The organism is Bariatricus sp. SGI.161 (assembly GCF_050313695.1).
Classification (GTDB): Bacteria; Bacillota; Clostridia; order Lachnospirales; family Lachnospiraceae; genus JAFBIX01.
Genome location: NZ_JBNPLX010000006.1, coordinates 1 through 115343, shown reverse-complemented (window position 1 = coordinate 115343; position 115343 = coordinate 1). Strand labels below are relative to the sequence as shown.

At 41.2% G+C, this 115343-nt stretch carries 111 protein-coding genes, 3 pseudogenes and 1 other annotated feature (1 of these 115 running past the window's edge); of the genes and pseudogenes, 98 read left to right on the top strand and 16 right to left on the bottom strand.

All coding sequences use genetic code 11. The annotated features are described in order from the left end of the window. Both panC and ACQRBH_RS05315 read right to left on the bottom strand, forming a co-directional pair. On the bottom strand, positions 1 to 173 hold the start of the coding sequence (gene panC, locus ACQRBH_RS05320) for a pantoate--beta-alanine ligase (RefSeq protein ID WP_427761108.1). The gene continues 667 nt to the left of window position 1, outside the view; 173 of the gene's 840 nt are visible here — the first part of the coding sequence; the start codon lies at positions 171 to 173; the stop codon falls past the left edge of the window. A gap of 256 nt (positions 174 to 429) precedes the next feature. After that, positions 430 to 1377 carry a ketopantoate reductase family protein gene (locus tag ACQRBH_RS05315; protein ID WP_427761107.1) on the bottom strand — a complete coding sequence of 316 codons (948 nt, stop codon included), beginning with the start codon at positions 1375 to 1377 and terminating at the stop codon, positions 430 to 432. Positions 1378 to 1591: 214 nt separating this feature from the next. On the opposite strand from ACQRBH_RS05315, the gene ACQRBH_RS05310 reads away from it, so the two are divergent. The 9 genes from ACQRBH_RS05310 (at position 1592) to ACQRBH_RS05270 (ending at position 13044) form a co-directional block, all read left to right on the top strand. After that, on the top strand, positions 1592 to 2710 hold the full coding sequence (locus tag ACQRBH_RS05310) for a carbohydrate kinase family protein (protein WP_427744238.1): 1119 nt from the start codon (positions 1592 to 1594) through the stop codon (positions 2708 to 2710). Between the two features lie 16 nt (positions 2711 to 2726). Beyond that, positions 2727 to 3755: a sugar ABC transporter substrate-binding protein gene (locus tag ACQRBH_RS05305; RefSeq protein ID WP_427744217.1), complete on the top strand. Its 1029-nt coding sequence runs from the start codon at positions 2727 to 2729 to the stop codon at positions 3753 to 3755. 6 nt (positions 3756 to 3761) lie between these two features. Beyond that, the gene (locus ACQRBH_RS05300; protein ID WP_427744220.1) at positions 3762 to 5258 is read left to right on the top strand and encodes a sensor histidine kinase; all 1497 of its coding nucleotides are present in this window, start codon (positions 3762 to 3764) and stop codon (positions 5256 to 5258) included. Further along, a complete protein-coding gene (locus ACQRBH_RS05295; protein ID WP_427761106.1) occupies positions 5236 to 6834 on the top strand; it encodes a response regulator in 1599 nt (532 codons plus the stop codon). Before ACQRBH_RS05300 ends, ACQRBH_RS05295 begins: the two co-directional genes overlap by 23 nt. Beyond that, positions 6831 to 7889, top strand: coding sequence for a sugar ABC transporter substrate-binding protein (locus ACQRBH_RS05290; RefSeq protein WP_427761105.1), 1059 nt, complete (start codon positions 6831 to 6833; stop codon positions 7887 to 7889). Before ACQRBH_RS05295 ends, ACQRBH_RS05290 begins: the two co-directional genes overlap by 4 nt. A gap of 161 nt (positions 7890 to 8050) precedes the next feature. Next, on the top strand, positions 8051 to 9151 hold the full coding sequence (chvE, locus tag ACQRBH_RS05285; protein ID WP_427761104.1) for a multiple monosaccharide ABC transporter substrate-binding protein: 1101 nt from the start codon (positions 8051 to 8053) through the stop codon (positions 9149 to 9151). Between the two features lie 75 nt (positions 9152 to 9226). After that, on the top strand, positions 9227 to 10765 hold the full coding sequence (gene mmsA, locus ACQRBH_RS05280) for a multiple monosaccharide ABC transporter ATP-binding protein (RefSeq protein WP_235231568.1): 1539 nt from the start codon (positions 9227 to 9229) through the stop codon (positions 10763 to 10765). Continuing rightward, positions 10766 to 11929 carry a multiple monosaccharide ABC transporter permease gene (gene mmsB, locus ACQRBH_RS05275; RefSeq protein ID WP_420370565.1) on the top strand — a complete coding sequence of 388 codons (1164 nt, stop codon included), beginning with the start codon at positions 10766 to 10768 and terminating at the stop codon, positions 11927 to 11929. 155 nt (positions 11930 to 12084) lie between these two features. Further along, on the top strand, positions 12085 to 13044 hold the full coding sequence (locus ACQRBH_RS05270; RefSeq protein ID WP_427761103.1) for a D-2-hydroxyacid dehydrogenase: 960 nt from the start codon (positions 12085 to 12087) through the stop codon (positions 13042 to 13044). A 56-nt stretch (positions 13045 to 13100) separates the two neighbouring features. Here the strand turns inward: ACQRBH_RS05270 and ACQRBH_RS05265 are convergent, their stop codons facing one another. Continuing rightward, positions 13101 to 13280, bottom strand: coding sequence for a (2Fe-2S)-binding protein (locus ACQRBH_RS05265; RefSeq protein ID WP_427744225.1), 180 nt, complete (start codon positions 13278 to 13280; stop codon positions 13101 to 13103). 1 nt (position 13281) lies between these two features. Next, the gene (locus tag ACQRBH_RS05260) at positions 13282 to 13794 is read right to left on the bottom strand and encodes a ferritin (RefSeq protein ID WP_235231571.1); all 513 of its coding nucleotides are present in this window, start codon (positions 13792 to 13794) and stop codon (positions 13282 to 13284) included. Between the two features lie 191 nt (positions 13795 to 13985). Here ACQRBH_RS05260 and ACQRBH_RS05255 point away from each other — a divergent pair, with 191 nt between their 5' ends. The 6 genes from ACQRBH_RS05255 to ACQRBH_RS05230 all read left to right on the top strand — a co-directional run bounded on the left by ACQRBH_RS05255 (position 13986) and on the right by ACQRBH_RS05230 (position 20648). After that, entirely contained in the window at positions 13986 to 15449 is a 1464-nt protein-coding gene (locus tag ACQRBH_RS05255; protein WP_427761131.1) for an MATE family efflux transporter, read from the top strand. Positions 15450 to 15884: 435 nt separating this feature from the next. Further along, positions 15885 to 17288, top strand: coding sequence for a magnesium transporter (gene mgtE / locus ACQRBH_RS05250; protein ID WP_427761102.1), 1404 nt, complete (start codon positions 15885 to 15887; stop codon positions 17286 to 17288). A 243-nt stretch (positions 17289 to 17531) separates the two neighbouring features. Further along, positions 17532 to 18359: a transporter substrate-binding domain-containing protein gene (locus ACQRBH_RS05245; protein WP_427744227.1), complete on the top strand. Its 828-nt coding sequence runs from the start codon at positions 17532 to 17534 to the stop codon at positions 18357 to 18359. A 60-nt stretch (positions 18360 to 18419) separates the two neighbouring features. Then, the gene (locus tag ACQRBH_RS05240; protein ID WP_427744228.1) at positions 18420 to 19085 is read left to right on the top strand and encodes an amino acid ABC transporter permease; all 666 of its coding nucleotides are present in this window, start codon (positions 18420 to 18422) and stop codon (positions 19083 to 19085) included. 31 nt (positions 19086 to 19116) lie between these two features. Further along, complete coding sequence (locus ACQRBH_RS05235; protein WP_427761101.1) at positions 19117 to 19917, top strand: DUF169 domain-containing protein; 801 nt, start codon at positions 19117 to 19119, stop codon at positions 19915 to 19917. Further along, positions 19914 to 20648: an amino acid ABC transporter ATP-binding protein gene (locus ACQRBH_RS05230; protein ID WP_427744230.1), complete on the top strand. Its 735-nt coding sequence runs from the start codon at positions 19914 to 19916 to the stop codon at positions 20646 to 20648. Before ACQRBH_RS05235 ends, ACQRBH_RS05230 begins: the two co-directional genes overlap by 4 nt. Positions 20649 to 20695: 47 nt before the next feature. Here the strand turns inward: ACQRBH_RS05230 and pepT are convergent, their stop codons facing one another. Next, complete coding sequence (gene pepT / locus ACQRBH_RS05225) at positions 20696 to 21913, bottom strand: peptidase T (RefSeq protein WP_427761100.1); 1218 nt, start codon at positions 21911 to 21913, stop codon at positions 20696 to 20698. A gap of 251 nt (positions 21914 to 22164) precedes the next feature. On the opposite strand from pepT, the gene ACQRBH_RS05220 reads away from it, so the two are divergent. The 12 genes from ACQRBH_RS05220 to ACQRBH_RS05165 all read left to right on the top strand — a co-directional run bounded on the left by ACQRBH_RS05220 (position 22165) and on the right by ACQRBH_RS05165 (position 31251). Beyond that, complete coding sequence (locus tag ACQRBH_RS05220) at positions 22165 to 23454, top strand: aminotransferase (RefSeq protein WP_427761099.1); 1290 nt, start codon at positions 22165 to 22167, stop codon at positions 23452 to 23454. A 171-nt stretch (positions 23455 to 23625) separates the two neighbouring features. Further along, positions 23626 to 24006: a YbaN family protein gene (locus ACQRBH_RS05215; RefSeq protein WP_427761098.1), complete on the top strand. Its 381-nt coding sequence runs from the start codon at positions 23626 to 23628 to the stop codon at positions 24004 to 24006. Positions 24007 to 24014: 8 nt separating this feature from the next. Then, positions 24015 to 24347, top strand: coding sequence for a nitrous oxide-stimulated promoter family protein (locus ACQRBH_RS05210; RefSeq protein WP_427761097.1), 333 nt, complete (start codon positions 24015 to 24017; stop codon positions 24345 to 24347). 150 nt (positions 24348 to 24497) lie between these two features. Next, positions 24498 to 24647: a 50S ribosomal protein L33 gene (gene rpmG, locus ACQRBH_RS05205; protein ID WP_083262913.1), complete on the top strand. Its 150-nt coding sequence runs from the start codon at positions 24498 to 24500 to the stop codon at positions 24645 to 24647. Positions 24648 to 24669: 22 nt separating this feature from the next. After that, positions 24670 to 24861, top strand: a complete 192-nt coding sequence (gene secE, locus ACQRBH_RS05200) for a preprotein translocase subunit SecE (RefSeq protein WP_235231576.1) — start codon at positions 24670 to 24672, stop codon at positions 24859 to 24861. A 31-nt stretch (positions 24862 to 24892) separates the two neighbouring features. Next, positions 24893 to 25408 carry a transcription termination/antitermination protein NusG gene (gene nusG / locus ACQRBH_RS05195; protein WP_235231577.1) on the top strand — a complete coding sequence of 172 codons (516 nt, stop codon included), beginning with the start codon at positions 24893 to 24895 and terminating at the stop codon, positions 25406 to 25408. Between the two features lie 198 nt (positions 25409 to 25606). Further along, complete coding sequence (rplK, locus tag ACQRBH_RS05190) at positions 25607 to 26032, top strand: 50S ribosomal protein L11 (RefSeq protein ID WP_235231578.1); 426 nt, start codon at positions 25607 to 25609, stop codon at positions 26030 to 26032. A gap of 59 nt (positions 26033 to 26091) precedes the next feature. Further along, positions 26092 to 26784 carry a 50S ribosomal protein L1 gene (gene rplA / locus ACQRBH_RS05185; protein WP_235231579.1) on the top strand — a complete coding sequence of 231 codons (693 nt, stop codon included), beginning with the start codon at positions 26092 to 26094 and terminating at the stop codon, positions 26782 to 26784. A gap of 99 nt (positions 26785 to 26883) precedes the next feature. Then, positions 26884 to 27020, top strand: a sequence feature (ribosomal protein L10 leader region). Between the two features lie 44 nt (positions 27021 to 27064). After that, positions 27065 to 27598, top strand: coding sequence for a 50S ribosomal protein L10 (gene rplJ / locus ACQRBH_RS05180; protein WP_427761096.1), 534 nt, complete (start codon positions 27065 to 27067; stop codon positions 27596 to 27598). 129 nt (positions 27599 to 27727) lie between these two features. After that, positions 27728 to 28102, top strand: coding sequence for a 50S ribosomal protein L7/L12 (gene rplL, locus ACQRBH_RS05175; RefSeq protein WP_235231583.1), 375 nt, complete (start codon positions 27728 to 27730; stop codon positions 28100 to 28102). Between the two features lie 292 nt (positions 28103 to 28394). Then, entirely contained in the window at positions 28395 to 30530 is a 2136-nt protein-coding gene (locus ACQRBH_RS05170; protein WP_427761095.1) for a glucose PTS transporter subunit IIA, read from the top strand. Positions 30531 to 30555: 25 nt separating this feature from the next. Further along, positions 30556 to 31251, top strand: coding sequence for a PRD domain-containing protein (locus ACQRBH_RS05165; RefSeq protein WP_427761094.1), 696 nt, complete (start codon positions 30556 to 30558; stop codon positions 31249 to 31251). A gap of 78 nt (positions 31252 to 31329) precedes the next feature. On the opposite strand, the gene ACQRBH_RS05160 is transcribed toward ACQRBH_RS05165, so the two are convergent. Beyond that, positions 31330 to 32589, bottom strand: a complete 1260-nt coding sequence (locus ACQRBH_RS05160) for an IS110 family transposase (protein ID WP_427761093.1) — start codon at positions 32587 to 32589, stop codon at positions 31330 to 31332. A gap of 308 nt (positions 32590 to 32897) precedes the next feature. Between ACQRBH_RS05160 and ACQRBH_RS05155 the strand changes: the two genes are divergently transcribed. From ACQRBH_RS05155 to ACQRBH_RS05110, 10 genes and pseudogenes are all read left to right on the top strand, one after another. After that, entirely contained in the window at positions 32898 to 33071 is a 174-nt protein-coding gene (locus ACQRBH_RS05155; protein ID WP_427761092.1) for a PRD domain-containing protein, read from the top strand. 32 nt (positions 33072 to 33103) lie between these two features. Further along, complete coding sequence (locus tag ACQRBH_RS05150) at positions 33104 to 33361, top strand: HPr family phosphocarrier protein (RefSeq protein WP_427761091.1); 258 nt, start codon at positions 33104 to 33106, stop codon at positions 33359 to 33361. Between the two features lie 25 nt (positions 33362 to 33386). Further along, on the top strand, positions 33387 to 35003 hold the full coding sequence (gene ptsP / locus ACQRBH_RS05145; protein ID WP_427761130.1) for a phosphoenolpyruvate--protein phosphotransferase: 1617 nt from the start codon (positions 33387 to 33389) through the stop codon (positions 35001 to 35003). 177 nt (positions 35004 to 35180) lie between these two features. Next, entirely contained in the window at positions 35181 to 39050 is a 3870-nt protein-coding gene (locus ACQRBH_RS05140; RefSeq protein ID WP_427761090.1) for a DNA-directed RNA polymerase subunit beta, read from the top strand. A 14-nt stretch (positions 39051 to 39064) separates the two neighbouring features. Next, positions 39065 to 42691, top strand: a complete 3627-nt coding sequence (rpoC, locus tag ACQRBH_RS05135) for a DNA-directed RNA polymerase subunit beta' (RefSeq protein ID WP_427761089.1) — start codon at positions 39065 to 39067, stop codon at positions 42689 to 42691. Between the two features lie 179 nt (positions 42692 to 42870). Then, on the top strand, positions 42871 to 43113 hold the full coding sequence (locus ACQRBH_RS05130; RefSeq protein WP_427761088.1) for a Fur family transcriptional regulator: 243 nt from the start codon (positions 42871 to 42873) through the stop codon (positions 43111 to 43113). Between the two features lie 27 nt (positions 43114 to 43140). Continuing rightward, entirely contained in the window at positions 43141 to 43353 is a 213-nt protein-coding gene (locus tag ACQRBH_RS05125; RefSeq protein WP_427761087.1) for a FeoA family protein, read from the top strand. A 14-nt stretch (positions 43354 to 43367) separates the two neighbouring features. After that, the gene (locus ACQRBH_RS05120; protein ID WP_235231592.1) at positions 43368 to 43589 is read left to right on the top strand and encodes a FeoA family protein; all 222 of its coding nucleotides are present in this window, start codon (positions 43368 to 43370) and stop codon (positions 43587 to 43589) included. 24 nt (positions 43590 to 43613) lie between these two features. Then, positions 43614 to 45765 (top strand): annotated as a pseudogene (gene feoB / locus ACQRBH_RS05115) (ferrous iron transport protein B). A 35-nt stretch (positions 45766 to 45800) separates the two neighbouring features. Beyond that, positions 45801 to 45983 carry a FeoB-associated Cys-rich membrane protein gene (locus tag ACQRBH_RS05110; RefSeq protein ID WP_235231594.1) on the top strand — a complete coding sequence of 61 codons (183 nt, stop codon included), beginning with the start codon at positions 45801 to 45803 and terminating at the stop codon, positions 45981 to 45983. A gap of 40 nt (positions 45984 to 46023) precedes the next feature. Here ACQRBH_RS05110 and ACQRBH_RS05105 read toward each other — a convergent pair whose 3' ends face one another. The 3 genes from ACQRBH_RS05105 to ACQRBH_RS05095 are packed head-to-tail and all read right to left on the bottom strand — an operon-like array spanning position 46024 to position 48499. After that, a complete protein-coding gene (locus ACQRBH_RS05105) occupies positions 46024 to 47463 on the bottom strand; it encodes a sensor histidine kinase (protein ID WP_427761086.1) in 1440 nt (479 codons plus the stop codon). A gap of 56 nt (positions 47464 to 47519) precedes the next feature. After that, complete coding sequence (locus ACQRBH_RS05100) at positions 47520 to 47756, bottom strand: hypothetical protein (RefSeq protein WP_427761085.1); 237 nt, start codon at positions 47754 to 47756, stop codon at positions 47520 to 47522. After that, positions 47753 to 48499, bottom strand: coding sequence for a response regulator transcription factor (locus tag ACQRBH_RS05095; protein ID WP_427761084.1), 747 nt, complete (start codon positions 48497 to 48499; stop codon positions 47753 to 47755). Before ACQRBH_RS05095 ends, ACQRBH_RS05100 begins: the two co-directional genes overlap by 4 nt. A 221-nt stretch (positions 48500 to 48720) precedes the next feature. Between ACQRBH_RS05095 and ACQRBH_RS05090 the strand changes: the two genes are divergently transcribed. From ACQRBH_RS05090 to ACQRBH_RS05060, 7 genes are all read left to right on the top strand, one after another. Continuing rightward, positions 48721 to 50073 (top strand): ABC transporter substrate-binding protein, encoded by a 1353-nt coding sequence (locus tag ACQRBH_RS05090; RefSeq protein ID WP_427761083.1) that lies wholly within the window; start codon positions 48721 to 48723, stop codon positions 50071 to 50073. Between the two features lie 26 nt (positions 50074 to 50099). Next, the gene (locus ACQRBH_RS05085; RefSeq protein ID WP_427761082.1) at positions 50100 to 50999 is read left to right on the top strand and encodes a carbohydrate ABC transporter permease; all 900 of its coding nucleotides are present in this window, start codon (positions 50100 to 50102) and stop codon (positions 50997 to 50999) included. A gap of 2 nt (positions 51000 to 51001) precedes the next feature. Further along, positions 51002 to 51517, top strand: coding sequence for a carbohydrate ABC transporter permease (locus ACQRBH_RS05080; protein WP_427761081.1), 516 nt, complete (start codon positions 51002 to 51004; stop codon positions 51515 to 51517). A 14-nt stretch (positions 51518 to 51531) separates the two neighbouring features. Then, a complete protein-coding gene (locus ACQRBH_RS05075; protein ID WP_427761080.1) occupies positions 51532 to 51843 on the top strand; it encodes a carbohydrate ABC transporter permease in 312 nt (103 codons plus the stop codon). Positions 51844 to 51867: 24 nt separating this feature from the next. Further along, positions 51868 to 52899: a Gfo/Idh/MocA family protein gene (locus ACQRBH_RS05070; protein ID WP_427761079.1), complete on the top strand. Its 1032-nt coding sequence runs from the start codon at positions 51868 to 51870 to the stop codon at positions 52897 to 52899. Positions 52900 to 53150: 251 nt separating this feature from the next. Beyond that, entirely contained in the window at positions 53151 to 54005 is an 855-nt protein-coding gene (locus ACQRBH_RS05065) for an amidohydrolase family protein (protein ID WP_427761078.1), read from the top strand. Between the two features lie 129 nt (positions 54006 to 54134). Beyond that, positions 54135 to 55220, top strand: coding sequence for a M24 family metallopeptidase (locus ACQRBH_RS05060; RefSeq protein ID WP_235231602.1), 1086 nt, complete (start codon positions 54135 to 54137; stop codon positions 55218 to 55220). An 82-nt stretch (positions 55221 to 55302) separates the two neighbouring features. On the opposite strand, the gene ACQRBH_RS05055 is transcribed toward ACQRBH_RS05060, so the two are convergent. Further along, positions 55303 to 56064, bottom strand: coding sequence for a sulfite exporter TauE/SafE family protein (locus tag ACQRBH_RS05055; RefSeq protein WP_427744087.1), 762 nt, complete (start codon positions 56062 to 56064; stop codon positions 55303 to 55305). 168 nt (positions 56065 to 56232) lie between these two features. On the opposite strand from ACQRBH_RS05055, the gene ACQRBH_RS05050 reads away from it, so the two are divergent. The 7 genes from ACQRBH_RS05050 to ACQRBH_RS05020 all read left to right on the top strand — a co-directional run bounded on the left by ACQRBH_RS05050 (position 56233) and on the right by ACQRBH_RS05020 (position 62760). Next, positions 56233 to 56796, top strand: a complete 564-nt coding sequence (locus tag ACQRBH_RS05050) for an HD domain-containing protein (RefSeq protein WP_235231605.1) — start codon at positions 56233 to 56235, stop codon at positions 56794 to 56796. After that, positions 56780 to 57277, top strand: a complete 498-nt coding sequence (locus tag ACQRBH_RS05045) for a VanZ family protein (protein WP_427761129.1) — start codon at positions 56780 to 56782, stop codon at positions 57275 to 57277. Before ACQRBH_RS05050 ends, ACQRBH_RS05045 begins: the two co-directional genes overlap by 17 nt. A gap of 139 nt (positions 57278 to 57416) precedes the next feature. Then, positions 57417 to 57839 carry a 30S ribosomal protein S12 gene (rpsL, locus tag ACQRBH_RS05040; protein ID WP_320876747.1) on the top strand — a complete coding sequence of 141 codons (423 nt, stop codon included), beginning with the start codon at positions 57417 to 57419 and terminating at the stop codon, positions 57837 to 57839. 230 nt (positions 57840 to 58069) lie between these two features. Then, complete coding sequence (rpsG, locus tag ACQRBH_RS05035) at positions 58070 to 58540, top strand: 30S ribosomal protein S7 (protein ID WP_235231608.1); 471 nt, start codon at positions 58070 to 58072, stop codon at positions 58538 to 58540. A gap of 9 nt (positions 58541 to 58549) precedes the next feature. After that, positions 58550 to 60667 (top strand): elongation factor G, encoded by a 2118-nt coding sequence (gene fusA, locus ACQRBH_RS05030; RefSeq protein WP_235231609.1) that lies wholly within the window; start codon positions 58550 to 58552, stop codon positions 60665 to 60667. A gap of 117 nt (positions 60668 to 60784) precedes the next feature. Then, the gene (tuf, locus tag ACQRBH_RS05025) at positions 60785 to 61978 is read left to right on the top strand and encodes an elongation factor Tu (protein WP_235231610.1); all 1194 of its coding nucleotides are present in this window, start codon (positions 60785 to 60787) and stop codon (positions 61976 to 61978) included. A gap of 83 nt (positions 61979 to 62061) precedes the next feature. Further along, on the top strand, positions 62062 to 62760 hold the full coding sequence (locus ACQRBH_RS05020; RefSeq protein ID WP_427761077.1) for an HAD family hydrolase: 699 nt from the start codon (positions 62062 to 62064) through the stop codon (positions 62758 to 62760). 53 nt (positions 62761 to 62813) lie between these two features. Here ACQRBH_RS05020 and ACQRBH_RS05015 read toward each other — a convergent pair whose 3' ends face one another. Further along, positions 62814 to 63308 carry an N-acetyltransferase family protein gene (locus ACQRBH_RS05015; protein ID WP_427761128.1) on the bottom strand — a complete coding sequence of 165 codons (495 nt, stop codon included), beginning with the start codon at positions 63306 to 63308 and terminating at the stop codon, positions 62814 to 62816. A gap of 147 nt (positions 63309 to 63455) precedes the next feature. Here ACQRBH_RS05015 and ACQRBH_RS05010 point away from each other — a divergent pair, with 147 nt between their 5' ends. The 8 genes from ACQRBH_RS05010 to ACQRBH_RS04975 all read left to right on the top strand — a co-directional run bounded on the left by ACQRBH_RS05010 (position 63456) and on the right by ACQRBH_RS04975 (position 72985). Then, on the top strand, positions 63456 to 64382 hold the full coding sequence (locus ACQRBH_RS05010; RefSeq protein ID WP_427761076.1) for a carbohydrate kinase family protein: 927 nt from the start codon (positions 63456 to 63458) through the stop codon (positions 64380 to 64382). A gap of 17 nt (positions 64383 to 64399) precedes the next feature. Then, entirely contained in the window at positions 64400 to 65227 is an 828-nt protein-coding gene (locus ACQRBH_RS05005) for an AraC family transcriptional regulator (protein WP_427761075.1), read from the top strand. 163 nt (positions 65228 to 65390) lie between these two features. Then, positions 65391 to 66008 (top strand): DUF4867 family protein, encoded by a 618-nt coding sequence (locus ACQRBH_RS05000; protein ID WP_427761074.1) that lies wholly within the window; start codon positions 65391 to 65393, stop codon positions 66006 to 66008. A 69-nt stretch (positions 66009 to 66077) separates the two neighbouring features. After that, a complete protein-coding gene (locus tag ACQRBH_RS04995) occupies positions 66078 to 67562 on the top strand; it encodes an L-fucose/L-arabinose isomerase family protein (RefSeq protein ID WP_427761073.1) in 1485 nt (494 codons plus the stop codon). A gap of 27 nt (positions 67563 to 67589) precedes the next feature. After that, positions 67590 to 69047 carry a xylulokinase gene (gene xylB, locus ACQRBH_RS04990; RefSeq protein WP_235231620.1) on the top strand — a complete coding sequence of 486 codons (1458 nt, stop codon included), beginning with the start codon at positions 67590 to 67592 and terminating at the stop codon, positions 69045 to 69047. Positions 69048 to 69186: 139 nt separating this feature from the next. Next, on the top strand, positions 69187 to 70446 hold the full coding sequence (gene uraA, locus ACQRBH_RS04985; RefSeq protein ID WP_347375465.1) for a uracil permease: 1260 nt from the start codon (positions 69187 to 69189) through the stop codon (positions 70444 to 70446). 220 nt (positions 70447 to 70666) lie between these two features. Then, positions 70667 to 71191 carry a hypothetical protein gene (locus ACQRBH_RS04980; protein ID WP_427761072.1) on the top strand — a complete coding sequence of 175 codons (525 nt, stop codon included), beginning with the start codon at positions 70667 to 70669 and terminating at the stop codon, positions 71189 to 71191. Positions 71192 to 71251: 60 nt separating this feature from the next. After that, complete coding sequence (locus ACQRBH_RS04975; RefSeq protein WP_427761071.1) at positions 71252 to 72985, top strand: carbon starvation CstA family protein; 1734 nt, start codon at positions 71252 to 71254, stop codon at positions 72983 to 72985. A 63-nt stretch (positions 72986 to 73048) separates the two neighbouring features. Here ACQRBH_RS04975 and ACQRBH_RS04970 read toward each other — a convergent pair whose 3' ends face one another. Continuing rightward, complete coding sequence (locus tag ACQRBH_RS04970) at positions 73049 to 73840, bottom strand: Cof-type HAD-IIB family hydrolase (RefSeq protein WP_427761070.1); 792 nt, start codon at positions 73838 to 73840, stop codon at positions 73049 to 73051. A gap of 244 nt (positions 73841 to 74084) precedes the next feature. Between ACQRBH_RS04970 and ACQRBH_RS04965 the strand changes: the two genes are divergently transcribed. Continuing rightward, positions 74085 to 74246 carry a hypothetical protein gene (locus ACQRBH_RS04965; protein WP_427761069.1) on the top strand — a complete coding sequence of 54 codons (162 nt, stop codon included), beginning with the start codon at positions 74085 to 74087 and terminating at the stop codon, positions 74244 to 74246. On the opposite strand, the gene ACQRBH_RS04960 is transcribed toward ACQRBH_RS04965, so the two are convergent. Next, complete coding sequence (locus ACQRBH_RS04960; RefSeq protein ID WP_427761068.1) at positions 74218 to 75375, bottom strand: iron-containing alcohol dehydrogenase; 1158 nt, start codon at positions 75373 to 75375, stop codon at positions 74218 to 74220. The genes ACQRBH_RS04965 and ACQRBH_RS04960 overlap by 29 nt on opposite strands. 216 nt (positions 75376 to 75591) lie before the next feature. On the opposite strand from ACQRBH_RS04960, the gene ACQRBH_RS04955 reads away from it, so the two are divergent. The 35 genes and pseudogenes from ACQRBH_RS04955 to ACQRBH_RS04785 all read left to right on the top strand — a co-directional run bounded on the left by ACQRBH_RS04955 (position 75592) and on the right by ACQRBH_RS04785 (position 106729). Next, positions 75592 to 77130, top strand: a complete 1539-nt coding sequence (locus tag ACQRBH_RS04955; protein ID WP_427761067.1) for a xylulokinase — start codon at positions 75592 to 75594, stop codon at positions 77128 to 77130. 13 nt (positions 77131 to 77143) lie between these two features. After that, positions 77144 to 78187 (top strand): alcohol dehydrogenase catalytic domain-containing protein, encoded by a 1044-nt coding sequence (locus ACQRBH_RS04950; RefSeq protein WP_427761066.1) that lies wholly within the window; start codon positions 77144 to 77146, stop codon positions 78185 to 78187. A 246-nt stretch (positions 78188 to 78433) separates the two neighbouring features. Beyond that, a complete protein-coding gene (locus ACQRBH_RS04945) occupies positions 78434 to 79408 on the top strand; it encodes a sugar-binding transcriptional regulator (RefSeq protein ID WP_427761065.1) in 975 nt (324 codons plus the stop codon). Positions 79409 to 79713: 305 nt separating this feature from the next. After that, positions 79714 to 80820, top strand: a complete 1107-nt coding sequence (locus ACQRBH_RS04940; RefSeq protein ID WP_427761064.1) for a substrate-binding domain-containing protein — start codon at positions 79714 to 79716, stop codon at positions 80818 to 80820. A gap of 104 nt (positions 80821 to 80924) precedes the next feature. Continuing rightward, positions 80925 to 82433 (top strand): sugar ABC transporter ATP-binding protein, encoded by a 1509-nt coding sequence (locus tag ACQRBH_RS04935; protein ID WP_427761063.1) that lies wholly within the window; start codon positions 80925 to 80927, stop codon positions 82431 to 82433. Then, the gene (locus tag ACQRBH_RS04930; protein ID WP_427761062.1) at positions 82423 to 83385 is read left to right on the top strand and encodes an ABC transporter permease; all 963 of its coding nucleotides are present in this window, start codon (positions 82423 to 82425) and stop codon (positions 83383 to 83385) included. Before ACQRBH_RS04935 ends, ACQRBH_RS04930 begins: the two co-directional genes overlap by 11 nt. Before the next feature lie 47 nt (positions 83386 to 83432). After that, entirely contained in the window at positions 83433 to 84512 is a 1080-nt protein-coding gene (locus ACQRBH_RS04925) for an alcohol dehydrogenase catalytic domain-containing protein (protein ID WP_427761061.1), read from the top strand. A gap of 13 nt (positions 84513 to 84525) precedes the next feature. After that, a complete protein-coding gene (locus ACQRBH_RS04920; protein ID WP_427761060.1) occupies positions 84526 to 85017 on the top strand; it encodes an ureidoglycolate lyase in 492 nt (163 codons plus the stop codon). Between the two features lie 56 nt (positions 85018 to 85073). Beyond that, positions 85074 to 86585: an FGGY-family carbohydrate kinase gene (locus tag ACQRBH_RS04915; protein ID WP_427761059.1), complete on the top strand. Its 1512-nt coding sequence runs from the start codon at positions 85074 to 85076 to the stop codon at positions 86583 to 86585. A 344-nt stretch (positions 86586 to 86929) separates the two neighbouring features. Further along, positions 86930 to 87991, top strand: coding sequence for a galactitol-1-phosphate 5-dehydrogenase (locus ACQRBH_RS04910; protein WP_427761058.1), 1062 nt, complete (start codon positions 86930 to 86932; stop codon positions 87989 to 87991). A 40-nt stretch (positions 87992 to 88031) separates the two neighbouring features. Continuing rightward, positions 88032 to 88310 carry a BMC domain-containing protein gene (locus ACQRBH_RS04905; RefSeq protein WP_427761057.1) on the top strand — a complete coding sequence of 93 codons (279 nt, stop codon included), beginning with the start codon at positions 88032 to 88034 and terminating at the stop codon, positions 88308 to 88310. A 105-nt stretch (positions 88311 to 88415) separates the two neighbouring features. Beyond that, entirely contained in the window at positions 88416 to 88637 is a 222-nt protein-coding gene (locus ACQRBH_RS04900; RefSeq protein ID WP_427761056.1) for a hypothetical protein, read from the top strand. A gap of 139 nt (positions 88638 to 88776) precedes the next feature. Next, entirely contained in the window at positions 88777 to 89601 is an 825-nt protein-coding gene (tpiA, locus tag ACQRBH_RS04895) for a triose-phosphate isomerase (RefSeq protein WP_427761055.1), read from the top strand. Between the two features lie 98 nt (positions 89602 to 89699). Further along, entirely contained in the window at positions 89700 to 90311 is a 612-nt protein-coding gene (locus tag ACQRBH_RS04890; RefSeq protein WP_427761054.1) for a hypothetical protein, read from the top strand. Positions 90312 to 90361: 50 nt separating this feature from the next. After that, complete coding sequence (locus tag ACQRBH_RS04885) at positions 90362 to 91795, top strand: aldehyde dehydrogenase family protein (protein WP_427761053.1); 1434 nt, start codon at positions 90362 to 90364, stop codon at positions 91793 to 91795. A gap of 10 nt (positions 91796 to 91805) precedes the next feature. Further along, positions 91806 to 93131, top strand: a complete 1326-nt coding sequence (locus tag ACQRBH_RS04880) for an SLBB domain-containing protein (protein ID WP_427761052.1) — start codon at positions 91806 to 91808, stop codon at positions 93129 to 93131. Positions 93132 to 93141: 10 nt separating this feature from the next. Further along, positions 93142 to 93690: a BMC domain-containing protein gene (locus ACQRBH_RS04875; RefSeq protein ID WP_427761051.1), complete on the top strand. Its 549-nt coding sequence runs from the start codon at positions 93142 to 93144 to the stop codon at positions 93688 to 93690. Positions 93691 to 93749: 59 nt separating this feature from the next. Then, complete coding sequence (locus ACQRBH_RS04870; protein WP_427761050.1) at positions 93750 to 94028, top strand: BMC domain-containing protein; 279 nt, start codon at positions 93750 to 93752, stop codon at positions 94026 to 94028. A 52-nt stretch (positions 94029 to 94080) separates the two neighbouring features. Further along, complete coding sequence (locus ACQRBH_RS04865) at positions 94081 to 94356, top strand: BMC domain-containing protein (protein ID WP_427761049.1); 276 nt, start codon at positions 94081 to 94083, stop codon at positions 94354 to 94356. A 141-nt stretch (positions 94357 to 94497) separates the two neighbouring features. Continuing rightward, positions 94498 to 95118, top strand: a pseudogene (gene deoC / locus ACQRBH_RS04860) (deoxyribose-phosphate aldolase); the annotation flags it as partial. 218 nt (positions 95119 to 95336) lie between these two features. After that, positions 95337 to 95645, top strand: coding sequence for a EutN/CcmL family microcompartment protein (locus ACQRBH_RS04855; protein WP_427761048.1), 309 nt, complete (start codon positions 95337 to 95339; stop codon positions 95643 to 95645). Next, complete coding sequence (rpiB, locus tag ACQRBH_RS04850; RefSeq protein ID WP_427761047.1) at positions 95645 to 96106, top strand: ribose 5-phosphate isomerase B; 462 nt, start codon at positions 95645 to 95647, stop codon at positions 96104 to 96106. The genes ACQRBH_RS04855 and rpiB (ACQRBH_RS04850) overlap by 1 nt, the downstream gene beginning before the upstream one ends. 26 nt (positions 96107 to 96132) lie before the next feature. Then, positions 96133 to 96405 carry a EutN/CcmL family microcompartment protein gene (locus ACQRBH_RS04845; RefSeq protein ID WP_427761046.1) on the top strand — a complete coding sequence of 91 codons (273 nt, stop codon included), beginning with the start codon at positions 96133 to 96135 and terminating at the stop codon, positions 96403 to 96405. An 18-nt stretch (positions 96406 to 96423) separates the two neighbouring features. Then, positions 96424 to 96720, top strand: coding sequence for a EutN/CcmL family microcompartment protein (locus ACQRBH_RS04840; RefSeq protein ID WP_427761045.1), 297 nt, complete (start codon positions 96424 to 96426; stop codon positions 96718 to 96720). A gap of 21 nt (positions 96721 to 96741) precedes the next feature. Next, positions 96742 to 97731: a phosphate acetyltransferase gene (gene pta / locus ACQRBH_RS04835; RefSeq protein WP_427761044.1), complete on the top strand. Its 990-nt coding sequence runs from the start codon at positions 96742 to 96744 to the stop codon at positions 97729 to 97731. Between the two features lie 154 nt (positions 97732 to 97885). Beyond that, a complete protein-coding gene (gene rpiB, locus ACQRBH_RS04830; protein WP_347375341.1) occupies positions 97886 to 98326 on the top strand; it encodes a ribose 5-phosphate isomerase B in 441 nt (146 codons plus the stop codon). Between the two features lie 20 nt (positions 98327 to 98346). Next, positions 98347 to 98967, top strand: coding sequence for an HAD family hydrolase (locus ACQRBH_RS04825; RefSeq protein WP_427761043.1), 621 nt, complete (start codon positions 98347 to 98349; stop codon positions 98965 to 98967). Positions 98968 to 99028: 61 nt separating this feature from the next. Then, a complete protein-coding gene (gene pepV, locus ACQRBH_RS04820) occupies positions 99029 to 100393 on the top strand; it encodes a dipeptidase PepV (RefSeq protein ID WP_427761042.1) in 1365 nt (454 codons plus the stop codon). Between the two features lie 27 nt (positions 100394 to 100420). Then, the gene (locus ACQRBH_RS04815) at positions 100421 to 101494 is read left to right on the top strand and encodes a M24 family metallopeptidase (protein WP_427761041.1); all 1074 of its coding nucleotides are present in this window, start codon (positions 100421 to 100423) and stop codon (positions 101492 to 101494) included. Between the two features lie 69 nt (positions 101495 to 101563). Next, a complete protein-coding gene (locus ACQRBH_RS04810; RefSeq protein WP_427761040.1) occupies positions 101564 to 102547 on the top strand; it encodes a recombinase family protein in 984 nt (327 codons plus the stop codon). 77 nt (positions 102548 to 102624) lie between these two features. Continuing rightward, positions 102625 to 104007 (top strand): annotated as a pseudogene (locus ACQRBH_RS04805) (glutamate synthase-related protein); the annotation flags it as partial. Positions 104008 to 104193: 186 nt separating this feature from the next. Next, a complete protein-coding gene (gene rbr / locus ACQRBH_RS04800; RefSeq protein WP_427761127.1) occupies positions 104194 to 104730 on the top strand; it encodes a rubrerythrin in 537 nt (178 codons plus the stop codon). Positions 104731 to 104769: 39 nt separating this feature from the next. Next, entirely contained in the window at positions 104770 to 105522 is a 753-nt protein-coding gene (locus ACQRBH_RS04795) for an N-acetylmuramoyl-L-alanine amidase (protein ID WP_427761039.1), read from the top strand. 116 nt (positions 105523 to 105638) lie between these two features. Beyond that, the gene (locus ACQRBH_RS04790; protein ID WP_235231661.1) at positions 105639 to 105881 is read left to right on the top strand and encodes a hypothetical protein; all 243 of its coding nucleotides are present in this window, start codon (positions 105639 to 105641) and stop codon (positions 105879 to 105881) included. A gap of 158 nt (positions 105882 to 106039) precedes the next feature. Continuing rightward, a complete protein-coding gene (locus ACQRBH_RS04785) occupies positions 106040 to 106729 on the top strand; it encodes a sigma-70 domain-containing protein (RefSeq protein ID WP_427761038.1) in 690 nt (229 codons plus the stop codon). 56 nt (positions 106730 to 106785) lie between these two features. On the opposite strand, the gene ACQRBH_RS04780 is transcribed toward ACQRBH_RS04785, so the two are convergent. From ACQRBH_RS04780 to ACQRBH_RS04770, 3 genes are read right to left on the bottom strand one after another with little or no spacing between them, the layout of a single operon-like run. Then, positions 106786 to 108192 carry a sensor histidine kinase gene (locus ACQRBH_RS04780; protein WP_427761037.1) on the bottom strand — a complete coding sequence of 469 codons (1407 nt, stop codon included), beginning with the start codon at positions 108190 to 108192 and terminating at the stop codon, positions 106786 to 106788. A 30-nt stretch (positions 108193 to 108222) separates the two neighbouring features. Continuing rightward, positions 108223 to 108924 carry a response regulator gene (locus ACQRBH_RS04775; RefSeq protein ID WP_235231666.1) on the bottom strand — a complete coding sequence of 234 codons (702 nt, stop codon included), beginning with the start codon at positions 108922 to 108924 and terminating at the stop codon, positions 108223 to 108225. A 34-nt stretch (positions 108925 to 108958) separates the two neighbouring features. Beyond that, a complete protein-coding gene (locus tag ACQRBH_RS04770; RefSeq protein ID WP_427761036.1) occupies positions 108959 to 111334 on the bottom strand; it encodes an endonuclease MutS2 in 2376 nt (791 codons plus the stop codon). 116 nt (positions 111335 to 111450) lie between these two features. Here ACQRBH_RS04770 and ACQRBH_RS04765 point away from each other — a divergent pair, with 116 nt between their 5' ends. The 3 genes from ACQRBH_RS04765 to rlmD all read left to right on the top strand — a co-directional run bounded on the left by ACQRBH_RS04765 (position 111451) and on the right by rlmD (position 115140). Beyond that, positions 111451 to 112695: a S1C family serine protease gene (locus tag ACQRBH_RS04765; RefSeq protein ID WP_427761035.1), complete on the top strand. Its 1245-nt coding sequence runs from the start codon at positions 111451 to 111453 to the stop codon at positions 112693 to 112695. Between the two features lie 32 nt (positions 112696 to 112727). Next, positions 112728 to 113675, top strand: coding sequence for a 3'-5' exoribonuclease YhaM family protein (locus ACQRBH_RS04760; RefSeq protein ID WP_427761034.1), 948 nt, complete (start codon positions 112728 to 112730; stop codon positions 113673 to 113675). Positions 113676 to 113745: 70 nt separating this feature from the next. Beyond that, a complete protein-coding gene (gene rlmD, locus ACQRBH_RS04755; RefSeq protein ID WP_427761033.1) occupies positions 113746 to 115140 on the top strand; it encodes a 23S rRNA (uracil(1939)-C(5))-methyltransferase RlmD in 1395 nt (464 codons plus the stop codon). The last annotated feature ends 203 nt before the right edge of the window (positions 115141 to 115343 follow it).

The following is a 115343-nucleotide window of genomic DNA, read 5'->3' as shown; positions in this document are numbered from 1 at the left end:
TTGACAAAGTCTGAGACTACAACGATATCATTTTCTTCACGGCATCGTCTGATCAGACTTGCATGTCCCTCATGAAGGAATCCCATGGTCGGCACCAGTCCGATGCTTTTCCCTTCCTGCTTCCATGCTTTGACCAGTTTTCTGGTTTCTTCCACTGTTTTTGTTACTTTCATGTTACATTCTCCTCTTTCTTGTATGAATTCGAAGATAGCCTCTTGCTGAGTTCGCCTTTGTATCACAAAAAAAGCACCTTCAGGGTATAGTACGACCCTGAAAATGCTGAATGATTATATCCTGTGGTATTTCCGGAGTCTTATTTCTTTCAAATATAAGCTCTTTAAATTGCCATGATATGGAATTGTGAAAAATTGGTAAATCAGACAGAGTATAGTTTTGTTGCCAAATACTATCTCCGCCATCATTATAGAATTATTGTCTGGCCATGTCAATCAATCCCTGATACATTCTTTGGGTTGTTGGAACTGGAACATTAAGTTTTTCTGCTTCTCGTACAATATATCCACTGAATGTCTCTAATTCGGACATCTTGCCATTACAGATATCCCGCTGCAGGGAACTGGTGGCATCTTCCGCAAGCTCGTGGTAGAATCTTCGGATGATAGAATCAATATGAGCTTGTGTTACATGGACGTGCTTGGCTAATGCAACTTGATAAGCTTCATTTACCAGATCTTCATATTCTTTTGCTTTTACAGGATCGTTCCGAAGCTGGCCGATGGTGTTGTTATAATAGGCGGTTGTGACATTGTATGCGCAGTTTAAGATATATTTTCTCCAGATAGCCTGTTCAATATCAGGAGCAACTTTGTGATCAATATTGGCGCCGGATAAAAGGTCAGATACTGCCTGTACTGCCTGCTGCTGTGTAGCATCTGCATGAGGAATGCCGATATACAGGTTGGCGAAATCCCCTTGCTGTGTGATGGAGTAATCAGCGTTTGCAAAGGCTACGATATAGATAAGGGAATCTACAACAATGCCTTTGTGGAGAATACTTCGGATTCGGTCACCGGGATCTACGCCATTCATAACGGGAATGATCACTGTATGATCGGTTACTGCATGCTCCATACTGCGGCATACATCTTCCAGAGAGTAATTTTTTACACATACAAAGATATAATCCTGTTCGTCAAGATCTTCAATGGTCGTTACTTTTTCTGGCATTACGGTTATCTCTCCATGATAGTCGCTGTGGAGTGTCAGGCCGTTCGTCTGTAAGGATTCCAGACGCTGTCCTCTTGCTGCGAATGTAACATGCGGATAATGTTTTCCAAGCATACCGGCCATATATCCACCGACACCGCCGATGCCGATGACTGCAATTTTTTTATTATCTGTCGCTTCTTGGTTCATATATATATCTTCCTCCCTGTCAATCGATATCATCTGTCATTTATTGTACTACAATGCCGTTGTTGATGTACAGAAAAACATGAATTTGCTATATTGTGGAGTTTTTATTCTTGTATGGAAGGAGTATTCCCGAATTGAAAGAAATAAGAATTAATGGTATGATAAATACATCTTTTATGAAAATAGTTCGTGACAGAAAGTAGGTTGAAAGATGATGACAAAGAAAGTAATTGTAGCCGGACATATTTGTCTGGATATTACACCGTTATTCCCAGAGCAAAAGGTTGAGAATATTGCAGATTTTCTGCTTCCGGGAAAATCAATAGAGACGAAGAATGTGGATGTACATACAGGTGGAGCAGTAGCAAACACTGGACTTGCCATGAAGATTCTGGGGGCTGATGTGTCTCTGATGGGTAAGGTGGGAGATGATCCATTTGGAGAGATGGTTCTAAGCATATTGAAGAAATATGATGCGGATCAGGGGATGATCGTTGCACAAGGAGAGGCAACGTCGAGTTCGATTGTCCTGGCAATTCCGGGGATTGACCGGATGTTCCTGCACAATCCTGGCGCGAATCATACATTCCAGCCGGAAGATATTCCAGAGAAGGACTTAGAGAAAGCTGCATTATTCCACTATGGATATCCATCGGTCATGGCTTCTATGTACAGAAATGAGGGAAGCGGTCTGGTCAGGATGATGAAGAAGGTTAAGGAGGCAGGCGTTGCCACCTCACTGGATCTGGCGGTGGTTGATGAGAATTCAGAGGCGGGAAGAGAAGATTGGAATAAGATTCTTAAGAAAGTGATTCCTTATGTGGATTTCTTCGTCCCAAGTGTGGAGGAATTGTGTTTTATGCTTGATCGAAAGCTGTTTGCACAATGGAGAGAAAGAGCAAAAGGAAAAGAGATCACTTCTGTGCTGGATATAGAAAACGACGTAAAACCATTGGCTGATCTTTGTATGTCTTACGGAGCGAAAATATTATTGATTAAGTGTGGAGCGACTGGAATGTATTACCGCACAGCTGAGAAGGATGTTCTGCAGCAAGTTGGAACGCGGGTGGAACTGGATCTGGAACAATGGGCTGACAAAGAAGGATTCGAGAAGAGCTTTGTTCCGGAACGTGTCCTGTCCGGAACAGGCGCAGGTGATACCAGTATAGCAGCATTTCTTACCGCTGTGCTGGAAGGAAGTTCACCTAAGGAGGCTGTTTCGCTTGCAGCGGCTGAGGGTGCTTCCTGTGTGACGGCATTTGACGCATTAGGAGGAATCCGCACACTGAATGAACTGCGAGAGAAGATTGCAGCAGGATGGGAAAAATACTAGAAGAGGTAGATAGGACATGAAGATTCCTAAGGAAAACAGACACAGAATTGTGATCATGTTGATTATATGTATTCTATTTCTGGCGCTTTTGACGGGAATCAGCGTTTTTCTGGAAAATAAACTGGAGATCAGAGAAAAAACAAGGGTAGATGATACCATATATCAGAAGCATATTGTTATGATCAGTGAAGAACCGTCTGAGGAATTCTGGCTCTCCATCTATCAAAGTGCCAGAGAGGAAGGAAAGAAACAAGGAATATATATAGAAAATTTTGGGGAAAGACTTGTAGAAGACTATACGACAGAAGAACTTTTTGAGATGACGGTCGCGGCGAAGGTTGATGGTATCATATTGAAAGCAGATGGTGGGGAAGGTCTGACAGAGCAGATAAAGAAGGCGGCAAAGGCTGGAATCCCTGTTATGACAATTCTGTCAGATGTGCCAGACAGTGAAAGAATCAGTTTTGTCAGCGGCAATGACTTTGCGACCGGCGAGTTGTATGGCGATGAGATTATTGAAGAGGTAGAGAATATATCGAATGAGCTGGGAAGAAAAGTAAGAGTTTCTGTGTTGGTTGATTCCAATAGAGAGCAGACGGCCCCGAACCTGATCTACTCGGGTATCCATGAAGCAACGGCTTCTGTCAGTGATAAGATGGAGCTTTCTGCAAGTGTCATTGATAATTCCGGCAAGTTTGAATCAGAAGAGACGGTAAGAAACCTGCTTCTGGATTCGGAACCGCCGGATATTCTGGTGTGCTTAAGTGCGGTAGACACGATCAGCGCTTATCAGAGTGTGGTGGATTATAACCGTGTAGGTCAGATCGTGATTGTAGGATATTATTCTTCGGAAGATACGTTGGAAGGAATTCAGAAAGGAATCATCAAGTCCAGTGTATTGATTAATGCACAGGATCTGGGAAAAACAGCTGCACAGGGAATGAGTGAGTATCTTGAAAAAGAATATGTGAATGAATATCTTACGGTTACACCAACGTTGATTACCAGAGAGAATGTGAAAGATTATATGGAAAAGGACGAATAATAGCAGATGAAAAGGAAGAGATCCATTCGTACAAAACTGTTGGAAGTGTTTGTAGTAATCATGGTGTTAGTATTTGTGCTGAATATATACTTGTCCTACAATCAAAATAGAGCAGTTCACCAGATTGACAGTGTATACAGTAATAATATACAGTTGAATGATCTGTCGAATACGCTGGATGGGATTCAGTCGGCACTTTATCAGTATCTGAATACAAAGAGTTCAGATCAGCTGGAGGATTTTTACTCTTATACACAGGATTATAATAATATGATTGGTCAGTTGAATCACCAGACTGTGGACGACGACAATAAATTGATGGAAAAAAATATATATAATATGTCCCTGACTTATCTGGAAAAAGCGGATGATGCGGTAGAAGCAAAACGAGGACGTAACGTCAGCAAATATAATGACGATTATGGCGAGGCAAAAAGACTGTATGATTATCTTCAATCGTGTATTAACAGCTTGAATACATCGGTCTTTCTTGAAAGTTCTAATAATTATTCACTGCTGCGCACCTCACTGACATATTTGACCGGAATCAGTATGTTCCTGTTGTTTGTCGCGCTCTTGATTGCATTTACATGGATTTTTATTATGACAAGAAATATTACAAGACCATTGATCCAGCTTGCAGATGCGGCAAATGAAATTGCAAGAGGTAATATGGAAGTTGATTTCCCCATCGTGGAGACTGGGGATGAGATCACGACGGTGGCAAAAGCATGCAACAAGATGATAGACAGTATCCGTGTATATATTCAAAAGACAAAGGAAAATTATGAACGTGAAAATAAATTGATTGAGAATGAACTGATTATGAAGAATGAGTTGAAAGAAGCTCAATTAAAGTATCTTCAGGCACAGATCAATCCTCATTTTCTTTTTAACAGTCTGAATGCAGGAGCGCAGCTTGCCATGATGGAAGGAGCAGAAAAAGCATGCCTTTTTATTGAGAATATGGCAGATTTTTTCCGCTATAATGTACGAAAGATTGACAAGGATACAACGCTTCGGGAAGAGTTGAAGCTGGTAGATAATTATGTATATATATTAAATGTAAGGTTTTCTGGCGACATTCATTATAGTAAGCAGATTGATGAGCGGTTCCTGGATACGGTCATGCCCAGTATGATTATCCAGCCTTTGATTGAGAATGCTGTCAACCACGGAATCCGTGAGATGGAAGGAAAAGGACGAATACAAGTAAGCGTATATAATAACGATAAAAATGTATGTATTAAGGTTGCAGATAATGGAGTTGGTATTGATCCGGAGATTGCAGATAAGATTCTTCGCGGAGAGAGCGCTCATAGCAACAGTGAGAGAGATTCAGCGGGAATTGGTATGGACAATGTCATAAATCGATTACGCCGATATTATAATATGGAGCATGTGATTGACATTCGCAGGAGAGAAAATGGCGGTACAGAAGTAATATTATATATACAGAAGACAGAGGGAGGAAAGAAAAATGATGCGGATCTTGATCTGTGACGATGAAGGAATTGTCCGACAATCACTGGAATTCATAATACAAAAAAGCTTTGGTGATAAATGTGAAGTGGAATCGGCAAAAAACGGAAGAATGGCAATTGAACTGACAGAATCATTTCACCCGGATATTGTATTGATGGATATTCAGATGCCCGGAATTAATGGGATTGAAGCAATGCAGGAAATCCGAAAAGAAAATAAAAATATTGTATTTATTGTGCTTACTGCTTATGACAAGTTCGAGTATACACAGAAGGCTATCGATATAGGGGTGATGTCTTATCTGACAAAACCGATCAACAGAGATACTCTTACAGAGACACTTAGAAAGGCAATGAAGCTGGTAAGAGAGCGGAAAGAGAAGGTACGAAATGACCTAAAGATTAAAGAAAAGCTGGAAGTTGTCATTCCGATGATTGAAAATGGCTTCGTATACAGTGTGCTGTTTGACGGACCGGGGAAGGAGATGAATCAGAATTATCGGGAACTTTTAAATATTGATACAGATTATGGATATGCGATGATCATAGAATGTGGAGACGAGCTCCATAAAGGTGTGTTGTCCAATACTTTGGGTGCCGGAATCCGTCTGCAGAAGCATTATATGGTGATGCGGGAGATGCTCAAAGAGACGACCGGAGGAATTGTAGGTGCACTGATGGCCAATAAGGTGATCGTTCTGGTGCCAAGTGAGTTGGAGAAAGAAGAATACGATGAAAGGGTTGTTAAGATTGATAACATTCGAGGCATGCTGAGAAAGTTGGAGCAGCAGCTGGATCTGAAGTTTAAGGCAGGAATCGGCTCGGTGAAGAGATGGAATGAGATCAATGAATCGTATCAGGAGGCACTGGATACAGAACGTCAGGGTGTCGGGAAAGTTACACATGCAAAAGATCTTCCAGTGACTTGTGTCTATGAAGACAGCTATCCGGTCGATCTTGAAAAAGAGCTTTTTGCAGCGGTAGAGGAAGGAAATCAGCAGAAGACGGTAGAAAAAAGTAAAGACTATATGTTATGGATGAAGAGTCAGTCTACAGAGCTCTCTGGTATTATCCGACTGAAAGCGATGGAGTTCGTGTTGTGGGCAGAACATCTTGCCTATATGCAGGGCGGTGTGATGTACCGTTTTACAGATAGAGAGGGGTATCTGGAAACTTTATTATCCCTACAGACATATGATGAACTGATGGGATGGTTTGTTCAGAAGATGGAAGCGGCGAGCGGGCATATTGCTATGAAGCAGCAGGAAAAGACGAATAGCGTAGTCGAAAAGGCCAAGGAATATATTGTAGAACATTTTTCCAAAGATTTATCTCTGGAGGAGATGGCCAAGGAACTGGGGATTAGTCCTTATTATCTGAGTAAGTTGTTTAAAGAATCGGAAGGTGTGAATTACATAGATTATCTGACAGGACTTCGAATAAAATATGCAAAAGAACAGTTGAATAACAGTGATAAAAGTATCAAAGAGATCTGCCATGAATCAGGGTATGGTGATCCGAATTATTTTAGCCGTATATTTAAGAAATGGACAGGAGTAACTCCTACAGAGTACCGGGAAGGGAGATTGTCATGAAGAAAAGATGCATTGCAGTTCTGATGTGTATCGTATTAACGGCAACACTGCTGATTTCTTGTGATACGAAGGACAAATATGAAGGAAAGGAAGAAAATGAAGAAGAGAAACAATTAAAAATTGGAATTACATTTGACACATTTGTGTTGGAGAGATGGACGAGGGATCGTGATGTGTTCGTGTCGACTGCGGAGAAGCTGGGGGCATCTGTTGATGTCCAGAATGCCAACGGGGATGTAGAAAAGCAGAAAGAGCAGATCCAGAAGTTTATTGAAGATGATATGGATGTGATCGTTATTGTGGCGGTAGACTGTTTTGAGATGACAGAAGAGGTGACAAAGGCCAAAAATGCAGGAATCAAAGTAATATCTTATGACCGATTGATTCAAGGATGTACGACAGATCTGTATATTACCGTGGATAATGAAGCGGTCGGAGAACTGATGGCTGATACTATGATTGATAATCTTCCGGGAGGCGGCAACGTAGTCATGCTCTGTGGACCGGAGATGGACACCAATTCTGCGGATGTGGTCAATGGATTTAAAAAAGGAATCGAGCAAAGCAGTCTGACGGTGGTGAAAGAGATATATGTGAAGTCATGGACTCCGGAAAACGGATTCGCCGCAGCGAATGAAGCACTGTCTGATGCAGAAGACGTAGATGCAGTAATGTGTGGAAATGATGGCCTTGCGGGTTATGCAATCAAGGCATTGAGTGAGAAACAGCTTGCGGGAAAGGTGGTTGTGACCGGACAGGATGCAGACTTGGAAGCCTGTCAGAGGGTGGTAGAAGGTACACAGACAATGACGGTATACAAACCGATTGAAAGGCTGGCGAAGGTTGCGGCTCAATGTGCAGTTAAGATGGCCAAAGGGGAAGCTGTGGTCGGAGAGGAAGTAGGAAGAACAACAACGAAAAAGACACAGGACGGATATGAGGTTCCGTATTGGGCATTGCCTCCGATTGCTGTGACCACAGAAAATATGGATGACGTGATTATTGATCTTGGGTTCCATCTGAGGGATGAAGTGTATCTGAATGTAGATAAATAAAATAGCATAGCATATTTTTAAATTGAGGATAGCGCAAAAAAGTGCTACCCTCAATTTTTTTGCCCGGTAACTTTCTGAATTTGTGCGGGCCTTTGCAAACATGTCCTGTCTGATAGTTGTTATAGTAATAGTATCAAATAAATCGAATGGAGGAAAAAACTATGAAAAAAAGATTCAAAAAGCTGGTATCAATCGGACTTGTTGCAGTGATGGCATTCTCACTTGCAGCTTGTACAAGTGGATCCGACAGCTCAAGCTCAAGCGAAGAGAAAGAGACTTCTGCTGGAAGCGGTAAGATTGGTGTGGCAATGCCTACAAAAGATCTTCAGCGTTGGAACCAGGATGGCGAGAACATGAAGAAACAGTTAGAAGAAGCTGGATACGAAGTTGACTTACAGTATGCAAGTAACGACGTTGCAACACAGGTTTCTCAGATTGAAAATATGATTTCTGGTGATTGTGATGCATTAGTTATCGCTTCTATCGATGGAGAGTCTCTTGGAACACCACTGAAAGAAGCTGAAGAAAAAGGAATCCCGGTAATTTCTTATGACCGTCTGATCATGAACTCTTCTGCAATTTCTTATTACGCAACATTTGACAATTATCTGGTAGGTCAGAAACAGGGCGAATATATCGTAGAAGCTCTTGATCTTGACAATGCAGATGGCCCATTCAATATGGAAATCTTCACAGGTGACCCTGGTGATAATAACTGTAACTTCTTCTTTGGTGGTGCTATGGACGTTCTTCAGCCATACATCGACGCTGGAAAATTAGTTGTTCAGTCTGGACAGGTTACAAAAGAAGAGTGTTCTACAGCTGACTGGTCAACAGAAAAAGCACAGTCAAGAATGGATGCAATCCTTGCTTCTAACTATGCAGACAAAGACCTTGACGTAGTTCTGTGTTCTAACGACTCTACAGCACTTGGTGTTGAGAACTCTCTGGAAGCAAACTACAATGGCGAATGGCCAATCATCACAGGACAGGATTGTGACAAACCAAACGTTAAGAATCTGGTTGCTGGAAAACAGTCTATGTCAGTATTCAAAGATACACGTAAACTTGCAGAGCAGACAGTTAAGATGGTTGATGCTATCATGAGCGGCGAAGAAGCTGAGACAAATGATAACGAGACATATGACAATGGAACAGGTGTCATTCCTTCTTACCTTTGCGAGCCTACAGTTGTAACAATCGACAACTACGAAGAGATGCTGCTTGATTCTGGATATTATACAGAAGCTGATATCAAATAGTTAGTAAGAAGTAAGCGTGAACGGGCAGGCGGGCAGATGTCCGCCTGCATTTTTGAAGGAAAGGGAGGGACACAATTGGCTAAGATTTTATTGGAAATGAAAAATATTACCAAGACTTTCCCCGGTGTAAAAGCACTTGATAACGTTAATCTGCAGGTAGAAGAAGGAGAAATCCACGCTCTTGTTGGAGAAAACGGAGCCGGTAAGTCAACCCTTATGAATGTATTGAGCGGTATCTACGCATATGGTACATACGAAGGTGACATTATTTATAACGGAGAAATCTGTAAATTTCATAATATTAAGGACAGTGAGGCAAAGGGAATCGTTATTATTCACCAGGAGCTTGCATTAGTTCCGGAGATGACGATCGGTGAAAATATGTATCTGGGCAATGAGCAGGGTAAGAAATTTGCCATTGACTGGAGCAAGACGTACGGAGAAGCGGATAAATATCTGAAACGAGTGGGATTACAGGAATCTTCCCGTACTTTGATCAAAGATATCGGTGTTGGTAAACAGCAGCTTGTTGAAATTGCAAAAGCACTTGCAAAAAATGCGAAACTATTAATCTTGGATGAGCCTACTTCTTCTCTGAATGAGTCAGATTCTCAGGCACTTCTGGATCTGATGCTGGAATTCAAGAAGCAGGGTATGACTTCGATTATTATCTCTCATAAATTGAATGAGGTTGCTTATGTAGCAGACAAAATTACAGTTATCCGTGACGGTTCCACGATTGAAACGCTGGATAAAAATAAAGATGTCTTTACAGAAGACAGGATTATCAAGGGAATGGTAGGACGTGAGCTTACAGACCGTTTCCCGAAGAGAGAGAATAAAAATATAGGCGAGGTGGCACTGGAAGTAAAGAACTGGACAGTGCACCATCAGGTATACACAGACCGTAAGGTCGTAAATAATGTATCAATGTATGTAAGAAAAGGAGAAGTTCTGGGAATCTCCGGTCTGATGGGTGCCGGACGTACAGAGCTTGCCATGAGTATCTTCGGAAAGAGCTACGGCAAAGATATCTCCGGTGAATTATATATTCATGGAAAAGAAGTAAAACTGCATTCTGTTCAGGATGCCATTGAACATAAGATTGCATACGTTACAGAAGACAGAAAAGGAAATGGATTGATCTTAAGTAATCCAATCCGTGTGAATACAACACTTGCGAATCTGGCAGGTGTAAGCAGTCACGGTGTCATTGATAAAGATAAAGAGATTGCTGTGGCAGAGGAATACAGAGTAAAATTAAAGACAAAATGCCCGAGTGTTGAACAGAACGTAGGAAACTTAAGTGGTGGTAACCAGCAGAAAGTTCTCCTTGCAAAATGGATGTTCGCTGAGCCGGATGTTCTGATATTGGATGAGCCTACCAGAGGTATCGACGTTGGTGCAAAATACGAGATCTACTGTATCATCAACGAATTGGTAGCGGCGGGCAAATCCGTAATTATGATTTCTTCTGAGCTGCCGGAAGTTCTTGGAATGTCAGACCGAATTTATGTTATGAATGAGGGACGTATTGCAGGAGAATTAAGCGGCGAAGAAGCAACTCAGGAACTGATTATGGCAAGTATTTTGAAATCAAGCAAAGGAGAATAAATTATGAAGAGTGCGAATATTTCTACATTTTTAAAGAAGTATACAATGGTCATTGTACTGGTCGTTGTTACTTTATTCTTCACCTGGAAGACAGGCGGAAGAATGTTACTTCCACAGAACGTAAATAACCTGATCTCTCAGAATGCATATGTATTCATTCTTGCAACAGGTATGCTGCTCTGTATCCTGACTGGTGGTAACATCGACTTAAGTGTCGGTTCTATTGTATGTTTTGTAGGTGCCGTAGGTGCTACATTCATGGTAAATAAAGGAATGAATGTATTTGTGACCATCATTATTATGTTGGCTACTGGTCTTGCAATTGGTATATGGCAGGGCTTCTGGATTGCGTATCGAAGAATACCTCCATTTATTGTAACTCTGGCAGGTATGTTAATGTTCCGTGGACTTTCCAATATCGTTCTGGATGGTTTTACAATTGCACCAATGCCGGAGAATTACCTGGCACTGTTCAATATGTACATTGTGGACTTCTTCCATGGTGACGGACTTAATATTACCTGTCTGCTGTTCGGTATCATTGTAGCATTGATCTTTGTGGCAGTTACCTTCCGTGGAAGAGCAACAAAAGTGAAAAAAGGATACGCAGTAGGACCTGCAAGCAGTGATATCATCAAATGCGCGATCATCAGTTTAGTTATCGTAGCATTTGCATGGAGACTTGCACAGTACAAAGGTATTCCGAATATTCTTCTCTGGATCGTAGTCATCGTGTTGATCTATGGATATATTACATCCAAGACAACGATCGGACGTCATCTGTATGCAATCGGTGGAAATGAAAAAGCAGCAGAATTGTCTGGTATCAATACGAACAAAGTATATTTCTTTGCATATGCTAACATGGGACTTCTGGCAGCAGTTGCAGCAATGGTAGTTATTGCCCGTCTGAATTCTGCAAACCCGACTGCAGGTGATGGTTACGAGATGGATGCCATCGGTTCCTGTTTCATCGGTGGTGCATCTGCATACGGCGGAAGCGGAACAATTCCTGGAGTTATCATCGGTGCTACTCTGATGGGTGTTATCAACTTAGGTATGTCTATCATGGGTGTAGATGCTAACTGGCAGAAGGTTGTTAAAGGTGCAGTATTACTTGCAGCTGTAATCTTCGACGTAGAATCTAAGAAACGTGCAAAATAATCTATAATAAATCTATTTTTTACAGGGACGTGAGCCTAAAAAAGCTTACGTCCCTGTTTTTGACCCGAAAATTGTGTATAATATATGGTGTTAGGGTCAAAAATCCCCGACATCATATATGAAACTATACATAATTGTAGGAGAAAGATAGAAACATGATGAAAGAGATTTTAGTTGTAATTCCGGTGGAAAAGAGACATAAAGAAAAGTTGAAAAAAGCAGGAGAAGGATGCCGGTTTACCTATTCAACGCCGCAGGATGTAACAGAAGATATGATCTCCAAAGCACAGATTATTATCGGAAATGTTCCGGCGGCAAAGATTCGGGCATCAGAACAACTGGAGCTTCTGCAGTTGAATTCTGCCGGGGCAGATCCGTATATTGAACCGGGGATATTAAGTGGCAGAACAATCCTGACCAATGCTACAGGGGCCTACAGTAAGGCGGTGGCTGAGCATATGCTTGCGGTAATGTTCATGCTGCAGAAGAAGCTGCATCTATATCGAGATGCACAAATAAGAAGCGAATGGACGGACGAAGGAACGGTGACTTCCATTACGGATGCGGTGGTTCTGGTTGTCGGGCTTGGGGATATCGGACTTTATTTTGCACGAATGGTAAAGGCTCTGGGAGCTTATGTGATCGGTGTAAAGAGAAGAGCGGGTGCATGCCCGGAAGGAGTAGATGAATTGTTTACAACGGAACAGCTGGATGAAGTGCTGCCGAGAGCAGATATTATATTGTCTGTTCTTCCCGGAACGAAGGAAACATATCATATATTCACAAAAGAGAGATTCGCGATGATGAAAGATCACGCGATATTTATGAATGCCGGAAGGGGCAGTGCGGTGGACAGTGATGTGCTGTATGAGGCGGTCAGGGATCACCAGATTGCGTCGGCAGGAGTGGATGTGACAGAGCCGGAGCCGCTGCCGCCGGAACATCCGCTTTGGAAATTAGAGAATGTAATGATCACGCCGCATATCTCAGGACAATACCATCTCCCGGAGACATTTGAACGAATCGTAGATATCTCAGCGGCGAATCTGTTCGCTTATCTGAACGGTCAGCCACTGAGAAATATCGTTGATTTCGCAACGGGTTATAAGAAATGATCTGCTTAGAAGAAAGTCGGGAGAATTAAATCATTCTCCCGACTTTGCAATACCCATTATTTTTCTAATAATTTCTTAGTTAATTTTTTAGCCTTCTTTTTACATTTGCCACAGGCTTTGCTAACCTTGGTGGCCTTTTTGACTTCTTTAAATGAAGAGGCACCCTGATCTATGGCGCGGGCGATATCACCTTTGGTTACCTTATGACAAGGGCAGATAATCTTATCTGGATTCATATTAAAGTACCAGAGAAGGAGCTGAATATACACGTGCTCCAAGCTCGCTATCCAGCATATACAGGCTCTTCGGATCGTCTCCGAATAACTCGAACTTCTTAACCAGATTATCAGCATTCGTCTCTTCCTCGCCCTGCTCCTTAACGAACCAGTCTAAGAACTGCATGGTACGGAAGTCCTTTACAGAATAAGCCGCATCATAAATCGTATGGATCAGGCTGGTCACATACTGCTCATGCTTCAATCCTTCCGCAAGAACAGCCTTAGCACTTACCAACTCAACGGCCGGCTTGTCAATTGCTTCCAGTATAATCTTCTCCCCATTATTCTGCAGATACTGGATGAAAAGCATCGCATGGTCACGCTCCTCCTGCGCCTGGATCTTATACCAGTTACCAAATCCGTCCAATCCCTGGTCATAGTAATAATTTGAAAAATCCAGGTACAAATATGCAGAATACAATTCCTTATTCACCTGCTGATTCAGCAATTCTACAACCTTTTTGTCCAACATGATAATATTCCCTCTTTCTAATAAAATTTATTTTCTTAAATAATAGCAGATTTTTTGCGCAAGTTCCATATGGGGACGGGGGTTTTTTCATTTTCCTCCGTCCCAGATTAAAATATCCCTGTCCCCAATTCGATTTACCGTGTCCCTTATTATAATTGAATTACTAGGAGGCAGTTGCGCAAGTGGAAGATATGATGTTAAAATTGTCGGTATCTGGAAGTTGCACAAAAATTGTTGGAAGAATCTTAGTAGAAAGGAGCTGTGAACACATGTCTAATACAGAAGGTGCCTTGACAAAAGGTCCTATCTTGAATGTCCTGACCAGACTTGCATTGCCGATTATGGCTTCGGCTTTCTTGTCAACGGCCTACAGTATCATGGATATGGCCTGGGTCGGGCAGCTTGGCGGAGAAGTGCTTGCCGGAGTCGGCGTTGGCAGCATGTATATCTGGATGTCTCAGGGAGTGGTAACACTGCCGCGGATGGGCGGGCAAGTCTATATGGCGCAGGAACTGGGGCGGGGGAATCGCAGAGAGGCGCAGGCATATGCGGCAGCTGCGGTGCAATTATGTGTAATCTTAGGTATATTTTTCGGTCTGGTATGTGGGTTTCTCACAGAGCCTCTGGTGTCGTTTTTCCAACTGGAACATCAGGATGCAGTGAATGCGGCACATATCTATATTAAGATTGCCTGTGGATGGATTCTGTTTTCCTTTTTGGGGCTGGTGCTAACGGGCCTGTATACTGCGCAGGGAGATTCCAAGACCCCATTGAAAGCGAATTTTACAGGGTTAATGTTGAATATGTTACTGGATCCGGTCTTAATTCTGGGGCTAGGACCTTTCCCGGCACTGGGAGCTGCAGGGGCGGCAATCGCAACCGTTCTGTCTCAGATGATCGTGGTGGGAGTTTTGGTGGCAGGTATGCGGTTGGACAAATCCGAGGCGAATGTTCTGAGAAGTGTAAATTATATCCGTAAGATAGAGGCCTCTTATATGAAACGTGTATGCTTGATTGGCGGCCCCAGTGCGATTCAGGGGATAGTCTACTGCATGATCTCCATGCTGCTTTCACGGATGGCAGGAATTTTCGGGGATATTGCAATCGCGGTTTTGCGAGTGGGTGGTCAGGTGGAGTCCATATCATGGAACGTTGCAAATGGATTTTCATCCGCTATGAACGCATTTGCGGCACAAAATTATGGCGCAGGGAAGATGGGCCGCGTCAGAAAAGGATACCGGATCTCCGTGGTATCTGTGCTCGTCTGGGGAGGCCTGATCTCAGTAGTATTTCTTCTGTTCCCGAGAGAAATCTCCAGAATCTTTTTCCATCAGCCTGATGAGATTGCCATATCTTCCCATTATCTTATGATCATAGGCCTGGGAGAGGCATTTATGTGTCTGGAATTGATGTCAGTGGGAGCAATCTCGGGGCTTGGGAATACAAAGCTTTGTAGTATTATCAGCATAACATTTACCGCGATCCGCCTGCCGATTGCATGGATACTCAGCAAGACAGCGCTTGGATCAGATGGAATCTGGTGGGCATTTACCATTTCCAGTGTGCTGAAAGGGTTGATTTTCTGGAAAGCATTTTATGTAGAGGCGTCCAAAAAGGAGCGTTTTCTTCACGAGAATTCCTTGATTGGGAAGTGACAGATACCTGGTGGGAAGTAAAAGGTTGTGACAAAGATAGAATTGTGTTAGAATAATAAAAGCGAAATAGCAAATATCAGTAAGTAAGAGAGGTGAGATTATGGACGGTAGTAGTGGTCGAAGTACAGACAAGGTATTCATATATTGTCAGAATTCCTGCGGCTATGGTCCGTTCGTATTCTGACTGATTTTGCTGTGAGAATTCATAGATGTATAGAATATATGAGTACCATTGTCCGTTTCTAAAACTGTACTACATTGGCGTAAGGCGAGTGTGGAGCATGGCGTATTATAACTGACAATGGTATTTTTATGCCCATTTTTACTTATCATATGTTGCCTCCATGCCTGCTTTGCAGATTCGTAACCCGCATCAGGACTCGCAGATGGGTCTTGAATTGCACCATGGGTCAGGTGAAAAGGAGGCGTAGAACAATGAATACAAAGAAAATGAATTTGACAGAGATAAAAGGGCATGTACAGCACCCGGATTACCAGATGGAGATTGCAGATATCATCCGAAGCAATCTGACACCGAAGTTAATGCAGAAACGGCTTCAGGATTATCATGAAAATGATATTGCTACAGCGATGGAACTTCTGAAAAAGGATGAGCGTTACCGGCTTTATAGTATTCTGGACACGGAAACCCTTGCAAATGTAATGGAATATTCGGATCATCCGAATGACTATATCGGGGAACTGGGAATACGTAAAAGAATCGAAGTTCTGTCACAGATGGAAGTTTCGGCAGCGGCAGAATATCTCCGACAGCTGGAGAAATCGGAGCGCAATGCCCATCTTGATCTGATGGATGAGTCGGTCAAAAAAGAGATCATGCTGCTCAGCTCATTTGATGCAGATGAGATCGGAAGTAAGATGACGACCAATTATATTGCCATCCGGGCAGGGATCAGCGTACGCCAGGCAATGCGGGAACTGGTGGATCAGGCAGCGGAAAATGATAATGTCTCTACAATCTATGTGTTAGATGATGGCGGAATGCTGGCAGGGGCCATCGATCTGAAGGATCTGATCATTGCCCGTGAGAATACGGCGCTTGAGGCAATTACGATGACATCCTATCCTTATGTTTATGCGGACGAACAGATTGAAGACTGTATTGAACGGATGAAAGATTATTCGGAAGATTCAATTCCTGTACTGGATGCGAAAAATAGACTGCGAGGTGTACTGACCGCACAGGATATTACTGGGATTGTAGATGAAGAACTTGGAGAAGATTATGCAAGACTCGCCGGTCTGACCGCGGAAGAAGATCTGTATGAACCTATGAAGAAGAGCATCGGAAAACGCCTTCCATGGCTGATCGTGCTGCTTGGATTGGGGCTTGTGGTATCCAGCGTAGTAGGTCTGTTTGAGGCGGTGGTGGCAAGCCTGACACTGGTCATTTGCTTCCAGTCACTGATCCTGGATATGTCAGGAAATGTAGGAACCCAGTCCCTGGCGGTGACTATCCGTGTGCTGATGGATGAACAGATTACCGGAAAACAGAAGTTGTATCTCATCGCTAAAGAAGCGAAAGTCGGTCTTTGCAATGGCGCTATTCTCGGGATACTCTCCTTCGTGCTGATCGGATTGTATCTGCTGATCTTCAAAGGAGAACCGGCAACAGTTGCATTTTCCGTCTCTATGTGTACCGGAATTGCATTGCTTGTATCCATGCTGCTGTCCAGCATCTCCGGGACAATCATCCCTATCCTGTTCAAAAAACTGAAGATTGATCCCGCGGTCGCTTCCGGGCCATTGATCACGACTGTCAACGACCTGGTTGCAGTTGTCACATATTACGGACTGGCATGGTTGATGTTGATGTAAGTGGAGGGGACGGGGGTTTTTTCATTTTCCTCCGTCCCAAATTAAAATAAGGGTGTCCCCAATTTATTTTACCCTGTCCCTTTTGATTTGGGTATAGAATAAATGGATTGGTATGGATCAGTTTATGTTGTATTGATTTTTACAATAAGTGCATCCTTTATATACAGATAATCGATTGGATAAAAAGATAAGATAATGCTATTCTATATCTAACATTATTATTTGGTATATGGAGGAAAAAGTATGAAGAAAAAGTTAATCAGTGTTCTTTTGTGTATCACAATGTGCGCAGGAATACTCGTAGGATGTGGGGGAAAATCAGATGACAGTCAAAAAGAAGAGGCTGCAGATACGGAAGAAGACAAAGTGATCACTGTTGCTACAACCAATGCATTCTTCCCGGTTGTTTATGCGGATGATGACGGTAATCTGACAGGATTTGAGTATGACATTATGGAAGAAATTGGCAAAAGATCCGGCTATGAGATGGAATACGAAGTTGTTGGGGACATGTCTACAATGTTTGAAGGAATCGATAGCGGAAAATATGACACTATGATGGGTCAGGTATCTGTAACAGAGGAACGTGAGAAAAAGTATACTTTTAGTGAAATATATGGGTATAATGCAATTAAAATGGCAGTTCGCGGAGATGATCCGGCGGAATCTGTGGAAGATCTTCAGGGAAGAAAAGTATGTATTGAATTTGGTACTGTTTTAGAGGATGTTTTAACTGAAATAAATGCTGGTTACCCTGAGGATAAGCAGATTGAACTTGTTACAACAGAAGGAAATATTTATGATGAACTGGCAAGTGGACATTATGATGCATTCCCGATTACTGTATTATCCTTTGATCAGATTAATGAAAAAGGAGAATATAATTTCAAATTAATAGGAGATCCGATTCTGATCGATAAAAATGCTTTTCCATTTGCAAAAGATTGTGATCAGGACAAGCTTGAAGCTGTAAATAGTGCTATTAAAGAAATGAAAGAAGATGGCACATTGTCAGAATTATCTGAGAAATACTTCAAACGTGATATTACACAAGAAGAAATAACAGAATAATATAGATGAAGAAGGCAGTCAGATACATACTGGCTGCCCTTTGTTTCCTAAGGAGTAAAAATGAAATTTGATGTAAAGTTTTTCTTTTCTATTATCCCTAAATTGATTCTTAAAGTCCCCTATACATTATGGCTTGGCTGTATTGCTTTTGCGATTGCCTTTGTATTGGGGCTGATTCTGGAGATATGTTATACATCGAAGAATGTGATCATAAGAAAAATTGCCGGATTATATATATCTTATTTCCGTTCGACACCATATATTACGCAGCTGTTTATCTTTTATTTTGGACTGCCGCAGATTATTCCGGCAATGAGAAATGTAGTAGGTGCGACGGCTCTTGTTATAACAATCGCCATGAATTCTGCAGCTTTTATTGCAGAGGTAATACGAGGTGGACTTCTGGCTGTTGATAGAGGACAGAGAGAGGCTGCATTGTCTATAGGGTTAAGTCCAATCAATGTGTATAAAGAGATTATTCTTCCACAGGCGTTTGTTGCGGCATTTCCATCTCTCGGGAATTCCTTTATTATGATGATCAAAAATACAGCCATTGGATTCACGATAGGTGTTGTGGACATTTTAGCGCAGGCAAAGATATTAGCAGCTTCGTCATTGAATTTTTTCGAAGCGTATATTTCTGTAGGTGTTGTTTATTGGATCATTTTGGTCCTGATTGATAAGCTGTTAAAATACATAGAATCAAAAATATGTAGATATTTGTAGGTGAAATATGAAAAATAGAGATGTGAATAGAATGAATAAAGCGTTAGGATTGAAACGCTGTATTGTAGGAGTTAAATTCCTTTATTTTGAACATGAATACCATAATCTTGAAATCAATGAATATGGGAGAAAGACCAGTTATTGTATGATGGTGAAGCATGCGATGGATGGCAATCATTTTAAGGCAAATCTGGGACATTTTGCATGTCGCTGTGCGATAGAGGCGTTGGGACTTGCGGATGAGATGGAAGGAGTGGAATCCGGACAGCGATATTATAGTTTAAATCTGTATGAAAGCAGGGCTGTTGCAAAAGATGTGACACGTGATATTTCAAGGATTAAACAGAAAATATATGGAATAGAAATTGGACCACTAGATGAGCTTGAAGATGCAGATGTTGTCATGCTAATGGTAAATGCATATCAACTCATGCGTGTTGTGCAGGGATATACGTATAAATGGGGCATACCGAAGCATTTATACATGGCGGGAAACCAAGGAGTATGTGCAGATCTGACTGCAGGACCATTTGAAAAAAATGACTTGAATTTCTCAGTGCTTTGTGCAGGAACAAGAAGAATGTGTGCATGGGGAGATGATGAAATCGGAGTTGGCCTTCCAATTCAACAATTTGAACCATTAACAGAAGGAATCATACAGACAATGAATTATATAGATTATCCGAACCAAAAAGACGCAATACGGGCAAGGTTGGTTTCTCCAGATGAATTAGGAGTGCTGGTAGATGATAACCTTCATTATGGTAAATTAGGAAAAGAATATGTCAGGCCAGATATGTATGAAAAACTGAAAAGTGGGGAATTGGAATGATTAAAATAGAAAATCTTCACAAAAGTTTTGGTGAACTTCATGTGTTAAAAGGAATTGATTTTCAGGCCCAAAAGGGAGAAGTAGTTGCTATTATTGGACCTTCCGGGATGGGAAAGTCTACATTTCTTCGTTGTGTTAATTTTATTGAACGTCCGGAAAAGGGGATTGTCGAAATTGATAATGTTCGTGTGGATGTTCAGAAATGCACAGAAAAAGAAATTAAAAAATTACGTATGAAAACCTCTATGGTATTCCAAAACTATAATGTATTTAAAAATAAAACAGTGCTTGAAAATGTAATGCTTCCAATGACTTCTGTGCAAAAGATGAAGAAGGAAGAAGCTAGACAGAAAGCACTGGAATATTTAAAGCAGGTAGAATTGCTTGATAAAATTGACGAGTATCCATCACGTTTGTCGGGAGGTCAGCAACAGAGAGTAGGTATTGCCAGAGCCATGGCTGTAAATCCAAAAGTAATATTACTTGATGAGCCGACTTCATCATTGGACCCGGAACTGGTGACAGGGATTCTGGATATTATTAAGAAATTGGCTCGTGAGCATGAACGTACCATGTTGATCGTCACTCACGAAATGCGCTTTGCTCGGGAAGTGGCAGACAGAATCTTGTTTATGGATGACGGAGTTATTATAGAAGAAGGAAAGCCAGAACAGATATTTACGAACCCTCAAAATGACAGAACTCGTAAGTTTTTGGAATTATTACAATAGCAAAATGCCAGAATGATTAAGAGGTCATTCTGGCATTTGGTGATTCATTATCGAGAATATAGTTTTATGAGCTCAACTAACATTTGGGTTACTTTTTCCATGCTTTCGATGGTTATGTGTTCGAAAGGAGTGTGGAAAGCATGACCGCCTGTCCCGATATTTGGGCATGGGAGACCGTGAAAACTAAGCCAGCAACCATCCGTTACACCTCGAAGCGGAATAACCTTAGGTTCTATTCCGGCGTTTATGCATGCCTGGATGGAATTTTGGATTAAATGCATGTGATGCTGGATGACTTCCGCCATGTTTTTGTGAGTATCGGTCAGAGTCAATGAGATGGTATTGGGTCCCCATTTTTTGTTTAATGCATTTGTGATTTGGCGAAGTATTGTCTTCCTTTCCTCAAAATGTTTCTGGTTATGATCTCTGATACTATAATGAAGCTCAGAATGTTCGGAATCTCCGCTTATATTTGTTAAATGATAATAGCCTTCATATAATTCTGTGTCTCTTGGAGTCTCATTTTGCGGCAACATGTTGTTAATCTCGATTGCTATAAGGCTGGCGTTTACCATCGTGTTTTTTGCGCTGCCGGGGTGGGTGGAATATCCATGAATGGTAAAATCTGCCTGGCAAGCATAGAAAGTCTCGTATTGAATTTCTCCTTCCCCTTCACCGTCAAGTGTAAATGCATAATCAGCACCGAATTCTTCAAAATCAAAATAATGCACTTCGTTATACATTTCTTCATCGGGTGTGAATGCAATGCAGATAGTTCCGTGAGGAATTCCTGATGTCAGGATGCATTCTGCCATTGTGATGATTTCAGCAATGCCGGCTTTATCATCAGCGCCTAGAATTGTAGTCCCGTCGGATGTTATTAAATCCTGTCCTTTATAAAGAGAAAGATGGGGATATTCTTCCACCTTCAAAGTACGGTAACTGTTGCCGAGAGGGAGATCCTGCCCTTGGTAGTTTGGGTGAATGACAGGGTTAATCTGATGTTCACAAAAGTCAGAAACTGTATCTAGATGAGCTAAAAATCCTAACTTTGGTTTCTCTTCGTAACCAGGTGTTGCTGGTAAAGATGCGTATACAAAGCAATGTTCAGTTACTCTTGCATTATTGATTCCAAGACCATGCATTTCTTCGACTAATAGATTGGCTAATGTAAATTGTGAGTTAGTAGAAGGACATCTTTTTTGAGTAGAATCACTTGCTGTTTGTATTGCTGCATATTGTAAAAATCTTTGATAAGGTTTCATAAAAATTCCTCTTTATATAAAAAATAAGTATAGATAAAGTATAACATAATTTTTGTTCAAAATACTGAAAAGAATAATAATGAGAATTTGCAAGTTTTTGAACAAAAAATTGCATATTAAAACGAAAAAGTCAGCTTTTTAACAATGTAAATACAACAAAAATGCAAGTATATATTGACATTTTTTCAATATATACGTAAAATAGCAAATAGTGACGCTATGAATGAATGAAGATACAGGAGGGAACCCCGATGACACCATATAGTCAGTTGAGTAAAGAAGAGTTATTAGCATTAAAGAGTGATCTGGAGCAGCAGTTTGAAGATATAAAGGGCAAGGGCCTGAAGTTAGATATGTCTCGAGGCAAACCGTCAAAAGCACAGCTTGATCTGAGCATCGGAATGATGGACGTTTTGACCAGTGAATCAGATCTGGTAAGTTCTGATGGCGTAGACTGCAGAAATTATGGAGTTCTCTGCGGAATCAGTGATGCCAGAAAATTATTGGCGGACATGTCTGAGGTGCCGGAGAGAAATATTCTTATCTATGGTAATTCAAGTCTGAATGTTATGTTCGATACCGTATCACGCGCTATGACACATGGTATTATGGGAAGTACTCCATGGTGCAAGTTAGACCATGTAAAATTCCTGTGTCCAGTGCCAGGATATGACCGCCATTTCGCCATTACAGAGTTCTTTGGAATTGAGATGATCAATATTCCGCTTCTGGAGACGGGACCGGATATGGATATGGTGGAGAAATTAGTGGCTGAGGATGATTCCATCAAAGGAATCTGGTGTGTACCGAAGTATGCGAATCCAACTGGAATATCCTATTCCGATGAGACGGTAAGAAGATTTGCAAGATTGAAGCCGGCTGCAGAGGATTTTCGTATTTTCTGGGACAATGCATATTCCATTCATCATCTTTACGATGATAAGAGAGATGTGATCCTTGAACTGTTAAATGAATGTATTAAGGCAGGTAACCCGGACATGGTTCTGAAGTTCATCTCCACTTCCAAGGTGTCATTCCCAGGATCCGGAATCGCCGCACTGGCAGCTTCTGAGGCAAATATTGAAGACGCAAAACAATATATGAAGTTCCAGACGATCGGACATGATAAGCTGAATCAGCTGCGCCATGTACGCTTTTTCAAAGATATGCCGGGTATGTATGCACATATGCGTAAGCATGCGGATATCCTTCGCCCGAAGTTTGAGAAAGTAGAAGAAGTTCTGGAAAAAGAACTTGGCGGACTTGAGATTGGAACCTGGACGAAACCGCTGGGCGGATATTTTATCTCCTTTGACGCGATGGAAGGCTGTGCAAAAGCAATCGTTGCAAAGGCGAAGGAAGCTGGACTTGTCATGACAGGTGCCGGTGCAACGTATCCATACGGAAAGGATCCAAAAGACAGCAATATCCGTATTGCACCGTCTTTCCCGACGGTTGAGGAACTGGCAGTGGCAGCAGAGATCTTTGTTCTTGGTGTAAAACTGGTAAGTATTGACAAGTTATTGAGTGGAAAAAATTAATAGAAAGTTATTGAGAATATTATCCAGTAAAGAAACGGGTATTTATATTGACAGGATAATTAAAATTTGATATCCTCTGGGAAGTTAGAAGAAACTAACTACCCTGGGGGATATTTTTTTACGCATGAGTTAGTGATAACTAATTACCAATAATATGCAAGGAGAGAAGTGATGAAAAATCCAATAAAAATAATCTGGATGGCAGCAGGTGTGGTATTTCTGGTAATAGGAGCAGTAGGTGTTGCACTTCCGGTGCTTCCGACCACGCCGTTTTTACTGCTTGCTTCCTTTTGCCTGGCAAAGGGGTCGAGAAGACTTCATGAATGGTTCGTAGGAACCAAATTATATCAGAACCATCTGGACAGCTTTGTAAGAAACAGAGCGATGACACTTAAGACCAAGCTAGGGATACTTTTCCCGGCATCTGCAATGCTTTTGCTGGCATTTGCGGCGATGCAGAATGTCTATGGCAGAGGATTCATCCTGTTTTTGATTCTATTCAAATATATCTATTTCTTTACATGCATCCGCACGATCAGGAAAGAGGCATAAAGGATGAGATGTCAGCAAAGAATAGTCAGCAAAAACGAGAAAAAGAAAAACAAGTTATAGATCAGATGATTGCTATATATTGCCGAAAGAATCATCGGCATCTGCACAAGGAGAATGGATTATGCAGTGCATGTGAAGAATTACGACGCTATGCAAGGATGCGGGTGGATCACTGCCCATTCATGGAGACGAAGACTTTCTGCAATCAGTGCAAGGTTCATTGCTATCAGCCAAAGATGCAAGAAGAGATTCGAAAGGTCATGCGCTTCTCGGGACCGCGAATGCTTCTGTATCATCCGGGGATGGCAATCTGGCATATGATTAGTACGTTAAAGGGTTAAATATAGAAAAAGGACTTGCTTTTTGGCTTGTGGTATGGTACACTATCCTAGCGAATGGAAGTAGGTCTTTTTTTTATGCCTAAAATTAGGGTAGCCTCGCAAGCTACCAAGTAACAAGTTAATTTAGACAAACAAAGCGAGGTGGAAGTTGTGCGTACAAGAATCACATTGGAATGTACAGAATGCAAACAGCGTAACTACAACATGACGAAGGATAAGAAAGCTCATCCGGAACGCATGGAGACTAAGAAGTACTGTAAGTTCTGCAAGTCACACACATTGCACAAAGAAACAAAATAGTCGCTGCAAAGGAGTGGGTGTCATGAGCGATAAGACGCAGAAGAAAAGCTGGTTCAAAGGTCTTAGCAGAGAATTTAAGAAAATCATTTGGCCAGATAAGATGACAGTAGCAAAGCAGACGGCAGCAGTTGTTTCTGTAACCGTAGTTCTGGGTGCGATCATTGCGATCATTGATTTTATTGCCCAGTACGGAGTGGATTTATTAGTAAGATAACTGATAATCTGCACGCAAGAAAGGTGAGTTTATGTCAGAGGCAAAATGGTATGTAGTTCATACTTATTCTGGGTATGAGAACAAAGTAAAAGCCAACATTGATAAGACAATTGAAAACAGACATCTGGAAGATCAGATTCTGGAAGTTCAGGTGCCAATGCAGGATGTCGTTGAGATGAAGAATGGTGTCCAGAAGGCGACGCAGAAGAAGATGTTTCCAGGCTATGTTCTGATTCACATGATCATGAACGATGATACATGGTATGTTGTCCGCAACACAAGAGGTGTAACTGGGTTCGTAGGACCGGGATCTAAGCCGGTTCCGCTTACGGATGCAGAGATGGCATCGCTGGGAATCAGAGAAGAGAATATTGTCGTAGATTTTGAAGAGGGCGATACTGTTCAGGTAATTGCCGGTGCATGGGCAGATACAGTTGGAGTTATCCAGTCTATGAACATGCAGAAGCAGAGCCTTACCATCAATGTTGAATTATTCGGCCGTGAAACACCGGTTGAAATAAGTTTCGCAGAAGTTAAAAAGATGTAACTGCTATAAGCAGTGCACGGGTTACATTATTGGCTGCAGGGGAGCTCGCTCACCGACAGACATATAATGGAAACCGTATAGGGCGACAGCCCTCAGCGAGATGAAGCGCAGCGCAATCGAGCTGGCACTGTGGAATAAGTAAAACAAAAAAGTGGGAGGGACAAAGATTCCCGGGAGTACCACAAGGAGGTAATTAAAATGGCAAAAAAAGTAACAGGTTATATTAAATTACAGATTCCTGCCGGCAAAGCTACACCGGCACCACCGGTTGGTCCAGCACTTGGTCAGCACGGTGTAAATATCGTTGAATTTACAAAGCAGTTTAATGCAAGAACTGCAGATCAGGGAGATTTGATTATTCCTGTTGTTATCACAGTTTACAATGACAGAAGCTTCAGCTTCATCACAAAGACACCACCGGCAGCTGTTTTGATTAAGAAAGCCTGCAACATCAAATCTGGTTCAGGCGTTCCGAACAAGACCAAGGTAGCTACGATCACAAAGGAACAGGTAAGACAGATCGCAGAGACAAAGATGCCAGACTTAAATGCAGCAACAATCGAGAGTGCTATGAGCATGATCGAAGGAACATGCCGCAGTATGGGTGTTAAAGTTACTGAATAAACGTGTAAACAAGAATCGTGGGAGGGTTATCCCGACATTACCACAAGGAGGTTATTTAGATGAAAAGAGGAAAGAAATATGTTGAAGCTGCAAAAGCAATTGACAGAGGAACTCTCTATGATGTTGCAGATGCAGTGGCATTAGTTAAAAAGACTGCAGTAGCAAAATTCGATGAGACCATCGAAGCTCATATCAGAACCGGGTGTGACGGACGTCACGCTGACCAGCAGATTCGTGGAGCAGTTGTACTGCCACACGGAACAGGTAAAAAAGTTCGTATCTTAGTATTCGCAAAGGATGCAAAAGCTGAAGAAGCTAAAGCAGCTGGAGCAGATTACGTTGGAGGAATGGAACTGATCGAGAAGATCCAGAAAGAAAACTGGTTTGAATTCGACGTTGTTGTTGCTACACCAGATATGATGGGTGTTGTAGGACGTATCGGTCGTGTACTTGGACCAAAAGGTCTTATGCCAAACCCAAAAGCTGGTACAGTAACAATGGATGTTACCAAAGCAATCCAGGAGATCAAAGCTGGTAAGATTGAGTACAGACTTGACAAGACAAACATTATCCATGTGCCATTAGGAAAAGCTTCATTTACTGAAGAACAACTTGCGGACAACTTCCAGACGCTGATCGATGCAATCAACAAAGCAAGACCTGCAGCAGTAAAAGGCCAGTTCTTAAAGAGCGTGGTTCTTACTTCTACAATGGGACCGAGCGTAAAAGTTAACCCATTAAAGCTTGTTTAATTAGTTGGATTGAAATAATCGATGTATATATAATACCCCTGCTAATTTGGCAGGGGTATTTTTGAAAAAGATATTGACAAATATATAAAATGGTGATAACATAACTGACAGTGACTGCCGAAGACAGCAGGTGCGAAAGCGTAAGTATTACAATCGCCTGCCGAGGAAAGTTAGATTCGAATTTGTGAATTATAACGCCTCTGTGTCTTTGGACATAGGGGTGTTTTTTGAATATTCCTTATAAGCAGTCGGACAAATAATATAAGGAGGTGCACCATTCGTGGCAAAAGTTGAATTAAAACAACCAATCGTACAGGCTATTGCAGATGACATCAAGGATGCAGCAAGTGTTGTATTAGTAGACTACCGCGGATTAACTGTTGCTCAGGACACAGAACTGCGTAAACAGTTAAGAGAAGCAGGAATCATCTACAAAGTTTGTAAAAACACAATGATGAAGAGAGCTTTTGAAGGAACTGATTTCGCAGCTTTAGACGAACACTTGGAAGGACCAAGCGCTATCGCGATTTCTAAAGATGACGCAACAGCTCCGGCAAGAATCCTTTGCAAGTTTGCAAAAGATGCAAAAGCCCTTGAATTAAAAGCAGGTGTTATTGAAGGTACAGTATACGATGTTGACGGACTGACAGAACTGTCCAAGATTCCATCAAGAGAAGAATTACTGTCCAAGTTACTTGGAAGCTTACAGTCACCTATTACAAATCTTGCTCGTGTTCTTAACCAGATCGCAGAGCAGGGTGGCGCTGAGAACTGTGTAGCAGCAGCTCCGGCAGAAGAAGCTGCAGAGGAGTAGAGCACTTATCGAGGTATTTTCGAGATTAGTGCGAACCCGTTCTTTGAACTTAGCGAGGTGTTATCGAGCTTAGTGAAAAGAACTTCATTTAAGAATTAAAAAAATAAAACAAAAATGGAGGAAAATAAAATGGCAAAATTAACAACAGCTGAATTTATTGATGCAATCAAAGAATTATCAGTATTAGAATTAAATGACTTAGTAAAAGCATGTGAAGAAGAATTTGGTGTTTCTGCAGCAGCAGGTGTAGTAGTTGCAGCAGCAGGCGGAGAAGCTGCAGCAGCAGAAGAGAAAGATGAGTTCGATGTAGAGTTAGTATCTGCAGGCGCATCTAAGGTTAAAGTAATCAAAGTTGTTCGTGAGATCACAGGACTTGGATTAAAAGAAGCTAAGGCAGTAGTTGACGAAGCTCCGAAGGTAGTTAAAGAAGCTGTTTCTAAGGCAGAAGCTGAAGAAATCAAAGCTAAACTTGAAGCTGAGGGTGCAGAAGTTAACCTTAAATAATCAAAAAGATGATTTTTCAAAGAGCTGTTCCAATTGGAATGGCTCTTTTTGTCTTTTTAGAAGAAGTGTTGTAAAATCAGAAAAATGGCTTGACAAACCCAATTTCAAATGATAATTTAATAATCAGTGATAGCATGTTACTTGTTTTTTTGAAAAACGAGGCATTAACTATACATAAATGTAAAAGATATTTATGTGTGTTAGTGCCTTTTTTTATACCATTTTTTATGGAATCTACTCTCTTACTGATGTACATAGATGTCTGAACGCAAAAAGGAAAAGGAGAAAAAAGATGAAAGACAAAATTTTTGGTGTGCTACAGCGCGTGGGAAGATCCTTTATGCTCCCGATTGCTATCCTGCCTGTAGCCGGACTGTTACTGGGAATCGGTGGTTCCTTCAGTAACGCAACGATGCTCGCAACATATGGATTGGACGGAATCCTGGGTGAGGGAACCGTATTTAACGCCATTTTTCTGGTTATGAAGGATGCGGGAAATATTGTTTTTACGAATCTTCCGATTATATTTGCCATGGGTGTGGCGATTGGTATGGCGAAGAAAGAGAAGGAAGTTGCTGCTCTTGCGGCTGTTATCGCTTTCTTCATCATGCATGCATCCATTGGTGCGATGATTGAGATTGGCGGCGGAGCAGAGACCTTGCTGAATGGAGCGACAACATCTGTATGTGGAATTACATCTCTTCAGATGGGAGTGTTCGGAGGTATGCTCGTAGGACTTGGAGTGGCAGCTCTCCACAATCGTTATTACAAGATTGAATTGCCGCAGGTTCTTTCGTTCTTCGGCGGTACAAGATTTGTTCCGATCGTGTGTTCTTTGGTGTACACTGGAGTTGGTATCGCAATGTACTTTATATGGCCTGTTGTGCAGAGCGGAATCTACGCAATCGGTGATGTGGTATTGAATTCTGGGTATTTTGGAACCTGGGTCTACGGATTGATGGAACGTCTGTTGATTCCGTTCGGTCTGCACCATGTGTTCTATCTTCCGTTCTGGCAGACGGCATTAGGCGGCACACTAGAAGTTGCAGGACAGACGATTGAGGGTGCACAGAACATTTTCTTTGCACAGCTTGCAGATCCTGCGGTAGAGCACTTTGCAGTGTCTGCGACAAGATTTATGTCTGGTAAGTTCCCACTTATGATCTTTGGACTTCCAGGAGCAGCTTTGGCGATGTACAAAACAGCGAAACCGGAAAAGCGCAAAGAAGTAGGCGGCCTTCTGCTGTCGGCAGCGTTGACATCCATGCTGACAGGAATTACAGAACCATTGGAATTCACTTTCTTGTTTGTAGCACCTCTTTTGTATGGAATTCACTGTGTGTTTGCAGGACTTGCGTATATGTTGATGCATGTCTTTCATGTCGGAGTGGGAATGACATTCTCGGGCGGACTGATTGATATGTTCTTGTTCGGTATTCTTCAGGGAAACGCGAAGACCAATTGGATCTGGATTGTAATCGTGGGAATTGGATACTTTATTGTATATTACTTCCTCTTTGGTTTCCTGATTCGAAAGTTGGATCTGAAGACACCGGGAAGAGATGACAGTGAAGAAGTGAAGTTGTATCGAAGAAGTGATGTGGAGGCAAGAAAGAAAGGGGAAGGTTCAGCGACAGGAACTGCTGTAGATGAATTGTCACAGACAATTTGTCAGGGTCTTGGAGGCAAGAAAAATATCTCGGATGTGGACTGTTGTGCTACCCGACTTCGCTGTACGGTCTATAAAGCGGAACTGGTGAATGATGCGCTCTTGAAATCAACAGGAGCATCTGGAGTCGTTCATAAAGGAAATGGAGTACAGATTATATATGGACCGAGAGTTACAGTTATTAAGTCTAATCTGGAAGATTATCTTGAGACAGCACCAGATGAAGAATATGTGGCTGATGTTCAGGAAGAGACGGTAAAAGAGAACCAGAATGAAGAAAAAGAACAGAAAGTTGTGAAGACGATCACCATCTCCAGCCCGGTAACGGGTGTTGCGGCTGATCTAGGGACAGCTCCGGATGAGGCTTTTGCCGGAAGAATGATGGGCGATGGTGCGGTTGTGACACCGAAGGATGCATATGTGTGCGCACCGGAAGACGGAGAGGTGTGTTTTGTATTCGAGACGAAGCATGCGATTGGATTCCAGACAGATTCTGGAATTGGTCTTCTGATTCATATGGGAATTGATACCGTTAAATTAGAAGGAAATGGATTTGAAGTGTTAGTCGAGAACGGACAAAAGGTGAAAAAGGGTGAGCCGATGCTTAAGATGGATCTGGATTACCTGCAGGCAAATGCACCATCTATGGCATCACCGGTACTTTGTACGGAACTGGAGGAAAATCAGAAGATCCGCCTGTTGAAGGAAGGCGAAATTCAGGCGGGTGAACCGCTTTTTGCAGTGGACTTCTGCGAATAAAGAGAAAGTGTGAGTGGGGAAAAGTATGTACAGGATAAAAAAGGTGTTGAATCATAACACGATCATAGGAATTCAGACCGAGAATCATCAAGAATATCTTATCATGGGCAAGGGAATCGGTTTTGGGAAAAAGGTGAGTGAAAGAGTGGAGGCAAGAGAAGAAGATGCCATCTATTCTCTTCAGGCATCCACAGACCGTGGAGATGCACGTGAACTGGTGAAAGAGATCTCGCCGGAGTGTCTGGAGATTGCGAATGAGGTTCTGGATGAGGCAGAGAAAATATTTGGAAAGATTGACAGAAGTATACTTTTCCCCATGGCAGACCACATTGAGTTTGCAATAAAGAGAATGAAAAACGGTGAGCAGATCAGCAATCCGTTAACGGAAGATATCCGAATTCTGTTCCATATGGAATTCAAGGCTGCAAGCTGTATTGCACCGATCCTGGCAAGAAAAATGAATCTTCGGATTGATGAAGATGAGGTGGGCTACATTGCACTTCATATTCATTCGGCAATTGAAGATGAGAAAGTGTCGCAGGCTATGCAGATGGCTCGCGCAGTCCGGGAATGTATTTCGCTGGTGGAAGAAGAGATTGGAAGGCCAATCGATGTCATGTCGCTGTCTTACAATCGTCTGATGAATCATATACGATATATGGTTGCGAGGGCAATCAGTGGAGAGCAGCTTAAGGTGAACAAGTTTGAAACAAAGAGGTAGCAGATAGAGTATAAATTTGAACATCACAAATAAGCCATCATATGGTGGCTGAAAATTGAATATTAACGCAACACCTAATCAGGAAGCAGGTGAAGGATCATCCTTGATGAGATAACCTCGTTGCCTTAGCAGATTAAGTGCCTGAGAAGTGGTAAGAACTTTTTCTTTGTTCACAGGACGTGATTCAAGAAAGCCTTCTGGTGTATATGGCTTCAGATCTGTAAGTATGTGCCAGATAGCGGTCAGGATCATACGACAGATAGCAATGATGGCTTTCTTGTGACCACGGCGTGCTTTGATACGTTTATAGCGAGTAGTAAATTCGGGAAGTTTCTTCGATTTGATTAAAGCATTTGCAACTTGTACTAGAACTGGTTTAAAATAGGAACCAGCACGGGAAATCCGAGTGGATTTGATTTTGCGGTCGCTTTTATCATTTCGAGGACAACATCCGGCCCAGGAGACGAGGTGTTTAGCTGTGGGGAAGACAGACATATCACCGCCAATCTCTGAAAGCACTTGAATAGCAGTCATTGGATTCTTATCGAATCCGGGAACAGTCCTTATTAAGTTTAAAGCAGCCTCATATTTATCACTGAGACGAAGGATTTCCTGTTCTACTTCTGAAATGTGCTTTTGTAATTCATCGATATGATCAAGGCATTGTCTAAGTTTCACAGCTTGTTCTTTAGAGATAGCCCCATCAATGGCCGCCTGTATTTCTTCAATGGGAGTTTTGCAGCGACCATGAACGAAAGGTGCTACATCAAATTTTTCACCAGGGTGTTGCAAAATCTGTTCTGTAATAGAACGAGAAGATTTACCAAATACATCAGAAAAAACATCATCAAGTTTTAGATTGGATACTGTAAGACAATTCTGAGCACGATTCTTTTCACCGGTAATCATGCAGGTGAGTTTGAAACGGTATCTTACAAGATCCCTAAGTTCTCTGATGTCAGCAGGTGGAATAAAGGAAGGTTTAACCATACCACACATGTATAGATCGCAAATCCATTTCGCATCTTTACGGTCGGTTTTGTTTCCTTTCATCGGTTTTGTGTATTTGGGATGAGACAGAGTAACCCAGATTTTGTGTTGCTCTAAGATATTGAACACAGGGATCCAATACTTTCCGGTAGATTCCATGCATACATCTTTACAGTTGTATTTTGCAAGCCAGTCACACAACGCATTCAATCCTTTTGTGAAGGAAGAAAAGCGAGCTTGCTTGTACTCTGTACGATTATTGGAATCAGTAATACCGATACAGGCATAGCTCCATGTTTTGTGGACATCAAGTCCACAGCAATTGAATTTCAAAATTTTAAAAGACAAGTAACTACCTCCTGAATTTATAGTTATAAAACTGACAGTGACTGGTCATCCGGCGAGATCGAGTCGACTTCGGAAGAGATAAGTTTACGGGCTACTGTTATGCGCCACTCATTGATGCCTTAACGGATGACCGACAACATATATGAATACGAGGTCGCCGCTATACAGCCCCGCCACTCACCTCCACGTGTTCTGTAGTGTGTCAGTCTTATAAGAAGATAATATCAGAAGGAAAACAGATTAGATAGCGAAAGGTCAGTGCACCAGTTTCATGACGCATTGGTGTCTTTCGCAGAAAGACGGGATATATGAATGATTACATGGGAATTAAGTTTCCACAGGCTTTCCGGACAGCGAAGGTTATCTGCGAGCGGGTTGGAAAAAGTCTGAAGTGTAATCTAAGTGAAGTGGAGATCGGATATCTGGCCATGCATATTGAAAGAGTAACAAGTGATGAACGAGAAAGTTCTGATAATAAATAGGAAAGAATAAAAACAAAAAGGAGATTAAAATTATGAAGACATTTAATTACGTTATTACAGATGAAGTGGGAATCCATGCAAGACCGGCAGGAATGTTGGTAAAAGAAGCAAAGAAATATGAATCACAGATTATGATCAAAAAAGGAGACAAGCAGGCCGATGTCAGAAAACTGATGATGTTGATGGGCATGGGGGTAAAATGTGGCGAAGAAGTCACTGTAGAAGTTACCGGCTCAGATGAAGAAGAGGCATGCGCAGCAATGGAAGCATTTTTCAAGACAAACTTATAATCAGAGAAGACCAGAGGTAGCAGAGATGGAAGTTTATCAGGGAAAATCAATATTCAAAGGCATTGCCATAGGAAAGCTCTTCTTCTACCAAAAAGGAGAACAGTCCGTAAAGAGAGAAAAGATTCAGGATACTGCAACAGAGATTCAGAGATATGAGGCGGCGCGCCAGGAAGCGATTGATCAGTTAAATGTCCTGTATGAAAAAGCAGTCAAAGAGGTGGGAGAGGTCAATGCAGCTGTCTTCGAGGTTCATGCCATGATGCTGGAAGATGATGACTATGTAGATTCTATAGTAAATATCATCGAGACACAGCGGGTCAATGCAGAATTCGCGGTTGCGACGACTGGAGATAACTTTGCTGCAATGTTTGCAGAGATGGATGATGATTATTTTAAGGCCAGAGCAGTGGATGTTAAGGATATATCCGAACGGCTTGTGAATGTCCTGAGTGGAAGAAATGATGGTGGGGATCTGGGAGCAGAACCTGTCATCGTTGTGGCGGATGACCTGGCACCAAGTGAGACGGTGCAGATGGACAAGGAGAAGCTGCTGGCATTCGTTACCCGCTATGGTTCTTCTAATTCACACACGGCAATTCTTGCAAGAACTATGAATATCCCGGCGCTGATCGGAGTAGAGATTCAGGAAGACTGGAATGAAAAACTGGCAGTGGTGGATGGTTATGAAGGGAAATTATACATCGATCCGGAAGAAGAAGTGCTTACAAAGATGCGAAAGAAGCAGAGAGAAGATCTGGAAGCCAGAGAATTGTTAGAGCAACTTCGGGGCAAAGAAGATGTAACCCTGGATGGAAAGAAGATTCGTCTGTATGCGAACATTGGAAGCGTGAAGGATGTTGCGGGAGTATTGGCCAATGATGCGGCTGGTATCGGTCTGTTCCGAAGTGAGTTTTTGTATCTGGAAGCTGACGATTATCCGGATGAAGAAGCACAGTTCCAGGCATATAAGACGGTTGCAGAGAATATGGCGGGCAAAAAAGTGATTGTCCGGACGCTTGATATCGGTGCGGATAAACAAGTGGATTACTTCCATATGGAAAAAGAAGAGAATCCGGCTATGGGCTATCGTGCGATCCGAATCTGCCTGGATCGACCGGAGATATTCAAGACTCAGCTGCGAGCCCTTCTTCGCGCAAGCGCATATGGCAATATTGCAATTATGTATCCGATGATTATCTCTGTCGATGAAGTGAGGAAGATCAAGGCGATTGTGGAAGAGATTAAGCGAGAACTGGATGCAAAAGGAATTTGTTACGGAGAAGTGGAGCAGGGGATTATGATAGAGACGCCGGCAGCGGTCATGATCAGTGATCTGCTGGCACAGGAAGTTGACTTCTTCAGTATCGGAACGAACGATCTGACACAATACACACTTGCGATTGACCGCCAGAATATGAAACTTGATAATATCTACGATGCACATCATCCGGCAGTGCTTCGAATGATTCAGACAACTATAGATAATGGACACCAGCATGGCTGCTGGGTAGGTATCTGCGGAGAACTTGGCGCGGATATGACATTGACAGAGACGTTCCTGAAGATGGGAATCGATGAACTGTCCGTATCACCATCATTCGTATTACCGATCCGTAAATTGATCCGGCAGATACGTCTGTAGCAGAGAGGGGACGGGGGGCTTTTCAAAAACCTCCGCCCCCCTTTTTGAAAAAATAAAAAAAGTGATTGACAAGCTCGAAAAGTTTATGATATAGTAAAAAATGCGCTATTGTGGAAAGTTATACCGTGATATCGTTCGGAATCTAGTTAAAATATAAATGAGGAGTGAAACGTCAATATGGAGAAAAACAGAATTCGTCCTATCAAAAGTGGAAAAAGTTCACGCATGAGTTATTCCAGACAAAAAGAAGTTCTTCAGATGCCTAACTTGATCGAAGTCCAGAAGGATTCCTATCAGTGGTTCCTGGATGAAGGGTTGAATGAAGTATTTGATGATATTTCCCCGATTACTGATTACAGTGGTCATTTAAGCCTGGAATTTGTTGATTTCACTTTGTGTGAAAAAGACGTGAAGTACACAATCGAAGAGTGTAAAGAGCGTGATGCGACTTACGCGGCACCATTAAAAGTAAGAGTAAGACTTCATAACAAAGAGACAGACGAAATCAACGAGCATGAAATCTTCATGGGGGATCTGCCGTTGATGACCAGTACAGGTACGTTTGTAATTAATGGAGCAGAGCGTGTTATCGTAAGCCAGTTAGTGCGTTCCCCAGGTATCTATTATGCAATTGCACATGATAAAGTAGGTAAGAAACTATATTCATCTACTGTTATTCCGAACCGTGGTGCATGGCTGGAGTATGAGACGGATTCCAATGACGTTTTTTATGTACGTGTAGATAGAACAAGAAAGGTACCGATCACCGTGTTGATTCGTGCGCTGGGAATCGGTACAAATCCAGAGATTGTTGAACTTTTTGGAGAGGAGCCGAAGATCCTTGCAAGTTTTGAGAAGGATGCGGCTACGAACTATCAGGAAGGTCTTCTGGAATTATATAAGAAGATCCGTCCAGGCGAACCGTTGGCAGTGGACAGTGCAGAGAGTCTGATTACCAGTATGTTCTTTGATCCTAGACGTTATGACCTTGCAAAAGTAGGAAGATATAAATTCAATAAAAAGTTGGCTCTTAAGAACCGTATCTCTGGTCAGGTGCTGGCAGAGGATGCTGTGAGTCCAATTACAGGAGAAGTAATTGCAGAAGCCGGAACTAAGATTACCAGAGAACTGGCAGATCAGATTCAGAATGCAGCCATTCCATATGTATGGATCGAGAGACCGGAAGAAGAGAGAAATATTAAGGTTCTTTCTAATATGATGGTTGATCTTGCAGCAATCGTAGATATTGATCCGAAGGAAGTCGGAGTTACCGAACAGGTATATTATCCGGTTCTGGCAGGTATCTTGGAAGAGACCGCCGGTGATGTTGATGAGCTGAAAGATGCGATTAAGAGAGATATCCATGATCTGATTCCAAAGCATATCACAAAAGAAGATATCCTGGCATCTATCAACTACAATATTCATCTGGAATATGGTCTTGGAAATGATGACGATATCGACCACCTTGGCAACAGACGAATCCGTTCCGTAGGTGAGTTGTTACAGAATCAGTACAGAATAGGTCTTTCCAGACTGGAAAGAGTTGTCCGTGAAAGAATGACAACCCAGGATCTGGAAGGTATCTCACCACAGTCACTGATCAATATTAAGCCTGTTACAGCTGCTGTGAAGGAGTTCTTTGGTTCTTCTCAGTTGTCACAGTTCATGGATCAGAATAACCCACTGGGTGAGTTGACCCATAAGAGACGTCTGTCTGCTCTTGGTCCAGGTGGTCTGTCAAGAGACCGTGCCGGATTCGAGGTTCGAGACGTTCACTATTCACATTATGGAAGAATGTGCCCGATTGAGACACCTGAAGGTCCGAACATTGGTCTGATCAACTCTCTTGCATGCTATGCGAGAATCAACCAGTACGGATTTATTGAGGCGCCATATCGTAAGATTAATCATGACGATCCGGCCAATCCGGTCGTAACAGAAGAAGTTGTCTATATGACAGCTGATGAAGAAGATAACTATCATGTAGCACAGGCCAACGAGCCGTTAGATGCAGAAGGACATTTCATCCATAAGAATGTATCCGGTCGTTACCGCGAAGAGACACAGGAATATGAGAGAAGAATGTTCGATTATATGGACGTATCTCCAAAGATGGTGTTCTCTGTTGCTACAGCATTGATTCCTTTCCTGGAAAATGATGATGCGAACCGTGCGCTGATGGGATCCAACATGCAGCGTCAGGCAGTGCCTCTTATGATGACAGAAGCACCAGTTGTAGGTACAGGTATGGAAGAGAAATCTGCGGTTGACTCCGGTGTATGTGTTGTGGCAGAAGCAGGCGGCGTTGTAGAACGCTCTACTTCTACAGAGATCACCGTTCGTCAGGATGATGGAAGTCTTAAGAAGTATAAATTAACCAAGTTCCTCAGAAGTAACCAGAGTAACTGTTATAACCAGAGACCGATCGTATTCAAGGGTGAAAGGGTAGAAGCCGGTGATGTAATTGCTGACGGACCATCTACATCTAATGGTGAGATGGCTCTTGGTAAGAACCCTCTGATCGGATTCATGACCTGGGAAGGTTATAACTACGAGGATGCGGTATTATTAAGTGAAAGATTAGTACAGGAAGATGTCTATACATCTATCCACATTGAAGAATATGAAGCAGAAGCACGTGATACCAAGTTGGGACCAGAAGAAATCACACGAGACATTCCGGGTGTTGGTGATGATGCTCTGAAGAATCTGGATGAGAGAGGCATCATCCGTATTGGTGCAGAAGTACGTGCCGGAGATATTCTGGTTGGTAAAGTAACTCCGAAGGGAGAGACAGAACTGACCGCAGAAGAGAGACTGCTCCGCGCGATCTTCGGTGAAAAAGCACGTGAAGTAAGAGACACTTCCCTGAAAGTGCCACACGGAGAATATGGTATCGTTGTTGATGCGAAGGTATTTACAAGAGATAATGGTGATGAACTGTCTCCGGGAGTGAACCAGTCTGTTCGTATCTATATTGCACAGAAGAGAAAGATCTCTGTTGGTGATAAGATGGCCGGACGTCATGGTAACAAGGGTGTCGTTTCCCGAGTACTCCCTGTAGAGGATATGCCGTTTTTGCCAAACGGACGTCCTCTGGATATCGTGCTGAACCCATTGGGTGTGCCTTCACGTATGAATATCGGACAGGTATTGGAAATCCACCTGTCACTGGCAGCAAAAGCATTAGGATTTAACATTGCAACACCAGTATTTGATGGTGCAGATGAAAATGATATTATGGATACACTTGACCTGGCAAATGATTATGTAAACTTAAGCTGGGAAGAGTTCGAGGCAAAGCATAAAGAAGAATTGCTTCCAGAAGTGCTTCAGTATCTGTCTGACAATAGAGAACACAGAAAGTTGTGGAAAGGTGTTCCGATTTCCAGAGATGGAAAGGTTCGTCTGCGTGACGGAAGAACCGGAGAATATTTTGACAGCCCGGTAACCATCGGACACATGCATTATCTGAAACTGCATCACCTGGTTGATGATAAGATCCATGCACGTTCAACCGGTCCTTACTCACTTGTTACACAGCAGCCGTTAGGTGGTAAGGCACAGTTCGGTGGACAGCGTTTCGGTGAGATGGAGGTATGGGCACTGGAGGCCTATGGTGCATCTTACACATTGCAGGAAATCCTGACTGTGAAGTCAGATGATGTTGTCGGCCGTGTGAAGACTTACGAGGCAATCATTAAGGGTGAGAATATCCCAGAGCCGGGAATTCCAGAATCCTTCAAGGTATTGTTGAAAGAATTACAGTCTCTTGGATTGGATGTACGTGTACTGCGTGATGACAATACAGAAGTAGAGATCATGGAAACTGCCGATATGGGTGAAACTGATTTTCGCTCATTAATTGAAGGAGACAGAAGGTACCATCAGGATGATGATCTTGGGGCACATGGCTACACAGAACAGGAATTCCAGGGTGAAGAACTGGTAGATGTGGAAGAAGAGCCTGAAGATGATGACTTCGATATGGAATTTGAAGAAACTGATGACTATGGATATGACGATATGTCAGATAATGAATAGGAAGGGGTGCCAGTATGCCAGAAAACAATAAGGAACAAACATATCAGCCAATGACTTTTGATGCAATCAAAATCGGTTTGGCATCGCCTGAGAAGATTCTGGAATGGTCAAGGGGAGAAGTTACAAAGCCTGAGACAATTAATTATAGAACCTTAAAGCCAGAAAAAGACGGCTTATTCTGTGAAAGAATATTTGGACCTAGCAAAGACTGGGAGTGCCACTGCGGTAAGTATAAGAAGATCCGCTATAAAGGTGTAGTCTGCGACCGCTGTGGTGTTGAGGTCACCAAAGCGAGTGTGCGTCGTGAGCGTATGGGGCATATCGCACTTGCTGCTCCGGTATCACACATCTGGTACTTCAAAGGAATTCCAAGCCGTATGGGTCTGATTCTTGACCTGTCTCCGAGAACTCTGGAGAAGGTACTGTATTTTGCCTCTTATATCGTATTGGATAAAGGGGAGACAGATCTTCAGTATAAACAGGTGTTGTCTGAGCAGGAATATCAGGAAGCAAGAGAGAAGTGGGGAAGTGCATTCCGTGTAGGTATGGGCGCTGAATCCATCAAAGAGCTCCTGGAAGCAATTGACCTGGACAAGGAATACAAAGAATTATCTGAAGGACTGAAAGGTGCAACTGGACAGAAGCGTGCAAGAATCGTAAAACGTCTGGAGGTCGTAGAAGCTTTCCGTGAGTCTGGTAATAAACCGGAGTGGATGATCTTGACAGCAATTCCGGTCATTCCACCAGATCTTAGACCAATGGTTCAGCTGGATGGCGGACGTTTCGCTACTTCTGACCTGAATGATCTGTACCGTAGAATTATTAATAGAAATAACCGTCTGAAACGTCTTCTTGAATTAGGCGCACCAGACATTATCGTTAGAAATGAAAAGAGAATGCTGCAGGAAGCAGTAGATGCCCTGATCGATAACGGACGTCGTGGACGTCCGGTTACAGGACCTGGTAACAGAGCTCTGAAGTCCTTGTCAGACATGCTGAAAGGTAAGTCCGGACGTTTCCGTCAGAACCTTTTGGGTAAACGTGTTGACTATTCTGGACGTTCTGTTATCGTCGTAGGACCAGAACTGAAGATTTATCAGTGTGGTCTTCCAAAAGAGATGGCAATTGAGCTGTTCAAACCATTCGTCATGAAAGAGCTGGTTCAGAACGGAACTGCTCATAACATTAAGAATGCCAAGAAGATGGTAGAAAGAGTACAGCCAGAGGTGTGGGATGTACTGGAAGATGTTATCAAAGAACATCCAGTTATGCTGAACCGTGCCCCCACGCTGCACAGACTTGGTATTCAGGCATTCGAGCCGATCCTTGTAGAAGGTAAGGCGATTAAGCTTCATCCATTGGTATGTACTGCATACAATGCCGACTTTGACGGAGACCAGATGGCTGTCCATCTTCCGTTATCTGTAGAAGCACAGGCAGAATGCCGTTTCTTACTGCTGTCACCAAACAACCTGTTGAAACCGTCTGACGGTGGACCGGTTGCCGTTCCTTCACAGGATATGGTACTTGGTATCTATTATCTGACACAGGAAAGACCTGGGGCAAAAGGAGAAGGAAAAGCATTTAAGAGTGTGAATGAGGCAATTCTTGCTTATGAAAATGATGCTCTGACGCTTCACTCACGTATCAAAGTACGTGTATCTAAGACAATGCCAGATGAAACTGTGAAGACAGGAACCATTGAATCTACACTGGGAAGATTTATCTTTAACGAAATCATTCCTCAGGATCTTGGATTTGTAGACCGTGAAGTAGAAGGCAATGAATTACTGCTGGAGATTGATTTCCACGTAGGTAAGAAGCAGTTAAAACAGATCCTTGAAAAAGTTATTAACACCCATGGATCTACTGCAACCGCAGAAGTTCTGGATGCAGTAAAATCCATCGGTTACAAATATTCCACCAGAGCGGCTATGACCGTATCTATCTCAGATATGACGGTACCTCCGCAGAAGCCAGAGATGATTCAGAAGGCACAGGATACCGTGGATAAGATCACAAAGAACTTCAAGCGTGGTCTGATCACAGAAGAGGAGCGTTACAAAGAAGTTGTTGAGACATGGAAAGCAACGGATGATGCTCTTACAGAAGCACTGTTGTCTGGACTTGATAAATACAACAATATCTTCATGATGGCCGATTCCGGAGCCCGTGGTTCCGACAAGCAGATCAAACAGCTGGCCGGTATGCGTGGTCTGATGGCTGATACAACTGGTCGTACCATTGAGTTGCCTATTAAGTCAAACTTCCGTGAAGGTCTGGACGTATTGGAGTACTTCATGTCTGCTCATGGTGCTCGTAAAGGTCTGTCCGATACAGCGCTTCGTACCGCCGATTCCGGATACCTGACCAGACGTCTGGTTGACGTATCACAGGAACTGATCATTCACGAAATGGATTGTGTGGAAAAGGGTGCTGAGATTCCAGGAATGTATGTGAAAGCGTTCATGGATGGTAATGAAGAGATTGAAAGCTTACAGGAGCGTATTACCGGACGTTATCTGTGTGAGAATATCGTAGATAAAGATGGCAACATTCTTGTAAAAGCGAACCATATGGTAACACCAAAGCGTGCAGAGCTGATCATGAAGAAAGGTGTGGATGAGAACGGGGAACCACTGAAGAAGATCAAGATCCGTACGATTCTAACCTGTAGATCTCACAATGGTGTTTGTGCAAAATGTTACGGTGCTAACATGGCAACCGGTGAGCCGGTGCAGGTTGGTGAAGCAGTAGGTATTATTGCGGCACAGTCTATCGGTGAGCCTGGTACACAGTTGACCATGCGTACATTCCATACGGGTGGTGTAGCCGGTGATGATATCACACAGGGTCTTCCTCGTGTCGAAGAGCTTTTTGAGGCAAGAAAGCCGAAGGGTCTTGCAATCATCACAGAATTTGCAGGAAGAGCTACCATTAATGATACAAAGAAGAAACGTGAAATTATCGTAACCAATAACGAGACCGGAGAGTCAAAAGCATACCTGATTCCTTACGGATCAAGAATCAAGATTCAGGATGGTGTAGAGTTAGAGGCCGGAGATGAATTGACGGAAGGTAGTGTGAATCCACATGATATCCTTAAGATCAAGGGTCTGAGAGCTGTACAGGATTACATGATTCAGGAAGTGCAGCGCGTATACCGTCTGCAGGGTGTTGATATTAACGATAAGCATATCGAGGTCATTGTACGTCAGATGCTGAAGAAGGTTCGTGTGGAAGAAGCTGGTGATACAGAATTTTTGCCAGGAACTAACGTAGATAGACTGGAATTTGAAGATGTGAACGCGGCATTGATTGCAGAAGGTAAAGAGCCGGCAACAGGAGAGCAGATTATGCTTGGTATTACAAAAGCATCACTTGCAACGAACTCCTTCCTGTCAGCTGCATCCTTCCAGGAGACAACGAAGGTACTGACAGAGGCAGCAATTAAGGGTAAGGTCGATCCGCTGGTTGGTCTGAAAGAGAACGTAATCATCGGTAAGCATATCCCGGCTGGTACAGGTATGAGAAAATATCGCGATATCAAGCTCGATACAGAGATGTCCATGGATGATGAAATTATGTTAGATGAAGACATGGATGATATGGAAGAAATGATTGATTTCGTAGAAGAATAAAAGATAAAAAGCGAGAAGCCATAAGGTTTCTCGCTTTTTTTGTGGAATATCGATGAGCCAAATACCGACCCTATTTCGTTATTGATAAATCTTATCGTTAACAATATTGACAATCGGTATCAATAAGAATATAATTCCAATGTAAATGATAATCAGTATCAAATCAAGAGGGATGAAATATGAGCCAGGAAGAAAAGGTTGAAGAAGTAATCAGACAATTGAAAGAAAAAGGTTATCGAATTACAGATCAGAGAAAGATGTTGCTTCGTATTATTTTGGCAAACGAATGTTCCTCCTGCAAAGAGATATATTTCGCCGCAAAGAAAATTGATGACAAGGTAGGTATTGCTACCGTCTATCGGACAATACAATTGCTGGAAGATATGGAACTGATTCATAAAGAGATGGTAGTACGAATATAAGAGCCAAATAAGGAAGAAGGAGTGATTATGATGCCACTGACAATGTTGAGTTCAGGTGAAACCGCTTCGATTAAAAGAATCGGCGGACATGACGAAGTGAAAAAATTTCTGGAAAATCTGGGATTTGTGACAGGGGAACAGGTGAAGATTGTGTCGAGTAATGGAGGCAACATAATCGTTCAGGTAAAGGACTCCAGAGTTGCGGTAAGTAAAGGGATTGCGAATAAGATTATGATATAGGAGGAGAAGAGAGGATGCAGACATTAAGAGATGTGAAATGTGACCAGAACGTAAAGGTCGTGAAACTGCATGGCGAAGGAGCAACAAGACGCAGGATCATGGATATGGGAATCACAAAAGGAACAGGAATTTATGTCAGAAAGGTTGCGCCATTGGGGGATCCGGTGGAAGTGACTGTTCGAGGATATGAACTTTCCCTTAGAAAAGCAGACGCAGAGATGATTGAAGTAGAATAGATGAGTCGTACAGGAGGAATGAAAATGGGAGTAAGAATTGCACTTGCCGGTAATCCGAACAGTGGAAAAACAACATTATTTAATGCACTTACAGGCTCTAATCAGTTTGTGGGTAATTGGCCAGGAGTAACCGTAGAGAAAAAAGAAGGTAAGTTAAGAGATAACAAAGATGTCACCGTCATGGATCTGCCGGGAATATATTCCCTGTCACCGTATACACTGGAAGAAGTAGTGGCAAGAAACTATCTGATTACAGAACGCCCGGATGTGATATTAAACATTGTAGATGGAACCAACCTGGAACGTAATCTATATCTGACTACACAGTTGATGGAGCTTGGAATTCCAGTGGTGATGGCAATCAATATGATGGATGTGGTGAAAAAATCTGGTGACCAGATCAACACGAAGGAGCTTTCTGAAAAACTGGGATGTGAAATTGTAAGCATATCTGCTTTAAAAGGAGAAGGTGTAAAAGAAGCCGCAGCGAAAGCAGTAAAACTTGCAGAAAAGAAGGCATCTGCACCAGTCCATGAATTTGCAGCGGAAGTAGAATCCGTGTTAGATGAGATTGAAACCGTGCTGACGAATGTGCCGGAAGAGCAGAAGCGTTTCTATGCGATCAAACTTTTTGAGCGTGATGACAAGATTCAGGAACAGTTAAAACAGGCGCCTGATGTTGAAAATATTGTTGCAGCAGCTGAGAAAGCGTTTGACGATGATGCAGAAAGTATCATTACAAATGAGCGTTATGCATACATATCTTCTGTGATAGGTGACTGTCTGAAGAAGGCAAATAAAGAGAAGTTGACGACATCTGATAAGATTGACAGAGTCGTTACGAACCGTTGGCTTGCACTTCCTATTTTTGCTGTCGTTATGTGGATTGTGTATTATGTATCCGTTACAACAGTAGGAACTTTCGTGACGGATTGGACCAATGATGTGCTGTTTGGTGAGATCATTCCGCCGGCAATCGAAAGCTTCCTTGTAAGCATTAACTGTGCAGACTGGCTGCAGGGATTGATCCTGGATGGTATTGTAGCCGGGGTTGGAGCAGTGCTTGGATTCGTACCACAGATGCTTGTATTGTTCATCTTCTTGGCATTCCTGGAATCTTGCGGATATATGGCTCGTATAGCGTTTATCATGGACAGAATTTTCCGTAAATTTGGTTTATCCGGTAAGTCCTTCATCCCAATGCTGATTGGTACCGGATGTGGAGTTCCTGGAATTATGGCCTCTCGTACAATTGAAAATGAGCGCGACAGAAGAATGACGATCATGACGACAACTTTCATCCCGTGCGGAGCAAAATTACCGATTATTGCATTGATTGCAGGCGCATTGTTTGATGGAGCATCCTGGGTTGCGCCAAGTGCATATTTTGTGGGAATCGCTGCAATTATCTGCTCTGGAATCATTCTGAAGAAGACAAAGATGTTCGCGGGAGATCCGGCACCGTTTGTAATGGAGCTTCCTGCATATCATCTTCCAACTGTAGGAAATGTCCTTAGGAAGCATGTGGGAAAGAGGCTGGTCATTTATCAAGAAAGCAGGTACCATCATCTTACTGTCTACGATCTTCGTATGGTTTACTTCAAACTTCGGCATTGTAGACGGACACTTTGGTATGGTAGATGATTTGAGCCAGGGATTTTTGGCAAATATAGGAAAAATCTTTGCATGGATATTCATTCCGCTTGGATGGGGAGACTGGAAAGCAGCCGTTGCGGCAATTACTGGTCTGGTAGCAAAGGAAAATGTCGTGGGTACATTCGGTATCCTCTATGGATTCGCTGAAGTAGCAGAAGACGGTTCTGAGATTTGGGGCACTCTGGCAGCAAGTATGACAACGATCGCAGCATATTCCTTCCTGGTATTCAACCTGCTGTGTGCACCTTGCTTTGCGGCAATCGGAGCGATCAAGCGTGAGATGAACAGTGCAAAATGGACCTGGTTTGCAATCGGATATCAGTGTGTATTTGCTTATGCAGTGTCATTGTGTATCTATCAGTTTGGCTCTCTCTTCACTGGTGGAGGAGTTGGAATTGGAACGATTGCAGCGGTTCTGGTAGTTATCGGATTCCTCTATCTGTTGTTCAGACCGTATAAAGAGAGCACTTCACTGAATATGAACATATCCAGCGTCAAGGCAAGAAAAGCAAAGGCATAATAAGAGGATTATTTAGATAGAAAGAAGGAGATTCTATGGCATTAGCAGTAAGCAGTATCGTGTCAACAACAATTGTAGGAGCTGTATTATTAGTAATTGTTGCGCTGATTATCAGAAGTATGTGGAAAAAGAAAAAATCAGGCGGAGGATGTGGCTGTGGGTGTAGCGGCTGTTCTGGACAGTGCCAGGGGAAAGATCTGGAGAAGGATAAGTTATAAGTGAATTATATTTTAAGAATAGACAGATGAAGCAGGATTATTATGATCCTGCTCCATCTGTCTGTTCAGTTAAAGTTTGGTTAGCATTCAGATGAATACAAAGACGTGTATCTCCCGGTGAGCTTTCAACAGATATTCCATATTCTATTCCTTCATATAATCGAATTTTATTATGAATATTGATAATTCCAATTCCTTCGGATCCATTAAATGAGGCATTGATATCCGCCGGGGCGTCTTGTGTCAGTATCTTATTCAATTCTATTAATATATTTTCATCAAATCCAATTCCATTGTCTTGCAGAAGAATATAAAGTTCTGAGCCTTTACGGTAAGCAGATATCTGAATCATTCCATTGTTCTCGATAGAATCCAATCCGTGAAAAATAGCATTTTCTACAAGTGGCTGAAGAATCATCTTAGGAATCAGACATTGCTTTGTATCATCATGAATATCCAGACTGTAGGAGATACGATCTTGAAACCGTACCTGAATCATATAGAGATATTTATCGATAATTGTCAATTCATCATCTAGAGGGACCAGAAATGCTCCTTTAATAGAGTAGCGAAAAAGATCTGCCATATTAGTACATATTTGTGCAACCTCGGGTATGCCATGGATTAAAGAGATGCCTCGCATACATTGAAGCATATTATATAAAAAATGTGGATTAATCTGGCTTTGATAGGCATAAATCTGAGTCTGCTTTTTACTGATCTCCATTTCATAAAGCCGGGCCTGCGAAGCGATATTCTTTTGATTCAGAGAAGCAATTCTTGTGAGTAGAGCATTAATATGGGAAGCAATAGAGCCGATCTCATTATTCAGTTTTGTGTGGAGCTGAAGTTCGTGCTGCATATAATCGGTAGACTCGATTGCTTCGTTCAATTGATGAATCGGTTTGATAATTATATGGTGAACGGCAATTGAAAGATAAAGGATGCAGAAAAAGAGCAAAAATGCCAAGGCAATCAATAATTCGGATTGTTCGTCTTTGAATAGATGTAATTGCTCATTATAAATGGTGCCGGTAACAGACAGATTCGTATTCGGTATGTTTTCGATTTCATGAAAAAGTTCTTGGGTTGTAGCCTTAGAGAAGGAACTTTCGGGACTATTTGAATATAATATATTGCCTGTTGTGTCATCTGTGATATTTAGAGACATATCTGTTGTCGAGTTCACAAGCTGGTTCAAAGTATCTGTTTTACAGATAATAGCAATATTACCTAGATGTTTTCCAAAATCTTTTGAAAAAGTTGTCATATATATTGGGCTGAAATAGATCATATAAGGCGTATTTGTGACAGGTTGGATATAGAACTCAAAATAACTTTCGGTGTTTCTTTGTTCATCCATAAAATGTTCAACCGTAAAATCTTCCATATCAGCAGGAATATAACTGACCATACTTGTCGGAGAGTTCTTGTCCCAGACTATGATATCTACAAGACCAGGCGTATAGGAGTGTGCCATGCCGATCAAGGTGGAGAATGATTGCCGCTGTAATTGATGCGTATCTGTAGATGCACTTAACAGATAAGACTGGGTTTCTTCTTGCGAAGCAAATATAGTGGAAGTTTTTTCATGCTGGTAGTCATGGAAACAATATTTATCTTGACATTCTCAATTGTTGAAGAGCAATATCTTTTTAAATTTTCAGTTTGTTCATCTAGCATCTGAAACATCGTATAGCTGCTGAATGCCAAAATGATAAGAATTGGAAGTAGTAAAATAGCTATAAATTGATGCGATAATGTTTTTTTCATGACTTATACTCCTTCGGGGTGGAGAATAACTTTCGGTATTCTTTTGGTGAGTAACTGCAATGCTTTTTAAAAACTTTACTGAAGTAAAAATAGTCGCTGTATCCGACCATTGAGGCAATTGTTTCCAGAGAATGCGTTGTTGTCTTGAGTAAATTCTGTGCTTCTGTGACGCGCAAGTGAGTCAGATATTGTGAGAATGTCTGTCCAAGATATTTGTTGAATAAAGAACAACAATAATTTGGATTTATGTCAAAATGGCTGGCAAGAGATTTTAAGGTAAGCTTTTCAGAAAAATGAGTAATCATATAATTTCGAATTTTCTCAAAATTATCGTCAATATATGCGGGTGGTGTGACAGGAGTTGTCCGCTTGTCAAGAGCCTTTTTTACCCGTTCCAGACATAAGGATGTTTCGTTAGGATTCAATGGTTTGAGACAGTAGCCGGCAACACCATAGGAAATTGCTTCTTTAGCATAAGCAAAATCACTGTATCCACTGACAATAATAAATTCACAATTTATGTTTTGCTCTCTGACCTTTTGCATAAGTTCCAGACCGTTTATTCCTGGCATACGAATATCAGTAATTATAAGATCCGGCTTTTTTGCAATGATGGCAGGAAGTGCTTTTAAGGGAGTTCGAAAAGAATCAATGATTTCAAATCCCATTTCATCCAGTGCAAAAGTATTTTCAATGTCAATAATTGTCCAAGGTTCATCATCAATTATCATTACAGTATACATGATATTAACGCCTCCTGTGTAATACAAAGGTAAGTATACTGTAAAAAAAGATGAAACGCAATAAAAATTAGAAAATGTTAAAAACATATCACGTACTTTCTGATAAAATGTAAAATACTCACAAAATAAAATGTTAAATCTGAATAATTTACATGTTATCCCAAAGAACAATCTCATATAATTTTCATATAAAAGAAACAAAAAAAGAAGGAGGAAAAGCTATGAAAAAAAGAGTAAGGATTCTCTCTGTACTGTTATGTGTGGCTATGGTGGGTGGCTTAGTTGCATGTGGAAGCAAGAAGGAGGACAAAAAAGATGATGGAAATGAAGACGGAAAAATAAAACTTACTTTTTCTACATCCGTATATGTAGAAGAACCTCATCAAAAGGCAATTGATGCACTCCTGGAAGCTTACAGTAAGAAAGAGCCAAACGTAAGTATTGAAATTCTTGGTGCAGGTTATGATGGTTATTGGGACAATATCACGACTGAAATACTGGCCAACAATGAAAGTGATATGATCCAGGTGTACCCAGAAAACATATCTACTTACAATGCGATTCGCGAGGGAGGCACATTTATTGATCTTTCCGAATATATGAGCGATGAGTTAAAAGAAAAACTGGTCGGACAGGATATGTGTGATGTGGACGGAAAAACACTTGCGATTTCCAGTTATGCTTGGGGAACAACTGGAATCTTTTATCGCAAATCAATGTTGGAAGAAGCAGGAATAGATCCTGAATCTATTAAAACACAAGAAGATTTTAGAGAAGCCTGTGAGAAATTCACATCGGAAGGTAAGTACGCAATTGGAGTTGTGTCAGGTACACATGCATTTACAGTTAGCGAGTGGAATCGTCTGATCGCAAGGCCAGTGTCTAATGGATTGTACTTTCCGAACGGAGAATCAGAACCATACACAGCAGAAAATGTCAATGTTAATGCTCCAGAAAATGTGTGGGCTGCTCAATGGTGGCAGGATTTTATCTTAAAAGATAAAGCTGCAAAATTAGTGACGGATAAAAAAGATTCCAGAGAGATGTTCTGGAATGGCGAAGTGCCATTTAATATGGATGGACCTTGGTTCGTAGGCATGTCCAAAGAAAGAGACGAGTCATTGATGGAAGATATAGGTATTATTCCACAGTTTGATATTGTGTATGAAGGAGAGACTTATAAACCAAATCCAACGAATTATCCGTTAGTTACTATGATCAGTAAAAACTGTGAACATCCAGAAGAGGCATATGCTTTCCTTGAGTGGATGACGACTGATGAAGCACAGAAGATTATTGCAGATTGCGGAATGATTCCAAGTAACACAGATTATTCTACCAGTGAAGAATATATCAATAACCATGAACTGGAACATGCAATTGTTGATTTTATGCAGAATAATTATACAGATCTTGTTGCAGACCCTAATATTCCACAGCTCGGTGAGATTTCACAGATTATGCTGGATGCAGCTCAGAAGATGTTCTCCGAGCAGGCAGCAGATGTACAGAGTGAAATGGATACGACTCAGGAGAAGATTGAAGAAGTAATGAATAGAGACGCAGCAGAATAAGCAAAAGTAGAGGGAGTGGTCCGTTGATGAAAGCAGTAAAACCTCAGAGATTAAATAAAAAAATAGAACCCTATTTCTTTCTTCTGCCATTAATTCTTATCTTGCTTTTGTTTTTGGTGGTTCCGATTGTGAAAGCAGCAATTATGAGTTTTCAGTATTATTATGTGACAAAACCTTCACCAGCAGGACATTATTTTGTAGGCTTGAAGAATTACCAGTCAGTTCTTTCTGACGAATATTTCTTTAATTCGGTTAAAGTGACACTGATCTATATAGTAGTTACTGTGGCAGGAAGATATATAGTAGGATTTATTACGGCATTACTGCTCAATACAAAGTTTCTGGGACGTGGGCTTGCAAGAGCATTAATCATCATCCCATGGGCCGTTCCTGAAGTAGTCGCATGTCTTGTATGGATATTAATGTATGATCAGGATTATGGAATCATAAATTTCTTGTTAAATAATGCAGGGATTTTATCGCAGAATATCGCATATCTGCAAGATCCGACGGTTGCACTGCCGGCAGCAATGGTTGTCAATATATGGAAAGGTTTTCCGTATGTGGCAATCATGCTCCTGGCGGGCATGCAGAGTGTGTCATCTGATTTGTATGAAGCGGCAGATATTGATGGGGCAACAACATTTCAAAAGATTCGGTATATTACAGTTCCGTCTATTAAAGCGGTATCAACAACAGTATTTCTTTTGTTGATTATCTGGACGATTAAAGATTATGCGATTGCATATGTCTTAACCAAAGGTGGTCCTTCCAGAGCAACAGAACTTTTAACAATTTACATACAACAAACAGGATTCAAATATTTTGATTTTGGAAAAGCCGCAGCTGCAGGAATGTTGATGTTGCTCGTTTCATTAGCATTTACATTCTTCTATTTCAAAGTGTTGAATAAGGAGGAGGGGTAAGTGTGAAGAAAAAAAGAGTAAAAAAAATAATAACAGTAATACTAGTGATTCTTGTGTGTATGTTTGCGTTGTTCCCATTTGTATGGATGATATCGACATCTTTTAAACCTGCAAATGAAGTTTACAGTAAGACGCCATCATTTATTCCGAATGAACCAACTGTAGAAGGGTATACGGAAATGCTTACGACACAATCTTCTACATTTGACTTTCCGCAATGGCTTACAAACAGTGTGATAGTCGCTCTGTTAACGACAGTATTTTCGATGATCATAGCAACATTGGGGGGATATGGATTATCTAGATTCAGGTTCAGAGGTCGAGGATTTTTATCATACTTTATTTTGACAACACAAGTACTTCCTGGATCACTGTTAATTATTCCATTATATGTAATTATGGGAAATCTACAGCTTTTGGATACCAGAATTGGTCTGGTAGCAGCCTATTGTACTTTTTCTGTTCCGTTTTGTACTTGGATGATGAAAGGTTTTTTGATACTATACCCATCTCATTAGAAGAAGCGGCCCGGGTGGATGGTGCCGGAAGATTCCGTATCTTTTCGACTGTGGTTTTACCGCTTACAGTGCCTGGGTTAGTGGCAACCGGAATTTTTTCTTTTATTAATGGGTGGAACGAATATCTATTTGCAAGTACTTTTATGAAAAGTTATGAGAACTGGACATTGCCTGTTGGTATTGCCAGTTTTCAAGGACAGTATACGACGAATTGGGGAACGCTTATGGCGGGTGCAGTTCTGATTACAATACCAGTTGTAATTTTGTTCTTGCTTTTGCAGAAGCATCTGGTAAGTGGAATGACTGCCGGTGCCGTAAAACAATAATGATAATGAAAGAAGGAAAAGAATATGGAGATTAAGCAGGTTCGAATGGGAATTGTTGGGGCTGGAACATGGGGCGAGACACACGCTTCAATCTATGCAGAGCATTTGTTTGCAGATCCAGTCGCTATCTGTGATATGAATGAACAACGGGCAAGAGAGATTGCAGAAAAATATGGTATTAGAAAAGTATATACAGATTATCATGATCTGGCAGCTGATGAAGAAGTAGATGCAGTTGCGATTGTAACCCCGGATTTTGCACATGCAGATATTGCTGTGGCAATGGCAGATGCAAAAAAGAATATTTTGATAGAAAAACCATTGGCAACGACAAGGGAAGACATTGCAAGAATCTGTGAGGCAGTGGAGAGAAATCAGGTACGCTGTATGGTGGATCTGCATAACCGCTGGAATCCTCCGTTCAATACGGCAAAACAAGAGATCTCTTCGGGTAAGTTAGGAAAGCCGTATACTGCCTATATTCGGCATAGTGATGTGAAGTGGGTAGCTACAGATATGCTTTCGTGGGCATCAAAATCATCTATTTTATGGTTCCTTGGAAGTCATAGCCTGGATTCGCTTAGGTGGCTGCTCGATTCAGAAGCAAAAAGAGTATACTCCGTAAAAAAAGAAGGAATTTTGAAAGAACTGGGAGTGGATACCCCAGATGTGTATTTAACAACGATTGAATTTGAAAATGGTGCAATCGCACATATGGAAAATGGATGGGTTACACCAAATGGAAATCGGAATATCAATGATTTTCGATGCAGTGTAATGTGTACAGAGGGAATGATTAGTTTGGATCTTTCCAGTCATAATCTGATAGAAGAAGTGACTGAAGAAAAGGCAAGTGTACCTGATATATTGGTGTCTAATATGGTCTTTGACAGGTGTAAAGGTTTATCGTATGAAAGCATCCGAGATTTTGTTGATCGTTTGGCAGATGGAAGAGAATTTCGTGTGACACTTGAAGATGCAAGAAAGACCGCATTGGCTATTATCGCCATACATGAATCAGCAGATACAGGAGTGCCGGTTGATATCGAATATTAACTTGATTATCTCACAATATAGTTTGTTTTTAGCTTTGTAAAGAAGGGGAGAGTTCATCTTCTCTTCTTTGCAGTTGCGATGTGTTTATTATAGAAGGAATATGTTAAAATAGATATCAGAAAGGGGTGGCCTACATGATTGACGGACATATTCATTATGCCAAAAGTATTGGTTCGGATAGATTACAGCATGTAATCCAAAAGTATCATTTCTCAGCAATTGCACTCCAGTGTATCCCAGGAGGCAATGGAATGGCTGTTGAGCAGGATGCATTTGAATTCAGGAAGAGCTGCAAAATTCCGGTGTATATATTTGGAGGACTGGATCGGAGAATATATAGTCTACATCCTGACCGGATGCAGGAGGCGCTTCTTCAGGAAGCGGACAGGCTTATGAAGATCGGGTGTGCTGGAATCAAAATGCTGGAGGGAAAACCGAATGTTCGAAAGCAATATCCAATCCCAGATTTTGACAGTGCATTATGGAAAGATTATTGGGAGTATCTGGAAGAAAAACAGGTACCTGTGTATATGCATGTGAATGATCCGGAGGAGTTCTGGAATCCGTTAGAAGTGTCAGAGTTTGCGAAAAAGGCAGGGTGGTTTTATGATTCCACTTATATCAATAATGAAGAACAGTATCGACAGATTTTGCAAGTGTTGGAAAATCATCCGAAGCTTCGCATTTTATTTCCACATTTTTTCTTCCTGTCTAAGCAGCTTGACCGGCTTTCGGAGATATTAGACCGGTATCAGAATGTTTGCATAGACATTACACCAGGAATAGAATTGTATTATAATCTGTCAGAACAGCAAGAGAGGGCAAAGCAATTTTTTGACAGATATCAGGAGCGGATTTGCTTTGGTACGGATATTGGTGCACGTGCAGTGATAAAAAAAGAACCCACATTTCTTTCTATAGAAGAGTGTGAATCCAGAATGCATCTGATTACGGGCTTTCTTGAGACAAAGGGACCATATATTTTGAAACCGGATGGATATTATGTGGCGGGAAGTGAGGAACGGCAAATGTGCGGATTAGGATTGCAGGGAGAAATACTTGACAAAATATATGAGAAGAATTTTTTGAGATTTGCAGCAAAATGATGATAATGTAGAAGATAAATTGACTTTTTTTGTACAAGAGTCTATAATAGTCTCTAGTAGAAATCGGCAGAGATGGTCTGCCGGTTTCCTAACGTTTAATATTTAATATTAGAAAGGTTGGGGAAAATAATGGACCAAAACAAAGTGGCAAGAGTATTAAAATCAATGGAGGAACATGAGATCCCACAGATGATCGTATCAGATCCAGTGGCTATTTTCTATCTTACTGGAAAATGGATTATCCCAGGAGAAAGATTATTAGCATTATATCTGAACGTAAATGGCAATCATAAACTGGTAATTAATAAGCTGTTCCCACAGGAGAAGGATCTTGGAGTAGATCTTGTATGGTATGATGACATCGAAGACGGTGTTGAGATCTTAAGCAGATTTGTAGAAAAAGATAAAGTTATGGGTATCGACAAGACATGGCCGGCAAGATTCTTGATTCGTCTGCAGGAGCTGGGCGGAGGAAGCAAGTTTGTAAATGGTTCTCCGATCATCGACTATATCCGTATGGTAAAAGATGAAAAAGAACAGGAATTGATGAGAGAATCTTCCAGACTGAATGATATCGCTATGGAAAGATTAATCCCATGGGTTGTAAAAGGATTAACAGAAAGAGAACTGAATGCTAAGATTCGTGAGATCTATAAAGATCTTGGATGTGAGGATGTATCTTTTGATCCAATCACAGCATATGCAAAAGGTGCTGCAGATCCACATCATGTAACAGATGATTCCAAGGGAAAACGCGGTGACTGTGTAATCCTTGATATCGGAGCATTCAAAGACAACTATGCATCTGATATGACAAGAACAGTATTCATCGGTGAAGTATCTGACCGTGCAAGAGAAATCTACGATATCGTTGTAGAAGCTAACAGACGTGGTATCGAAGCTGCAAAACCAGGCAACAGAATGTGCGATGTTGACCTTGCTGCAAGAAATTACATAGAAGAAAAAGGTTACGGACAGTACTTTACACACAGAACCGGACACTCCATCGGTCTTGAAGATCATGAATTCGGTGATGTATCTTCTGTAAATGAAGATATCATCCAGGTTGGACAGTGCTTCTCTGTAGAACCAGGTATCTATATCGCAGAAGAAGGTATCGGTGTTCGTATCGAAGATCTTGTTATCATTACAGAAGATGGATGCGAAGTATTGAACAGCTTCACAAAAGATCTGATCGTAGTACCAGAAGAGTAGAATATCAGAGAGTATTATTAAAGAGCAGTCACTTGGTTGACTGCTCTTTTTGAAGTTATAGAGATAAAATTGTGAATTACACTTAATATAATCCTGCAACTTTGCATCCCAGCAATACAAGAACGAGCAGGATACTTGGCTTGGCAATCTTACTTCCATTTTTCATAACAAGACCGGCTCCGATATATCCGCCCAACATATTGCAGACGGCAGCAGCAAGACCTAGTGGAATCAGGACTTGTCCGTTGAATAAAAATACAACCAGCGAAGTAATATTTGTCGTCAGGTTGATGACCTTAGCCTGCGCGTTGGCTGTCTTAATACTTAATTTTGCAAATATTGTAAATGCAATGATCAGAAATGTTCCGGTTCCGGGGCCATAGAAACCATCATAACAACCAATGATAAAAGCAGCGAGTGTAGCTGTCAGGTAAGTACGTCGATCCAGTGTAATCTCGTCAGATCCTTCATCGTTGAACAGCTTCTTATTCAACACCAGGAAAGCGGATATGGGAAGAATGATAATTAACACATAAGATAATATTTTCTCCGGGATCATCAGGGAAAGATGAGAACCGATGAATGAACCGATAATTGCTGCAGCCACAGAAGGTATGGATAATCTCAGATTGATCAGACGATTGCGGGCAAATCGAAAAGTAGCAAGCGCCGTCCCAAAAGGAGAAGACATTTTATTAGTAGCCACTGCGGTGTGAGGAGGCAGCCCTGCAATCAGATAAGCCGGCAGAGAGATTAATCCCCCACCGCCGCCGATAGCATCCACAAGGCCTGCAAGGAATACGAGAGGACAGACGATTACAAAAGTGTATATTGACAATTCCATGATAGGTTCCTTTCTATTGTAAAAATCTTACAAATCATTATTTTATAGTAAGAACACAGTAGAATCAAGCAGATATTATAGTCGTGAAAAAGTTCACATTTTATCAGGGTTATGTTACAATAACATACAAGCGAATTTTTTGAAACACAAGATCAGGAGGATAGGAATATGAACAGGGAACAAGCACATGATATCTTAATGAAATATATGAAAGGTGAGAATTATATTACCCATTCGTATGCGGTGGAAGCAATTATGAAGGGACTGGCGAAACGCCTTGCACCGGATGAAGTAGAATATTGGGGAATCGTAGGTCTTCTTCATGATCTGGATGAAGAGCAATGCGACTGGCAGCACGATCTGAGCGTGCACGGACCAACATCTGTAGAGATTCTGAAAAAAGAGGGAATTGATGATAAGGTATTGTTTGATGCAATCTGTGCACACAATCCAAAGAGTGGAGTAAAAGCAAAGACGAATCTTCAGTACGCAGTGCTGGCAGCAGACCCAATGAGTGGATTTGTGAAAGCTGTCGCACAGATTTACCCGGATAAGAAGATTGCAAGTGTAAAGCACAAATCCGTAATGAAGCGTTTTAATGAAATGCGGTTTGCAAAGGGTGCTAACAGAGATTATATGGAAGCGATTGAGTTTACCGGACTTAGTCTTGATGATTTAATTGACGTTGCGTTAGAGGAGATGGGCGCAATTGCAGATGTATTGGGATTATAATCAGAGATCCATGAAAAAAGTGATATTTACATTGCTGGTAATTCTGTGGATGGCTGTAATCTTTTCTTTTTCTGCAAAACCGGCGGATCAGTCTGAAGAGATGAGCCAGTCTGTAGGACGTAAGATTGGTGAGCTGTTTGAACCAGGCTTTGAAAAGTGGCCGGAATCCGAACAAATGGCTTATGCAGAACGGATTGACTATCCGGTCCGCAAATGTGCCCATGCTACAGAATATATCATTCTGGGAATTCTACTTATGGCAGTGGGTGAGAGTTATCGTATTGGCAAGAAGTTTCGGCTGGCTTTCGTGATTGGCGCGGCCTATGCCTGCAGTGATGAGGTTCATCAGTTGTTTGTGCCCGGACGAAGCGGACAGGTCACAGATGTGTTGATTGACTGCGCAGGATTGTTGGTCGGAATTATATTTGTACTGATGATTCAGCACATATACAAATATATAACAAGAAACAAAAAACAATAGTGAAAAAATGTAAAAACCCTTGACAATAAGGGAAATTCGTAATAAACTGATTGAGCGTGCATTGGAATGCATAGTATTTTTTTGCGCGTAAATATTTACACATTAAGCAACTTATTATAATCGTAGGAGGTGAAAGAGAATGCCAACATTTAACCAGTTAGTAAAGAAAGGACGTCAGACATCTGTAAAGAAGTCTACAGCTCCAGCGCTTCAGAAAGGGTATAACTCTTTAAGAAAGAAGAGTATCGATGCATCTGCTCCTCAGAAGAGAGGCGTATGTACAGCAGTTAAGACAGCTACACCAAAGAAGCCTAACTCAGCACTTAGAAAGATCGCCAGAGTACGTCTTTCTAACGGTATCGAAGTAACAAGCTACATCCCGGGTGAAGGACACAACCTTCAGGAGCATAGCGTTGTTCTTATCCGTGGAGGAAGAGTAAGAGACCTTCCAGGTACAAGATATCATATCGTTAGAGGTACACTTGATACAGCAGGTGTTGCCAAGAGAAGACAGGCACGTTCTAAATACGGTGCTAAGAGACCAAAAGACGCTAAAAAATAATGCCTGAACAGTTAGTGAATGCGAGTGATAAACGAAGCATGAACTTAATGTGAGGGTAGTTCTTCGGAATGTAATGACGAAGAACTTCAGTATCTAATGTAGTCACAAACAGAACTATGATTAAGTAAGTTGCAGGTATATAGATTGTATGCCCAGCACTACACAGTATCATTAGAAAGACACATGTGAGTACCGATGAATTAATCAGAATGTTTAAGGAGGGAAGAACCGTGCCACGTAAAGGACATACTCAGAAAAGAGACGTATTAGCAGATCCATTATACAACAGCAAAGTGGTAACAAAACTTATCAATAACGTTATGTTAGACGGTAAGAAAGGTGTAGCACAGAAGATCGTATATGGAGCTTTTGAAAGAATCGCAGAGAAATCCGACAAGCCGGCAATCGAAGTATTCGAAGAGGCTATGAACAACATCATGCCAGTACTTGAAGTAAAGGCAAGACGTATCGGAGGAGCGAACTACCAGGTACCAATCGAAGTCAGAGCTGACAGAAGACAGACTTTAGCACTTCGCTGGCTGACATTGTATTCTCGTAAAAGAGGAGAGAAGACAATGGAAGAAAGATTGGCAAATGAAATCCTTGATGCAGCTAACAACACTGGCGCATCAGTGAAGAAGAAAGAAGACATGCACAAGATGGCTGAAGCAAATAAAGCATTTGCTCACTATAGATTCTAGGAGGCAACAATGGCTGGAAGAGAATATCCATTAGAGAGAACTAGAAATATCGGTATTATGGCACATATTGATGCTGGTAAGACCACACTGACAGAGCGTATTCTTTACTATACCGGTGTTAACTATAAGATTGGTGATACTCATGAAGGTACTGCTACCATGGACTGGATGGAACAGGAGCAGGAGAGAGGTATCACAATTACTTCTGCAGCTACAACATGTCACTGGACACTGGAAGAAAACTGCAAGCCAAAACCGGGTGCATTAGAGCATCGTATCAATATCATTGATACCCCAGGACACGTTGACTTTACCGTTGAGGTTGAACGTTCACTTCGTGTACTGGATGGTGCAGTTGGTGTGTTCTGTGCTAAAGGTGGTGTTGAGCCGCAGTCAGAAAACGTATGGCGTCAGGCTGACACATACAACGTACCTAGAATGGCATTCATCAATAAGATGGACATTTTGGGTGCAGACTTCTACAATGCCGTTGAGCAGATTAAGACAAGACTTGGAAAGAATGCAATCTGTCTGCAGCTGCCAATCGGTAAAGAGGATGACTTTAAAGGAATCATTGATTTGATGGAAATGAAAGCTTACATCTATAATGATGACAAAGGTGATGACATTTCTATCGTAGATATTCCGGAAGATATGCAGGATGATGCAGAACTCTATCGTTCAGAGCTGGTAGAGAAGATCTGTGATCTGGATGATGATCTGATGATGGAATACCTTGAAGGTAATGAACCATCTGTTGAAGATATGAAGAGAGTACTGAGAAAAGCAACTTGTGAATGTACAGCAGTTCCGGTATGCTGTGGTTCTGCTTACAGAAACAAAGGTGTACAGAAGATGCTGGATGCAGTTATCGAGTATATGCCTGCTCCAACAGATATTCCACCAATTCAGGGTGTTGATGAGGATGGAAATGAAATCGTAAGACATTCTTCTGATGAAGAACCTTTCTCAGCTCTTGCATTCAAGATTATGACAGACCCATTCGTTGGTAAGCTGGCATACTTCAGAGTTTACTCTGGTACAATGAACTCCGGTTCTTATGTACTGAATGCAACAAAAGGTAAAAAAGAACGTGTTGGACGTATCCTTCAGATGCATGCCAACAAGAGAGCCGAACTGGACAAAGTATATTCCGGTGATATCGCTGCAGCAATCGGATTTAAGTTCACTACAACAGGTGATACGCTTTGCGATGAGCAGCATCCAGTAATTCTGGAGTCTATGGAATTCCCAGAGCCGGTTATCGAGCTCGCTATCGAGCCAAAGACAAAAGCTTCCCAGGGTAAACTTGGAGAATCTCTTGCAAAACTGGCAGAAGAAGACCCGACATTCCGTGCACATACAGATCAGGAAACAGGTCAGACAATCATCGCTGGTATGGGTGAGCTTCATCTGGAAATCATCGTTGACAGACTTCTTCGTGAGTTCAAGGTAGAAGCTAACGTAGGTGCTCCTCAGGTTGCTTACAAAGAAGCATTTACAAAACCAGTTGATGTTGACAGCAAATACGCAAAACAGTCAGGTGGACGTGGACAGTACGGGCACTGTAAAGTTAAATTTGAACCAATGGATGTTAACGGTGAGGAGACATTCAAGTTCGAGTCTACAGTCGTAGGTGGAGCTATTCCGAAGGAATATATCCCAGCTGTAGGAGAAGGTATTGAAGAGGCTATGCAGTCTGGTATCCTTGGAGGATTCCCGGTTGTTGGTGTTAAGGCTAACGTATACGATGGTTCTTACCACGAAGTCGATTCAAGTGAAATGGCATTCCACATTGCAGGTTCTCTTGCATTCAAGGATGCTATGAAGAAGGCATCTCCGGTACTTCTTGAGCCTATTATGAAGGTTGAAGTAACAATGCCGGAAGAGTACATGGGTGATGTTATTGGTGATATCAACTCACGTCGTGGACGTATTGAAGGTATGGATGATCTTGGCGGTGGTAAGATTGTTCGTGGATACGTTCCATTGTCAGAAATGTTTGGATACTCTACAGATCTTCGTTCCAGAACACAGGGACGTGGAAACTACTCAATGTTCTTCGAGAAATATGAGCCAGTTCCGAAATCTGTACAGGAAAAAGTATTATCAACCAAAAATGATTAATTAAATGTTAAAAAGGCTTGAAAAACCGTATGATTTGAAATATAATCAGAGATAGCCGAGCAAACGTAAATTATTAAATATGCCTTTGAAGGCGCTATAATAAGGAGGATATTCAAAATGGCAAAAGCTAAATTTGAAAGAACAAAACCACATTGTAATATCGGTACCATTGGTCACGTTGACCATGGTAAAACAACTCTGACAGCTGCTATCACAAAAGTTCTGTCTGAGAGAGTAGAAGGAAACGCTGCTGTAGCATTCGATAACATCGATAAAGCTCCAGAAGAAAGAGAACGTGGAATCACAATTTCTACAGCTCACGTTGAGTATGAGACAGCTAATCGTCACTATGCACACGTTGACTGCCCAGGACATGCTGACTACGTTAAGAACATGATTACAGGTGCTGCACAGATGGATGGAGCTATCCTTGTTGTAGCTGCTACTGATGGTGTTATGGCTCAGACAAGAGAGCACATCCTGCTTTCTCGTCAGGTAGGTGTTCCTTACATCGTTGTATTCATGAACAAATGTGATATGGTTGACGATGAAGAACTTCTTGAATTAGTAGAAATGGAAATCCGTGAACTGTTAGACGAGTATGAATTCCCAGGAGATGATACTCCAATTATCCAGGGTTCTGCTCTGAAAGCTCTTGAAGATCCATCTGGAGAATGGGGCGACAAGATCATGGAACTTATGGATGCTGTAGACAGCTACATTCCAGATCCACAGCGTGCAACAGATCAGCCATTCCTTATGCCTGTAGAGGACGTATTCTCTATCACAGGACGTGGAACAGTTGCTACTGGTAGAGTAGAGCGTGGTGTTCTTCATGTATCTGACGAAGTAGAAATCGTTGGTATTCACGAAGAGACAAGAAAGACTGTTGTAACAGGTGTTGAGATGTTCCGTAAGCTTCTTGATGAGGCTCAGGCTGGTGATAACATCGGTGCACTTCTTCGTGGTATTCAGAGAACTGAAATCGAAAGAGGACAGGTTCTTGTTAAACCAGGTTCAGTAACATGCCATAGAAAATTCACAGCTCAGGTTTACGTTCTGACAAAAGATGAAGGTGGACGTCATACTCCATTCTTCAACAACTACCGTCCACAGTTCTACTTCAGAACAACAGACGTAACAGGTGTCTGCAACCTTCCAGAAGGTGTAGAGATGTGTATGCCTGGTGATAACGTAGAGATGACAATCGAACTGATTCACCCAGTTGCTATGGAGCAGGGACTTCGTTTCGCTATCCGTGAAGGTGGTAGAACAGTTGGATCAGGCCGTGTTGCTACAATCATCGAGTAATCATAGCTTGTTATCATAATTGATAAGTAATTTAACCCCAGAAGTTTCGACTTCTGGGGTTTTTTATCAAAGGGAGAATAATTTTGGATATAAATACTATTTTATTTGATTTGGATGGAACTTTACTTCCAATGGATCAGGAGAAGTTCGTAAATGGATATTTTAAGATGCTTGCTGCAAAACTTGTTCCTTATGGCTATGAACCCCAACAGTTGATCAATGCGATTTTAGCGGGGATAGAAGCAATGATCAAAAATGATAGAAGCCAATTGAATGAAGATGCTTTCTGGAAGAGATTTGTTGATATATATGGGGATAAGGTCCTTGCAGACAAGCCTGTTTTTGAAGACTTCTATAAGAATGAATTTCAGGATGCCCGTTCATTTTGCGGATTTAATCCAAAAGCTGCAGAGACCGTCCGTTTGTTGAAAGATAAGGGATACCGAGTGGTGCTTGCTACCAATCCGCTGTTTCCATCCATAGCAACAGAAAGCAGAATTCGATGGGCAGGGCTTGAACCGTCAGAGTTTGATCTATACACTACTTATGAAAATACATCCTATTGCAAACCAAATCTGGATTATTATCGTGATATTTTGAAGCGAATCAATTGTAGACCAGAGGAGTGTCTTATGGTAGGAAATGATGTGGGAGAGGACATGGTCGTAGAGGCACTGGGAATGCAAGCCTTTTTGCTTACAGATTGCCTGATCAATACACAGAAGAAGGATATCACGGCATATCCTCACGGAAGTTTTGAACAATTACTTAGCATGCTCTGATTTTTATAGTTAATGAAAGCGGCTGATGTTTATCGCATCAGCCGCTTTTGAGTTTATAACATCAACCCCATAACATACAGATCGAAATATTCGCCATTGATCAGGGTAGTATTCTTTAAGCGTCCCTCAATTTCAAAACCGAATTTTTCATATAATTTTACAGCCACTTCGTTATCACAGCGTGTGTCTAACTGAATTCTGGTGGTAATTCCATTTCCTTTACAGAAATCAATCAACTGACGGATAATTTCGCTTCCGATTCCTTTTGCCTGGTATTTCTTCGCAACAACAATTCCAAGCTCTCCTTGATGACGGGCCTTTATCTTATTTCCTGAATGAATGGTTCCAATTTCGGCGATTTCATCCCCATCCATTGCAAGAATCATGATGCTGGCTGGCTGTTCTTTTGTAGACAGAATGTCTTCTTTCTGACCAGCCTCATCCATAGGATATTCATCCTTTTCAAAACTCAAGAATGTCGTTTCTCCACCAACGTAATTGTAGAAATCTACAATCTTTTTTGCATCCTCAAGCTCTGTTCCCGATATACAATGTGTAATGTACTTTCCATATGTTTTCCCTCCTAATGCATATTGCTTCCTAACAAGATTATAGGATATTTTCTGGAAAGCTGCAATTGAATTCATATAGGATAGAAGATATAATTATGAATAGAATAAAGAGGTGCAAATTGTATGGATAAATGTAACATTAGGGGAGAAATAAATCCGGAAATTCTTATAATTGGAGCTGCGATTCTGGATATACTTGTACGACCGGTTGGTGTGGACGTTTTCCGCGTAGGATCTTATAATGCAGAAGATATTCGGATGTCTGTAGGGGCAGATGCACTAAATGAAGCGACCATCCTGGCTAAAATGGGTAAAAGTGTGGGCCTGGAGACTGTAATTGGAAAAGATAAAGCGGGAAAGTTGATACTAGATCATTGTCGGGAACAGGGAATTCTGTTAAGAGCTGATAGTGTAAGGGAAGGATTATCGACAGGAATTAATGTGGTTCTGGTGGAAGAGGATGGAAGACGTAGCTTTTTGACGAATCCTCATGGAAGTCTTCGGAAGCTTCGGTTGGAAGATATTCCTGTGCCGTTTCCAGAAAGTGCGAAGATTGTATGTTTTGCCAGTTTATTTGTTTTCCCAGAAATAAGAACGAGAGAATTAGAGATTTTATTTGCACAAGTGAAAAAGCAGAATAAGATTCTATGCGTAGATATGACAAAATGCAAGAATCATGAGACGGCAGAAGAGATGGAATCAGCGCTTAGATATGTGGATTATCTATTTCCAAACGATGAAGAAGCGCTGCTTCTGACTGGGCAAAAATCAGTAGAAGAATCGGCAGAGGTGCTTTTGAATGTTGGAGTAAAACATGTAGTTATTAAATGCGGTGCAAGAGGATGTTATATCAGAACAGCGCAGGAGAAAATGTGGATTCCAGCAGCAGAAGGCGTGAAATGTGTGGATACCACAGGCGCAGGAGACAGTTTTGCGGCTGGATTTATCTATGCTCTTTCCGAAGGACAGAATCTGAAAGACTGTGCACAGTATGCTAATATATGTGGTGGTAAAGCAGTAGAAGTTATGGGATCCACCGAATGGATATAAGAAAGGAGGCGTGCAAATTGGAATATACACATGAAATTATCATGCCCAATGATGATATCCCTTTTAAAATGTTTTTGTTCGAAGGAAAAGATGGTAATTACGTGCGCCAGAAACACTGGCATAGATCTGTAGAGATATTCGCGCTGTTTGAAGGAGAACTGGAATTCTACATTAACGAAATTCGTTATCCCCTGCAGCCCGGAGAATTCATGCTGGTCAATTCCAATGAGATTCACTCTATCCTGTCACCGAAAAAGAATCAGACAGTCGTTCTTCAGATACCACTTGCCACCTTTGAGAAATATTATACCGATGAACGCTTCATATATTTCTCCCATAGCTCCAGACTTCAAGATGAAGAAGTCATGCGGTTGATTCGAGAAATGTATCTTGCCTATCAAGAGAAAAAATGCGGGTATGGGCTAAAAGTACAGAGCCAGTTCTATATGCTTGTCTATCTCCTGGTGACAAAATACCGAAAAACAGAAGTGAATGAAGACTTAATACGTCACAATAAAAACCTCAACAAACTATCCGCAATCACAAGCTATATGAAAGAAAACTATAAAAAAGAATTGTCACTGGAAAGCCTGGCAAAAATCTTCGGATATTCTCCGACATATCTGTCAAGAATGTTCCAGAAATACGCCAAGACCAATTATAAGACATGTCTTGACAATATCAGGCTAGAACACGCGGCAAAGGATTTGATGAATACAGAAATCACAATCGGAGAGATTGCATTCAATAACGGATTCGCTAACAGCAAGGCATTTGCAAAAGTATTTCAGGCGAAATACGGCATGCTGCCAAGTGAGTTTAGAAAGTGTAAAATGGGGACGTAGTACTTTTACAAAGTACTACGTCCCCATTTTACACTTTCTACTTCAAAAAGGACAAGAATTTGCCATAAACAGGCTAATTATTTGGTTGTAAGATCAAAATAAAGTTGATAAAATGACATTAAGAAACATGAGGAAAATAAACAAAGAAAAGAGGAGAGATAGTATGGAGATTCAGAAGGTAACAGATGCATCTTTTGGTGTCTATGGAAAGGTCCTGGAAGGGTATGATTTTTCTGGGCTTTTGAAGGAAATGGGACATACTCCATGTCCGATGGACGAAGTAATCTATGTTCCGTCTGTGGAAGGCCTGGAAGCGCTGGCTGTGGCAAAGGATCTGACTGAGAGCGCATATGGCGGATTGCCAATTCAGATTGGGTACTGCAATGGCAATAATAAGAAGTTGAATGCAGTTGAATATCATCGTTCTTCAGAAGTAGATATTGCTGTAAACGATTTGATTCTTTTGATCGGAAGACAGCAGGATATTGAAGCTGATTTTACATATGACACTGCAAAGATTGAGGCGTTCTATGTGCCGGCAGGTACAGCAGTTGAATTGTATGCAACAACTCTTCATTATGCACCATGTTCTGCAGGAGAAGATGGATTCCGCTGTGTAGTTGTATTGCCAAAGGATACGAATCTTGAATTGAATTTCACGCCTGGCAAAGATGGAGAAGATAAGTTGATCACTGCAAGAAATAAGTGGCTCATCGCCCATGAAGATGCCAAGATTGAAGGTGCCTTCAACGGATTAAAAGGCGAGAACATCACACTGTAGAAGATTATCAGAGAATAAAAGCAGAAACAAAAAATTAAAAAATAAAAAAGGTAAAGGAGCGTAATTATTATGAATAACATGCCAGAATTAAAAATCGGAGTTGTAGCAGTAAGCCGTGACTGTTTCCCAGAGAGTCTTTCTGTAACAAGAAGACAGAATTTAATGAAAGCTTATACAGAAAAATATGGTTCAGAAGGAATCTATGAGTGCCCGATCTGTATCGTAGAGAGTGAAATTCATATGGTACAGGCTTTGGAAGATATCAAAGCAGCAGGATGTAATGCATTAGTTGTATATCTTGGAAACTTCGGACCAGAGATTTCTGAGACATTACTTGCAAAACACTTTGACGGACCAAAGATGTTCATCGCAGCAGCAGAGGAATCTGGAAATAACCTGGTTCAGGGACGTGGAGATGCATATTGCGGAATGCTGAATGCAAGTTATAACTTACAGCTTCGTAATATCAAAGCATATATCCCAGAATATCCAGTAGGAGATGCTGAGGATTGTGCAGATATGATTCATGAATTTGTACCAATTGCAAAAGCAATCGTAGGGTTAAGCAATCTTAAGATCATCAGCTTTGGACCAAGACCGCTGAACTTCTTAGCATGTAACGCTCCAATCAAACAGCTTTACAATCTGGGCGTTGAGATTGAAGAGAACTCTGAGCTTGACCTGTTCGAAGCATTTAATAAACATGCCGGAGACGAGAGAATCCCTGCAGTTGTAAAAGAGATGGAAGAAGAACTTGGCGCTGGAAATAAGAAGCCAGAAATCCTTGCAAAACTTGCTCAGTATGAGCTGACACTGAAGGATTGGGTTGAGGATCACAGAGGATATCGTAAATACGTTGCAATTGCTGGAAAATGCTGGCCTGCATTCCAAACACAGTTTGGATTCGTTCCATGCTATGTAAACAGCCGTCTGACTGCACAGGGAATTCCAGTATCTTGCGAAGTTGACATTTATGGTGCATTAAGTGAGTTCATCGGAACTGTAGTAAGTAATGATACAGTAACACTTCTGGATATCAACAACAGTGTACCAAAGGATATGTACGAAGAGGATATCAAAGGAAAATATGACTACACACTTCAGGATACATTTATGGGATTCCACTGTGGAAATACAGCATCCAGCAAATTATCTTTCTGCGAAATGAAGTACCAGATGATCATGGCAAGAGCACTTCCGGAAGAAGTAACACAGGGGACTCTGGAAGGAGATATCAAGCCAGGAGATATTACATTCTTCCGTCTGCAGAGCACAGCAGATAATAAACTCCGTGCTTACATTGCTCATGGTGAAGTGCTTCCAGTTGCAACACGTTCTTTCGGAGCTATTGGTGTGTTCGCAATTCCAGAGATGGGAAGATTCTACCGTCACGTACTGATTGAAGGAGGATTCCCACATCACGGAGCAGTTGCATTTGGACATTTCGGAAAAGCATTATTTGAAGTATTCAAATATATCGGTGTTCCAGTAGAAGAGATTGGATACAATCAGCCAGCAGGCGTAAGATACCCAACAGAGAATCCTTGGAGATAATCACAGAAGGATATAGGAGGAAATCGTATGTTGTATATCGGAGTAGATCTCGGAACGTCAGCAGTGAAACTGTTGCTGATGGATGGAGATGGAAATATTAAGAAAATTGTTTCAAAAGAGTATCCGTTATTCTTCCCACATCCAGGCTGGTCAGAGCAGAAACCAGAGGACTGGTTTGCACAGTCTATGGAAGGAATCAAAGAACTGACTGCAGAATGCAATAAAGAAGAAGTTGCAGGAATCAGTTTTGGCGGACAGATGCACGGATTGGTAGCATTGGACGAGGATGACAATGTCATCCGTCCGGCTATTCTGTGGAATGACGGAAGAACAGGTGAAGAGACGAATTACCTGAACGAAGTGATCGGTAAGGATAAGCTGTCTGATTATACCGCCAATATTGCATTTGCAGGATTCACAGCTCCGAAGATCCTCTGGATGAAGAAACACGAACCGGAGAATTTTGCAAAGATCAGTAAGATCATGCTTCCGAAAGATTATCTTGCATATAAGCTGTCAGGTTCCTTCTGCACAGATGTATCAGATGCATCAGGTATGCTTCTTATGGATGTGAAGAATCGTTGCTGGTCGAAAGAAATGATTGATATCTGTGGCATCACAGAAGAGCAACTTCCAAAATTATATGAAAGTTATGAAGTCGTAGGAACTCTGAAACCTGAGATTGCAGCAGAGTTAGGATTTTCCACAGATGTAAAGGTTATTGCCGGAGCAGGAGATAATGCAGCGGCAGCAGTAGGTACTGGAACTGTTGGAGATGGAATGTGTAATATTTCTCTTGGAACCTCCGGAACTATCTTTATTTCCAGCAAGAACTTTGGCGTAGATGAGAATAACGCTTTACATTCATTTGCCCATGCAGATGGGAACTATCACCTTATGGGATGTATGTTAAGTGCTGCATCCTGCAATAAATGGTGGAATGAAGAGATCCTGAAGACAAAGGATTTCGCAGCAGAGCAGGCAGGAATTACAAAATTGGGTGAAAACAATGTATTCTATCTTCCATACCTGATGGGAGAGCGTTCTCCACACAACAATCCAGATGCAAGAGCAATGTTTATCGGAATGTCTATGGACACCACCAGAGAAGATATGACCCAGGCAGTGCTGGAAGGTGTTGCTTTCGGTCTTCGTGATTCTCTGGAAGTTGCAAGAAGCCTTGGCATTAAGATTGAACGTACCAAAATCTGCGGCGGCGGTGCAAAGAGCCCTCTCTGGAAGAAGATGATCGCCAATATCATGAATCTGAAGGTGGATGTCATCGAAAGTGAAGAAGGTCCGGCACTCGGAGGTGCTATGCTGGCAGCAGTAGGCTGCGGCGAATATCCAGATGTAGAGACTATTGCTAAGAAGATTGTAAAAGTAGTGGATACAGTAGAGCCAGAACCGGAATTAGTTGCAAAATACGAAGAACGTTATCAGAAGTTCAGAAAGATTTATCCAACTGTAAAAGAACTGTATTAAGTCAAAAGGGGACGTAGTATTTTTCAAAAATACTACGTCCCCTTTTTGCCTTTTTTGTTTCCTTCAGAGTAACATTATGTTAGAATAATAGAAGTGTAAAATGAATTGAAAAAAGGAAATGTGATGAGGAGGAAACATGATGGAAAGTAGGAAGATCATCCAGATCGAAGACAAGGTACCGGTTCAATTATTAATACCCCTTAGTATTCAGCATATGTTTGCAATGTTTGGGGCATCTGTACTGGTACCATTTTTATTTGGCATTAATCCGGCAATTGTATTGTTCATGAATGGTGTGGGCACGTTGTTATTCATTGCCATTACAAAAGGAAAAGCGCCGGCATATCTGGGATCAAGTTTTGCATTCCTTGCGCCAGCAGGAATTGTTATCAGTGAGATGGGATATCAGTATGCATTGGGAGGCTTTGTTGTTGTAGGTTTTTGTGGATGTATTCTGGCGTTGATCATCTATAAATTCGGTTCCGACTGGATTGATATTGTACTTCCACCGGCGGCTATGGGACCGGTAGTAGCGTTGATCGGTCTGGAATTGTCAAGCAGTGCGGCCAGCAATGCGGGATTATTAGATGAAAAGATCAGTTCCGGCAATGTTATTGTATTTATGGTAACCTTGGGAGTGGCAATCTTTGGAAATATTTTATTCCGGGGATTTTTATCCGTTATTCCGATTCTGATTGCGGTTATCGCAGGTTATGTAGCGGCGCTTTGCTGTGGAATGGTAGATTTTACCGAAGTAGCAAATGCAGCTCTTTTTGAACTTCCGAATTTCCAGACTCCGAAATTCAACTTAGAAGCAATTCTGATCATCCTGCCGGTTATTCTGGTTATTGCATCGGAACATATTGGTCATCAGGTGGTGACTAGTAAGATTGTCGGAAAAGACCTGTTGAAAGATCCAGGACTTCACCGCTCCCTTCTGGGCGACAACCTCTCTACAATGATCTCAGGTCTGATCGGTTCTGTACCGACTACGACATATGGAGAAAATATTGGAGTTATGGCAGTTACTAAGGTATACAGTGTAAGAGTTATTGCAGGTGCAGCTGTATTGTCCATTGTCTGCTCTTTTGTAGGTAAATTATCGGCACTGATCCAGACTATTCCGGGACCGGTAATTGGAGGAATCTCTTTCTTACTGTATGGTATGATCGGAGCATCCGGTATCCGTATCCTGGTAGATTCTCAGGTAGATTATGGAAAATCCAGAAATCTGATTCTTACATCGGTTGTATTTGTAACCGGCCTTTCTGGAATAGCCGTACAGTTTGGAAATGTACAGCTGACAGGTATGGTACTGGCATGTGTAGTAGGTATGATTTTGAGTCTTGTGTTCTATATTTTGGATAAGTTAAAATTGACGAATGATAGAGATGATTAAAAAGGAATAAGGTAAAATCTGTGGAGGAGCATATGCTCCTCCCTTTTCGTTTCCCAATATGTCCATACTGACATCCATTTAATCTTTTGATTATCAAAAAAATTACAGAGTGCGCTCCAAAAGTATTGCAATTTGTCGAAAGAAGTGGTAATATGAATACTGTTTTGAAAGAAGAATTTAGCAGAGTAAAGTGATATAAGGCCAAAGGAGACCGATGTATATGACAGGTGAAGATCTATTGGAGAGATTACTGAAATCTTATCAGTCAAGCTATGATATAGAGAAAGCCTATGATATCAACGGGGATATATATGATGCGCATGCGAGCTTTAATGTGACCAGCGCAAAATATGTCCTTGTTAAGAAGGCAGAATTGTGGCGGGCAAATTGTTTTGAACATGTGTTTTTCAGGGTTCTGGACCAATTGAGCGTTGAAGATATAGAGAGATATCGTGAGCAAGTTATTTCTTACATAGAACCACAATTAGTACGCGGCGGAAAAAAATGTCCAGAAAAAGACCATATGTATACTTATATGACAGGAATTTTCATCGCAGAGAATGGGGTTACAGACGAAGTCAAGAAGATGGTGAAACGATTCAGTTATGTGAAGAATTATCGCTTTACGATTCGAGGCTACAGTGAAGTAAGGCTGCTTGTCTTCGATCTGAAGAATAAGAAAATCTTTGGCAATCGTGCTGCCAAGGATCTGGTAAAGGGCTATAGTAAGGCTGGAGTCATCTGACCTTATTGGCATATAGACAAAACCATTACAGTCATAATAAAGGAATGAGGAGGAATTAAAATGAATGGTATTGCAGTATTAGTAATTGGCATTGCAATCCTTGTCGTTGCTTATCTTACATACGGCAAATGGCTTGCAAAACAATGGGGAATCGATCCATCAAGAGAAACGCCTTCACACACAGAAGAAGACGGAGTGGATTACGTTCCGGCAAAAGCACCTGTATTGATGGGACATCATTTCTCATCTATCGCAGGAGCAGGTCCTATCAATGGGCCTATTCAGGCAGCAGTATTCGGATGGGTTCCGGTACTTCTGTGGGTATTGATCGGAGGTATATTCTTCGGTGCAGTTCATGACTTTGGTGCATTGTTTGCATCTATCCGTCACAAAGGTCAGTCAATCGGTGAAGTTATTGCCGACACAATGGGTTCTAAAGCAAAGAAGTTATTTATTATCTTCTCTTACCTTACACTGATCCTGGTAGTAGCTGCTTTTGGTTCTATCGTAGCAAATACATTTATGGCAACTTATACAGAGAGTGGAGCTGTTGATTATGCGGCAAGTGCAGCAAATGCAACAACTGCGATGATCTCTATTCTGTTTATTCTGATTGCGATCGCATTTGGTTTCCTGGTATACCGTCGTAATGCCGGACTTGGATTATCTACAATCATTGGTGTAGCAGCAATCGTTATCTGTATGGCAATCGGATTGAACTGGCATCCAATCTACTTAAGCAACAAAGCATGGATGGTTATCGTAGGTATCTATATTCTTGCTGCATCTGTTGCACCAGTATGGATTCTGCTTCAGCCACGTGATTATCTGAGCTCATTCTTGCTTTACTTCATGATGATCGTTGCAGTCGTTGGTATCATCGGTTGTGGTCTGACCGGCGGCGCTCACATGGATATTCCGGCATTCACAGGATTTGTAGATACTGTTGCTCCGACAGGAAGCTCTCTGGGATACTTGTTCCCGGCATTGTTCGTAACAATTGCCTGTGGTGCGATCTCTGGTTTCCACTCACTGGTTGGTTCTGGTACAACAGCAAAACAGCTGAACAACGAGAAAGATGCTCAGCCAATTGCATACGGTGGTATGTTGATTGAATGTGCACTTGCAATTATTTCTCTGTGTGCAGTAGGTTATATCTGGGCTAATTATGCATCAGGTGAGACTGTTACTCCAACCGTAGTATTTGCAACAGGTATCTCTAAGATGCTTGGTTCTATTCCAGGACTTGCTGGAACAGAAAAGATTGCTTACACACTGTTAGTCCTTACTGTATCTGTATTCTGTCTGACATCCTTGGATACAGCAACACGTCTTGCTCGTTATATGTTCCAGGAATTCTGGCTTGAGCCTGGAGAGACTTACAAAGATGTTACTGGATACAAAAAAGTTCTTACGAATCCATTCGTAGCAACGTTGATTACAGTTATTCTTGGAATCGGACTTGGACTTACAGGATATGCAAATATTTGGCCGCTGTTCGGTGCTGCAAATCAGTTGCTTGCAGCTCTTGGTCTGCTGGCAGTTGCAACATGGCTTGGAAAAGCAGGAAAGAACAACAAGATGTTCCTGTTGCCAATGGCATTCATGCTTGTCGTAACACTTACTTCTCTGTTCTTTACGCTGAAGACGAACTTCGCTGGTATTGCTGCCGGAGTTGAAGGTGTTACATGGTGCTATGTGCGTGCAATCCTTGCAGCACTGTTGATGGTTCTTGCAGTGATTCTCGCAATTGATGGTGTCAAGACAATGGCTAACCAGAAAAAAGAAGCTTAATTGAAGATATTTACAGAATAAAAACTCTATGCAAATGGTAAATTACATCTGCATAGAGTTTTTTTAATGATTAGTATGAATGCTTTTGACAAATTCTTTTAGTACCTGTTCTACCGAATCAGTTGTATTGGTAGCAAAATCAGCAATTCCCGGAGCGCCCGTGTTCATTGCATAACTGGTGCCGGCAAACTGCAACATCTCAGCATCATTATATTGATCTCCGAATGTCATACATTCTTCTGGCATTACATCGAAGTGGCGGGCAAGTTCGGCAAGTGCCGAACCCTTGTTAGCATTTGGAGCAATGAAATCAATCCAGATATTTCCGGAGGTAACTACCTTGATCTCACCAGAAAACATCTCACGAAAATATGTCTGTATATCACGTGTTCCTCCAAAGTCGCAGACAGCAATCTTCAGAAAAGGTTCCTGAACATCAGAAAGGTCATCAACAATGCGTGTATCATAACATAAAACGTTTTGAATATGATTGATGAATACATCGGATTTTGCTTCTATATAGCAGGCAGATTCACAGGATAGAAGACAATGGCAGCTGCCAAATTCTCTTACCGCCTGAAAGATTCGCAGACCAAGTTCGCGTTCAATCAGTCCTTTGGATATGACTTTCCCATCACAGATGCATAAAGAACCATTTTCAGCAATATAGGAAATATCATCTCGGACCGGAGCGAAGAGATTCCGCAGATTATAATACTGTCGTCCACTGGCGGCAACAAAATGAACTCCTTCTTTTTTTAGCTGCCGGATTATATCGTATATGTCAGGATTAAGCTCCTGAGTTCCTTCTCTTAATAAAGTCCCGTCTAAGTCGCTGGCAATTAGTTTGATCATGTATGTTCTCCTTGTAAATAAAACTGTTATTTTAGAACCATTTTTTATTATATCTATGTCGCTGAAAAAATCAATGCTTTTCTATTTACAGGAAAAATGGCTGTGTTATGATATCACTACTTAAGATATTTCTCAGATATCTAGTTGTTTCTCGCCGTAAGGCATCTTATTTTCGGAACTTTAGTTCAAAGAAATGTATCGAGAGATTGTATACTTCCGATATCACTCAAAGGAGGCGATACGGATGTTTTCAGAGGCGTTGAAGGTGCTGGATGAAAATACGACAGAGAGGCTGCACATCAATGGATGTGACAGCCTCTTTGCCGACTTTGTGTGCAGAAAAGTCATGACATCTTTTCTGCATGGAGGATACACTATTAACTATTATAAGCGTTTAAAAAGATAGATTTAATATCTGTGACAGATGCCTCTTTCGGATTATCAGAGATACAAGTATCATTGGTAGCATTCAAGGATAATGTAATCGTATCTTCTGGCCTAAAACCGAGAGATTTTAATGATGGAATTCCAATATCAGAAGAAAGCTCTTTGATGGATTGGATTGCCTTTTCGGAGGCCTGATCACAGGTCAGATTCACAGTGTCGACTCCTAATGCTGCTGCGATAGCAGCATATCGTTCTTTACATTCTGAAGAATTATATTCCATAACGTAAGGAAGTAAAACTGCATTTGCTACGCCATGTGGCATATTATAAAATCCACCTAATTGATGCGCCATTGCATGAACAAGACCAAGACCGGCATTGGAAAATGCCAGACCTGCCATATATTCAGCCCAACACATATCTGTCCGGGCTTCAATATCATTGCCGTTTTCTACTGCCCTTTTTAAAGCAGCAGAAACAAGGCGGATAGCTTCAAGTGCTAAGCCGTCGGAATATGGGAAATGGGATCTGCATACATATGCTTCAATTGCATGTGTCAGCGCATCCATTCCGGTTGCAGCTGTAAGCTTCGGTGGCATATCAGCCATCAGCAGGGGATCATCGATTGCAAGAGAAGCAATGCAGTGATAGTCTACCATAAGCATCTTTACTTTCTTCTCTTCATCGGTAATTACATAATCCCTGGTAACTTCGGATCCTGTGCCAGCAGTTGTGTTGACAGCAATAATAGGAAGACTACGTTTAGGAGACTGATTTACACCTTCATAATCTCTGATGTCTCCACCGTTCGTCATAAGAATAGCCACAGCTTTGGCAACATCCAGGGGAGATCCCCCGCCGATTCCGATCACATAATCACATTGATGTTTCTTAGCAGCCTCATATCCTGCATTGACGATAGCCGTTGTAGGGTTGGGCTTTACCTCAGTAAAAAGAGTATATTCTAAACGGGCACTGTCGAGAACAGACAATACCTTTGCGACGGTTCCGATCTTAACAAGCCCCTCGTCAGATACGATTAATGCTTTTTGACAATGCATTCTTCTTACAAAATGAGGGATTCTATTGATAGCACCTGCTCCAATTAAAGTGTTTGATGGTTGATAAAGTTCACGATAATGGGCCATAATAATCCAACCTTTCTGTTAACATATGATAATTAATTAAGAACTTATGATACTTTTGCTAACAATTTAACATAAGATGGTGGAAAAGTCAATCTTTAATGCGAAGAATTCTTATTTTACTTTAATATTGACAATTTGATATGCTTATTATATAGTTTAAGTAACATATGATAGATATCGAGTATCAAAAGTTCTAATTAAGAAAGGGTGAGAAAAATGAAAAAAACACTATTAATGGCGATTGATCTTGGAACAAGTTTCATTAAAGCAGGAGTCTATGACACCGATAGTAATTGCATAGCTATAGAGATGGAACCGGTGAAAGATTATCGTCCAAGTCCAGGTGTCTTTATCCAGAAAGGAGAGGAATTGTTCGGATCGGTATTAGAGTGTATGAAAAAAACTGTGAATACATTGGGAGATCGGAGCAATCAGGTAGAGGCAATTGCATTTACAGGACAAATGGCGGGATTTATGGGAGTTGACAAAGACTGGAACGATATTACAACTTGGTCTTGTTCTCTGGATAGCAGGTATATGCCATATGCTGAACGGCAAATGAAAGAATTGAAAGATAAATTTTTGTGCATTGGTGGAACTAATTTCCCACAAATGGCACCAAAATATGAATGGTTCAAAAACGAATTCCCAGAAGAAAGCAAAAAAATCGTAAAATATTTAATGATAAGTGGATATGTGATTGGAAAATTAGGGGATATTCCTGTAGAAGAAGCTGTTATTGATCGCTCATTTACACAGTGGACAGGTCTTGCAGATGTCCAGAATGATCGATGGTCTGATGAAATATGTGATGCAATTTCTTTGGATAAAAAATTTTTACCAGAGATTGTAAATTCGAATCACATATGTGCACATTTGAATAAAGAAATGGCGAATATTATTGGATTGAAAGCAGGAATACCTCTTGTGTCAGGGGCAGGAGATAAGCCGGCAGGATGTTTAGGTGCAGGTATTGTTAATTATGGGGATACAATTTTTGAAGCTTCTTCTTATGGTGAGATAAGTTGTTGTGTGCCAGAATATAGGCCGGATATGTTAGAAAGGCGTCTGGATGTTATCCCATCTGCGATTCCTGGGGATTTTTTTGCAACACATTATGTTGCGGGATCAGGTATTACTTTAGATTGGTTCATGAATACATTTGTAAGGCAGGAAGGTCAATCGACAAAAGAAATGTTTGCAAATATGGAACGAGAGATGGCCAATATCAAGCCTGGATGTGATGGCGTAATGGCTATTGGATTATTAGGTGGAAGTTCGATGCCTTCAGATGGTGTGTTAAGAGGTATGTGGATGGGATATGATTGGAGTCATTCTAAAGCGCATTTTTATAAAGCGTTGCTTGAAAGCTTTACTTATGACTTCACACTTTGTCTGCAAAGTATAGAAAGATTATATCCAGAATATGATATTTCTGATGTTAAGATAATCGGAGGTGGAGCGAAATCTCCTGTTTGGACGCAGATGTGCGCAGATGTGCAGAATAAGCAGTATTCCGTACTTGACAGAGAAGATGTAGCGATGTGGGGGGCTTCTATTCTTGCTGGTAATGCAATAGGTGTATTTGGTGATTTAAAGCAAACTGCGATAGATCACGTGAAAGTAATGAAAGAATATAAGCCAGATGAAGCATATGGTAAGAAATATCATAAATATATGGAATTATATAAACAATACTGCGTAGAATTACATGATTTCTATAAGAGATTACAAGAACTTGCAGAAACGGAATAGGAGAGGTGTGAAAATGAAAGCTTATATAATGGATGAAAATAGGCAACTAGTAGTAAGAGAAATGCCGGAACCGATTGCAACAGAAAATAATGCAATTATAGATGTTAAATATGCATCTATCTGTGGTACGGATTTTCGTACGTTTACAAAAGGCAATGAAAGGATTTCACCTCCTCGAATTTTAGGTCATGAGTCGGTAGGAATTGTAAGGCATGCAGGTGCGCTTGCAATGGCAAATGGTATTCAAGTTGGAGATAGGGTAACGGTTGCACCGGCAATTGGATGTGGTGAATGTTGGCCATGTAAAACAGGACATACGAATATGTGTAATCATCTTCAGACAATTGGGTATCAGTACGAAGGAGCTTTTGCTAGTCAGATGGAAATTCCACGTCAGGCAATTATAATGGGAAATGTAATTAAAGTACCAGAGCGGGTATCTGACATTTCAGCAGCACTTTCTGAACCAGCAGCGTGCGCATTGAATGCTCAGCAATATTTGAAAATCCAACCTGATGATTATGTTGTTATATACGGTAGTGGATATATTGGATGTGTTCATGCAGAACTTGCGAGATTAGCTGGCGCAAGCAAAATTATTATGGTGGAAATTGCAGAGGCCAGAGCGGAAATCGCGAAAAAAATGATTCCGGGAATTATTATGATTAATCCAAAAGAACAAAATACTGTAGAGGAAGTAGCGAGAATTACTGGAGGACGTGGTGCGAACGTTGTAATTACAGCACTTTCTGTACCGTCAACTCATACAGAGGCACAAATTATTGCGGCAAAAATGGGAAGAATTAGTTTGTTTGGCGGAATAGCAGGAGAAAGTAAAGGCTTTATTGATAGTAATTTAATCCATTATAAAGAGTTATCTGTTCATGGTGTGCATGCAACCACGTCAGTTATGATGAAGCAAATTATGGAATATGTATCTGAGGGCAAACTAAATCTAGAAAAATATGTTTCTGCTATTTGTAAGCTTGATAATATTCAAGATGGGTTTATATCTATTCGTGATCAAAATGCATTGAAAGTTATTGTAGAACCATAATAAAAAGTAGAATAAGGCAAGAGGCGGAGAGAGGAAGTACCTTATTCCGCCTTTCTGCAATATGTTTATGCTGTCGGAAGGAATTATATTTAAATTAATGTGGAAAACATATAGTTTTGTACACTGGTGATTGTAAAAAATGGTAATTATTGACAAACATAGTCTGCGTTGATAAAATTTATAGATAAGGTTGATCGTGTAAGGAAGAGCTTAAGTTTTGAAAATTAGGAACGGCAGGTAATAAGCATGAACATTGAAAGCAAAAAAGATATTCAGAAAACAGGGCTGCTTGTGCAGGTGGCTCGTTTATATTATGAGCACAATTTAAGTCAAAATGATATCGCGAAAAAGGTGAATTTATCGCGTCCATATATTTCTAAGTTATTGAATGAGGCGAAACGAGAGGGAATAGTAAAAATAGAAATTAAAGATCCGATTATGACTGAAAGCTTAATAGAGCGTCGAATGAGAGAATATTTTGGATTGAAGAAAGTCATTGTTGTGCCAAAAGTAGAGGATATAAGTCCATTGCAACAAGTTGGAGAGGCAGCTGCGAGATATTTGAATCAAATAATCCAGAGTGGTGACGTCATAGGATTTTCGTGGGGAGAAACGGTATATGAGTGTGCCAAAGCATTACAAAAAAGAGAAGATTTGAAAGATATAATTGCAATACAGATGTGTGGTGGTGTCAGCAATGTGAAACGTAATGTGTATGTATCGGAAATAACGAAATCATTTTCTGTGATGTTGAATAGTGCAGGATATATGCTCCCATTTCCGGCGATTGTCGATAATAAGCAGGTGAAAAGTGTAATTGACAAAGAGCATACCATGAAAGAAGTTCTGAAATATGCAGATAAGGTGAATATTGCAATTGTTACGATGGGTAAATTTAATAGTCAATGTGCTTTGGCGCGTGTTGGTTATTTGAAACCGGAGGAAATTGAGAGATTAATAGAAAAAGGTGCAGTTGGAGATATTTGTACTCATATCATTAATAGAAATGGTGAAATATGTGATGCGGATTTAGATGCGCGGACAGTAGCGGTTTCCTATGAACGGATAAAACAGATTGATACTAGAATTGGTGTGGCGGTCGGCGAAAGTAAAGCTGAAAGTATTCTTGGTGCCCTTAGAGGAGGGGTTGTTAATGTGTTTATCACAAATGAAGTGACTGTGGAAGCTATGAAGGAAATAGAACCAGAAATGTTTCAGTGATCTCTGCAAAAAACTGAATATAAAGAAAAAAGATACAACAATATTTATCAAAGTTGTATCTTTTTTTTATCAAAATATTTCCATAATTTACCAGTATCAAAAACAGTATTTAATGTTATAAACTGAAAATGTTTAAAATATATAAAAAATATAAAAAATTAACAAATGTTTTATTGATATTGACAAAATTTACTTAGTGTGATATCTTTAGATTACAAAAGAGCTTCATATATGAACAAATGTTACAAAAGACGAAAAGCAAAAGCGCGCAAAACGAAGATTTCAAAAAAAGAGGAGGAAAGAGAATGAAAAACAAAATGAAAAGGTTGCTTAGTATTATGCTGGTAGTAGCGATGATGGCAATGTTAGTAGTCGGATGCTCAGGAAAGAGCTCATCATCCGATAGTGATGAAGGCGGAGAAGCTAAGACAGAAGAAAAAGAAACTTTTAAAGTAGGTTATGCAAATAAAACGTTAAATAATCCTTACTTTGTAGCTCTTGATCAGAAGTTAAAAGAAGAAACCGAGGCTTTGGGATGGGAATATGCTAGTTTAAATGCCGATGAAAACATCGACAAAGAAATGGAAAATATGGAAACATTTATCAGCCAGGGATACGATTTGATTATCATTAACCCTATTGATTCCGAAGCTTGTCTGCAGTCAATTTCTAATGCGGCTTCAGCAGGAATTCCTGTTATTGCAGTTGACAACGCACCAGATGATTCAGCAGAATGTGTTACTATCGTTTGCTCAGATAATGAGAGAAATGGTAGAGCAGTTGGTCTTTATGTAGGAGAACAGTTTGGGGACGATCCGATTGTTTCTGTATTGTTATCAGGTGTTAAAGGTGCTGTAGTTTCTCAGGAAAGACGTACTGGTTTAATGTGTGGTATCATCGAGCAGAGAACTGGATGTACTGAAGATGAAGCTTGGGAACAGGCAAGAGAAATGGAACAGACTTTGATTGACACAGGTAAAGCATATCATGAAGGTGCTGACTTTGCTATTAACGGACAGGGCTGGGGCAACTGGACTGCTGATGAAGGCCTTCCTGCAATGGAAGATTTGCTGACTGCAAATAAAGATATTAACTTAGTACTTGGTGAAAATGATAATATGCTTCTTGGTGCTATGACAGCAATTGAGAATGCTGGTCTTACAGGTATTAAACTGGCAGCTGCAGCAGATGGACAGAAAGAGGCTATTAAGTTAATCGCTGATGGTACAGATTATCTTGCAACAGGCGATAACAGCCCTGTAACAGTTGCTAAGATGACTCTGGAAGTTGCTGTTGATGTTCTTGAGAACGGAGCAACATCTGATGATTACGAGACTGTTACACGTACTCCTGCACTGTGCTACACAGTAGAAAATGCAGCAGATTATTATGATCCAGATGCAGCATTCTAAGCATTAGAAGTTCGAAAAGTAAATGTGTTAAAAAGGGGATGCTTCATTAAGAAACATCCCCTTTATAAAAAATGGTGTATGAGAGCATATAAGGAGTTGGAAACATGGCGAATGAATACAGAGTTGAAATGAAAAATATCGTGAAAAGATTCGGCGGTGTTTTAGCTTTAAATGACGTGTCGTTCAGAGTTAGACCAGGTGAAGTGCATGCGCTTGTTGGAGAAAATGGGGCTGGAAAATCTACTCTGATGAAGATTTTGTCAGGCGCATACCAGAAGGATGAAGGAACGATTTTCATAGACGGAAAAGAAGAGAAGATTTCGTCACCGAAAGAAGCAAAAGAACTGGGTGTGGCAACGATTTACCAAGAGTTTATGCTGGCTCCGCATTTAACGGTTGCAGAAAATATATTCATCGACAGATTGTCGGACAAAGGTAAATTCATCAATTGGAAAGACTTGAATCAAAAGGCTTCGGAGATTCTTGATCAGCTTGGGTTCGGAGAGATTAATGCAAAACAGCGAGTTGAAAATCTGTCAGTTGCATATCAGCAAGTGGTAGAGATTTGTAAGAATTTGACTAGAAATGCGAAAATTCTGGTTTTAGATGAACCTACGGCAGTGTTGACATTTACAGAAATCGAGAAATTGTTTTCACTGATTAATAAGCTGAAAAATGATGGAGTAAGTATTATTTATATTTCTCACAGACTAGAAGAAATCTTCCAGATATGTGACAGAATTACAGTTTTAAAAGATGGTACTTTCGTAAAGGAATTAAATACGACGGAGGTAAATAAAGGGCAGTTAGTTAATCTTATGGTAGGACGTGATATGTCTACACTCTTTCCATCAAGAGCTGCTAAAATAGGGGATGTTGTATTAGAAGTTAAAAATTTGAACAGAGGGAAGATGGTTCGGAACGTATCGTTTTCAGTCCGTGCTGGTGAAGTGCTTGGATTTAGCGGCCTGGTCGGAGCTGGAAGAACAGAGACGATGAGAGCTATATTTGGTGCAGATAAGAAGGAGTCCGGAGAAATCTGGCTTAATGGAGAGCAGGTAAACTTTAAGAACCCCAGAGAGGCGGTGAAAAAAGGTCTTGGACTGCTTCCTGAGGATAGAAAACAACAGGGGGTGTTGCTAGAACAGAGCATCCGTGTTAATACGACACTTTCCGCGCTGAGAAAGATTACACAGCTTTTGGGAATTATTAATTTCCAGAAGGATAAAAAGCTGGCAGAAGATGTTTTGGCAGAATTGGCGACAAAATATAATTCTATAGAAGATAATACATCGAGTTTGTCTGGCGGTAATCAGCAAAAAGTAGCACTGGCAAAATGGCTGGTTGCAGACTGTAAATGTATTATTTTGGATGAACCGACCAGAGGTGTTGACGTTGGTGCGAAAGTAGAAATATATAAAAATATTAATGACCTGGCAGAACAAGGTGTTGCAATTGTAATGATTTCTTCTGAAATGACAGAAATAATCGGTATGTGTGACAGAGCATTGATTATGAGACAAGGAATGGTTGTCGGTGAACTGGATAGGTCAGAGCTGGCAGAAGATAGACTAATTAGATATTCGATGGGAGTTAATGAAAATGAAGAATAGTAGAAATAAAATCGGAAAAATTTTAATTAACAATAATACATACATTATGCTGCTAGTGCTGTTGATTATTTGTGCGATTATATCTCCAGACTTTTTCACAGTACAGAATATCACAAACCTGGTAAGACAGTATTCAGGAACAACTATCGTGTGTATGGGTATGTTGTATGTCATTCTGACTGGTGGAATTGATTTGTCCGTTGGATCTATTGTAGCGCTTGGTAGTGTAATGGTTGCTTGGTCGTTGACGACGAAGGATTTAGGAATGGCTGCAGCGATTATCATGCCTCTTTTATGTGGTGTATGTTGTGGCGCGGTTACAGGATTCTTTGTAGCGTTTACTAATATGGCACCATTCGTAGCATCACTTGCAATGATGACAATTGCACGAGGTGTTGCATACGTCGTATCAAATGGACAACCGGTACAGACTCCAGCAAACACAATTGGAACACTGGGTATTGCGAAATTAGGAGGAGTAATTCCGTGGCTTGCAATTATAGCATTAATATTTGTATTAGTGTTCTGGTTTATTATAAAATACACCTCTTTTGGAAGAATTGTAATTGCAATTGGTAGTAACGAAGATGCAGTACGTTTGGCTGGTATTAGAACGAAATGGTACAAGTTGGCTGTTTATGCGATTTCTGGTCTGTGTTCTGGTATGGCTGGTATTGTTGCAGCTTCAAGAACTGCAATTGGTACCCCAATTATCGGAGAAGGATTGGAATTGGATGCAATCGCAGCGTGTGTAATTGGAGGTGCGAGTCTTAGCGGTGGACGTGGATCGGTTTTGAAGACTGTCGTTGGTGTATTTGTATTAGCATTTATTAGTAATATTATGAACCTTTTGGCAATTCCTGCATATCCACAGGATATTATCAAAGGTGTAATTATTATTCTTTCTGTATTGATGCAGGAGTTCACTAGTCGAAAGAGCGATAGTGTTTAATATGTAGACTGTAATTTATAAAATCTAGGATAATGGAGGTATTTGGTATGGCAAAGACAGTAAAAACCATGAAAGCATTGGTAGTGTATGAAAAGGGAAAGTATGTTCTCGAAGAGGCGTATCCAGTTCCGGATTTGAAAAAAGGAGAAGTCTTGATTAAGATTGAAGCATGTGGCGTATGTGCCAGTGATATTAAAAACTGGCATGGAGCAGAAGGTTACTGGGGAGATGGAACGACTGAGCCTTGGGTAAAAACACCGTTTATACCAGGTCATGAATTTGTTGGAGAAGTTGTAGAAGTCAGTGATGATTATGAAGGAACAGTAAAAGTTGGAGATCGAGTAACAGGAGAACAAATTGTGCCATGCGGAGAATGTATGTTCTGTCAGACAGGAAAATATTGGATGTGTGATAAGGCCGATATTTTCGGATTCCGCGAGCATGTTAATGGCGCTATGGCAGAATATATGGTACTTCCAGCAAAAACAAGAATCTATCAAATTCCAAAAGATCTAGAACTTGAAAAGGCAGTCCTGATTGAGCCTTATAGCTGTGCAAAACATGCGATAGACAGAGCTGATATTAAGAATACAGATGTTGTTGTAATCTCAGGCGTTGGTACACTTGGTCTGGCAATGGTTAATTATGCGCGCTTGAGGAATCCTAAAACTTTGATAGCAGTAGATATGATGGATAATAGATTGGAAATTGCTAAAAGATTTGGTGCTGATATAATTATGAATCCATCAAAATGCAACATTCCAGAAGAAGTAAAGAAACTTACAAATGGATATGGATGTGATATCTATGTAGAAGCTACTGGTCATCCATCCAGTGTACAGCAAGGACTTGACTCTATTAGAAAACTTGGACGTTTTATTGAATTTAGTGTATTTGGGCAAAAAGTATCTGTTGATTGGTCAGTAATCGGAGATGGAAAAGAATTGGATCTTCTTGGCTCACATTTGGGACCATATTGTTTTGATGTTGTAACAGAATGGATTGCTAATAATACAATTTACACAGACGGAGTTGTAACACATACTTTCGATTTGGATCATTGGCAGGATGCCTTTGAGCAGAATTCAAAAGGAGAAGGCTCTTTGAAAGTAATTATTAAACCGTAGAGGAGGTTGCAATATGAAAATTAAGGCGAAAGAATTGACAAAAGATAACTTTGCGGTATATGGACAATTTAATGATATGCTTGATAAGGCTAGTGCGGGATTTGGATCAGATGCATTTATTTTTTATCGGGACAGTATTCGGTATGCAGCAGCGACTCCAGTATTAGGATTATCTACTCTTTCTGTAAAAAGAGATGAGAATTTCCAAGTGATGGCAATGGAGTATCATACTCATACAGCTGAGGTTATGATGCCTATGGACGATGATATGATATTATGTATACAAAAAGCGGGCAGTGAAGATGAACCTACGCCGGAAGATATAGAAGCATTTATTGTGCCGAAACATGTAATGGTTCATTTGAATCCAGGTGTCTGGCATTACATGCCGTTGCCGGTAAACAAAGAAGAAGTAAATGTATTGATTGTATTACCGGAAAGGGCATATCATAATGACTTAGTTTCTGTAGACATGTCTGCGAAAGAAGTGTTTATTGAGATATAAGCAATTAAAAGGAGCAGAGTTGTATCTGCTCCTTTCTAAATTATAAGGAGGAAATCATGGGGAACTATTTTGTGGGAATTGATACTGGTACTCAAGGTGTACGCATAGGGGTCACGGATGAAAAAGGAAACTTTGTTACTGTACATGAAAAAAAGTGGGGGACAGATTATCCTATGCCAGGATGGGCAGAACAGAATCCAACAGTTTGGTGGGAAAGCATTGAAGAAACTTTTGGATTGTGCTGTGAAGATTTAAGTGAAGACCAAAAGATGTCTCTTGTGGCTTGTAGTGTGTGTGCAACATCTTCTACTACTTTCCCGATAGATATGCGGGGTAATCCGATGACAAAGGCCATGATGTGGATGGACATTAGAAGCAGGGATATTGCTGAAGAGATTAATTCCAGTGGACACGAAAGATTGAAGCAATGTGGAGGTGAGGTATCGCCGGAATGGCTGGTACCAAAAGTGCTCTGGGTAAAAAGAAATCAAAGAGATATCTATGATGAGTGTTGGAAGTTTGTAGAACAGTTAGATTGGATTAATTATAAACTGTCCGGTAATCTGGTCGCATCAGTATGTAATACAGTATGTAAATGGAATTATTCGGTGTCAGAAGGATACGATAGAAGCTTTTTTGAAAAAATCGGTCTGGAAGATTATGAAGAAAAGATGATTACAGATGTAATCAAAATAGGAGAGGAAGTAGGAACGGTCACTGGAGAATGGGCAGAAAAATATGGAATTAATCCGAAAACGAAGATTGTTCAAGGATGTATTGATGCACATATGGCAATGTTTGGATTGAATGCTGTGTCTGAGAAAAAGTTGGCAGTTATCATGGGAACTAGTTTTGTTCATCTGTGCTTAACAAAAGAAAAAGCAAATGTGAAGGGAATATGGGGACCTTATGATAGCGCGGTGATAGATAATATGTGGTTATTAGAGGGCGGACAAATTTCAGCGTCTGGTTTGGTAAATTGGTTTCGGGAAAATTTTCATATCGAAGGAACAAAAGAGAATGTATATGCACAATTAATGGAGAGTGTAAAAGATACGGAAATAGGAGCAGAAGGATTGGTTGTGTTAGATTATTTCCAAGGAAATCGAACACCATATAAAGACTCTTATTCTAAGGGGGTAATATATGGCCTGACAATGAAGCATACGTGGAAACATATCTACCGTGCAATTTTGGAATCAGTAGCTTTTGGTACACACAATATAATAAAGAATTTTGAAAAGCAAGGGTGTTTGATTGATAAGATTGTTGCTTGTGGCGGAGTTACAAAAGATAAAGGATGGATTCAGATTATTTCAGATGTAACAGGAAAACCGATTGTTATTACAAAAGAAAGTCAGGCAGGTGTTTTGGGATGTTGTGTCGTGGCAGCTTCGTGCGGGAGATATTATGAAGATTTTGAGGAAGCGGCTGCAGCGATGGTTACTGATGAAGTTACGTTTTATCCTGATATGAGTTCACATCTGAAATACCAGGGAATATTTAAAAAGTATCTACAGTTATATGAATCATTAAAATCAATGATGCGAGAAGACAGGAACAATTGATAGTAACTAGGTAGAATTCGTTATTGACATTACTAAGGGTAAATGGTACTATTCTAATAGGAACATAATATACTATTTAATGAACAAACGTTCATAAAAGAGGGGAATAACATGGCATAAAAAATGAGAGCAATACGCTTGTTAGAGTCAAAGGATATTCGCTGTGTGGAAGATGGACTGATCCATTATTGGTGATACAAAAGAACTTGATTTAGAAAACAGGGAAGAGGCATTCTACCTTAATGGAAAAGGTGATCACTCTATGAAGGTGGTTTTACGCCCATAATAATGCCAGGAAGTGTATATTATAGTTTGTATTATTAAGAAGAAAGGGAGAAATGAGTATGAAAGCCGTATTAATGACAGCAATTAAGGAATTGAATTATGTGGATTATGAAAAACCAACGCCAAAAGATGATGAAGTTTTACTTCAGATTATGGCAGTTGGTGTTTGTGGTTCTGATATCCCAAGAATTTTAGTATCAGGTCCACATGTGCTCCCGATTATTCCTGGACACGAGTTCGCAGGGCGCATTGTAGAAGTTGGCAAAAATGTAAAGGGATGGAAAGTAGGAGATAAGGCCAGTGCAGCGCCGTTGCTTCCATGCAATGAATGTGAATGGTGCAAAAAAGGTATTTATTCGTTATGCGAAGATTACAAGTATTATGGATCTCGTAATAATGGTGCATTTGCACAGTATCTTGCAGTAAAAGAAGAATGTTTGCTTCGGTTGGATGCGGATACTCCTTATGATTGGGGAGCTACAATCGATCCGGCAGCAAATGCGATTCATGCTTATCTTCGAGCAAATGGAAACGGAGAAGATACTGTTGCAGTATATGGACTTGGAGCGATTGGATTATTTGCAATTCAATATGCAAAATATCTTGGCTGTAAAAAGATTGTAGCAGTTGATATAGACGATGGAAAGCTGGAAGACGCTGTTAAATGTGGCGCTACATTCACTGTTAATTCATTAAAAGAAAATCCAGTTGAAAAAATTAAGGAATACACAGATGGAAAGGGCGTAACATTGTCTCTGGAAATGTCTGGGGCACCAATATGCCAGCATCAAGCTATTCTTGGAACTGGCAAAATGGGAAGAGTAGTTTATCTGGGCATTTCTCATAAACCATTAGAATTATCTGAAAAGGCAGTGGATCAAATTGAGAGATATCAGATTAGTATAATAGGAAGCTGGAATTCATTTTCTAACCCATATCCGGGATTTGAATGGACAGAAGCAGCTAAACTAATGAACGAAAAAGGATTTAATCCTGATTTGCTTATCTCACATAGACTCGATCTGTCTGAAATGCCAGAAATTTTTAAACAGATTGATGAAAAGAAACTAGTTTACAATAAAATTATGTTTTATCCGAATGGAATGGAAGAAAGAAAGTAAAGAAATATAGTGTCTAAAATGATATTTGGAGGTATGAAAAGTGGCAAAAGAAGCATTAGGAATGGTAGAAACAAAAGGTTTGATTGGCTCTATTGAAGCAGCAGATTCTATGGTAAAGGCAGCAAATGTTCGATTGATTGGAAAAGAAAAGATTGGCTCTGGTCTTGTAACAGTTATGGTTCGTGGCGATGTTGGTGCTGTTAAGGCTTCTGTTGAAGCAGGATCTTCTGCTGCAAAGCGCGTCGGAGAACTGGTTTCTGCACATGTGATTGCAAGTCCTCATGATGATGTGGAAGGAATTTTACCGAGTGTGGAGTAGTCTCAAATCTATATGAATGACGATTTCAACTAGGCGTTAAAGGGATGTGTTTGGCGCATCCCTTTTCTGTAATTGGAAGTATTGTGTGATAAAGGGGGATGATGTATGGCAGTAAAAGATGGAGATTTAAAAACAGATTCTAAAGTGGAAGATAATCATGAAAAACCAGTAAAAAATACAGGGATAAAAAGACAAGCAAATACCAGATCCCAATCAAGAAAAATTGTAAAGAAATCACAGCAAAATGAAATGGATAAGGATAAGGAGATTAATGATCGGTACCAGAGGATGAATGTTGATCAGGAGCTTCCAGTGTATTTACTTTAGAGAGCGGGATGTTGATATTGGTAAAATGCTATGATAATAAGGAAGAAACAAAATATACCAAGCGATTATTAAATATTACTCTTGCTGATTCGATAGATGAGATGTGTGAATAGTATAGTCGGACAGGAAGGAGAAAGAATTGGACAAAAGAGATATTGAGATGTTGGTAAGACGCCGGGTTCAGGAATTAGGATTGGATATGAATCCCGGTGTGAAAAAAGAATATATAATAGCTGCAAACTGGAAGATGAATATGTCTGAAAAAGAGACAAAAAGATTTCTCGAGGAAATGAAAGCAGTTCATATAGCAGATAATATTAAAGTTATGATTTTCCCGCCTTACCCATATTTGCATCTGTTTAAAGAAAATCTTCGTTATGAGAAGATTGCCTATGGTGCACAGGATGTGGCAAAAGAAGAAAAAGGGGCATATACAGGAGAAGTCAGTGCCTCTATGCTGGGTGATATGGGATGTTCCCTGACAATCGTAGGACATTCAGAAAGAAGAACTTATTATGGAGATACTCCTCAGATTGTAGCTCAGAAAGCGAAAGCTGCATTAACATATCAGATTACACCCGTGGTTTGTATTGGGGAAACTTTGGACGAACGTCAACAGCAACGTTATAAAGAGGTACTCAAAGAACAACTGGATGCTGTATATAATGAGATTGGCACTAAGGTGGGGGATTGTATTATTGCATATGAGCCGGTGTGGGCTATTGGTACAGGTGTGATTCCTACATTGGAGCAGATTTATGAAACTCACAAGTATATATTTGATGTTTTGAAAGCTTATGGTTTGGCACATGAGAACATTAAGATATTGTATGGTGGCAGTGTGAATGCCAAAAATGTAAAAGAGATTGCTTCTGTAGAACATGTAAATGGCTTTTTGATTGGAGGGGCAAGCCTGAAGGCAGAAAGTTTTAAGAATATTATTGGATTAGCGAGTGAGGTTTAATGGGAGCAAAATTTAGTAAGAATGAAATCAGTGAAGTTATTCGCCGAGTACTTACTTATTATCTGCACAAGAGAGAAAATCCGACAGACAGAAAAAAGGTGCTGTTTTTTATTCCTAAATTTCCAGTAGGATTACAAGAAACGCTTTCGGAATATGAATTGTATGATGAATTAGATTCCATAGATTTTTTTGTAGAGGACACAGACATCGAGGAACTAAAAAGTTTCGGATGTAAAATATATTATGCATCTGATGCTAAGGATGTAAGTAGTATTTTAAATCGTTTGTCTACATATGAAAAGTTGGAAATATATGATCCGTCACTCGATTTTTTAAGAGATCTAAAAGAGGGAAAGGAAAGAAATATATTTATCAAAATTGCCATTTTCTTTTTAATGTCAGGGGAACCTGTTATTGTCAGGCTACCTTATGATATGGATCATATTTCTCAAGGTGTATTTGGAAGAGCAGCAAAAGATTTGAAAGATGATTTGTGTGATATGGGGATCCATTTTTCTGGCCTTAAAGCGGATTTTGCAGAACTTTTCAGAGAAAGTGCAGGGCAGAAACTGGATTTTGTATCAGAGGAAGTAATCAACCAGTGTTACGAAAGAGGTGAAAAACTGATTTATGTGAGTATAAATGCGGTTGTAACACCTCTGGCTGTGGAAAGAGCCAAAGAATTGAGCATAGGTATAATAAAGAGTTAGCCAATACCTGGACAAGTATAAAAGAAAAATAAACGAATGGAGGGTTTATTATGGGAATTTCAACTTCAGATATTTCGCGTTATATCCAAGAAGTAGAAAGTGAGTTGGGACGAACTGCTGTATGTAAGACAGATAGTTCTGCATATGCAGGAGCAGCAGATGGAGACAGTGGTCTCTTTAATACTGCAGAGGAGGCTATCAATGCAGCTATTATAGCTCAGCAGAAATTAATGAGATTTACCCTCGCAGAACGAGAAAAATTTGTATCTGTGATGCGTCAGGCAGCGAGGGATTCTGCAAAAATGTTGGCAGAACTTGCGCATGAGGAAACCGGATATGGTCATGTGGAAGATAAAATTGTAAAAAATCTTCTTGCAGCTAATAAGACTCCGGGGACCGAGGATCTTCAGACTATAGCGAAGACTGGTGATGATGGTCTTATGCTTACAGAGATGGCACCTTTTGGTGTGATTGGAGCAATTACACCATCAACCAATCCTACAGCAACGGTTATCAATAATGGTATTGGAATGATTGCTGCAGGAAATGCAGTTGTTTTCAATCCGCATCCTGGAGCAAAAAGAGCATCTGGAAAAACGATTCAATTAATGAATCAGGCAATTATTGCTGCAGGCGGACCTGCGAACCTGTTATGCGCACCGAAAGAACCAACAATGGATACCAGTGCTGTAATTATGAATCATCCGCGTATCAGACTTTTGACTGTAACTGGTGGAGAAGGTGTCGTAAGAGTAGCTATGAAGACTGGAAAGAGATGTATTGCAGCTGGACCGGGAAATCCTCCGGTAGTGGTAGATGCAACAGCTGATATTAAAAAAGCTGCCAGCGATATCGTAAAGGGAGCAAGTTATGAAAACTGTATTCTTTGTATCGCAGAAAAAGAAATCCTTGTCGAGAATTCAGTTGCTGATGAATTAATTCGCGAGATGGTGAAAAATGGTGCATATCTTTTGAATGGTATGGAACTTGAAAAGGTTTGCGCAACTGTAATGGTAAAAACCAAAGAAGGAAAATGGGCACCTAATAAGAAATTTGTAGGACGTGATGCTTCATATATTTTAAAAGAATCTGGCATTTATGGAGGAAAAGATGCAAAAGTGGTTATCTGTGATGTCCCATTTGAGCATCCGTTAGTAATGACAGAGATGTTAATGCCAGTTGTACCTGTAACAAGAGTGGCGAATGTCGATGATGCGATTGAAAAAGCTGTGATTGCAGAAAATGGATGTCACCATACAGCTATGATGCATTCTAAAAATGTAGATAATCTGACTAAGATGGGACGTGCGATTGACACGACAATATTTGTAAAGAATGCGCCATCTTATGCAGGATTAGCAATCGATGGTGAAGGATATACTACACTTTCTATTGCGACACCAACAGGAGAGGGCCTTACATCTGCTAAGAATTTTACGAGATCTCGAAGATGTACACTTTCAGGATCATTCAGAATCGTTTAAGAGGGTAGATATGAACGAATCAATGTTAGAAAAAATAAAGAAAGCCGGTGTTGTTGGTGCCGGTGGTGCAGGATTTCCTACATATGTGAAACTCAAATGTACAGCCGAATATGTCATTGTTAATTGTGCAGAATGTGAACCCTTGATTAAATCTGATAAATATCTGATGGAGCAAAATGCGGAATCAATTGTTGAAGGATTAAGATGTGCCATGAGTTGTGTGAGCGCAAAGAATGGGGTTCTCGCAATAAAATATAAAAATAAATCGGCAGTTCATGCACTTGAGGCAGCGGTTTCTGGAAAAGAAAATGTGTCGATTCATTTGTTAGATAATTACTATCCTGCAGGTGATGAGCAACAGATTATATATGAGGTCACAAAAAGAACAATTCCTGTTGGGAAATTACCGTCAGAAGTTGGATGTGTTGTAATTAATGCTCAGACAGCATACCATATTGCACAAGCCATGGAGGATAAGCCGGTAGTAAGAAGAAATGTAACTATTACGGGGGCGGTCCACTCACCATTGACAATTACAGCGCCGATTGGCACCGCTGTGGCATATTTGATTGAAATGGCCGGTGGAGCTACTGTAAAAGATTATTCGGTTATTATTGGCGGTCCATTAATGGGGCGAGTGTCAGAGGATCCGAGTAACGAGTTTGTGACAAAGACGACAAATGGAATTATTGTATTGCCAACGGATCATGAGCTGATCCGCAAAAAAACAGTAAGCTTAGAACAAGAGTATAAGATTGCCAAGTCAGCGTGTTGTCAATGTAATTACTGTACTTTGATCTGCCCGAGAAGCAGCCTTGGACTTGGTGTTCAGCCACATAAAGTAATGCAGGCATTGACATTTAATAATGCAGATGTATTGATTGATGGAAATGCAGCGTTGGGATGTTGCAATTGTGGCTTATGTACTTATGTAGGGTGCAATATGGGGCTTAGTCCTAGTAGATTTATATCTAAGATGCGCTCAGAGCTTTTGGCGAAAAAGGTGAAAAGCAATCATGAGCCGAAACCGGTCAATCCGTTTAGGGATGATATCAAAGTATCTACAAAAAGGGTAATACAGAGAACTGGGTTAACAGAATATGATATAGATGTTCCGTATGTGGATTCTTATGATGCGCCGAGGGCTGTAAGAATTATGTTGAAACAACATATAGGGGCACCTTGTGAACCTGTTGTTTTGGAAGGCGATACAGTAATAGAAGGACAGTGTATTGGACAGATACCAGAGAAAGCTCTTGGAGCCTGTGTACATTCTTCTATCAACGGTCGCGTTGTAAATATAAGTAAAGACTATATAGATATAATGGAAGCTTAAGGAGTTAATCATGGGAGTGTCAATAGGATCTGTAGAATTAAATAGTGTAGCAGCTGGAGTTATAACAGGTGATGCAATGCTTAAGGCAGCTAATGTAAATTTGGTTGCAGCGCAGCCTACATGCCCGGGTAAATTTATTATCATAGTGTCGGGTGATACATCCAGTGTGGAAACTGCGGTTAAAGCAGGAATGGCCAGTGGGAAGGACAAAGTGGTTGATACTTTGATGATTGCAAGTGTTGCTCCAGAGGTTATACCTGCGATTATGAGGACATCTGCTCCAGAACAGAGTGAAGCGGTTGGAGTAATAGAGACATTTTCACTTGCAAGTGCAATCATTGCAGCAGATTATGCGGTGAAAAGTGCTGCCGTTGATCTGATTGAGGTGCGACTGGGAAGAGGTCTTGGTGGAAAGGCGTTTGTAGTCTTAACAGGAAAAGTTAGCGACGTTACAACTGCTACAGATTATGCCAGAAAACAACTGGCAAAGGAAGGAATGATATTGAATATTACGGTTGTTCCATCCTTACATCCGGATTTGTATCAAGCTTTATTGTAAAATAAAGTGAGATATATATTATAAAAACTTTAACATTAACATTTTAAGAGGTGAAGAAAATGGGAAAAGAAGCATTAGGAATGATTGAAACAAAAGGGTTGATAGGAGCAATTGAGGCGGCAGATTCAATGGTAAAAGCAGCAAATGTACACTTGATTGGCAAAGAACAGATTGGATCTGGACTTGTAACAGTTATGGTACGTGGTGATGTCGGAGCGGTTAAGGCTTCTGTAGAGGCAGGCGCTTCAGCTGCAAAACGTGTTGGTGAACTGGTATCTTCACACGTAATTGCAAGCCCACACAATGATGTAGAAGGAATTCTTCCACAGGCAAAATAGAAAGAATAGATAAGATTAATATTAATATAAAGAAAAAATGGAGGTATTTAAAATGGCTAAAGAAGCATTAGGAATGATTGAAACAAGAGGATTGGTAGGAGCAATTGAGGCAGCAGATGCAATGGTAAAAGCAGCAAACGTTCGCCTTGTTGGAAAGGAAAAAATTGGATCTGGACTTGTAACAGTTATGGTGCGTGGTGATGTTGGAGCAGTTAAGGCTTCTGTAGAAGCAGGTGCATCTTCTGCAAAACGTGTTGGTGATGTTGTATCCGTACATGTAATTGCAAGCCCACATGACGATGTAGAAGGAATTCTTCCACAGGCTTAAATTACAGAAAAAGATATTATACCTAAATAAAAGGAGATTTTTAATATGGATATAGAGAGATTAATTGCAGAGATCACGGAAGAAATCTATAACAAAGTATCTTCTGATACGAGTTTTGCTTCAGCTTGTGGTTCATCAAAAATGGATATGGCAAAATATCTTGATGATACTTTGTTGAAAGCGGATGCAACACCTGATCAGATTATAAACATCTGTAAAGAAGCAAGAGAATACAAAACGGCATCTGTATGCGTTAACTCATGGTATGTACCATTAGTTGCAAAAGAACTTGCTGGTTCAGGAGTTAAAACCTGTTGTGTAATCGGATTTCCTTTAGGAGCTTGTACAACAAATACAAAGGTTGCTGAGACTATTGATGCAATTAAAAAGGGTGCTGATGAAGTAGACATGGTAATTAATGTCGGCGCTGCAAAGGCTGGGGACTGGCAGTATGTAAAACAAGATATTGAAGAAGTTGTAATTGCAGCAAGAGGAAAAGCTTTGGTAAAAGTAATTATCGAGACTTGTCTGTTGACTGATGAAGAGAAGGTAAAGGTATGTACGATTGCTAAATTGGCAGGTGCAGATTTTGTTAAGACTTCTACAGGATTCTCAACAGGCGGTGCTAAAGTAGAGGATATCAGACTTATGCGTCAGACTGTAGGTCCGGACATGGGAGTAAAGGCATCTGGTGGTGTTCGTGATTATGCAACAGCAAAAGCTATGATTGATGCAGGTGCAACACGTATTGGAACCAGCAGCGCAAAAGGAATTCTTTCCAGCGCTCCGAGTGCTTCTGGACATCAATGTATAGGATGCGGTGCTTGTCAGAAAAAATGTCCATCAGGAAGAGTTGATATTATAGCTGCAAATAATTATTAAAAGACACATATTAGAACTGCGGCCCATAAGTAAAGCCTAGGCAGAACGGGGTCGCTTTTCTTTCTGAAAGAAATAATCATTAAGGAGGAAGTGCTTTTATGTATGCAGCAAAAATTATTGGAAATGCAGTATGTACATGCAAGGAGCAAAAACTAGTGGGATTAAAACTTTTAGTTGTGCAGCCCATTAGTCTTCTGACATTAGAAAATGAAGGAAAGCCGGTTGTTGCTATTGATGCAGTTGGTGCTGGAGAATCAGAAGTAGTCCTTGTGGTGGGCGGAAGTTCTGCAAGGCAGACTGCGGTAACTACAAATATGCCGGTCGATGCAACTATAATGGCAGTTGTTGATTATATAGATATTAATGGAAAGCAAGTTTTTGAAAAATATTCAGGGGGTGAGTCCTAATGAAAATTGCGATTGGAGCCGATCACGGTGGATATGAATTAAAGGAAAGAATGAAAAAATATATTGCTGAATTGGGACACGAATGTATGGATGTAGGAACGTTCAGTACGGAAAGATGTGATTATCCAGATTATGCGTTTCAGGTAGCAGCAGCAGTTTCCTCTAAAAAATGTGATTATGGAATTATGATTGATGCAGTTGGAATTGGATCTTCTGTAATGTGTAATAAAGTGCCTGGAATCCGTGCAGCGGTTGCAAATGAAATCTATTCTGCCAGAAATGCAAAACTCCATAATGGTACAAATGTTTTGTGTATCGGAAGTCTTATTATTGGTGATGGTGTTGCAAAGGAAATCATCAAAACATGGTTGGAAACAGACTTGGCAGGAGAACGTAATATTAAAAGAGTAAATCAGATCAATGAGATTGAACGCAGAATATTAGGATGCAATAATAAGTAATAACCATAATTTACTGAAGGCAGGTGATGGAAATGCAGATTGCAAGAGTAATAGGTACTGTGGTTGCAACAAAGAAGGATGAAAGATTATCAGGCGTTCGTTTGATGGTGATACAGCCGTGTAATTCGAAAGGTGAAGATGTGGGGAAGCCCATAGTTGCAGGTGATGCAATTGGCAGTGGTATAGGTGAAACGGTTATTTATGCAACGAGTAAAGAAGGAGCATTTTGTCTTCCAAATCCTGATGCCTGCTGTGATGCTGGAATAACAGCGATAATTGATAGTATGTATTCTATTTAGGAGGCATGAGAATAAAGTATGGTGATTGCAAAGGTCATTGGAAATATTGTGTCAACACAAAAGCATGATGATTATAAAGGTCAGAAACTGTTAATTGTTCGTGCGGTTGACCTAAATGGAGAATTATATGGTAATGAAATGGTTGTTTGCGATGGAGCAGATGCAGATGCGGGAATTGGGGACTATGTTTTGATTATTCAAGAAGGAGGTTCCGCGAGACTTGCGGCGCGTTGTGATCATTTGGGACCTATAGATCGAACTGTAGTTGCGATTATCGATACAATTGAAACTACAGAAGGTGTTTTGAATAAATAATCTTTGGGTGGAGGTAACAAAGTGAGTTTCATAGAACAAGTGAAGGCACGTGCAGCGAAAAAAAATTGCTTGATTGTTCTTCCGGAAAGTTATGACGAAAGAGTAACAGAAGCAGCTGTAAAGATTGCACAGGAAGGAATCGCACGAATTCTTTTATTATCTGATAATGGAAGAAAGATGCCGAACCAGGAAAAAATTGAGGAATCCAATATAGAAGTGTTGGATTATAAAAACAGTGCAGATTTTCCGGTGTTTGTAGAAGCGTTGTGCGAACTGAGGAAGAAAAAGGGAATGACAAGAGAAAAAGCAGAGGAACTTTTAAAAGATCCCCTGTATTATGGAGCAATGCTTGTACGAGAGAAGAGGGTAGACGGAATGGTGGCAGGTGCATGTCATTCAACCGGAGATACCTTGCGCCCTGCACTTCAGATTGTGAAAACTGCAGACGGAATCAAGACAGTATCCGCGTATTTCCTTATGGTGGTTCCCGATTGTAAATATGGCAATGATGGTGTGTTCCTGTTTGCTGATTCTGGTCTGGTAGAATTCCCGGATGAGGAACAGCTTATGGATATCGCAGTGTCATCGGCAAAAAGTTTTGAACAGATTACAGAACAGGAGCCAATTGTGGCAATGTTGTCCTATTCTACCAAAGGAAGTGCCAAGAACAAGAGATTAGAACCAATCATTTCTGCCGCTAAAAGGGTAAAAGAAAAATATCCGAATCTCAAGATAGATGGTGAATTACAGCTGGATGCAGCCGTAGATGAAAAAGTCGGACAGATGAAGAGCAAGGGAAGCAATGTAGCAGGCAATGCAAATGTCCTGGTATTCCCTGACTTAAATAGCGGGAATATTGGTTATAAATTAGTACAACGATTGGCTAAGGCCGAAGCCTATGGACCAATCACACAAGGCCTTCGAAGACCGGTGAACGACCTGTCCAGAGGGTGCGTCGCAGAAGACATTGTTGGGGTAGTAGCAATTACATGTCTTCAGGCGGATAAGTAAAAAGGGACACGGCAAATTGAATCTGGGACGGGGGTTTTTTCGTTTTCCCCCGTCCCAGATTCAATTTGCCGTGTCCCCTTTTTCAAAACCGTTGATATTCCTTAGGACAGCTATTATAATATAGAAAGAAAATAAAAAGATTGGAGACAATGCAATGAAAATTGGAATTGGTAATGATCATTCAGCAGTGGAAATGAAACAGGAAGTAGTAAAATATCTGCAGGAGTTGGGATATGAAGTTGTGAATTATGGAACGGATACTACAGAGAGTTGTCATTATCCGATATATGGAGAGAAAGTGGCGAGAGCTGTGGTTGCAGGGGAAGTGGATCTTGGAATATTGATCTGTGGAACCGGAGTGGGAATTTCACTTGCGGCGAATAAAGTGAAGGGTATTCGTGCGGTTGTATGTAGCGAGCCATATTCTGCGAAATTGTCCAGACAACACAATAACACGAACATTCTGGCGTTCGGTGCAAGAGTGATCGGTGTCGAGATGGCGAAGATGATTATTGATGAGTGGTTGAATGCAGAATTCCAGGGTGGACGCCATCAGGACAGAGTCAATATGATTATGGCTATTGAAGAAAAATAGCAGACAGGTGAGATGTTGATATGGACGGAATAATATTTGATCTGGATGGAACGTTGTGGGATTCTACGGAAGAAGTAGTAAAGTCATGGAAAAGAGCGGTCTGTGAACAAACTAATCTGAATGTCACGCTGGAAGTAGAGACGTTGGTAAGAGAATTTGGTAAACCGATGGATGTGGTCATTAAGAATACTTTTCCAGAGTTAAGTGACGAGGAGAGAGCAAGCCTTACAGTACAATTGTTTCGATATGAGAATGAGTGGATGAAGAAAGCACCTTGTAAATTATATCCTCATATGAAGGAGACGATTCAGAAGCTTTCGAAAAAGTATCCCTTGTTTATTGTAAGTAATTGTCAGGCAGGGTATATTGAAGCCTTCTTGGAAAATACAGGACTACAGGAGTATTTTGCCGACCATCTGTGTCCTGATGATACGGGAAGATTAAAGGCTGATAATATTAAGATCATTATGGAGCGAAATGGCATCGAAGAAGCCGTATACGTGGGAGATACACAAGGAGATGCGGATGCCTGTAAGGAAGCAGGGGTTCCTATGGTGTATGCGGCATATGGGTTTGGCAAAGTGGAAGATGAATGTGTGACAATTCAACAGTTTGACCAGCTATTAGACTTATATGAATAACAAAAATTGAGTGCGCAAAGAGTGTACTTGAGATAATAACAAGAAGAGAGGTAAAACAACAATGAGTTATGAAAGACTGAATGAGAAAGTTCTTGAATTGAAGGATGAGATGTTGGACAGCATCCGCGAGAGCGTTGCAATCTGCAGCGTGAAAGGGGAACCGGAGCCGGATGCACCTTACGGAAGGGAAGTAAAACAGGCCTTGGATCATGCCCTGGCACTTGGAGAAAAGCTGGGATTCAAGACGGGAAATATTGATAATCGAGTAGGTTATGTTGAGTATGGTGAAGGCGAAGAGATGGTCGGTGTTCTGGGACATCTGGATGTTGTTCCGCTTGGGGAAGGGTGGAACCATGATCCGCTTGGATGCGAAGTACAGGATGGAAAGATGTACGGACGCGGTGTGCAGGATGATAAAGGTCCAACGATTGGAGCATTTTATGCGTTGAAAGCAATTAAGGATCTGGGACTTCCGCTTGACAGAAGAATCCGTGTGCTGTTCGGATGTGATGAAGAGTGCGGTTCTTCCTGTGTAGAACATTATATCAAGGTTGGCGGAGAACTTCCTACTATTGGATTTACACCAGACGCACAGTTCCCTGCAATTTTCTGTGAGAAAGGTCAGACTTTCTGGTATATTTCTAAAAAAATCGAAGAAGCACCTGCAATTAAAGTATTGTCTATCGAAGGCGGTGTGGCAAAGAATGTTGTAACACCGAAGTGTACGCTCGTTGCAGAAGGTGATCTCGTTGTAGAGGAAAAAGATTATATCCAGGTCGAGAAAAAAGATGGAAAAACAATCGTAACTGCAGAAGGTCTCAGCGCTCACGGAAGTACACCGGAACTAGGTAAGAATGCAGCGGTTCGTCTGTTTGATGCGTTGAAAGGAAATCATTTTGGCGGAGATCTTCAGAAGATGATTGATTTTATCATGGAAAAAGTCGGCTGGGAGACGAATGGCGCTGCTCTTGGTATTGCATCTGAAGATGAGGAGACCGGCAATACGACTGTAAATCTTGGAATGATTAAGTATGACGGGCAGGAGCTTCAATTTACACTGGATATCCGTTATCCAAAGAACATCACAGAGGAGACTGTTGTTGCAAATGTGACGAAGAATATCGAAGCTTATGGGCTTGAAGTGGAAAATGATCTTCACAGTCTGTTATATGTGTCGAAGGATTCTGAATTGGTTCAGAAGCTGACCAAGGTATATTGTGAGGAAACAGGTGATACTGATGCACAGCCAATTGCAATCGGAGGAGGAACCTATGCAAAATCATTTGAGAATATGGTGGCATTTGGACCAATCTTCCCGGGCGAAGAAGAAGTCATCCATGCACCAAATGAGTTTGCAGTGATTGATAATCTGGTACGTTCTATCCAGATTATGGCAGCAGCCATGTACGAACTTGCACAGAAATAATACATATATAGAAGAGGAAAAATCGAAATGAACGAGAGAATTAGCAGAGTATTGGAAAAAATGGAAAAGAAAGGACTGACCCAGCTGATCGTATCGGATCCACTGAGTATCCGTTTCCTGACGGGAATAATGGTAAATCCGGGAGAGAGACTGTATGCGCTGTTACTTAGAACGAATGGAAAGCATACGTTATTCCTGAACTATCTGTATTATGTATCAAACACAGGCTTTGAGGAAGTATGGTTCAGTGATATGGATGACCAGATTGGCGTTCTCATGGAGCATATTGATACAGAAAATACGCTTGGCATTGATAAGACATGGCCGGCTCGTTTCCTGATTCCGCTTCAGGAGCGTTGTCCAAATATGAAGACAGTATGGGGATCTGACTGTGTAGATGATGTCCGTGCAGTAAAGAACGAAGAAGAGATTGCAATCATGAAAGAAGCTTCTGTGATCAATGATTCTGTTATGGAAAAAGCAGCAGCATTTATCAAAGAAGGAATGACAGAGAAGGAAATCGCAGATTATATTGATTCTGAATTCTTTGCAGCTGGAGCAAGCGGAGTAAGCTTTGATACGATCGTATGCTTCGGACCAAATGCTGCAGACCAGCATCATACACCGAGTGATACCAGAACTCTGAAAGCCGGAGAATGTGTGCTGATCGATATGGGTTGTGTATGGAAGGGCTACTGTTCAGATATGACAAGAACATTCTACTGCAAATCTGTTGACGATGAGCAGGCGGCAATTCATGATCTGGTGCGCACTGCAGTTGAGAAGGCTGAGGCAGTGATCAAACCGGGGGTTCGTTTCTGTGATATCGATGCGCAGGCAAGAAATCTGATCGATGAGGCTGGATACAGCGAATACTGGAAGATTCGTCTTGGACACTTTATCGGACAGGAAGACCATGAGTACGGAGATGTAAGCCCAATTAATAAAAATGTTGCAGAGCCGGGAATGATCTTCTCTATTGAGCCAGGAATCTACATCGAAGGAAGATATGGTGTACGTGTAGAAGACCTTGTACTGGTAACAGAAGATGGACATGAACTTCTGAATGCAGTTGATAAGAAGTACAGAATCGTAGGATAATACATATTTAACATATTTTAATTTAAGGCATATCTTAACATGAAGAATATTATTTCGGAGTGTAAAGATATGCCTTATTCAATTATGTTAGATGCAGGCCATGGCGGACGTCAGTTGTGCAAAAAAGAATCATTTAATGTGGCTGCATATATCAGATTATCGCGAGAAGATGGCGATAAAGAAGAAAGTAACAGTGTAAGAAATCAAAAAAAACTCATAACAGATTATGTGTTAAAGCAAGAAAATCTTGTTCTGTATGATATGTATGTTGACGATGGATATACTGGTACGAATTTTAAGCGCCCAGGTTTTCAGAGAATGTTGGAAGATATTCAAGATAGAAAGGTAAATTGTGTCGTAGTAAAAGATTTGTCAAGGTTTGGGCGTGATTATATCGAAACCGGCAGATATCTGGAAAGAATATTTCCCGAGTTGGGAGTGCGGTTTATCTCATTGGCAGATAACATTGACAGTATGGGACAGATATATGACATGTTGTTGGCAATCAAGAATATTTTCAATGAACAGTATGCAAGAGACATTTCCCAAAAAGTACAGACAGCTATAAGAACCAAACAAAAGGCAGGGGAATTTATCGGAGCATTTCCAAGTTATGGGTACAAAAAATCTGCGGCCGATAAAAATAAGCTGGAAATTGATGAATATGCGGCTTCCGTTGTCCGCAGAATCTTCTCTTTATATATTCAGGGATATGGGAAACAGAAAATTGCAGGCATTTTGAATGCAGAAGGAGTGCTCTGCCCATCAGAATATAAAAAGTTCAATGGTGAAAATTACAGGAACAGTAACTGTCTGGAAGGTACAACATACTGGTCATATTCCACGATCAACAGTATTCTTCATAAAGAGATATATATTGGAAATATGGTGCAGGGAACGAAACATCAAAATATTGGAAGACGACAAAAAAGAACATCCAAACAGGAGTGGGTCATTATTGCACACACACATGAACCGATTATAGACCAGGCGACTTGGGATAAGGTGCAGTCTCTTTTACGGAAAAGAACAAAAAAGACAAAAACGATTTGACAATTCAGAAAAAATGTTAGATAATAGTATTAGTTACTATTATTAGTTACTATTATTATAAATACAAAGGAGCTTATATGGCAATTTACAAATGCAGCGTATGTGGTGCAATCTATGATGAAGCCAAAGAAGGAAAACCTCTTTCCGAACTTCCATGTTGCCCTATATGTAAACAGCCGGTCTCAAAGTTTGTATTAGTACCGGAGGAGAGTAGAAAAGAACCTGTTAAGACTTATGAAGGAGATCTGGCTTATGATGCAGCTACTGCAAGAGATGATGCGTCCTGCCGTTATATGAAGGAGATTCATCAGATGGCAGTTACTGGACGATCCATTGGAGGTGCAATGAGCACGCAGATGCCGATGCCCGGATGGGATGATATTCTCTTACTGGGGGCTCAGCTTAATCCGCCGCCGTTGAATGACGGGGAAGAAGTGGATACCAGAACGATCATTGGAAAGCATGCGAAAAAGCCGATGGTGCTTGAAAGCCCGGTTTACATATCTCACATGTCTTTTGGTGCATTGTCTAAGGAAATCAAGGTTGCACTGGCAAAAGGATCTGCTATGGCAAGGACAGCGATGTGCAGCGGGGAAGGAGGAATTCTTCCGGAAGAGAAGGAAGCTGCATACAAATATATCTTTGAATATATTCCGAATAAATATAGTGTTACGGATGAGAATCTGAAGACATCAGATGCTATTGAGATTAAGATAGGACAGGGAACAAAACCGGGGATGGGAGGACATCTGCCCGGAGAAAAAGTAACGGAAGAAATTGCAGCTATACGTGGGAAGAAAAAAGGGGAGGATATCCAGAGCCCAAGTAAATTCCCGGAGATTCAGAGTAAAGAAGACCTTCGAGCCATGGTCGATATGTTAAGAGAACGCTCTGACGGCAGACCGATTGGAATTAAGATAGCTGCCGGAAGAATCGAACAGGATCTGGAATACTGTGTATATGCACGCCCAGATTTTATTACGATTGATGGTAGGGGCGGTGCGACAGGATCAAGTCCATTTTTCTTAAGAGAAGCAACTTCTGTTCCGACGATCTATGCTCTGGCAAGGGCAAGAAAATATCTGGATACGGTGCATGCAGACATTGATCTTGTCATCACAGGCGGACTCCGTGTGTCGGCAGATTTTGCAAAGGCATTGGCAATGGGAGCTGATGCTGTAGCAATTGCAAGTGCAGGATTGATTGCCGCAGCCTGTCAGCAATACCGGATCTGCGGAAGTGGAAACTGCCCGGTGGGAATCGCGACTCAGGATCCTGAACTGAGAGCAAGACTGAAGGTGGATGCTGCTGCCCAGCGAGTGGCAAATTTCCTGAATGTTTCCAACGAGGAGTTAAAAACATTTGCGCGGGTAACAGGAAATTACTCAGTACACGGACTTTCCGTGGATCATCTGGTGACAACAGACAGAGATATCGCTGAATATACTGCCATCCGCCATATTGGGGAGCCATCTGCCAATGTGGCAGCGCAGCCGATAAAACAGGAGAATCAAAAGGAGAATATGATGGGAAAATATAAATGTAAAATATGTGGAGAAGTATTTGAGGTAAAGGATGGAGAGACCCCAGTCTGTCCTGTCTGCAAAGCAACAGGGGATAATCTGGAACTTATTACAGAACAAAAAATCAGCCCTTATGCCGGAACACAGACAGAGAAGAATCTGGAAGCAGCTTTCGCAGGAGAGTCAGGTGCCCGAAACAAATATACCTTCTTTGCTTCTGTGGCTCAGAGAGAAGGTTTTGAACAGATTGCCGCACTTTTCCTTAAGACGGCTGAAAATGAGAGAGAACATGCGAAGATGTGGTTCAAAGAATTGAATGGGATTGGCAGTACTGCCGAGAATCTATTAGCTGCTGCAGAAGGTGAAAATTATGAGTGGACAGATATGTATGATGATTTTGCAAAGACGGCTGAAAAGGAAGGATTCCCAGAACTTGCCCACAAGTTCCGCATGGTAGGTGCGATTGAAAAGCGTCACGAGGAACGTTATCGCGCATTGCTTAAGAATGTAGAGATGGCAGAGGTATTTGCAAAGAGTGAGGTTAAGGTGTGGGAATGCCGTAACTGTGGCCATATTGTCGTAGGTACGAATGCCCCAGAGATCTGTCCGGTATGTGCATATCCGCAGAGTTTCTTTGAGATTACGGAAGAAAATTATTAATAAGTATGGAGTGGAACAGCGCAAGTGAGTTGAACTTACTTGCGCTATTTACGTCCGGCACATGGCGGACGTGATTTTGGGGCTGTATACAATGGGCGTCGGGAAAAAGATGATAATCTACGTCTGGTACTGGCAATCGGAGAGATTCTGCAGAATAATGATATTGATGTAGAGTACACGCGAACAACGGATGTCTATGAGACTCCATATGAAAAAGCAATGGAGGCTAATAATGCAGGAGTGGATTTCTTTATTTCGATTCATCGAAATTCATTTCCAACAGATAATGAAGTGTCAGGAGTGGAAAGCCTGGTATACAGTCTTACAGGATTGAAATACCAGATGGCGCAGCAGATCAATGAACAATTAGAGACAATAGGATTTGTGAATCTCGGAGTCAAGGCGCGGCCGAATCTGGTCGTGCTTCGTAAGACAGAGATGCCGGCAGTACTGGTGGAAGTAGGATTTATTAATTCAGATATAGATAATCGGCTGTTTGATGAGAATTTCGAAGAAATCGCACAGGCAATTGCCACCGGCATTTTGGATACACTGAATTACGCAGGTGTGATACAGGAGAATAATTACCGTGTCCAGGTGGGAGCATTTCGCAATCGTACTTATGCAGAAAGATTATTAGATGAACTGATGGAGCAGGAATTCCCGGCTTATATTAACGATTCTGGACCATATTATCGTGTCCAGGTGGGTGGATATGAGAACTTGAATGAAGCTGCCGATATGGAGCGTCGCCTGAAGCGGGCTGGGTATCCGACAGTAATTGTAAAATGAGTTAGAGCAGAATAGATTTTACACAAATTTTTCACGAATATTTTTGGAACTTAACATTTTTTTCTTATAATGCACTTGAAAGAGAAGTAGATAGTGAGCTTTTAGGAGGATTCGTGATGAGAGAATTATGGAACGTTGTTAATAAAATATTTGGTGAAGATTCTGCGATAGGTGCATTTCTGGCGGTCAATATTATCTGTTGGACCATAGGAACATTGGTGTTGGGGCTGGTATTTTGCGTGATAACAGGAACGGTTGTAGGCACATGTATTACCAGACTTATGTGCGCGGCAATTTATGCAGGAATTATTATGGGACTTTTCGGGGGAATATTTTTCTTAATGCGTAGGCAGTCATAATTTAAATTGAGATTTTTCATTCATAAATATAGTTGTGATAGTAAAAAGGGCTGGTTTTGAGTAGAATTCAAGGCTGGCTTTTTTTGACGTAACAAAGAGACTATGTTAAGATATTCCTGAAAAGAAAAGAATCCGCGGAAGCGGTGGAGGAGATAGATATGGCAGGAAAATTAGAATTTAGAGCAAAGTTAAGCGGTGTGTTAGAGTTTGCCAAGAGCAAGGGCGGAAAGATTGCGCTGGAAGACGTGGAAAAGTATTTTGAAGATGATCAGCTCTCACAGGAACAGATGGATCTGGTGTGTGAATATCTGATGTCCCAGAAGATGGTGGTGTTAGGATATGTGAAAAAGGGAGGAACCATAAAAGAGAAGAAAGAAGAGCCAGTCGCTTTGAGTAAAGAAGAACAGGCATATATCGAAGATTATCTGAGAGATATTGCTCAGCTTCGAGATAACAATATGGAAGAAGTACGTATGGCTTATTATCTTCCGAAGGTGATTGAGGAAGCAATAAAGATGCATCATCCAGATATCTTCATAGGTGACATGATTCAGGAAGGAAGTATCAGCCTTATGTTGGCCTTAAACGCGACTGGAGAAGGAAAAGAAGATGAAGCAAAGATTATGGAAGAAGTACGTGCCGGAATACAGACGCTGATAGAATCACAGACAGAGACCAAGCGCCAGGATAAGAAGATGGTAGAACGGGTGTCCGAACTGGAAGAAACCATTCAGAATATGAAAGAAGAATTCGGAAGAGAAGTCAGTGCGGAAGAAGTTGCCGAACGGCTTGGAGTTACAGAAGAAGAATTAGGAGATATCCTGAAATTAGCAGGAGAAGACTCATAGGGGACACGGTAATTTTAATTTGGGACGGAGGAAAATGAAAAAACCCCCGTCCCAAATTAGCCTTTTGGAAGTGAGAAGATGAATTCGGTTCCCACTCCTTCTGTGCTTATAACATTGATGTTTTCGCCATGTGCCTGGATTGCCTCCTTGACGATGGCGAGTCCGAGCCCTGTCCCTTTTTTGTCTTTGCCGCGGGAGAGGTCGGATTTGTAAAAGCGCTCCCAGATCTTGTTCAGGGAATTCCTTGGAATTCCAATACCGTCGTCTTTGACGGAGGTATAGATCTTGTCTCCCCGCCGGGTAGTCTCGATGGTAATAGAGGAATCTGGGTCGCTGAATTTTATGGCGTTGTCAATCAGATTATAGAGAACCTGTTGAATTTTGCGTTTATCTGCGTATGCATTCAGATGTTTGGTGGCAAATAATAATTCTATGGATATTTTTTTCTGTGTGCAGGTGCCTTCGAAGGAGGCGGCCACGTTTTTAATCATCTCGTGGATGTCGAATGTCTCTTTATTGAGAAGCAGATTCTTAGTGTCAAATTCGTTCAGGGTCAGGAGATCCTGGGTCAGATCAGTCAGTCGCTCTGTCTCAAATAATATAATTTTCAGATATTTTTCGTGTAATTCCGATGGAATTGTACCGTCGACCATAGCTTCTACATATCCTTTGATAGAGGTCAGTGGAGATCGGAAGTCGTGGGAAACATTTGCCACGAATTTCTTCTGGTAATCTTCCATATCCTTTAATTGTGAGGACATATAGTTCAATGATGCAGAGAGGTAACCCATCTCGTCTTCGGTGTTTACCGGAATCTCATATTCCAGATTGCCAGAGGCATATTGCTTGGCGGCTTCTGTTACCTTGCGAAGCGGTCGGTATACGAAGAACTGGAACGCGAGAAGTATCATGAATGAGAGCAAATATATCACAATCATTGTAATCGTAGTCGCGCGAAGCAGAATGTGCTGAAATTCATTCAGGTCGGATACGTATTTATGAATGAGCAGATATCCTTTTGGAGAGTAGTTATACACGACAGGGGCAATGACGGTGATAACATCTTCGTCAAAATAACCGTGGTAATCGCCAGTCTGTGATTGGGAACTTCCACTTTCGGCCGGATTAAAATCTTCGATGACAGAAGGAGACATTGGGTAGTCGTAAGGCTGCGCAGAGAAAAGAACATTCCCTTCTTTATCAACAAACCATACGGCTGCATCAAGCTGTGTCTCGATTCCGGATAGTTGAAGTGCTACTTCAGAACCATCCAGTTCATTGGAAAAATAAGAGGACAGATAATTGTTGGCAATCAGGTTTGCTTCTGTATACATCGTTGAAGTCAGGTAATTCTGCATAGGAGTTTCCATCAGGCTGGAAGTCAGAGTAGCTACGGTAAAGAGACTGAGAAACCCGAAGATAATATAAACAATGATGAATTTTAGATATAATGTGCTGCGCATAGGGCTCCTTTCTCACCTGTGAAAATGCAATTATTTTACTTCAAATTTATAACCGATTCCCCAGACCGTGCTAAGGCTCCAGGAAGGATGATCTTTGATCTTTTCACGGAGACGCTTAATATGAACGTCAACAGTTCGGGTGTCACCAATATATTCATATCCCCAGATCTGGTCTAACAATTGTTCGCGTGTGAAGACCTGATTCGGCGAGGCTGCCAGGAAATACAGTAATTCCAGTTCTTTTGGCGGCATGTCGACTGTTACACCGTCTACTAATACAGAATAATTGGTCAGATTAATCGTAATACCTGGGTATTCTACACATTTTCCCTTATCTTCTTTTGGAGAATCTGCTTTTTGAATCGGTTGATAACGGCGTAAGACTGCTTTGACACGGGCTACCATTTCTTTGGAATCAAAAGGCTTCATAATGTAATCATCTGCTCCAAGTTCCAGACCAAGTACTTTGTCGAAGACTTCACCTTTGGCAGACAGCATGATGATTGGAACATTAGATTTTGTGCGGATTTCACGGCAAACCTGATAGCCGTCAATGCCAGGAAGCATAAGATCCAGCAGAATCAGATTGGGCTGATAAGTTTCATAGGCGATCAGTGCCTTTTCTCCGTCATGCACCATCATAGTATCAAAACATTCTTTGGTAAGATATAGAGAAATCAATTCAGCGATATTTTCATCATCATCTACAATCAATATTTTTTGTTTGTTCACTTTATTACTCCTCCTCAGGAATTATTCCAGTCATTTATTTTAGTTCCACAATTGTAACACCGGCATCTCCTTCACCGAATGCACCGAGCCGGAAAGACTTTACATGCTTTTGGCGCCGCAGATAGGTGTGAATACCAGCTCTTAATGCGCCGGTTCCTTTCCCGTGAACAACTCGCACGGATGAAAGATGAGCCAGATAAGCATCATCCAGATATTTATCCAGTTCAGCAACTGCTTCATCTACTGTTTTGCCGAGAAGATTAATCTCTGGACTTACGGAAAGAGATTTACCCATCTTCATCTTGCCTTTGCTGGTCTGATGCATCTTTTTGGCTGAGTAAGAAGGTGCTTCTTCGATAATCTCCAGATCGGAAATAGGAACCTGTGAGCGAAGAATTCCCATCTGTACTGTAACGTTTCCCTTAGAATCGGGCAACGAAGTGACCGTCCCGTTCAGATTCATGCTTAAGACTTTAACGGATTCCCCAAGCTTGAAGTCACTTGGCTTATGCTGCTTGCGTGGCTTTTGGGTCTCCAGCTTCATGCCGGAACGTGTAGAATCCATTTTCTTGCGAAGACGTTCGCGTTCTTTTTCCATCTCTGCAACGGAAATGTTCTCTTTGCCAAATTTGCGGAAATTACGCATGGTCTCGTCAGCAGTTTCTTTGGCGTCGGCTAATATTGCATGAGCTTTTTCATTTGCCTCTCGGAGAATACGTTCTTTTTGTTCTTCCAGTTTTTCTTGCTTTTGCTTCGTCTCCGTCTTTAAGCGTTCCAATTCTCGCTTGTAAGCAGCAATCTCTTCCTGCTCTTTTTGAATGGTCCGTTTACTGGTCTCCAGATCGGTCAGAAGATCTTCGAAGGATTCATCCTGCTCGGTCAGATGTGTCTTGGCTTCCTGGATGATATAGTCCGGAAGGCCAAGCTTTCCTGCGATGGCAAATGCATTGCTCTTGCCGGGAATTCCGATTAACAGGCGATACGTCGGGCGTAAAGTCTCCAAGTCGAATTCGCAGCAGGCATTTTCTACTCCAGGTGTAGACAGGGCAAATACTTTCAATTCACTATAGTGAGTCGTTGCCATGGTACGGATGCCACGCTGATGTAGATGGTTCAAAATGGCGATTGTCAGGGCAGCACCTTCGGTAGGATCTGTACCGGCACCCAATTCATCGAACAGTACCAGGGAATGTTCATCTACGTGTTTCAAGAAAGATACGATATTGGTCATATGGGAAGAGAAGGTACTTAGGCTTTGCTCAATACTCTGCTCGTCGCCGATATCTGCGTATACATTGTCAAAGACAGCCAGTTCTGAACGATCCAGTGCTGGAATATGAAGTCCAGCCTGCCCCATCAATGTAAATAGACCTACCGTTTTTAAAGAAACGGTTTTTCCTCCGGTGTTCGGACCAGTGACAATCAAGAGGTCGAATTCGTCGCCCAATGTAATGGTGATCGGTACAACCTTCTTTTTATCCAGAAGTGGATGGCGACCTTCGCGAATGTGAATGCGTCCCTCGGTGTTGAACCGGGGCATGGAAGCGTTCATATCCAGAGCCAGACTGCCCCTTGCAAAGATAAAATCCAGTTCACTGAGAACAGAGTAATCGGTGCGGATGGTCTCAATATATTCGGCAGCATCTACACTTAGACGTGCCAGGATGACTTGGATCTCTTCCTGTTCCTTTCCATAGAGTTCTTTTAAATCGTTGTTCAGCTTCACGACTGCCATTGGCTCGATGAAGAGTGTAGAGCCGGTAGCCGACTGATCGTGGATCAGACCGGATACCTGACTGCGGTACTCTGCTTTTACAGGGATACAGTAGCGTTCTCCACGCATGGTAATGATTGCATCTTGCAGATAAGTGCGAAGAGAGCCGTTGACCAGTCCGGTTAAGGTTGCGTGGACTTTGTCGTTGATCTGGTTGATCGAACGGCGGATATGCTTCAAAGTACTGCTGGCATCATCGCTGATCTCGTCTTCTTCCAGAATGCAGCGGCGAATCTCTGTTGTTAAGATAGAAACAGGCTCTAATTGCTGGAAAAATGTGTCCAGACAATCTTCCAAATCGTCTGCATTCTCATGGCGACCATATGATCTGGCCCTTCCGGCGGCTTCCAGAAGCTTGCAGATACGAAGCAACTCGCCGCTTCCAAGAGCAGCACCGATCTCCAGACGCTTCAGGGAATCATTGACAGGATTACATCCACTAAAGGAAAGGCGGCCCTTCTTAACAATTCGCGTAAATGCGGCGGCTGTCTGCTCCTGAGCCGTCTGTATATCTGACAGTGAGGTCATGGGTTTCAGTCTCCGGCAGCGCTCTTTGCCGCTGAAAGAAGAAGCCTGCTCTGTTAATAATTCAATTATTTTATTGTATTCTAGTTTTGTTAAAGTTTTCTTATTCATCTTATTCACCTAGACCTATTCTACCTTATTTGCGCAACAAAGAAAAGGATAAATATTGAACATTCGCTATTCTTACGCTATACTATAAGAAGGATTGTAAAGGAGTAAATGCGTCTATGGAGGAGCAGAAAGATCCCAAAGAAGAAAATCAGGAGTATTCATTTCTTCAGGAAACCATCAAAGAGAAGCAGGGTGGTATTCGAAAATTCTTTTTCCGTGCAGCCGGGTGGGGACTGGTATTCGGAGTCTGTGCCAGTCTTAGCTTTTTTGCGCTTAAACCGATGTTAGACGAACGATTTCAGGACAATCCACAAGAAGTAACCATTCCACAGGATGAAGATGAGGTGGAAGGGGAAGAAGAAAATCAGGATCAAGAACAGACGGAACCGGTGATTCTGAATGATGACAGTTATCGACAGATGCAGCAAGAATTAAAGGCTGCTTCTGTAAAAGCAGGAAAGTCCATGGTAGAGATTGTTGGACGGACAGAAGGTCAGGGAGAAGCGAAAGAGGCATCAGGAAATAATATCTCTGGCCTTATAGTCGCAGACAACGGAAGAGAGCTTCTGGTATTGGGAAAAAAGATCCCTGAAGAAGAAGCAGAAAAATTACAGATTGTATTTTGTGATGGACAGAGTTATCCTGCGAGTCTGAAGAAAAGTGACAGTATACTTGGGTTTGGAATCTATGCGGTGAATCGTGCAGATATCCTGGATACTACCTGGACACAGATTGAGACCGCCACATTGGGAAGCTCTAATGTAGTGAAGAATGGCGATGTGGTAATCGCAGCCGGGAGGCCTTTTGGGGTAAATGAAGCTGTAGGATATGGCCTGGTGGTTTCTAATGAAGATAGAGCAGAACTGACTGATGGACATTATCAGCTGCTTCGCACAGATATTACTGGAATTGAAAATGGCAGTGGTTTTGTGGTAAATCGAGATGGTGCAGTTGTTGCAGTGATTGATCAGAATATGGCAGAAGAAGGCAATGAAAAATTGATCACAGGATATGGTATTTCTGATATTAAGAATATTATTGAATGCCTGTCCAATGGAAAATCTGTTCCTTACATTGGAATCCGGGGCGGCGATGTTACAAATGAAATAGAAGAGGCGGGCGTTCCTCAGGGAATCTATGTAAAAGAAGTAGAAGTAGAATCTCCGGCGATGGCGGCAGGAATCCAGAGTGGAGATGTCATTACCTGTATCGAAGATATCCAGATCACATCTTATGACATTTACCACAGTGTACTGATGCGCAAGTCAGAGGGAGATAAGATTATTATTAAAGGGCTTCGCCAGGGCGCAGATGGCTATGTTGATATAGAATTTAATGTGACTGTCGGAAGCAAAAAATAAAAATGACAACGAATTAGAAAGAGGCAGACAATATGAGATATATTAATACCCTTCATGAAGGGGAGATTATCCGGAATGTATACCTATGCAAGGGAAAACGTTCCGCAGAGACAAGAAACGGCAAACCATATGACAATCTGATCCTTCAGGACAAGACAGGAACCCTGGATGGCAAAGTCTGGGCTCCTAACTCCGGCGGAATCGCAGATTATGACGAGATGGATTTTATTGAAGTATATGGAGAAGTTATCAGCTATAATAACAACCTGCAATTGAACATTAAGCAGATCCGCAAAGCTCTGGAAGATGAATATGTAGCAGCCGATTATATGCCGACGACTGAGAAAAGCACAGATAAAATGTATCAGGAATTACTGGGATATGTGAAACAGATTCAAAATCAGTATCTTAAACAGGTGGTGGAATACTATTTTGTAAAAGATGAAAAATTCATCAAAAGATTCAAAGCACATTCAGCGGCTAAGAGTGTCCATCATGGATTCTCAGGTGGATTGCTGGAACATACACTTAGCGTAGTAAAATTCTGCGAATACATGGTAGGGGCCTATCCAATCCTGAACCGCGACCTCCTGTATGCGGCAGCCATCTGCCACGACATCGGTAAGACCAAAGAATTGTCCTCCTTCCCCGAAAATGACTACACAGATGATGGACAATTACTGGGGCACATCGTCATCGGAGTAGAGATGGTCGGCGATGCAATCCGCTCCATCCCGGGCTTCCCAGAAAAGCTCGCAAGCGAACTCAAACACTGCATCATCGCACACCACGGTGAACTCGAATACGGTTCCCCGAAAAAACCGGCACTGGCAGAAGCATTGGCACTCAACTTCGCAGACTGCACAGACGCCAAGATGCAGACATTGACAGAAATATTCAAAGACAAAAACAGCAACGACTGGCTAGGGTACAATCGGTTGTTCGAATCCAACTTAAGAAAAACAACAATGGGGACGTAGTATTGTTGCAAAGTACTACGTCCCCAATTAACTTTTGCCCTGTACCCAAATGATAAAATGAGGTATGTTTATGCAAAAAAATGATATGGTGACGGTTACAATTGAAGATATGGGAACATCGGGTGAGGGCATTGGCAAGGTGGATGGATACACGTTGTTTATCAAGGATGCAATCATTGGTGATGTTGTGGAAGCTAAGATCATGAAGGCGAAGAAGAATTATGGGTATGCAAGATTGATGAATATTCTTGCGCCTTCGGAATATCGTGTAAAAAATCCGGAATGTTCTATGGCGCGGAAATGTGGCGGATGCCAGATCCAGGAGATGGAATATGGACGGCAATTGCAGTTTAAGATGGATAAAGTGAGGGGGAATCTCATGCGTATTGGCGAGGTGCCGGAGGAGTTGCTGGATCGTGTGATGGAACCGATTGTGGGGATGGATGAACCATTTCACTATCGGAATAAAGCTCAGTTCCCGGTTGGAACGGATAAAGAGGGCAATATCGTTACAGGGTTCTATGCGGGAAGAACGCACAGTATCATCCCGAATACAGACTGCTCCCTCGGCGTGCCGGTTAATGAAAAGATCTTGAAATGTATTCTTGCATTTATGGAAGAATACGGTATCCGTGCGTATGATGAGGAAAAGCACAGCGGACTGGTTCGTCATGTCCTGATCCGATATGGATTTACGACAAAGGAGATCATGGTCTGTCTTGTTATCAATGGAAATAGTCTTCCGTGTGGGGAGATTCTGGCAGAACGTCTGGCACAGATTCCTGGAATGACCAGCATTACCTTAAGCATCAATAAAGAAAAGACGAATGTAATCATGGGCAATCAGATCAAGCCTTTGTGGGGACAGACTTATATCACCGATTATATCGGAAATATAAAGTATCAGATCTCCCCATTGTCTTTTTATCAGGTTAATCCTATACAGACGGAGAAGTTATACGGACTGGCACTGGAGTATGCAGATCTTCATGGAAATGAGACGGTATGGGATCTCTACTGCGGAATCGGAACCATCTCTCTCTTTCTCGCACAGAGGGCAAAGAAAGTTTATGGCGTAGAGATTGTGCCGCAGGCCATTGATGATGCGAAAAACAACGCTAAAATCAACGGAATTACGAATGCAGAATTCTATGTCGGGAAAGCAGAGGAAGTCCTGCCGGAGTATTATGCGGCTTATGAGCGAGAACATGGCGGTAAGACGGCACATGCAGATGTGATTGTGGTGGATCCACCGAGGAAAGGATGCGAAGAATCATTGCTTCAGACCATGGTAGATATGCAGCCGGATCGGATCGTGTATGTAAGCTGTGATTCTGCAACGCTGGCAAGGGATGTGAAGCATCTGAGGAGATGTGGGTATGAACTGGAGCGAGTAAGGGCTGTAGATCAATTCCCTCACACCGTGCATGTGGAGACTGTGTGTTTGCTGAGTAGGGTGAAATAATTATTTGGCAAAAGCAATGAGGTACTTATTGATATAAAGAAGTTTGATAACCCAAGAGGGGTAAGAAATAATACGATTTTACGTAGAAAAGCAGAGTTTTGATGACTCTGCTTTTTCTATAATGAAAAATGTTTGGAATTACTGAACATGGGGTAAACAATAACATAGTATGCGGAAACTGAACGATGTCAGAAAAAAGCTGT

What these genes read in the sequence shown, in the direction of transcription:
- ACQRBH_RS05315 (WP_427761107.1), bottom strand. Translation starts at nt 1,377, where the DNA reads ATGAACCAAGAAGCGACAGATAATAAAAAAATTGCAGTCATCGGCATC.
- ACQRBH_RS05310 (WP_427744238.1), top strand. Translation starts at nt 1,592, where the DNA reads ATGACAAAGAAAGTAATTGTAGCCGGACATATTTGTCTGGATATTACA.
- ACQRBH_RS05305 (WP_427744217.1), top strand. Translation starts at nt 2,727, where the DNA reads ATGAAGATTCCTAAGGAAAACAGACACAGAATTGTGATCATGTTGATT.
- ACQRBH_RS05300 (WP_427744220.1), top strand. Translation starts at nt 3,762, where the DNA reads ATGAAAAGGAAGAGATCCATTCGTACAAAACTGTTGGAAGTGTTTGTA.
- ACQRBH_RS05295 (WP_427761106.1), top strand. Translation starts at nt 5,236, where the DNA reads ATGATGCGGATCTTGATCTGTGACGATGAAGGAATTGTCCGACAATCA.
- ACQRBH_RS05290 (WP_427761105.1), top strand. Translation starts at nt 6,831, where the DNA reads ATGAAGAAAAGATGCATTGCAGTTCTGATGTGTATCGTATTAACGGCA.
- chvE (WP_427761104.1), top strand. Translation starts at nt 8,051, where the DNA reads ATGAAAAAAAGATTCAAAAAGCTGGTATCAATCGGACTTGTTGCAGTG.
- ACQRBH_RS05270 (WP_427761103.1), top strand. Translation starts at nt 12,085, where the DNA reads ATGATGAAAGAGATTTTAGTTGTAATTCCGGTGGAAAAGAGACATAAA.
- ACQRBH_RS05265 (WP_427744225.1), bottom strand. Translation starts at nt 13,280, where the DNA reads ATGAATCCAGATAAGATTATCTGCCCTTGTCATAAGGTAACCAAAGGT.
- ACQRBH_RS05260 (WP_235231571.1), bottom strand. Translation starts at nt 13,794, where the DNA reads ATGTTGGACAAAAAGGTTGTAGAATTGCTGAATCAGCAGGTGAATAAG.
- ACQRBH_RS05255 (WP_427761131.1), top strand. Translation starts at nt 13,986, where the DNA reads ATGATGTTAAAATTGTCGGTATCTGGAAGTTGCACAAAAATTGTTGGA.
- mgtE (WP_427761102.1), top strand. Translation starts at nt 15,885, where the DNA reads ATGAATACAAAGAAAATGAATTTGACAGAGATAAAAGGGCATGTACAG.
- ACQRBH_RS05245 (WP_427744227.1), top strand. Translation starts at nt 17,532, where the DNA reads ATGAAGAAAAAGTTAATCAGTGTTCTTTTGTGTATCACAATGTGCGCA.
- ACQRBH_RS05240 (WP_427744228.1), top strand. Translation starts at nt 18,420, where the DNA reads ATGAAATTTGATGTAAAGTTTTTCTTTTCTATTATCCCTAAATTGATT.
- ACQRBH_RS05235 (WP_427761101.1), top strand. Translation starts at nt 19,117, where the DNA reads ATGAATAAAGCGTTAGGATTGAAACGCTGTATTGTAGGAGTTAAATTC.
- ACQRBH_RS05230 (WP_427744230.1), top strand. Translation starts at nt 19,914, where the DNA reads ATGATTAAAATAGAAAATCTTCACAAAAGTTTTGGTGAACTTCATGTG.
- pepT (WP_427761100.1), bottom strand. Translation starts at nt 21,913, where the DNA reads ATGAAACCTTATCAAAGATTTTTACAATATGCAGCAATACAAACAGCA.
- ACQRBH_RS05220 (WP_427761099.1), top strand. Translation starts at nt 22,165, where the DNA reads ATGACACCATATAGTCAGTTGAGTAAAGAAGAGTTATTAGCATTAAAG.
- ACQRBH_RS05215 (WP_427761098.1), top strand. Translation starts at nt 23,626, where the DNA reads ATGAAAAATCCAATAAAAATAATCTGGATGGCAGCAGGTGTGGTATTT.
- ACQRBH_RS05210 (WP_427761097.1), top strand. Translation starts at nt 24,015, where the DNA reads ATGTCAGCAAAGAATAGTCAGCAAAAACGAGAAAAAGAAAAACAAGTT.
- secE (WP_235231576.1), top strand. Translation starts at nt 24,670, where the DNA reads ATGAGCGATAAGACGCAGAAGAAAAGCTGGTTCAAAGGTCTTAGCAGA.
- nusG (WP_235231577.1), top strand. Translation starts at nt 24,893, where the DNA reads ATGTCAGAGGCAAAATGGTATGTAGTTCATACTTATTCTGGGTATGAG.
- rplK (WP_235231578.1), top strand. Translation starts at nt 25,607, where the DNA reads ATGGCAAAAAAAGTAACAGGTTATATTAAATTACAGATTCCTGCCGGC.
- rplA (WP_235231579.1), top strand. Translation starts at nt 26,092, where the DNA reads ATGAAAAGAGGAAAGAAATATGTTGAAGCTGCAAAAGCAATTGACAGA.
- rplL (WP_235231583.1), top strand. Translation starts at nt 27,728, where the DNA reads ATGGCAAAATTAACAACAGCTGAATTTATTGATGCAATCAAAGAATTA.
- ACQRBH_RS05170 (WP_427761095.1), top strand. Translation starts at nt 28,395, where the DNA reads ATGAAAGACAAAATTTTTGGTGTGCTACAGCGCGTGGGAAGATCCTTT.
- ACQRBH_RS05165 (WP_427761094.1), top strand. Translation starts at nt 30,556, where the DNA reads ATGTACAGGATAAAAAAGGTGTTGAATCATAACACGATCATAGGAATT.
- ACQRBH_RS05155 (WP_427761092.1), top strand. Translation starts at nt 32,898, where the DNA reads ATGAATGATTACATGGGAATTAAGTTTCCACAGGCTTTCCGGACAGCG.
- ACQRBH_RS05150 (WP_427761091.1), top strand. Translation starts at nt 33,104, where the DNA reads ATGAAGACATTTAATTACGTTATTACAGATGAAGTGGGAATCCATGCA.
- ptsP (WP_427761130.1), top strand. Translation starts at nt 33,387, where the DNA reads ATGGAAGTTTATCAGGGAAAATCAATATTCAAAGGCATTGCCATAGGA.
- ACQRBH_RS05140 (WP_427761090.1), top strand. Translation starts at nt 35,181, where the DNA reads ATGGAGAAAAACAGAATTCGTCCTATCAAAAGTGGAAAAAGTTCACGC.
- rpoC (WP_427761089.1), top strand. Translation starts at nt 39,065, where the DNA reads ATGCCAGAAAACAATAAGGAACAAACATATCAGCCAATGACTTTTGAT.
- ACQRBH_RS05130 (WP_427761088.1), top strand. Translation starts at nt 42,871, where the DNA reads ATGAGCCAGGAAGAAAAGGTTGAAGAAGTAATCAGACAATTGAAAGAA.
- ACQRBH_RS05125 (WP_427761087.1), top strand. Translation starts at nt 43,141, where the DNA reads ATGATGCCACTGACAATGTTGAGTTCAGGTGAAACCGCTTCGATTAAA.
- ACQRBH_RS05120 (WP_235231592.1), top strand. Translation starts at nt 43,368, where the DNA reads ATGCAGACATTAAGAGATGTGAAATGTGACCAGAACGTAAAGGTCGTG.
- ACQRBH_RS05110 (WP_235231594.1), top strand. Translation starts at nt 45,801, where the DNA reads ATGGCATTAGCAGTAAGCAGTATCGTGTCAACAACAATTGTAGGAGCT.
- ACQRBH_RS05105 (WP_427761086.1), bottom strand. Translation starts at nt 47,463, where the DNA reads ATGGCACACTCCTATACGCCTGGTCTTGTAGATATCATAGTCTGGGAC.
- ACQRBH_RS05100 (WP_427761085.1), bottom strand. Translation starts at nt 47,756, where the DNA reads ATGAAAAAAACATTATCGCATCAATTTATAGCTATTTTACTACTTCCA.
- ACQRBH_RS05095 (WP_427761084.1), bottom strand. Translation starts at nt 48,499, where the DNA reads ATGTATACTGTAATGATAATTGATGATGAACCTTGGACAATTATTGAC.
- ACQRBH_RS05090 (WP_427761083.1), top strand. Translation starts at nt 48,721, where the DNA reads ATGAAAAAAAGAGTAAGGATTCTCTCTGTACTGTTATGTGTGGCTATG.
- ACQRBH_RS05085 (WP_427761082.1), top strand. Translation starts at nt 50,100, where the DNA reads ATGAAAGCAGTAAAACCTCAGAGATTAAATAAAAAAATAGAACCCTAT.
- ACQRBH_RS05070 (WP_427761079.1), top strand. Translation starts at nt 51,868, where the DNA reads ATGGAGATTAAGCAGGTTCGAATGGGAATTGTTGGGGCTGGAACATGG.
- ACQRBH_RS05065 (WP_427761078.1), top strand. Translation starts at nt 53,151, where the DNA reads ATGGCTGTTGAGCAGGATGCATTTGAATTCAGGAAGAGCTGCAAAATT.
- ACQRBH_RS05060 (WP_235231602.1), top strand. Translation starts at nt 54,135, where the DNA reads ATGGACCAAAACAAAGTGGCAAGAGTATTAAAATCAATGGAGGAACAT.
- ACQRBH_RS05055 (WP_427744087.1), bottom strand. Translation starts at nt 56,064, where the DNA reads ATGGAATTGTCAATATACACTTTTGTAATCGTCTGTCCTCTCGTATTC.
- ACQRBH_RS05050 (WP_235231605.1), top strand. Translation starts at nt 56,233, where the DNA reads ATGAACAGGGAACAAGCACATGATATCTTAATGAAATATATGAAAGGT.
- ACQRBH_RS05045 (WP_427761129.1), top strand. Translation starts at nt 56,780, where the DNA reads ATGTATTGGGATTATAATCAGAGATCCATGAAAAAAGTGATATTTACA.
- rpsL (WP_320876747.1), top strand. Translation starts at nt 57,417, where the DNA reads ATGCCAACATTTAACCAGTTAGTAAAGAAAGGACGTCAGACATCTGTA.
- fusA (WP_235231609.1), top strand. Translation starts at nt 58,550, where the DNA reads ATGGCTGGAAGAGAATATCCATTAGAGAGAACTAGAAATATCGGTATT.
- tuf (WP_235231610.1), top strand. Translation starts at nt 60,785, where the DNA reads ATGGCAAAAGCTAAATTTGAAAGAACAAAACCACATTGTAATATCGGT.
- ACQRBH_RS05010 (WP_427761076.1), top strand. Translation starts at nt 63,456, where the DNA reads ATGGATAAATGTAACATTAGGGGAGAAATAAATCCGGAAATTCTTATA.
- ACQRBH_RS05000 (WP_427761074.1), top strand. Translation starts at nt 65,391, where the DNA reads ATGGAGATTCAGAAGGTAACAGATGCATCTTTTGGTGTCTATGGAAAG.
- ACQRBH_RS04995 (WP_427761073.1), top strand. Translation starts at nt 66,078, where the DNA reads ATGAATAACATGCCAGAATTAAAAATCGGAGTTGTAGCAGTAAGCCGT.
- xylB (WP_235231620.1), top strand. Translation starts at nt 67,590, where the DNA reads ATGTTGTATATCGGAGTAGATCTCGGAACGTCAGCAGTGAAACTGTTG.
- uraA (WP_347375465.1), top strand. Translation starts at nt 69,187, where the DNA reads ATGGAAAGTAGGAAGATCATCCAGATCGAAGACAAGGTACCGGTTCAA.
- ACQRBH_RS04980 (WP_427761072.1), top strand. Translation starts at nt 70,667, where the DNA reads ATGACAGGTGAAGATCTATTGGAGAGATTACTGAAATCTTATCAGTCA.
- ACQRBH_RS04975 (WP_427761071.1), top strand. Translation starts at nt 71,252, where the DNA reads ATGAATGGTATTGCAGTATTAGTAATTGGCATTGCAATCCTTGTCGTT.
- ACQRBH_RS04970 (WP_427761070.1), bottom strand. Translation starts at nt 73,840, where the DNA reads ATGATCAAACTAATTGCCAGCGACTTAGACGGGACTTTATTAAGAGAA.
- ACQRBH_RS04965 (WP_427761069.1), top strand. Translation starts at nt 74,085, where the DNA reads ATGTTTTCAGAGGCGTTGAAGGTGCTGGATGAAAATACGACAGAGAGG.
- ACQRBH_RS04960 (WP_427761068.1), bottom strand. Translation starts at nt 75,375, where the DNA reads ATGGCCCATTATCGTGAACTTTATCAACCATCAAACACTTTAATTGGA.
- ACQRBH_RS04955 (WP_427761067.1), top strand. Translation starts at nt 75,592, where the DNA reads ATGAAAAAAACACTATTAATGGCGATTGATCTTGGAACAAGTTTCATT.
- ACQRBH_RS04950 (WP_427761066.1), top strand. Translation starts at nt 77,144, where the DNA reads ATGAAAGCTTATATAATGGATGAAAATAGGCAACTAGTAGTAAGAGAA.
- ACQRBH_RS04945 (WP_427761065.1), top strand. Translation starts at nt 78,434, where the DNA reads ATGAACATTGAAAGCAAAAAAGATATTCAGAAAACAGGGCTGCTTGTG.
- ACQRBH_RS04940 (WP_427761064.1), top strand. Translation starts at nt 79,714, where the DNA reads ATGAAAAACAAAATGAAAAGGTTGCTTAGTATTATGCTGGTAGTAGCG.
- ACQRBH_RS04935 (WP_427761063.1), top strand. Translation starts at nt 80,925, where the DNA reads ATGGCGAATGAATACAGAGTTGAAATGAAAAATATCGTGAAAAGATTC.
- ACQRBH_RS04930 (WP_427761062.1), top strand. Translation starts at nt 82,423, where the DNA reads ATGAAGAATAGTAGAAATAAAATCGGAAAAATTTTAATTAACAATAAT.
- ACQRBH_RS04925 (WP_427761061.1), top strand. Translation starts at nt 83,433, where the DNA reads ATGGCAAAGACAGTAAAAACCATGAAAGCATTGGTAGTGTATGAAAAG.
- ACQRBH_RS04920 (WP_427761060.1), top strand. Translation starts at nt 84,526, where the DNA reads ATGAAAATTAAGGCGAAAGAATTGACAAAAGATAACTTTGCGGTATAT.
- ACQRBH_RS04915 (WP_427761059.1), top strand. Translation starts at nt 85,074, where the DNA reads ATGGGGAACTATTTTGTGGGAATTGATACTGGTACTCAAGGTGTACGC.
- ACQRBH_RS04910 (WP_427761058.1), top strand. Translation starts at nt 86,930, where the DNA reads ATGAAAGCCGTATTAATGACAGCAATTAAGGAATTGAATTATGTGGAT.
- ACQRBH_RS04900 (WP_427761056.1), top strand. Translation starts at nt 88,416, where the DNA reads ATGGCAGTAAAAGATGGAGATTTAAAAACAGATTCTAAAGTGGAAGAT.
- ACQRBH_RS04885 (WP_427761053.1), top strand. Translation starts at nt 90,362, where the DNA reads ATGGGAATTTCAACTTCAGATATTTCGCGTTATATCCAAGAAGTAGAA.
- ACQRBH_RS04880 (WP_427761052.1), top strand. Translation starts at nt 91,806, where the DNA reads ATGAACGAATCAATGTTAGAAAAAATAAAGAAAGCCGGTGTTGTTGGT.
- ACQRBH_RS04875 (WP_427761051.1), top strand. Translation starts at nt 93,142, where the DNA reads ATGGGAGTGTCAATAGGATCTGTAGAATTAAATAGTGTAGCAGCTGGA.
- ACQRBH_RS04870 (WP_427761050.1), top strand. Translation starts at nt 93,750, where the DNA reads ATGGGAAAAGAAGCATTAGGAATGATTGAAACAAAAGGGTTGATAGGA.
- ACQRBH_RS04865 (WP_427761049.1), top strand. Translation starts at nt 94,081, where the DNA reads ATGGCTAAAGAAGCATTAGGAATGATTGAAACAAGAGGATTGGTAGGA.
- ACQRBH_RS04855 (WP_427761048.1), top strand. Translation starts at nt 95,337, where the DNA reads ATGTATGCAGCAAAAATTATTGGAAATGCAGTATGTACATGCAAGGAG.
- rpiB (WP_427761047.1), top strand. Translation starts at nt 95,645, where the DNA reads ATGAAAATTGCGATTGGAGCCGATCACGGTGGATATGAATTAAAGGAA.
- ACQRBH_RS04845 (WP_427761046.1), top strand. Translation starts at nt 96,133, where the DNA reads ATGGAAATGCAGATTGCAAGAGTAATAGGTACTGTGGTTGCAACAAAG.
- ACQRBH_RS04840 (WP_427761045.1), top strand. Translation starts at nt 96,424, where the DNA reads ATGGTGATTGCAAAGGTCATTGGAAATATTGTGTCAACACAAAAGCAT.
- rpiB (WP_347375341.1), top strand. Translation starts at nt 97,886, where the DNA reads ATGAAAATTGGAATTGGTAATGATCATTCAGCAGTGGAAATGAAACAG.
- ACQRBH_RS04825 (WP_427761043.1), top strand. Translation starts at nt 98,347, where the DNA reads ATGGACGGAATAATATTTGATCTGGATGGAACGTTGTGGGATTCTACG.
- pepV (WP_427761042.1), top strand. Translation starts at nt 99,029, where the DNA reads ATGAGTTATGAAAGACTGAATGAGAAAGTTCTTGAATTGAAGGATGAG.
- ACQRBH_RS04815 (WP_427761041.1), top strand. Translation starts at nt 100,421, where the DNA reads ATGAACGAGAGAATTAGCAGAGTATTGGAAAAAATGGAAAAGAAAGGA.
- ACQRBH_RS04810 (WP_427761040.1), top strand. Translation starts at nt 101,564, where the DNA reads ATGCCTTATTCAATTATGTTAGATGCAGGCCATGGCGGACGTCAGTTG.
- ACQRBH_RS04790 (WP_235231661.1), top strand. Translation starts at nt 105,639, where the DNA reads ATGAGAGAATTATGGAACGTTGTTAATAAAATATTTGGTGAAGATTCT.
- ACQRBH_RS04785 (WP_427761038.1), top strand. Translation starts at nt 106,040, where the DNA reads ATGGCAGGAAAATTAGAATTTAGAGCAAAGTTAAGCGGTGTGTTAGAG.
- ACQRBH_RS04780 (WP_427761037.1), bottom strand. Translation starts at nt 108,192, where the DNA reads ATGCGCAGCACATTATATCTAAAATTCATCATTGTTTATATTATCTTC.
- ACQRBH_RS04770 (WP_427761036.1), bottom strand. Translation starts at nt 111,334, where the DNA reads ATGAATAAGAAAACTTTAACAAAACTAGAATACAATAAAATAATTGAA.
- ACQRBH_RS04765 (WP_427761035.1), top strand. Translation starts at nt 111,451, where the DNA reads ATGGAGGAGCAGAAAGATCCCAAAGAAGAAAATCAGGAGTATTCATTT.
- ACQRBH_RS04760 (WP_427761034.1), top strand. Translation starts at nt 112,728, where the DNA reads ATGAGATATATTAATACCCTTCATGAAGGGGAGATTATCCGGAATGTA.
- rlmD (WP_427761033.1), top strand. Translation starts at nt 113,746, where the DNA reads ATGCAAAAAAATGATATGGTGACGGTTACAATTGAAGATATGGGAACA.